Origin of the sequence: Marivivens aquimaris (assembly GCF_015220045.1) — a bacterium.
Taxonomy (GTDB): Bacteria; Pseudomonadota; Alphaproteobacteria; order Rhodobacterales; family Rhodobacteraceae; genus Marivivens; species Marivivens aquimaris.
In genome coordinates, this window is the sequence record NZ_JADBGB010000001.1 from 1,179,568 (window position 1) to 1,291,966 (window position 112,399).

Consider the following 112,399-nt stretch of genomic DNA (forward strand, 5'->3'; position numbering starts at 1 on the left):
GTTCCAGCACGTCGGGATAGGACGCATGGCCCGCAACGCCGTTCACATCGAGCGTTTCCATCGCGCGCCGGATCAATTCGGGGTTGTTATCGACCACGGTGACATCATTGCGCTCTGACGACAGGTGACGTGCGATTTGCCACCCCACCTGACCGGCGCCGCAAATAATAACCTTCATCCCAACCTTCCCGGCTAATTCCCTCATGGTGTCGCACCTAAAGGAAGTATGGTCAATCGGAAGGCTGGCCACCTTGGGCTTGCAAACCTGTTGCAAAACCAATTAGTAGGTTGCTTAACAGGCGAACTGATAATTAAAATACAACCAAAAACTGGGACAGAATACGAAATGTCATCGGCTATTAGGGCGAACGCGCTGGAAAAAGGTCGCGTCAGTCAGAAGATCCGTACGCGCAATGCTCTTTTAGATGCTGCCTACGAAATGCTTCGTCGGAACGAACCCATTACGGTGGCGGGCGTTGCAAACGCCGCCAACATTTCGACAGCAACCGCATATCGCTATTTCCCAGACGCCGAGACTATCCAGATCGAAGCGATCATCCGTCACGATTCAGGCCGTGATGACGAGTATATGGTCGAATTCAAAGAAAAAGTCGGTGCGCACCAGGATCCTATCGAGCGGGTCGTCGCAGTGCACAACATGATGATGGAATGGGTGCGCCGCAATGAGGCGGGCTACCGTCTGTTCATCGCCAAGCGCCACGAACGCATCGCGACCCGTCAGACCCCGTTCGAGAAGACCGACGCCCGCAACGACCGCCGTCTGCGGATGATTACGCTCGCGCTCGACCCGATTGCGAAGTCGCTGGGCGACCGCATCGAAGAAATTAGCCTGCGTATTGCCGCCGTGATCGGGCCGGAGCCCTATTTCACGCTCAAGGACGTTTGCGGTGTCGATGATACGACGCTGGATCGTCTGGCAGAGGCGAACCTCCGCCAGATCGTTCGTTCGCTCGTCTGATTACTCTTCTTCGCCGTCAGCGTTGACGTGGGCCACGCGTGCTCCGCTCTTGGAGGACGTGACCACGCCGAGCGACTTGAGCTTGCGGTGCAAAGCCGAGCGCTCCATTCCCACAAACGACGCCGTGCGGCTGATGTTGCCGCCGAAACGGTTGATCTGCGTGAGTAGATATTCACGCTCGAACAGCTCGCGCGCTTCGCGCAGCGGCAGCGTGGCCAGCGCACCCGACAGGACAACGCGGCCGTCTTCTTCGACATGGTTTTCCTGCGCAGGCAGTTCGCGGGCAGAGATCGGCTCGCTGCTGTCTCCGAGGATCAGTACACGTTCCACCACGTTTTTCAGCTGACGCACATTCCCCGGCCACGGCATGGTCTGGAGCATCGCGCGGGTTTCATCGGCGAGAGCCCGCAACGGCAGACCTTGGGTGCGGTTGAACGTCTCGATGAAATATTCGGCCAGCATCGGGATATCGTCACGGCGCTCGGCAAGGCTCGGCACGGCAATCGGCACCACGTTCAGACGGTGGAACAGTTCCTGACGGAAGTTTCCGGCGGCAATCTCGGCGTCCAGATCGCGGTTGGTGGAGGAGATCACGCGCAGATCGACCTGCACCTTTTCGGTACCGCCAACGCGGTTGAAGGTCTGGTCCACAAGGACGCGCAGGATCTTGGACTGCGTACCGAGCGGCATCTCTGCCACCTCGTCAAAATAGATGACACCGCCGTTGGCCTGTTCGAGGAGGCCCTGCTCGATCCCGTTTTCCTTGGTTTCGCGTCCGAACAACACGTCTTCCATGCGTTCGGGATCGATAGAGGCTGACGACACCACGACGAACGGCGCATCGGCGCGGTTCGAATTGGCGTGGATATACCGCGCAGCAATTTCCTTACCGCTACCCGGCGCACCTGACAGCATCACGCGGCCGTTCGATTTGGTGACCTTGTCGAGCTGCGACTTCATCGTGCGGAAAATGGTGCTCTCGCCCAGCATCTCTGCGGGGGGGGCATCGGCGCGGCGGAGTTCCTGATTTTCACGACGCAGACGCGACGTTTCCATGGCGCGGCGGATAACAACCATCAACTGGTCGATATTGAACGGCTTTTCGATGAAGTCGTAGGCACCCTGCTTGATCGCGGCCACCGCGATTTCGATGTTGCCGTGGCCCGAGATGATCACGATCGGGATCTCGGGATGTTCGCGCTTTACCTTCTTGAGGATGTCGATCCCGTCCATGTGGCTGTCCTTCAGCCAGATATCGAGGATCATCAGAGCGGGCTTCTCGCTCTCGATTTCGGACATGCACTGTTCGGCGTTCGCCGCGACGCGGGTGCTGAACCCTTCGTCCTTCAGGATGTCCGAGATCAGCTCGCGGATGTCGCGTTCGTCGTCGGTAATGAGAATGTCGCCCATATTCTTGCCCCTCACGGTTCAATCATTTGCGCTCCGTCACCGTTAATATCGGTGCGGATCGGCAGTTCGATGACAGCTTTCGCGCCTATATGGCCCGTTCCGTCATATTCTTCGGCGTCCTGCAATTGCAGGATTCCACCATGTTCTTCGATAATCTTCTTCACGATCGGCAGCCCGAGGCCCGTGCCCTTGTCACGCGTCGTGACATAGGGCTCGAACAAGCGGCCGCGATCTTCGGGCAGCCCAATCCCGTTATCCGAGATGCAGATGCGCGCGATCTTGCCGTCGAGCTCCATCGTCACGCGGATTTCGGGCTGGACGTCATGACCTAGCTTTTCTTTCCGCGTTTCAATGGCTTCGCCCGCGTTCTTGATGAGGTTCGTCAGCGCCTGACCTATCATCGTCGCGTCCACGTCGGCAGGGACCGGATTGTCGACCAGCGTTTCGACCAGCTTTACCTCCGGCTGACCGCTGGTTTGCAGCATCACCGCATCATGCACGAGCTTGCTCAGGTCATGCGTGACCTTGATCGGCTCCGGCATACGGGCGAAGCGCGAGAACTCGTCAACGATGCGGCGTAAGTCATTGGTTTGACGCACAATCACATCGGTCATCTGTTCGAGCGTATCGCTCTCCTCGCCAACCTTCGGGGCGAACTTGCGCTTGATCCGTTCGGCGGAAAGTTGGATCGGCGTGAGCGGGTTCTTGATCTCGTGCGCAATGCGGCGGGCCACATCGCCCCACGCTGCGGTCCGCTGTGCGGTCACGAGGTCGGTCACATCGTCGAACGCCACCACGTAACCTTCGAGCGTACCGTCAGTAGTGCGCCGCGTGCTCATGCGCACCAGCAGCGCCTCCTGATGGCCCGCACGGATCAGGTTCACCTGCGCCTGCACGACCTCGCGGCCCTCGCTGTGGAGGCTGTCGAACAGCGGTCCGAACTCCGGCACAGCGACCACGAGCGAACCGGCCTCCATGCCGGCCTCCATGTCCAGAAGGCGCTCGCCCGAGCGGTTCACGAAGGTAATTGCGCCGTCCGAGTCCAGACCGACAACGCCCGAAGTAATCGACGTCAGCACGGAGTCGAACAGACGGCGGCGCTCTTCGATCTGGTTGGTATTCTGGATCAACGTCTTGCGCTGCTCGTTAAGCTGCTGCGTCATCTTGTTGAAATCACGGCTCAATTGCGCGATCTCGTCATCGCCCGGCTCTTCGTAAACGCGCACGTTGAGGTCACCTGCACCGACGCGCTGGGACGCCGAAACGAGGCGGCCCACAGGACGCGACAGACGCTCGGCGAACCAGATCGCGAGCCAGATAGCCGCAAGGATCAGGATCACCGCGAAGCCGATGTAGATCAGGCCGAATTCGAACAGCAGCCGCCCACGGTCGCTCTCGATCTGGTTATACAGGCTCACCGTCTCCTGCGTTTCGTCCAGCAGGTTGAGGATCGCGCCATCGACCGGACGGCTCACATACAAATAGCGGTCAAGGAAGCTGTCGAGCGGCAGGACGATGCGGAATTCGTTGTTGTCCCAGTCCTCGAAGATCAGCGAGCCATCGCGGTCGGCCTTAGCGATGTCCTCGGCAGTCAGCGGCTCCATGTCGAACTGGTAGGACCCGACGGCGCGGGCGCGGTATTCACCCGTCGCATCAATGACAAAAGCTTCGGACAGGGAGCGGTCGATGGTGCTTTGAACGGCGGCGAGCGCCTCGCGGACCTCACCATCCGACATGAACGGCGTGGCTTGGCGCTGGATGTTAAGATAGGACGCTAAGGCATTGGCATCACGCGTCAATTCCTGACGATGTTCGTCCTTGTACGCCTCTGCCGCGCGGAACGAATTGTTCAGAACGTTGCCGACGCGTTCGGAGAACCAGCCCTCTAGACCAACATTGATCGACAGCACCGCAAACACCGCGACCAGCACAGTCGGCAGCAGTGCAAGCAGGACAAAGACGCCGGTCAGCCGTGCATAAAGCCGCGATCCAGCAGACCGCGCACGGCGGGCCGCAATCAGCCGCATGATCCGCTCTGCCACGAGGCCCGCGACCACCAGAATATAAACGAGGTCAGCCAGCAGCACGACGCGCAACGAGTTGTCCGCGCTGCCCTGATCGAGCGGTCCCATGACAAAAAAGGTAACGCCCGCCAAGGCCGGTCCGAGGATGACCAGCCCGAGCGTGAACGCGTTCTGTACGGAACGCTGGAGTCGCCACCGGTTGAACCGGCCGATCAGCATGGCTGACACGGAACGCTTCACATCTTGCCCTGTTGTTTGGCGGGTTTTGACCCGCCTCCGCCTATGTGCCTTGGATGCCGCAGTTGCGACTCTTTGGTCACTGTTATGTGGCGAATTTACATCAGCTTACGGCGTCGTGTCACGCGAATATCCAGCTCAGTGATCTTTTTACGCAAAGTATTGCGGTTGATGCCGAGCAGGTCGGCACATTTCGCCTGATTTCCGCCCGTCGCGTCCAGCGCGATTTCGATGAGCGGCGTTTCAACTTCACGCAAAATCCGGTTGTAGAGGCCTGCGGGCGGCAGAACGCCTCCGTGCAGATCGAAGTAGCGGCGCAAATGCTTGGCGACCGAGGCCGACAACTTGTCCCCACCGTCGCCAGAGCGCAGCGGCTCCATCGCGGGCTGGTTCTGAAGGATGTTTTCCATCTCGCTGCGAGTAATTTCCTCTTCGGCGGCAGTCACCACCAAACGGCGCATCGCGTTTTCCAGCTGACGCACGTTTCCCGGCCAGCTGTAAGCGCGGGCGAGATCGAGCGCGCCGCTGCTCAGGCGGCGATGCGGCAGGCCATCACGTTCGGAACGTGCGAGGAAGTGTTCGGACAGCAGCGAGATATCGTCGACGCGCTCACGCAGCGATGGCACCGAAATCGTCACGCCGGACAGGCGGTAGAACAGATCCGAGCGGAATTCGCCGTTCTCCATGCGGTTCATCAGGTCCGACTGGCTGGTCGCCATGATGCGCGGCGCGTTCTCGCCGAGGCTGTCGAGCATACGCACGATTTTCGCCTGAACATCGTCGGTCATGTCACTGACTTCATCGAACAAAATCGAACCGCCCTTAGCACGGGCAATGACCGACGACGGGCCGTCCATGCCTTGCAGATCGCTGGGCGAAACCACAACAAACGGCAGACTGCGGCGGTCGGACAGGTCGTGAATCGCGCGGGCGATCAGCGATTTGCCGGTTCCGCTTTCGCCCGTAATCAGTACGGGCAGCGGCGTGTTCATCATCCGCGCGACGAGGCGGTAGAGCGACTGCATCGCGGGGGTCCGGCCCACGAGCGGCAGTTCGTTCGAACGGTCGGCGGTTTCAGCTTTCGGCGCAGGTGCGCGGCGTTTGACTTCGAGCGCACGCGCGGCGCGCTTCATCAGGTCCGGCAGGTCAAACGGCTTGGGCAGGTAGTCGTAGGCATCCGCCTCGGCCGCTTGGATCGCGGTCATGATCGTGTTCTGCGCAGAGATCACGATGACCGGCAGACCAGGACGCGCTGCGCTGATTTTCGGCAGTTGTTCCAGACCGTTACCGTCCGGCATGACAACATCCGAGATCACCAGATCGCCCTTGCCTTCTTCGACCCAGCGCATCAGCGTCACCAGAGACGACGTCGCGTGGACCTTGCAGCCCGCCCGCGTCAGCGCCTGTGTCAGAACAGTGCGGATTGTGCGGTCGTCATCGGCGACAAGTACAGTTCCGTCCATCAGTTATCTCCGTCGGTCATAGGTAATTCTTTGGGTGCGCGCGGCAGCGAAATGCGGAACACGGTCTTGCCGGGGGTGCTATCCACCGAAATCCAGCCGCCCATGTCCCCGATCAGTTTGGCGACAAGCGCCAGCCCGAGGCCAGTCCCGTTTTCACGACCTGACACGAAGGGTTCGAACACGTCATTGGCGATGTCCTGCGGCAATCCGGGGCCATCGTCGATAATTTCCACCTGAAGCGGCAAACGTGCGTGGGTGCCATCGGCGCGGCGCACGCGCAGCGAGGTGTCATAGAAGGTCCGCAGTCGGATCGACCCGCCCGCAGAGCCCGCCTCGCAGGCGTTCTTGATCAGGTTCATAAAGACCTGAAGCAGTTGGTCGCCATCGGCCAAGGTCTGCGGCAGCGAGGGATCGTAATCCTCGACAAACATCATATGCGCGCCGTAGCTGACCGAGGCCGACTGACGTGCGCGGTCCAGAACGTCGTGGATATTCATGGGTTTGAGCAGCGGCGGACGCAGGTTGCCGAACTGTTCGACCTGCTCCAGCAGCTTCACGATGCGGCGACATTCGTCAACGATGAGGTCAGTCATCTCCTGATCTTCGGAGGACAGGTTCATAGACAAAAGCTGCGCCGCGCCCGTGATACCGGCGAGCGGGTTCTTGATTTCGTGCGCCAGCATCTCCGCCATGCCGATCGCGGATTTAGCGGCCTTGCCCGAGGACTGGTTAACGGTGACGCGGTTGGCGATCTCGCGCGGGGAGATCATCATCAGCATCGTATTGTCCTGCCCCGACAGCGGCGAGAACTGGATGTTGCACAGGATCGGCGGGCGCTCGCCCGAGCCGACGTCCACGTCGTTGACGAACAGCGACGAGCGGTAAGTCACCGCACGGCTGTAGGCTTCCTCCAGCGGCGCGTCGATCATCACCTTGTCCCAGAGGCTGGAACCGATGAGCGACTTGCTCGACAGATTGAGGAAGCTTTCGGCAGCGGGATTGCTGTCGAGGATCACGTCCCCTTCGCCGACTAGCAGCGCGGGCACAGGAAGCGAATTCCAGAGGTTTGCGTCAGCGATCATGCGGCGATCCCTTCGGCGTCCGAGAGGGCTTCTCTGATTAGTTTTAATGCCTTGGACGGCTCGCTTGCAGTAAGGATGTCACGGCGGAGCGGCGTTTTGGGCGCGCCTTCGTCGAGATACCAGCCAAGGTGTTTGCGGGCGACGCGGCCGCCCAGTTCGATGCCGTAAAAGTCGAGCATCGCCTCGTAATGGTTTGATACCATGTCTATAAATTCTTCTTTTTCCGGCGCGTTCACTGCCGGTGTCCCTGTCAATTCTGCTGTAATCTGTGCCAGTATCCACGGGCGGCCTTGCGCGCCGCGTCCGATCATCACGCCGTTCGCGCCCGACTGGTCCAATGCCTCTTTGGCCGTTTCCAAGCTGACGATATCGCCGTTGGCGATTACGGGGATGGAAACGCTGTCTTTCACCTCGCGGATCGCGGCCCAATCGGCGCTGCCTTTGTAAAACTGACAGCGGGTGCGTCCGTGGATGGTGAGAAGCTGGATGCCCGCAGCCTCGGCGCGACGCGCCAGTTCAGGAGCGTTGAGAAGGTTATCGTCCCAGCCAAGGCGGGTTTTCAGCGTCACCGGGATCGATACGGCGCCCACCACGGCCTCGATCAGCGTCAGCGCGTGGTCGAGGTCTTTGAGCAGCGCGGAGCCCGAATAGCCGTTTGTGACCTTCTTCGCTGGGCAGCCCATGTTGATGTCGATCATCTTCGCGCCGTTCGCTTCGACAGCGCGGGCGGCCTCGGCCATCCAGTAGGCCTCGCGGCCCGCGATCTGCACGGCGGTATTGGCTTGATCGAAACCCAGTTCGGCCTTTTCGCGCACGCCGGGTTTGCCTTGGATCATCTCCTGGCTCGCGACCATCTCGGACACGACCCAACCCGCGCCAAAGCTGGATACCAGCTGACGGAACGGCAGGTCGGTAATGCCGGCGAGCGGAGCCAAAGCCACTGCGGGCGCGAGGTCGACGGTGCCGATAGAAAGGGATTCGCTCAGAGACAAAATAGGCTGCTCATTTGTTGGGCGTTCGATTTAGAAGTAGCCAAACACGCGGCCACGCTCAATGACTAGGCAACTGATATTTGACCATATCATATGCGTTGCACAAATAATGGGCATAATGCACCGAATTGTGACAGCGCAAGATTGCCCCGCTCCGGCGCGCACCTTAAACCGCGTGGCGAACATGAGGTGCATATGAACAAAGCGGTCATCATCGTTGCTGCCGGACGCGGCGTACGTGCAGGAGGCGACGTGCCGAAGCAATGGCGCATCATCCATGGCCGCACTGTGCTTTCCCACACGCTGGAGCGATTTGCCAGTGCGGGCCGCATTGTTGTCGTGCTGCACCCCGACGACATGCACCGCGCGGCGGAGCTTGAAGGATGCACCTGCGTCGCGGGCGGCGCGAGCCGTGATGCCTCGGTCCGTAACGGGCTGGAGGCGCTGGCGAATGACGCCCCTGATGTCGTTCTGATCCACGATGCCGCGCGCCCGCTGGTGTCGCAGGCTGTCATCACCCGTGTGGTGGATGCCCTCGCTACGCACGACGGCGCTGCGCCTGCGGTGGCTGTGACGGATGCGCTTTGGGTCGGCAAGGACGGCTATGTCGACGGCACGCAGGACCGCACCAACCTGTTTCGCGCGCAAACGCCGCAGGGATTCCGTTTTGCCAAGATCCTCGATGCGCACCGTAATTATAGCGGCGCGGCAGCGGATGACGTGCAGGTGGCGCGGGCCGCAGGGCTTGACGTTCTGATCGTCGAGGGCGACGAAGCCAATATCAAGATCACCGGACCGGACGATTTCGCCCGCGCCGAAAGACACTTAGGAGCAGGAATGGATATCCGTACAGGCAACGGCTACGACGTTCACGCCTTCACCGAAGGCGATCACGTCTGGCTTTGCGGCGTGAAGGTGCCGCACACGAAGTCGCTCAAGGGCCATTCCGATGCCGACGTTGGAATGCACGCAGTCACAGACGCGATCTACGGCGCACTCGGGATGGGCGACATCGGCCAGCACTTCCCGCCGAGCGATCCGCAGTGGAAAGGCGCCGCGAGCCATATCTTCCTCGAACATGCCTGCAAACTGGCGCGAGACAACGGCTTCACCATCACCCACGTGGATTGCACACTGATCTGCGAGGCGCCCAAGGTCGGCCCGCACCACGCCGCGATGAAATCTGCGATGGCCACGATCATGGGCCTGACCGAAGACCGCGTGAGCGTCAAAGCCACAACATCTGAAAAGCTCGGCTTTACGGGCCGCGAAGAAGGCATTGCCTCCATCGCCACAGCAACACTGGTGAAACTATGAGCCGTCTTGTCGCGACATTCTTCTACGTTGGCCTGCTGCGCCCTGCCCCCGGCACGTGGGGTTCGGCGGTTGCGGTGGCTCTGGGCCTCGTGCTGCACGGCCTCGGAAGCTTCCCGCTGCTGGCGCTTGCCACCGTTCTGGCGACTATCGCGGGTTTCTGGGCCTGTCATGCGGAGCTGAAGAACCGCCCCGGTGAGGACCCCTCGGAAATTGTCATCGACGAAGTGGCCGCGCAGTGGCTGGCGCTGTGCTTCCCCAGCCTCGGGTTCTGGCTCATGGGCCTTGATAACTGGAACTTCCCCTATCCGGGTTGGGTCGCGGCGTTCTTGTTCTTCCGCCTGTTCGATATCTGGAAGCCGTGGATCATCGGCCGCGCTGACCGCCGCCACGACTGGCTGGGCGTGATGTATGACGACCTGCTGGCAGGCGTCTTCGCAGGCGTCGCCACGATGGTCGCCGCAGGCGCAGCGCATGGGCTGTTGATGTGATCCCGCTCGCGAAACAGGTCATCCTTGCCGCCAAGGAGCGCGGCATCACCATCGCCACCGCAGAGAGTTGCACGGGCGGGATGGTGGCTGCCGCACTGACCGACATCGCGGGCAGCTCCGCCGCGTTCGAGCGCGGCTATGTCACCTACTCCAACACCGCCAAGGTCGAGATGCTGGGCGTCAGCCAAGCGACGCTCGACGCCCATGGTGCGGTCAGCGAAGAAACCGCCAAGGAGATGTGCGAGGGCGCGCGCCTCCATGCCCGCACTGCCGTGGCTGTTGCGACCACGGGTATCGCCGGACCGGGCGGATCGGACTTCAAACCCGAGGGCCGCGTCTGTTTTGGCGTGACCGACGGGGTCGAGACTTTTTGCCAAACGGTCGAATTTGGTGCACTTGGACGCGAAAATGTGCGCAGCGCTGCAACCGAACACGCCTTGCAGATGCTCCTAGACCGTATCATTTCCATTTCGCACACTTCCTGACCACCCACGGCATTTTCCGCACACCATTTAAGCAGTTCGCAAACTGCGCACAAAAACATCACCCCATACCGCAATCGCTTCTTTCCTGCGCATTGTGAATCCGCTTTGAGCGCCTCCGAATAGGGACAACCCAGATTTTTGGAGGGGACAAATGAACGGAGCGGATACCGCTTGGATCATCGTGGCCACTGCCTTGGTGCTGTTTATGACACTGCCGGGCCTGGCTCTGTTTTACGGCGGCCTTGTGCGTGGTCGGAACGTACTCAGCGTGTTCATGCACTGCTTTGCCATCGCGTGTCTGATGAGCGTGCTGTGGCTCGTCGCGGGCTACACCATCGCGTTCGGCGGTGAGGGTGCCTACTGGGGCGGCATGGGCAAAGCGTTCCTGACAGGTGTCGACGCCGACACGCTGGCAGGCACCATCCCCGAAGTGCTGTTCTTCGCCTTCCAGATGACCTTCGCCATCATCACCCCTGCCCTGATCGTCGGCGCCTACGTCGAGCGTATCACCTTTGCCTTCGTGCTGGTGTTCTCGGGCGCATGGATGCTGCTGGTCTACGCGCCGGTCGTACACTGGATCTGGGGCGGCGGTTTCCTTGCCAACATGGGCGTTGTCGACTTCGCTGGCGGCATTGTCGTTCACGAAACTGCTGGTCTGGCTGCACTGCTGCTGGCGCTGGTTCTCGGCCCGCGCAAGACCAAGCACACCCCGCCGCACCAGCCGGGTATGGTCTTCATCGGCGCCGGTATGCTGTGGGTCGGCTGGTTCGGCTTCAACGGCGGCTCGGCTCTGGCGGCTGACGGCTCGGCTGCAATGGCGATCACCGTCACCCACCTGTCGGCTGCAACCGCTTCGCTGACTTGGGCGCTCTGGGAAAAGATCAAGTTCGGCCGCGCATCGCTCGTGTCGATGGTCACCGGCTCCATCGCGGGTCTGGCGTCGATCACCCCCGCTGCGGGCTCGGTCGGCCCTGTCGAAGCGCTCATCATCGGCGGCGTGGCTGGTATCCTGTGTCAGGAAGCCGTTGTGCTGATCCGTGACCGCCTGAAGCTCGACGACTCGCTGGACGTCTTCGCAGTCCACGGTGTCGGCGGCATCTTCGGCACGATCATGATCGCTGTCTTCGGCGGCGCGACTTGGGCTGCACAGCTTTCGGGCCTCGCGATCGTCGGCATCTTCACCGTCGTTGCGACGCTGGTCCTGATCTACGTGATCAAGATCTTCATCCCGATCCGCGTCGATCTGGAGACCGAGACCAACGGCCTCGACCTCGCGGTCCACGGCGAACGCGCTTACGAATTGAACTCGTAAAAACAAAGGGGGCCGATTGGCCCCCTTTTTTAATTCACGGCAGGCACCGCTTTGAGGTACGCCGCGATCGCATCGCGGTCACTCGCGGGTAGCTGCGACATGTTTTCGACCACATGGGCCATATCGCCGCCCGCACTGTCGAACTCGGGCGTGAACCCGCTCTCCAGATAGGCCGAGATATCCGCCGCGCTCCAATCGAGCGCCCCTGGCGTGATGTTCGGGATGTTGCCTTGACCCGACGGGTTGGGCGCACCAGCCAGCCATTGCGAGGTATCTAGCGCACCCAGCGCATTGCGCGGTGTGTGGCATTCGGCGCAGTGGCCGAGCCCCTCCACCAGATAGCGCCCGCGCTGCTGCTCCTCGGTCAAATCACCGTCCACAACCCAGTCATCGCCGAAGAACAGGAGCTTCCAGCCACCCACGCTGCGGCGGATGCTGAACGGAAACGCCAGCTCATGCGGCTGGTTCGGTTCGGCCGAGGCTGGCAGCGTGCGGATGTAGGCTTCGATGTCCAGAATGTCCTGAACGCCCGCGCGGGTGTAGGAACTATAGGGAAACGCCGGATAGAGGTGCTTTCCGTCCGGCCCGATACCTTCCTTCACCGCATTGACGAACTGGAGGTCCGTCCACCCGCCGATGCCATGCTCTTCGTCGGGCGAAATGTTCGGCGCGACGAAAATCCCGAACTCCGAGGCAAACTCCTGACCGCCCGACAGCACGGGCTGGTCCGACGCCTCCGCATCCGGCGCGATGTGGCAGGACGCACAGCCACCGGCGGCGAACGCCAGACGACCCGCTTCGGGATCGCCTGTCATGCCGGAAACGGCACTCTCGTCCAGAGGCTTCGGCGCGGTCAGAAACCAACCGGCAGCGGCCGCAACTGCGACGATCGCCACACCGGCTGTAAGGATACGCTTCATCGATCAGTTATCGGACTGGCGATACAGCTGGTGGCAACCACCGCAGCCCTGACCGAGGCCACCCATCGCGCCCTGAAGCGAAGCGAGGTCTACGCCTGCGGCCTCTTCCATCGCCATAGCCGCGTCATGCAGAGCCGCGGTCTTGGCTTCGAAATCGTCCATGTTTTCCCAGATCGCGGGCAGCGCGTGGGATTCCATCAGCGTGTCGGCGTCGGTGCCCTCGACCCAATAAGCGCTCTGGTCGATCGAGGTCAGCGCGACGAGGTTGGCAGCAGCAGCGCTGGCGGCCTCGGCATCATACTCGATACGCTCGCGGGCCATGTTGCCCAGCGTGCCGAGGTTGAAGGCCAGCAGGTCCATATGTGCCTGACGGGCCGAGACGGCGGGGTTAGCGTCCTGCGCAATTGCAGGCGCCGCAATGGCGGCAACAAGAACGGCGGTCAAAGAGGCAGTGCGAAACATGAGTGTCTCCTGATCATAAAAAGAATATTGATAAGCATGGTGCAGGCAGTTGCGCTTTCAAGCTATCCTGCACCAGCGCTGACACACTATGTTTCGGCGCACATCACGTGCAGTTGAAGTTATCCTTCATCGTCCTCGAACTTGACCGACCCGATATACGGCAGGTTGCGGTTCCGTTGGGCAAAGTCGATGCCGTAGCCCACAACGAATTCGTCGGGGATCTCGAACCCGATCCAGTCGGCCTTGAAATCGACCTCGCGGCGGGCGGGTTTATCCAGCAAAGCAATCGTCTTCATCCGCGCCGGATGGCGGGCGGTCAGGTACTCCGACACCGCAGACAGCGTGTGGCCCGTGTCGACGATATCCTCGACAATCAGCACATCACGCCCCGCGATCTGCCCGCGCAGGTCCTTGAGGATACGCACCTCGCGCGAGCTTTCCGTGCTATCGCCATAGGACGAGGCTTCAATGAAATCGACTTCCACCGGCAGATCGAGCTCACGCACCAGATCGGCGATAAACACGAACGATCCACGTAGCAGCCCCACGACCACCAGCTTGGGCGTGTCGTCGAACTCGGCTTTGATCTCGTCCGCCAGCGCCTCGATCCGCGCGGCAATCGCTTTGGCCGAGATCATCTGATCGATGTGATACTTGCGCGTGGTCATGCCAAATCCTCCGGTCTTCCGCTGCGCCGCCACCATGCGCCAAACTCGGGCAAATCGCCACGGGTATCCTTGGGCGCAAGCTCGCCCCTTGCGCTCTGCACTCAGCGCCGTAAGTAAAGGGCGGAAGACGACGAGGACGACCCATGCCGCACCACGAAGAATCCAAGGTCCTGCCCTATAGCGCCCAGCAGATGTACGATCTGGTGGCCGATGTGGCGAGTTACCCCAAATTCCTCCCGTGGACCGCAGGCGCCCGCATCCGGTCTGTCACCGACCACGGCGATCACAAAGTGATGCTGGCCGATCTCGTCGTGTCGTTCAAAGTCTTCCGCGAAAGCTTCGGCTCGCGCGTAACGCTCTGGCCCGAGACAAAACAGATCGACACCGAATACATCGACGGCCCGTTCAAATATCTCAACAGTGTCTGGAACTTCCGCGATGTCAAGGGCGGCTGCGAGGTCGCGTTCAAGGTCGACTTCGAATTCAAAAGCCGCATCCTGCAAGGCGCCGCAGGCATGTTCTTCAATGAAGCCATGTCCCGCGTCGTCCGCGCCTTCGAAGACCGCGCCCGCCAGCTTTACGGCTGAGCGTTCAATTTCGAAAGCTCAGAACCCAGAAGTTCGACCACCTCGAACGGCAACTGACGGTATTCGCCGGCGAGGATGAAATTAAAGTCGATGCGGTGGTGCTTGTAGAGAAATATCATGACTTCTCTACTCGGGTACTGTCGAGCTTTCTCGATATTCGCGATTGTCGAAGGGAGAGTCCCGGTCGCCGTAGAGAAATCCCTTGCAACATCATATCCTGAGGCAAGCCGAGCCGCTTTGACCCGCCTCCCGCAAGCCGCCATGCTGAAATCACCAGTCATGGCCAATTCACCAAGCTCCAAACCATTCACCATTGAGCTTAATAACGTAGGCAAGGAGCCGCGCCCCTTGCCTTTGTGCTGTAAATATCCCGGGGGAAGCGGCAACGCCGCTGGGGGCAGCGCCCCCGAAACCCGTTCAGATCACGCCAGACCCAGTTTCTTGTTCCGCGCCGCACGCAGCTGCGCGAAATCGTCGCCCGCGTGGTAAGACGAACGAGTCAGCGGCGTGGCCGAGACCATCAGGAAGTTCTTGCCGTAAGCCGCCTGCTCGTAGGACTTGAACTCGTCGGGCGTGACGAAACGGTCTACGGCGTGGTGCTTCGGGGTCGGCTGGAGGTACTGGCCGATGGTCAGGAAATCGATGTCGGCAGACCGCATGTCGTCCATGACTTGCAGAACCTGCGCACGCTCTTCGCCAAGACCGACCATGATACCCGACTTGGTGAACATCGACGGGTCGATCTCCTTCACGCGCTGCAACAGACGCAGCGAGTGGAAGTAACGCGCACCCGGACGGACTTCGTGGTAGAGGCCCGGCACAGTTTCGAGGTTGTGGTTGAACACGTCGGGCTTCGCCGCAACGACAGTTTCCAGCGCGTCAGGGCCGCACTTGAGGAAGTCGGGGGTCAGCACTTCGATGGTGGTGTCGGGCGAGCGGTGACGCACAGCGCGGATGGTCTGGGCGAAATGCTCCGCACCACCATCGTCAAGGTCATCGCGGTCGACCGAGGTAATCACGACGTGCTTCAGGCCGAGTTTCTGGACTGCATCGGCCACACGGCCCGGCTCGAACGCGTCGAGATTTTGCGGTTTGCCGGTGGCGACGTTGCAGAACGTACAGCCGCGGGTACAGATCTCGCCCATGATCATCATGGTGGCGTGGCCCTGGCTCCAGCATTCGCCCGCGTTCGGGCAGCCTGCTTCTTCGCAAACCGTGACCAGTTTGTGCTCGCGCATGATCTTGTGGGTGTCGCGGTAGCCCTGCGATGTCGGGGCCTTCACGCGGATCCACGACGGCTTTTTCGGTTGGGCGTTATCCTTGCGATGCGCCTTTTCTGGGTGGCGCTGATCGGGGATCTTAAGGTCGCGCATGTGCTCCTCCTGCGAGCGATCTGCCAAAGACTTAGGCCTTTTCCGTAATGAACGCAACGAATGCCCGATATGCATTCGTATTGCCGCAAAGCAGCATTGAGACCCGACTGGAATCATTCTAAGTACGGCTCAAATGCGGCGCGAGCCGCCAAAGCCAAAATGGAGATGACTATGCAAGTCGGTTACAAGCTTCCCCAGGTGACTTTCAAAACCCGCGTTCGTGACGAGTCGATTGAAGGCCCGAACCCGTTCCGCTGGGAAGACAAGACCACCAACGATTACTTCGCAGGTAAGCGCGTTGTTCTGTTCTCGCTGCCGGGCGCATTCACCCCGACCTGCTCGACCTACCAGCTTCCGGGCTTTGAAAACGGCTACGCCGATTTCGCTGCCGAAGGCATCGACGAAATCTACTGCATGTCGGTCAACGACTCGTTCGTCATGAACCAGTGGGCCAAGGCGCAGGACCTCAAGAACGTCAAAGTCATTCCGGACGGTTCGGGCGAATTCACCCGCCGCGTCGGTATGCTGGTGCGCAAGGATAACCTCGGCTTCGGTCTGCGCTCGTGGCGCTACGCTGCCGTGATCAACGACGGTGTTGTCGAAGCATGGTTCGAAGAGCCGGGCCTGTGCGACAACCACGGCGAAGACCCCTACGGTGAATCGTCGCCGGAAAACGTCCTGTCGTGGATCAAGAAAGCAAACGCAGAAGCCGCAGCGTAATCGCCCGCGTCTGATAGGTTTGAAGGCCCGCCCATCTGTGGCGGGCCTTTTTCGTTATGCTGCGATGCGGCTACACGCGGTTTTCAAGAGCTCTCGGCCCGCTTCGCCGATGAGGTCGGCGAGATCGCTAAACCAGCCATCGTTGTCGGTCGATTTGCGGCGCACGAGCGCGATGGTCCGTTCTGGCTGCGGATCGGGGAAGCGCATCACGCCCATATCGGGCATCGCGGCTGATTCCGCGTTTACGGCCATTTCAGGCAGGAGCGTCAGCCCGAACCCCTGCCCGACCAATCCGCACAGCGTTGATAGCGACGAAGCCGAGAGGTCCACCGCTTGCCTGCGCCCTTTTAGACCGCACACCGCGAGCGTCTGGTCCGATAGGCAATGCCCGTCTTCGAGCAGCAGCAGCGACCCCGACGGCAAATCGGTCGGGTTCGGCGGCGCGGTTTCGGTGTAGCTGGCGATCCGCGATTTGCTTCCCGCGAGGAGGAAACGGTCGGAGAATAGCTCCGTCACCTCCAGCCCGTGCAGGTCGATGGGCAGCGCAATGACGGCAGCGTCAATCTCGCCTTTTTGCAGCGCGTCGACGAGCCGGTGAGTCTGCGCCTCGCGCACTTTCAGTTCGAGCGAGATATCCGCCGACCGCAGGCGCGTGAGCACATGCGGCAGCAGATACGGTGCGATGGTCGGGATCGCGCCGAGGGTCAGCGAACCGCTCAACCCGCCACGCAAACGCGCCGACGCTTCCAGATCGCGCACCTCGGTCAGGATCACCCGTGCACGGGCCAGAACGTCCTGACCTGCCCGCGTCAGTCGGATTTCACGCGGCATCCGTTCGACCAGTTTGACGCCGAGGTTCGCCTCCAGTTCCTTGATCTGGAGCGAGAGCGCAGGCTGGGTCACGTTCGCCAGTTCAGCGGCGAGCGTGAAGTTTCCCGCATCGGCGAGAGCGACGAAATAGCGGAGCTGGCGAAAGGTCGTGTTCATAAGCTGATCTTATGGCAGGAGGCGATCCGGCAAAAGTCCTTTAACCGATCAGGTCGGAATGCTGCATCCGGTCGTAGTGGCGGCGCAGTCTTTCGAGTGCGATCCGCAGGACGATCTTGCCCGACCGCGCGGCCCAGAGAAGCTCTTTCTCGATCGTCTCCAGCCCTTCGAGGTAACAGCAGCAGCGCACCACCACATCGCCTAGCCCCGGCCCCAGTTCCACCAAAGCGGCCAGAGCGCGTTCCTTCGCCGCCGATGCCGCGCCCGTGTCCACGTCCTGTCCCATCAGGAAACTGTGCCAGTGCGCCACGGTGAACGCCGACATGCCGCCAAGTTCGAAATCCTCGCGCAGGCGTTCGCCCGCAACCACGTATTCGCGCGGCAAAAACATGGAGCCGTCCTTGTCGCGGCGGCGGGCTAACATGGTTAAGGGGCTTTCGGCAGTGACAGCGCGGCGAGTCGGCTCGTCGTCCCAGACGGCGTTTTCCCGTACGAATCCCGCTTCGGTCTGCGGCGCGCCCAGCATTTCCTTAACAGCCTGACGGCCCGCAGAGGTGATCCGGTAGCGGGCGATGCGGGCCGAGGGGTCCTCGCAAGCGACCCAGTCGCGCAGCGCCATCGCCTGCGCAATCTCGCGCGGGGTAACGGCGGTGCGGGTGGTTTCGCCGCCCGTGTCGCGGACGACCACGGCCATCTCCATCTCGCGGGCGACGGCGAGCACGGCGCCAGCTTCGCACAGGCGGCGCAGGATGCGGCCGCCCTCTTCTCGGATGCGGGTTTCATCAATCAGTGCGGGCTGCACGGTGGTCATGGTGTTGGGTTCGAGTTGCATGGAGAAGTCCTTTGAGGTCAGACAATTACGGGGCGCACCGCAGTTTGAGAGCGCGTGAAGCGCGTCATCGACAAGAGGATCGTCGCGCAGGTTCTCGTACCTGCGGACCTGCCGCAAAATCGTGGAGGCGTGGCAATCCTTGGCGCGGGCAAGCGCGCGGATCGACACGCCTCTAGCGGTGTGCATCAGATAATTTCGTGCAGCTTCGGGGAGCCATTTCGGCAACGTCTCCGCAAAGGCAAGGCTTTCGGCAGTTTCCATCCCGCATTCCTCTTGTCGTCCTGCGCTCGGCACGGACCCATTTACAGAATGGCAACCTAAAGTGGTTAACCTTACCGATTTCTTAAGAGGACCGCGTTACTCCATCTTTGTTTCTAAAGAATAAATTCGGGTAACCATGGCGAACGCCCGCCGAGCGGTTCGCGCAACACCCCACAAACCGAGTGCAGGATGGTCCCACTGAAACGCCAATCAGGGGGCACCGATGTTTGATATTCTGGGTATGGTTTCGACGCTGAAGCGTCCGTCGCTTCTGGTCCGCAGCGCACGTCACGGCGTCGCCGATTACTGCCGCGACCGGCATCTGCCGCGTCTGCTGAAACGCAATACGGCCCCGCGACACGGCGAGGCGTTGATGCGTCTGATGGAGATGGAAGCGGATCTGAACGAGCAGCGTCTGGGCGACCGTGCTGCCTATTCCTTTGCCAGCCATATCGAGGTGCTGATCGCGATCATGGCCGAGGCGCGCCTTCTGACGGCCGCGCGGGAAGCCCGCGGAGTATGACCCCCGCGGGCAATGGCCTTAGCTCGCGAAGCTGTCCGGCATCGAGTCCTTCTTGGCCTTGACGTAGGCGCGAAGCTTTTGCTCGATTTCGGGGTCCAGCATCGGCTGCTGGTAGTCCGACAGCATTTTCTCGACGCGGATGGAGGCCAGCTGACGGGTGTCGCGGCCGCCTTCTTCGTCCCAGGTCTCGAACGGCTTGTAGTCGAGCAGTTCGGTGCGCCAGAACGCGGTCTTGAAGTTCGCTTGGGTGTGCGCACAACCGAGGTAGTGACCGCCCGGACCGACTTCGCGGATGGCGTCCATCGCCTGACCGTTTTCGGTCATGTCGACACCCTTGGCCAGACCGTGCAGAGCGCCGAGCTGATCGGCGTCCATGACGAACTTTTCAAAGTCGGCAACGAGGCCGCCTTCGAGCCAGCCACAGGAGTGCAGCATGAAGTTCACGCCAGCCATCAGACCCATGTTCAGAGAGTTCGCGGTTTCATAGGCCGCCTGCGCGTCGGGCAGTTTCGAGCCGCAGAAGCTACCGGCCGAACGGTACGGCAGGTTCATACGGCGGGCCAGCTGGCCGGTGCCGTAGGTGATGAGCGCGGCTTCCGGCGTACCGAAGGTCGGCGCGCCCGAGTTCATGTCGATCGAGGTTACGAACGCGCCCATGATGACCGGCGCGCCCTTGCGGACGAGCTGGCTGTAGGCCACGCCTGCGAGCGTTTCGGCAGCAACCTGCGTCAGGGTGCCGGCAACGGTGACAGGCGCCATAGCGCCGCCGACGATGAACGGCGAGATGATGCAGGCCTGATTGTTCTTCGCGTAGACTTCCAGAGCACCCATCATGATGCTGTCGAAGGTCAGCGGCGAGTTGATGTTGATGAGCGAGGTCATCACGGTGTTGTTCTGGACGAACTCCTTACCGAAGAGGATTTCGCACATCTCGACCGAATCCTGCGCACGGCTCGGCTCGGTCACGGAGCCCATGAACGGCTTGTCCGACAGGGTCATGTGAGCGAGCAGCATGTCGAGGTGACGCTTGTTCACCGGCACGTCGGTCGGCTCGCAAACGGTACCGCCCGAGTGGTGGAGCCACTTCGACATGTAGCCGAGTTTTACGAACTTGTTGAAGTCTTCCATGGTTGCATAGCGGCGGCCACCGGCATCACGCACGAATGGCGGGCCGTAGACCGGAGCGAGAACGAGGTTCTTGCCGCCGATTTCGACGCTACGCTCGGGGTTGCGGGCGTGCTGGATGAACTTCGACGGAGCGGTCTTGCACAGCTCGCGGGCCAGACCGCGGGGAATGCGGACGCGGTCTCCCTGAATGTCGGCACCGGCTTCTTTCCACAGCGCAAGCGCACCGGGGTTTTCCGGGAAGTTTACGCCGATTTCCTCGAGGATCGTCTCGGCGTTGTACTCGATGATCGAGAGCGCTTCGTCGTCGAGGACTTCGAGGTTCGGAATATTGCGCTCGATGTACTTGGCGGTTTCGAAGCTGACAGCACTACGCTCTGCACGGCGGGCGGCACCTCCGCCTCCACGCGAACGACGGCTACGACCTTCTGCAACATCCGACATAATTATCCCTCCGGAGTGATCTTTGTGAGTGTCATAGACAGTTTGTCGAAGCGCCAATGCTGAGTTTGCGTCCTCTTAGTCGTGAAAGCGACATTCCACGTCACATATGACACTTGCGCAAACGGGGCGGTGGCCCTATTCGGCTGCCATGACCCAGCATCAATGTCTCCTCATCATCGACTTCGGCTCGCAGGTCACGCAGCTTATTGCGCGACGCCTGCGCGAACTGAATGTCTACTGCGAAATCCGCCCCTATCAGAACGTCACCGAAGAGGTCATCCGCGAGATCGACCCCAAGGCCGCCATTCTGTCCGGCGGTCCTGACAGCGTGACCCGCGAAGGCAGCCCACGCGCACCGCAAGCCCTGTTCGACATGGGGCTTCCGATCTTCGGTATCTGCTATGGCCAGCAGGTCATGATGGAACAACTCGGCGGCAAGGTCGAAGGTGGACACCACGCCGAATACGGCCGTGCGTTCGTCTCCCCCGCCGAGGGCCACAAGCTCGATGGTATCTTTGCCGGTCTCTTCACCGAGGGCAAAGAGCAGGTCTGGATGTCGCACGGCGACCGCGTGACCGCTCTGGCACCGGGGTTCGAGATCGTCGCGACCTCGCCCAACGCTCCCTTTGCCATGATCGCCGACGAAGAGCGCAAGTTCTACGCCGTGCAGTTCCACCCCGAGGTGCACCACACCCCGAACGGCAAGATCATGCTGGAAAACTTCGTCCGCAAAGCCGGTTTCACCGGTGACTGGACGATGGCCTCCTACCGTCAGGAAATGATCGAGAAGATCCGCGAACAGGTCGGCGACAAGAAAGTCATCTGTGCGCTCTCCGGCGGCGTCGATTCCTCGGTCACCGGCATCCTTCTGCACGAAGCGATCGGCGACCAGCTGACCTGCGTATTCGTGGACCACGGTCTTCTCCGTCTTGATGAGGCAGAGCAGGTCGTTGCGATGTTCCGCGACAACTACAACCTGAACCTCATCCACGCGGACGAGAGCGACCTGTTCCTTGGCGAGCTTGAAGGCGTTTCCGACCCCGAGGTGAAGCGCAAGACCATCGGCAAGCTGTTCATCGACGTGTTCCAGAAATACGCGGATGAAATCGAAGGCGCCGAGTTCCTTGCTCAGGGTACTCTCTATCCGGACGTGATCGAATCCGTGTCGTTCTCGGGCGGCCCGTCGGTCACGATCAAATCGCACCACAACGTTGGCGGCCTGCCGGAGAAGATGGGCCTCAAGCTCGTCGAACCGCTCCGCGAACTGTTCAAAGACGAAGTCCGCGCCCTTGGCCGCGAACTGGGTCTGCCCGACAGCTTCATCGGTCGCCACCCGTTCCCCGGACCGGGCCTCGCGATCCGCTGCCCTGGCGAGATCACCCGCGAAAAGCTGGATATCCTGCGCAAAGCCGACGCCGTTTACATCGACCAGATCCGCAAGCACGGTCTCTACGATGAAATCTGGCAGGCCTTCGCTGCGATCCTGCCGATGCGCACCGTGGGCGTGATGGGCGACGGTCGTACCTACGACTACGCCGTTGCGATCCGCGCTGTGACTTCGGTCGACGGTATGACCGCTGACACCTACCCGTTCACGCAAGAATTCCTTGGCGAGACGATGACCCGCATCATCAACGAAGTGAAAGGCGTGAACCGCGTGTTCTACGACCTGACCTCGAAGCCGCCGGGAACGATCGAACTGGAGTAATCCGGTTCTCATGTCGGAATAACAGAAGCGGCGCGGAATTTTCGCGCCGCTTTTTCTTTGCGCGGCGCACTGTGTAATCCGAGAGGCCGCGCCCGCACAAAATCGCGCTCCAGTGTGCTTGCTTCAAAAACGATCACGTCGCAGGATGCCGCCAATTAATTGATCAAATTTCGGAAGACTGACATGTCATCGACCCTGCGCGCCGCCCTCTGGATGATCGGCGCGATTACCGCCTTTTCCTCGATGGCAGTGGCTGGCCGCCAGATGAGCGGACACCTCGACACCTTCGAGATCATGTTCTACCGCAGCCTCGTCGGCATCCTCATCATGGTGACGGTCGTGCTGGTGACGGGCAAGCGCGGCGAGATCAAGACCGACCGCCTACCCCTTCATTTCATTCGCAATATCAGCCACTTCACCGGTCAGAACCTGTGGTTCTTTGCAGTCGGTCTGATCCCTCTGGCGCAGGTTTTCGCGATGGAGTTCACCGCCCCGATCTGGGTCATCATTCTGTCCCCGCTGATCCTGAAGGAAAAGCTGCGGCCTATCGGCGTCGTCTCTGGCGTCCTCGGGTTTATCGGTATCCTTGTCGTCACGCGCCCCAGCCCCGAGACGTTGGAGTGGCCGCTGATCGCCGCTGGCCTGGCTGCCATCGGATTCGCGTTCTCCGCGATTTTCACCCGCAAACTGACCCGCGATCAGAGCACGGTTTGCATCCTCTTCTGGCTGTCGATCATGCAGGCGGTCTTTGGTCTGATTTGCGCAGGCTATGACTTTGACATCCACGTTCCCGACATGGCGACCGTTCCCTACGTGGTGCTCGTTGGCTGCGCTGGCCTCTTTGCGCACTTCTGCCTGACGACGGCATTATCACTTGCCCCTGCCAGTATCGTGATGCCAATCGACTTTGCCCGCCTGCCCCTCATAGCGGTGGTCGGCATGGTGCTCTTCGGAGAGGCGATCGACCTGTATGTCCTTATTGGCGCAGCAATAATTTTCTTCGCGAACTGGTTAAATATCCGTTCTTCGGGGAATTAATCTTCTGTTAACCTCAGATCAGATACAGGGATTACGCTGCGTTAAAATTGACCACTCAATCAATTGATCGTTAGCGTTCCCGTATGGGACGAGGAACCCCATTGGGGAAAGAGGAAAACAATATGAAATATGCACTTAGCGCTGGCGCGTTCCTGCTGCTTGGCACGGCCATGGCAAATGCCGCCGGTATCGACCGTTCGGGTCAGCCTGTTGGACTTCTGTGGGAGGAAGGCGATGCGTTCGAACTGTCGTTCGGCGCTGTAGATCCGAGCATTTCGGGCACCGTTGCCATCCCGGGCGTTGGCGTTCTGGGTTCGGGCGACATGGCCGAAAGCTACAACCAGATCGGTCTGGGCTTCAAAAAGCAGCTGAACGACCAGTGGTCCGTCACTGTCATGTATGACCAGCCGTTCGGCGCTGACGTCGCTTACCCGACCGGCACCAACTATCCGCTGGCAGGCACCACCGCTGACCTGAACAGCGACGGCATCACCGGTATCGCGAAGTACCAGATCAACGACAACTTCAGCGTCTACGGCGGCGCGCGCATGGTATCGGTCGGCGGCGACGTCGAAATCTACCAGAACGGCGCACTGACCTACACCGGCGAATTCGCCAACACCAGCGGCACGGGCTACGTTGCCGGTGCTGCCTACGAGCGCAAGGACATCGCGCTGCGCGTTGCTCTGACCTATTCGTCGGAAATCGACCTGTCGATCCCGACCATGGAAAACGGCAACCCGAGCCTGAACACCGATGTCACCCTGCCGGATTCGTGGAACCTTGATTTCCAGAGCGGCATCATGGCCGACACCCTCCTGTTCGGTAGCGTCCGCTACGTGGACTGGAGCGAGTTCGACATCACCCCGTTCGGCTACAACCTCGCCACCGGCGACTCGCTGGTCGACTATGCCAACGACGGCATGACCTACTCGCTGGGTGTTGGTCGCCGCTTCACCGACGACTGGTCGGCAGCGATCACCCTGTCCTACGAAGAATCGAACGGCGGTTTGGTATCGAACCTCGGCCCGACCGACGGCAACTTCGGCGTAGGCCTTGGTGCGACCTATCAGGTTCAGGACAACGCCAAGATCACCTTCGGCATGAAGTGGGTCGATATCGGCGACGCCAACACCGACCTGACCCCCGCGGGTCTGCCGGCTGGCGCTATTCAGGGTCAGTTCACCGACAACTCGGCAACTGCCTTCGGCGTAAAGCTCGTCACCACCTTCTGATCCTTCCCGTGGATCGCGCGAAAGGCCCTGCACATTGCGGGGCCTTTTTCGTTGGGCAAGCAGGGTAAAAATAAGCTAGATCAAACGCATCACCGCCGTTACTGACAAAGCATCATGATCTACCAGACCGCACAAGACTGGCGCGACGCGCCGCAGAAGCATGTCCTCCTGTTCGGGATGTCCGGACTGGGCAAGACCTATATTTCCAACCTGATGCGCGACCACGGCGACTGGTTCCACTACTCGGTCGATTACCGCATCGGCACCCGCTACATGGGCGAATACATCGCCGATAACGCGAAGGCCGAGGCGATGAAGGTCCCGTTCCTGCGCGAGTTGTTGATGACGGATTCGATCTACATCGGCTCCAACATCACGTTCGAGAACCTCAGCCCCGTATCGACCTACCTCGGCAAACCCGGTGATCCGGCGAAGGGCGGCATCCTGATCGACGAATACAAGCGCCGTCAGGAGCAGTTCCAGCGGGCAGAGATCGACGCGCTAATGGACACGTCCTATTTCATCCGCCGCGCGCAGGCGCTCTACGGTTATCCGCATTTCATCTGCGATACCGGCGGGTCGATCTGCGAATGGGTGGACGTCGACAATCCGAACGATCCGATCATGGCGGAGCTGTCCAAACACGCGCTCTGCATCTGGATCGAAGGTTCGGACGCTCACATTGACGAGCTGTGCCGCCGCTTCGACAAAGCACCCAAGCCGATGTCCTATCAGGCAGAGTTCCTCGACCAATCGTGGAACGCCTACCTCGCGGAAAAGAACGTCGCCCCCGACAAGGTGGACCCCGACGATTTCATCCGTTGGACCTACCGCAAGGCGCTCGACCACCGTCAGCCGCGCTATGCCGCGATGGCCGACAAGTGGGGCATCACGGTCAAGGCCGAGGACATCTACGCAGTCAAAACGCCTGCCGACTTTGAAAACCTCGTCGCAAAAACCCTTGAGGACCGTCGTTAAGGAGAATACATCTCCGTTCTCACCAATCAGGAAACGCGAAAATGCCCATTAAACTGCCCGAAAACCTTCCCGCCTACGACGTGCTCTCGCACGAGGGCGTGATGGTCATGTCGGACGAGCGGGCCGCACGACAGGACATCCGCGCGTTGCGGTTCGGCCTGCTCAACCTGATGCCGAAAAAGATCCAGACCGAAAACCAGTTCGCCCGCCTCATGGGCGCGACCCCGCTGCAAATAGAACTGTCGCTGATCCGTATGTCGGAACACGAGACGAAGAACACTGCTGCCGAGCACATGGCAGAGTTCTACCGTCCGTTCAAAGACGTGGCCGACAGCGGCGAGAAGTTCGACGGTCTCATCATCACCGGCGCGCCGATCGAACATCTTCCGTTCGACGAAGTGACCTACTGGAGCGAGCTTCAGGAAGTGTTCAACTGGACCCAGACCAACGTGCACTCCACCTTCGGTGTGTGCTGGGGCGGTATGGCGATGATCTACCACTTCCACGGCGTGCAGAAGCATATCCTCGACCACAAGGCGTTCGGCTGCGTGCGTCACCGCAACTGCGAGCCGGCCTCGCCGTACCTCCGCGGGTTCTCGGACGATATGGTTGTGCCTGTGAGCCGCTGGACCGAAATGCGCCGCGACGAGATCGAGTCCAAGGACGGTCTGAACATCCTGCTGGACAGCAACGACACCGGCCCGTGCCTCGTCAGCGACGAAGCACACCGTGCGCTCTATGTCTTCAACCACTTCGAATACGACAGTGGCACCCTGAAGGAAGAGTACGACCGCGATGTCGCTGCAGGTAAGCCGATCAACGTGCCTGCGAACTACTATCCGAACGACGATCCGTCGCAGAAACCCCAGAATAGGTGGAGAAGCCACGCTCACCTTCTATATGGCAACTGGATAAACGAAATTTACCAGACGACGCCATATGACCTTTCTGCCATCGGCTCTTAAGATTCTACTCGCACTCATAGCACTGCTGGCGGCCTCGGCTGTCCTGACAAGCTGCACGGCCAGCAGTCGCACAAAGGCGTGGGAAGAACGCTGGCCGCCCGAGGGCGAGTTCATCGACGTTGCGGGCCACCCGGTCCACTATGTGCGTATGGGTGATACCGGTCCGCAGATCGTGCTGATCCACGGCGCAAGCGGCAATACCCGCGATATGGAGATCGGTTTGGGTAAGGCTCTGGCCGACCGCTACCAAGTGCTGATCTTCGACCGTCCGGGCCTTGGCTATACGCCGACGCTGGCGGAAGGCACCGACTCCGGCACGCCTGCCGAACAAGCGGACGTACTGCGTCAGGCGGCTGTGGCACTCGGCTTCGAAAAGCCCATCGTGCTGGGCCATTCCTACGGCGGCGCGGTGGCGCTGGCTTGGGTGACGTACCACCCTGAAAATGCTGCGGCGCTTGTAGACCTCGCAGGCGCGATCTACCCGTGGGGCGGCGATGTCAGCACGCTCTATGACGCGATCAACACCTCCGTTGGCAGCGCGGTCATCCCGCCGATGATCAACGCCTTCGCGCCGACCTCCGTCATGGAAAGCGCGGTTGAAGGCGTGTTCGAACCCGAGGCCGCGCCCGAAGGTTATTTTGACGACATCGGCGTGCCGTTGATTGCGCGCAAGGACTCCATGCGGGCCAACGCTCTGCAAGTCGCCCACCTTGACGCCGCGCTGGAGGTCCAGTCGCAGCGTTATGATGAAATCACCATGCCGGTCGAAATCATGCACGGCACCGAGGACACGACCGTTTACCTCAATATCCATTCCCAAGCGCTGGCCGACCTGCTGCCTCAGGCGAATTTAACGCCGATCGAGGGCGCGGGCCACATGATCCACCACACCCATATCCCCGAGGTCGTCGCCGTCATCGACCGCGCGGCAAAGGATGCCGGATTGAATTGATCGCAGCGCGGCACCATATTGAAAAAGAACGGAGAACCAAATGGATAGCCTGCCTTTTGATGGTGCCATCAGCGCCTACTACAACGACGAAGCGCCTGAAGCGGTGCGCGAGGCTATCAAGGATCACGGCGACAATCTGATCTTCAGCGAGGGGTATCCCTACGACGATCAGATGAAAAAGAAGCATTACAACGAAGAGATGGACGCCCTCCAGCGCGAGCTGGTGCGAATGCAGGCATGGGTCAAGGAAACCGGCCAGCGCATCGTCATCGTCTTCGAAGGCCGCGATGCCTCGGGCAAAGGTGGCACCATCAAGCGGTTCACCGAAAACCTCAATCCGCGCGGCGCCCGCGTCGTGGCGCTCGCCAAACCGACCGAGACCGAGGCCGGCCAGTGGTATTTCCAGCGCTACGTCGAAGAACTGCCCACCGCAGGCGAAATCGTGTTCTTTGACCGCAGTTGGTACAACCGCGGTGTGGTCGAGAAAGTGTTCGGTTTCGTGTCCGACGAGGAGCGCGCCAAGTTCTTTGAACAGGTCGGCCCGTTCGAGAAGATGCTCGTCGACGAAGGCATTCACCTGTGCAAACTCTGGCTCAATGTGGGCCGCGCAGCGCAGCTGAGCCGTTTCCTCGCCCGTGAACAGGACCCGCTGAAGCAGTGGAAACTGTCGTGGGTGGATGTCGAGGGTCTGAAGCGCTGGGACGAGTATTCGGATGCGATCCGCGAGACGCTCGGCTGGACCCACAACATGGACACACCGTGGACGGTCATTCTTTCCGATGATAAACGTCGTGCGCGCGTGAACGCGATCAAGTCCGTGCTCGCCAGTCTCGATTACACCGGAAAGAACGAAGACCTCGTGAACGATATCGACACCAAAATCTGTGGCGGGCCGGATATCTGGAATGGCTAAACGGGGCTACCATCACGGCAATCTGCGCGAAGCTCTCGTCGCCGCCTGTCTCAAACTGATCGAGGAAAAAGGCCCGACAGGTTTCACCCTGTCCGAAGCCGCGCGCGAAGCAGGCGTGACCCCTGCCGCCGTCTACCGCCACTTCGAAGGCCGCGAAGAGCTGATCGCCGAGGCCGCCAAGCAGGGCTACGAGATTTTCGCCGACCTGATGGAGCACGCCTACGAGAAAGGTGGGCCGAGCGCCCTCGCCTCGTTCGAAGCCGTCGGCCGCGCCTACCTCGCCTTTGCCCGCCGGTTTCCGGGGCACTACGTGGCGATGTTCGAAAGCGGCATCTCGATCCAGCGGAACCCTGCCCTGAACGCTGTGGCGACCCGTGCGCTCGGCGTGCTGGAGCGCGCCGCTGCCGACCTTGCCGCTAACATCCCCGCCGACCGCCGTCCGCCGCCGCAGATGTTCGCGGCCCACATCTGGGCGATGAGCCACGGTGTTGTCGAACTGTTCGCACGCGGCTCACCCGGCACCCGCTCGCCGTTCCCGCCCGAGGATCTTCTTGAGACGGGGATCGGCGTTTACCTGCGCGGTCTGGGCCTTCTGCCGCCCGATCAGTGATCAGAGAATGAAATCATCCGCCGTGAGGTCGATCAGACCTTTGAGGCGGATGACCATCTCCGCATCGCCGTCACCGTCCTGATCAAGGCTGACCACCGTCCAGTCCTTGTTTCGCGGCCCGTCGATCTGGGTGTAGGTGACCTCCGGCCCGACATCCGCGCCGACATTGCCGGGCGCGATAAAGTCGAAATCGTCGATTGCCGACAGGTCGATCTTGTCCTTGCCCTGCTTGAAATCGACAATCTTGTCTGCCTTTTTCGCGCGCGCACTGCTGTCCCTGATCGAGCTGAATTCAAAGACATCACGTCCGCCGCCGCCGCCCAGCACGTCCTTACCTATCCCACCGTTCAGCAGGTCGTTACCCGCGCCGCCGCCCAGCAGATCGCCTCCGCTTCCGCCGGAGAGCGTGTCGTCTCCGTCGCCCGAAAACAGATAATCACGACCTCCGTTGCCGCTCAGAATGTCGTCGCCCGTGTCGGTCATGAACACGTTACTCTTTTTATCGCCGGTAGCGATGACGTGGAAATTTCCGGTGAAGAAGTAGTTTTCGATGCTGATCAGCGTGTCCTGACCGATTGTGCTATCGGCGCGGCCGTGGATACCCGTAAGGAGGTTGAATTCAACCGCAAAGCTGAACGGTTCGAACTGCGGAAAAAGGTCATTATCCAGAGGCGTGTAGAGCGTATCATTACCCGCGCCGCCGTTGAACGTATCGCTCCCGCCCATGTTGATGATGACGTCATCGCCCCCAAGCGCGCGCACGTCCTCGTTCGGGCCCTCGCCGCCTTGCGTAATAATCTCGTCGTCGCCGGCCGTGCCGCGTACAATCAGTGCCATGTCAGTTCCCCTGTTCTGCTCGGGTTATCTGACCCCAGAACAGCGGAATGACCCACCACGGGTAGCCGTTTGCACCCCGCCCATAACCGACCGCACCTTCAAACGAAAAAAGCACCCCGAAGGGTGCTTTTCCGTATTCGCATTCTGGAAACGAATTAACGCTTCGAGAACTGGAACGAACGGCGGGCTTTGGCCTTACCGTATTTCTTACGTTCAACGACGCGGCTGTCACGGGTGAGGAAGCCAGCGGCCTTGAGCGCGCCGCGGAGCGACGGATCGTACAGCTGCAGAGCCTTCGAGATGCCGTGCTTGACAGCGCCAGCCTGACCCGAGAGGCCACCACCGGTAACGGTGGCGAATACGTCGAACTGGCCTTCAACGCCAGCAACGCCGAACGGCTGACGTACGATCAGCTGGAGAACCGGACGAGCGAAGTAAACCGGCATCTCTTTGCCGTTTACAACGATCTTGCCCGAACCCGGCTTGATCCAAACGCGAGCGACAGCGTCTTTACGCTTGCCGGTTGCGTAGGAACGGCCCAGCTCGTCACGAACCGGCTCACGGGGAGCTGCGGTCTCGACGACGGCTTCGCCAGCTGCACCAGCGAGATCCTGGAGCGAATTCAGTTGTTCAGCCATGATTAGACCCTCGTGTTTTTCTTGTTCATCGACTTGACGTCGAGAACTTCGGGCTTCTGGGCTTCCATGCCGTGCTCGGCACCAGCGAAGACGCGCAGGTGGGTCATCTGCTTGCGGCTCAGGCGGTTGCCCTGCAGCATGCGCTTGACGGCCTGGGTCACGACGCGCTCGGGGTGTGCACCCTCGAGGATCTGGCCAGTGGTGCGCGACTTGATACCGCCCGGGTGGCCGGTGTGCCAGTAGTTCGGCTTTTCGCGCTTCTTGCCGGTCAGCTGGATCTTGTCGGCGTTGATTACGATGACGTTATCACCCATGTCCATGTGGGGGGTGAAAGTCGGCTTGTGCTTACCGCGCAGGCGGTTGGCAACGATCGAAGCGAGACGGCCGAGAACAACGCCTTCAGCGTCGATCACGATCCATTTCTTCTCGATGTCTGCCGGAGTAGCAGAGAAGGTTTTCATAGGTCACCAGTTGTTGGTCGGTGTCGGGGCAAGCCCCACAAATTCGATGGGCGGGTTATATAGGCATCCAACACACAGTCAAGCGCCATGATGCGGATAAAAACGTTCAAAAACAACGCATTGCAATTATGGTATAATAATACCCCATACTTTTTACACAGAAATGCGTTCCGGCGGTCGGGCAAGCAGCCCGTTAAGGGTCATCATCGCGGATTCGAGCCGCTGGGTGGACATCTCTCCGTTCAGGGCGATGCGCACACCTTGGACCTGACGGCCGTCGCGGAGGCTGAAATCCTCGGCGGTGCGGACAAACACGCCCTCGCGCTCGGCGATGCGGCAGAACTCGCCCATGCGCCAACCTTCGGGCAACTCAAGCCAGATCAGCGGCACATCCTTGCGCCAACTGATGCGGTGCGCACCAAGGCAATTCACGGCAGTCTCTACCATATACGCGAGGTGCTGGCGCGCGGCTTCGAGGATCTGCGGGGTCTTAGGATGACGCGCGACGTAGGCGTAAGCGGCGGTGACGGCGTCAGGCACACCGTATGACGCGGCAGAGGCCGCGCGGATCAGGCGGTTCGCCCAACCGGTCGGTGCGGCGACGAACCCGACGCGCAGCGCCGCAGAGAAGGATTTGCAGGGCGATGTGGTATACCACGCCAGTTCGGGGATGATCTGGCGGTAGCTCGGTCCGATGAAGGGTCCGTTGCGGTAACAGTCGTCATCTAGGATATGGACGCCGTGGCGCTCGGCTATCTCCGCGATCTCGTGGCGGCGGCGAATACTGGTCGTGCGGTTCATCGGATTGTTCACCTCCGACGAGGTGAGGAAAATCTGCACGCCCTCGTCACGACACAGTCGCTCGAATTCCTCGGGGATCGGGCCTTCGTCATCCCAATCGACGCCAAGCACCCTCGCCCGCAGCACCTCTGCCGCACGGCGGAAGCCGCCATAGCTGAGGGCGTCGACAAGCACAGTTGGAGACGGCCCGCGCAGAACAGTCATGAGGACCAGAGAGATCGCATTCTGGCCGCCATGGGTGATGACGACGTCGTCCTCGTGCAGTTCACCGATCGGATCGTCGCGGTGCAGATCAACGAAAGCGCGGATCGCTTCGGTCTGAGTCGGGCGCACGGGATAGCATAGCAGTCGGTCGCGCTCTACGTTCTTGGCGTAGTCGGCGTAGGCTTCGCGCAGCAGGTCGGATTGACCGACATCCGGCAGACGCGGACTGATCAGCGTCGCGGCAGGATCGTGATCAAGCGGCGAGACACGCGGTTTTCGCTGTACTGGTACAAAGGTGCCGCGGCCCACGGTGGACTCCAGAACACCCGCATCGACCAGATTTTTATAGGCCCGCGCCACGGTTCCAGGCGTAATACCCGCCTGCCAGCCAAGCTCGCGCACCGGAGGGAGGCGCTCCCCCTCGCCCAATTCACCGGAACGGATGGCCTGTCTGATGCTGTTTTCGAGTGTGCGATACTTGGGACCGTTCGATTGTGCGAAGTCTGGTAGCCAAATTGTATCGGTCACAATGTATTCCTCGACAGTTTCAGAGCGAAATGTATCTATACGGATAGGCTGCATTAGCCGATTGTATCAATACATGTCAAGTGAGTCCCATGACCTACGAAAATGCCTCTGTGCACCCGCTCCGTGAAATCTCGATCCCAGCACCGTCGTCGGTTCTCGTGATGGCGATGGTTCGTGCGGTCGCTGCCGTGGCAACATGGGATCAGCGCCGAACTACACGAAAACACCTGCGTGACCTACCCGATCATCTCTATGGTGATATCGGCCTGACACGCGATCTCGTCGATCACGAGGCTCAGAAATACTTTTGGAGGAGCTGATATCCCCGGCTTCTTCCTGACAACTGGGCGGGTCTATCCCGCCCTTTTTTTTATTTGTCATAGGTGTTTTATGATGATCGAAGACATTGACCACATTCATATCGAAGTCCGTGACCGCGATGCCGCCGCCGATTGGTACAATCGCGTTCTCGGGCTGGTACAACATGCCGAACTGGCGGTTTGGGCGGATGATCCGATGGGTCCGATGATCCTCGGCACACCTTCAGGTAAGCCTTTATTGTCCCTATTTGCACGCGATGCGAAAACCTGCACCCGTGATGCGACCGTGGCATTCCGCACCAGCGGGATACAATTCTGCAAATTTGTCAGATCGCTTGGTACAAAGGCGCTGACCAACCGGAATGGCGAAACGCTGACCGCAGAGCACGTCCGCGACCATGATCTCAGCTGGTCGTTGTACTTCGTCGATCCGGACGGAAACCGGATCGAGCTGACGACCTACGACTACGGTTTTGTCCGCGATCAGTTTCGTGGGATCGAATAGGTCATATTGGCCCGTGCGACAGGCTCGGGCTTGCCTTCGGAAAAGATCAGGCAGTCGCCCACAGCCAGCTGCTTGCCCAGCTTCAGCAGACGCACCTCGCACAGCAGATCGACACCCGCTACGGGTTTGCGCATGAAGTCCATTGAACATGACGTCGTCACCGAAAGCGCCTTGGGTCCGATCATCGCGAGGATCGCCAGATAAACCGACACATCCGCCAGCGCGAACATCGCGGGGCCGGAGACCGTGCCGCCGGGGCGCAAGTGCTGCTCTCCCGCGATCAGGCGGATGGTCACGCCCATCTCGCGGACCTCTTCGACGGTGAACATATCCTTCACCTGCGCGAAATCCGTCACCAGAAACTGCGACAGCGCGTCCTTGTCCATCACGATTGGCATTCTTCCCTCCTGCGTTTCCCCGTTCTAAGCTTTGCCTCGGAGTGAGGAGGATACAATATGGCTCTCTTAGAACGTCACGTCAGCGACGGCATTGCGCGGATCGTGATGAATGCGCCCGAGCGGCTGAACGCCCTGTCGAATGACATGCTGGCCGAACTGACCGACGCCCTGAATGACATTGCGCAGAGCGATGCGCGGGTGGTGATCCTGTCGGGCGTGGGCAAGGCGTTTTGCGCAGGCCATGACCTCAAGGAAATGCAGGCGGGCCGTCAGGCGGAGGACAAAGGCGCGGACTATTTCGCGTCGCTCTTTGATAGCTGCGCCACGATGATGCAGCTGATCCAGTCGATCCCGCAGCCTGTTATCGCGCAGGTACACGGCGTTGCCGTGGCCGCCGGATGCCAGCTCGTCGCGACCTGCGATATGGCGGTGGCGGCAGAAGGCACGCGCTTCGGCGTCAACGGCGTGAACATCGGTCTGTTCTGTTCGACCCCGATGGTGGCGCTGACCCGCAACGTCCCGCGCAAGGCGGCGTTCGAGATGCTGACCACGGGGCGCTTGATCGAAACGGATGAAGCAACGCGCCTTGGCCTCATCAACCGCGCGGTTCCGGCGGAAGACCTTGAGGCGGCGACAACCGCCCTCGCCCGCACTATTGCGGACAAACTGCCGTCGGCGGTGCGTCACGGAAAGCGTGCGTTCTACGAGCAGGCCCAGATGACCACCGAGGACGCCTATACTTTTTCGGGCGGCGTGATGGTGGCCAATATGCTGGACCGTGACACCGATGAAGGCATCACGGCATTCCTTGAAAAGCGGAAACCCGACTGGGCTTAGAGCCCGTAGATGCCGCCAAATTTGGTTTCCAGATAGCCAAGCAGCGGCTCTGCGGTCGGTTCAAAACCGCAAGCTTTGGCAACGGTTTCGCGGGGCGTGTAGAGCGCCCCGTTCTGTTGCAGGTTCTCGCCCAGCCACGCCGAGGCGTTCGACAGATCACCCTTCGACAGGTCGTCATCCAGCGACGGCACCGCATCACGCAGCGCGCTGTAGATGTTGCCCGCGTAGACGTTGCCGAGCGCGTAGGTCGGGAAGTAGCCGAACAGGCCAGCCGACCAGTGGACGTCCTGAAGCACGCCGTTGTTGACGGTGTCGACGGGATAGCCGAAGTCTTTCTCGAAACGCTCGTTCCATGCGGCCTCAAGGTCGTCGACTTCCAGCTCGCCACGGATCAGCGCCATTTCGAGGTCGAAGCGCATCATGATGTGCAGGTTGTATTGCAGCTCGTCGGCCTCGGTACGGATGTAGCCTTTCTCGACGCGGTTCACGGCGGCGTAGAAGTCGTCCTCGTTCGCGATGCCGAAATCACCGAAGGCGTCGCGCATCTTAGCAAAGAGGTAGCCTGTGAACGCGCGGCTGCGGCCAAGCTGGTTTTCGTAGATGCGGCTCTGGCTTTCGTGGACGCCCATCGACACGCCACGCCCGATCGGGGTGCCTGCGTAGGCGTCGCGTACATTCTGTTCGTAACAAGCGTGGCCGACCTCGTGGATGGTCGAGTAAAAGCAGTTGAACGGATCGGCGGGGTTGGTGCGGGTGGTGATGCGCACGTCGAAACCGTGGCCCGCGCAGAACGGGTGGACGGCCTTGTCGATGCGGCCGCGCTCCATGTCGTAGCCGAAGGTTTTGGCCAGTTCCTCGGACAGTTGCAGCTGAATTGCGGGGTCGAAGGTGCCGCTCACGCCAGCCGGTTCGGGCTGGGCGAGGACCTTTTCGCGCAGGGCCACCAGACGCGGGCGCATGGCATCGAAAATCTCTGCAATCTGGGCCGACGACGTACCCGGCTCGTAGCCTTCCAGAAGCGCGTCATAGGCGTCGCCGCTATCGGCCAGCGCAGCGCCCTCTTCGCGGCGTAAGCGGACGACCTCTTTCAGAACTGGCGCGAAGGCTTTGAAATCGCCCTCACCGCGTGCCTCAACCCATTTGCCTTGGGCGACGGAGGTGACACGCGCAATCTCGGTGGCGAGGGCCGCAGGCACTTTGACCGAGCGGTCGTAGTTGAACTGCACCTCGCGCAGGATCGCTTCGCCAGCGGCATCGGGGGCTTCGGCCTTCGCCAGCCATTCGCCCACGCGCGGGTCGATGTTGCGCGAATGGATGACGGACTCCAGAGCGGCGAACTGGTCGCCGCGCTGCTCCGCCGCCTTGCGGGGCATCATCGTTTCCTGATCCCAGCCCAGCGTTTCGACGACGCCGCTGAGGGCTGCGGTTTCTTTGGAGAACGCCAGAAGCTCTTCGTATGCGGTCATCTTATGCCTCGCGGATGGATTGGGATTTCGGATAGGCCGAAAGGTAGCGGGCACGCAGGATCAGCACCCACAGCACGATCGCACCGATCTGGTGGGTGATCGCGATGTGCAGATGTGCGGACTGGAGCGCGGTCACAATACCCAGCACCACTTGCGCCAGCATCATCAGGATCATCGCGGTGAAGGCGCGGCGGATGTACTTGTTCGACGATCTGCGGGCGCGCAAGTAGACGACAATCCCGAAGATGAACAGCAGGTAACCCGCCATGCGGTGCATGAACTGCACGAGGCCCGCGTCTTCGAAGAAGTTGCGCCAGACGGGGCTGAGTTGGAACGGATCCGGCGGGAAGAAGCCGTCACCCATCATCGGCCAAGTCGGGAACGCGCGGCCCGCGTCGATGCCTGCGACCAGCGCGCCGATCAGGATTTGCAGGAACGCGAAGTGCAGGACGCCGGTGCTCATGCTGAACAGTTTCTTGTTCGCGTTGCGGCGCGACTGCATCAGGTCGCTTTCGGTGCGGCCCAGAAGGAAGATGCACCACGCGGTGAAACCGAAGATCACGAAGGCAAGGCCGAGGTGCGTCGCCAGACGGTAGGACGCCACATCGGTGCGGCCAATCTCCTGCGCAGTGCTGTCGAGACCCGAGTGGACCATCCACCAGCCGATTGCGCCCTGAAGGCCGCCCAGAACGCCGAGCAGCAGCAGACGCTTGGTCCAGCCGGTCGGGATATTGCGGGTGACGAGGAAGCCGAGGAAACCGATGGCCCAGACGGCGCCGATCACGCGGCCCAGCAGGCGGTGACCCCATTCCCACCAGAAGATGAACTGGAAGTCGATCATCGACATGCCCGAGTTCTGAAGCTGGTATTCCGGCGTCGCTTTGTATTTGTCGAAGAGCGTGACCCAGTCCGCCTCGTTCATCGGCGGCAGAGCGCCCGAGATCGGCTGCCATTCGGTGATCGACAGGCCGCTGTCGGTCAGGCGGGTCAGACCGCCAATCACGATCATTGCAGCAACCAGCGCGAAGATCAGCATCAGCCAGATGCGGATCGCACCGCGGGCACCGCGACGCTTGGCGTCGATGGCACCGGCGCGCGGCGTGTCCGCTTTGCGCTTTTCGTCGCCGACTTCTTCAAACAGCTTGCGGGGGGTCTGCGCCATGTATCGCTCTCCGTATTCTTCGGCGGTGAAACTATGCCGCCCTTGGTCGAGCGACAAGGTTGTGCGTTAACCGCGCTCTTTCCAGCGGACCATCTGCCGCATGATGCCGTGCAGGATCTGCACATCGTGGCGGGTCAGCGGCATCCGGCTCCAGAGGTTCCGCAGGTTCATCTTCATCGAAGGCGCTTTGTCCTCGGGATAGAAGAAGCCTGCTTCAGTCAATTGGCCCTCATAATGTTCGGCCAGCTTCTCGACCTCGATCTGTGTCGCCCATTCGCCAGCGGCATCGGTGCGTTCGTGAACAACCTCTGTGCTGGCGCGGCGCCACTCGTAAGCGGTCAGCAGCACGCACTGCGCGAGGTTCAGCGACGAAAACTCGGGGTTCACGGGAACGCTAATGATGGCATTCGCCTGCGCGATGTCTTCGTTGTCCATGCCCGCACGCTCGGGGCCGAACATCACGGCGACGTTCTGGCCCTCTGCGATCCGGCGCGCAGCGTCCTGCATCGCCGCCTCCGGCGAAAAGACAGGCTTGGTCAGGCCGCGCGGACGGGCCGTCGTGGCGTAGACATAGGTGCAATCGCCAACGGCATCTGCCGTTGTGTCGAACATCTGCGCCTCGTCCAGCAAGCGGCCAGCGCCGGAGGCCATCGCAACGGCCTTCTGGTTCGGCCAGCCGTCACGCGGGCTGGTAATGCGCATCCGGTCCAGCCCGAAGTTCCACATCCCGCGCGCGGCTGCGCCGATGTTCTCGCCCATCTGGGGGCGGAGCAGGATGAAAGCTGGTTGCGGCAGTCCGGTGGGCATTGAAAACTCCTGTTTGGAATAGTCCGCGTGATACGCGCCGCGCACATAAGAGGCAAGCCGCGCATACCCCCTTTCACATAGGGCGATTGGCCGTTATATCGGCGCGAAACTAGAAATGGGGACGACCATGACCGAAGCAGCCGAACTACCGCAGCTTTATCTGATCACGCCGCCGGAGTTCGAACTTTCGACGTTCCCCGACCGTCTGGCCAAATGTCTCGACGCGACAGAGATCGCTTGCGTCCGTCTTTCGCTCGCCACCCGCGACGAAGATCGCCTGTCCCGCGCTGCCGATGCGCTGCGCGAAGTGACCCACGAGCGCGACATTGCGCTGGTTATCGACAGCCACATGATGATGGTCGAGCGCCTCGGCCTCGACGGTGTTCACCTGATGGACGGCTCGCGCAACGTCAAAAAGGTCCGCAAGGAACTCGGCGATGACGCCATCGTCGGCGCATACTGCCGCGCGTCGCGTCACGACGGCATGACCGCTGGCGAACTGGGCGCTGACTACGTCAGCTTCGGCCCCGTCAATCTGACCGCGCTGGGCACGGGCGAAAAGGCCGATCTTGAGCTGTTCGAGTGGTGGTCAATGATGATCGAGATCCCGATGGTCGCCGAAGGCGCGCTGGACGAAGACACCATCCGCCAGATCACGCCCTACGCCGACTTCTTCGGCATCGGCGATGAAATCTGGAAAGAAGACGACGCGGCAGCCGCGCTGCTCCGCCTCAAGGGCGCGATGTCCTAATCCAGAACGCCCGCTTGGATGAGGGAGCCGCGCACAGCGGCTTCCGCCTCGTGGGCCAGCGCTTTGCGATTGTCGTAATCCGCCACGCGCATCGGTTCGTGATACACGACCGTGACCGACCCCTGCTTGGCCGCCGAGAGCGTCTGGACAAGGTGCGTGCCGAAATCCATCTCGCCCCACCAGCCGTACTGACGCACGTCGGCGCCCTCCGCATGGCGATAGACCACTGACACGGGCTGGATTTTCAGGTTTTCCTTGAGTTCGGGCGTCAGGAACGCCGCGAAGAGCGTCGGCTTGAACGGCAGCACACGCCGCCCGTCGGTAGAGGTGCCTTCGGGGAAGAACAGCAGACGATGGCCGAGCGAAAGGCGCTCGCGGAACATCTTCACCTGCGCCTCCGCCTCACGCGGATCGCGCTTGATAAACACGGTGCCGGTGGCGCGGGCGAGCCAGCCGATACCCGGCCAATTGGCGACTTCCGCCTTGGACACGAAGTAGATGCGCTTGCTGGCGTTCAGCACGAAAATATCAAGCCATGACGAATGGTTAGCGACCACAGCTCCAGCACCGTTGAGCGGCTTGCCCTCGACGCTGAACTTCAGCCCGATGATCCGCAGCGCGTTGCGGCAGACGAACTGTGTGATGTACGGCGTGGCCGGACGGCGCTGACCGTAGATCGGGCGCTCGATCAGACGCACCAGAAGCAGCAGCGCCAGACATCCGAAGACCAGAACGGCGAGCGGCAGAGCTTTGAGAATAAAGCGCACCCAACCGGCCAAGCCGACCTTGTGATGCGGTCCCTCCATTTCGGGGTTCCAACTCAAGCGTTACGGTCCTTCCGGTAAAGCGCGGCCTGCGACGGGTTGAGCCGCTCGGTATCGAGGATCAGGCACACGTCCGTCGTATTGAATTGATGGTCGATATAAGCACCATCGCCAACAAATCCACCGATCTTGAGGTAGGCTTTGATGAGCGCAGGCACCTGTTTCATCGCCGCCACGCGGTCGATCTCGGCCACGTTGAGCAGATTCATCGGCTGGTAGGGTTTCGCCGTGGCGCTTATGTCGGCGGGGGCCAGATGGCGGGCGTGGAGCAGCGACAACGACGGCGCAAGCTGATCGATATTGGTGCCGTGGAACGAAGCCACGCCGAACAGAATGTCGATCTCGTTCTCGGCCACGAACTCCGCCAGCGCGGTCCAAAGGCGGAACATCCCCGTACCGCCGCGATACTCGGGCGCAAGGCAGGAACGACCTAATTCCAATAGCTTACGGCCCGAAGCTTTCAGCGCAGACAGGTCGAATTCGCTCTCGGAATAGAACCCGCCAGCGGCATCGGCGGCATCGCAGGTCAATAGACGGTAGACCCCGACGACCTCGTCCTTGGCCGTATCAATCAGCAGGAGATGCTGGAAAAATGGATCGAAGGCATCGGCCTCGATCTTCGCCTCATGGTCGACCAACGGACCGTCGCCACCCAGTTCCTCGACAAACACCCGATAGCGCAGACGCTGGGCCGCGCGGACCTCATCGGGGGTAGTTGCGAGCCTGACGATCAGACTATCTGGGGTTGCAGACATAGGCCCTATTGCGGTTAGGTCGTGGTGCGGGGGGTTCTAGGCCCTTTCGCCCCCGCATGGCAAGCAATCACGCTGCGTTGACGGATAATTAACCTTTTTCCGTCAATGATTTTCGTACGGAACAATGGAGAGGATGACACGGGTGCCATCGATCACGACTTTGCCCTGCTCGCGGAAATTCACGGTGATGCGGCCACCGATGTTGGACTGCACCTGCCCGATTCCCCATTCGGGCTCCTCGGGGTGGCGAACGAGCATTCCGGGTTCCAGTATCGAATTGATATCCATAGTCTTTTCCTTGGGAGAGCACACGTGAAGCATACTCCCGATATTGCGGCCCTCATCGGGTCGCGGATTTGTCACGATCTTATCGGACCACTTAGCGCGATCGGCAATGGCGTCGAACTGCTAAGTTTGGCCGGCCTGCCCGAAACGCCTGAAATGGCGCTGATCGCGGACAGTGTGACGAGCGCGAACGCAAAGATCAAATTCCTGCGGATTGCCTTTGGTGCGGCGTCGGCGGAGCAGTTGGTGAAGCACTCCGAAGTTGTGGCGATCCTTGATGTGATGAGCAAGAATAGCCGGATCAGTTATGACTGGCAGGTGGACGGTACGCTGACCCGCGTTCAATTGCGGGCGCTGTTTCTGGCGATCATGTGCGTGGAAACGGCGCTGCCCTTCGGCGGGGAAATCACAATCCGCGCGACGGGCATCCATGCGGAGGGACGCAAGCTGAACATCGTTCAGGACCATTGGGACACCGCGCAAAACAAAACGGCGGCCGATCTGGCCGCCGCTCATGTTCAATTCGCCGTTCTGCCATGGGCCGCGAGTGAGGCGGGTATGACCCCTGCCCTCAACATCGCCGACGGATCGCTCGCCCTCACGCTTTAAGCGCGAAGCGAGCCGTTCGACGTCACGAGGTATTTGAAGCTCGTCAGCTGCTCTGCGCCAACCGGACCGCGCGCGTGCATTTTGCCGGTCGCGATGCCGATCTCCGCACCCATGCCGAATTCACCGCCATCCGCAAACTGGGTCGAGGTGTTGTGCATGAGGATCGCGCTGTCGAGGCGCTGGAAGAAGCGGGCAACGACGTCGGCATCTTCGGCGATCACGCAATCGGTGTGGTTCGAGCCGAACTTGCGGATATGCGCAATGGCGCCGTCCACGTCATCCACGATCTTCGCCGCGATATCCATGTCGAGGTATTCGTGACCCCAGTCGTCCGATGTCGCAGCGACGGTTCCGCTGATGCCTTCGCCAGCGTGGACGGTGACCCCCGCCTCCATCAGCATGTCCACCAGTTCCGCGCCAAGGCTATCGGCCACGTCGCGGTGGATCAGCAGACATTCAGCGGAACCGCAGATGCCGGTGCGGCGGGTCTTGGCGTTTTTCACAACAGCCAGCGCCTTCTCGCGGTCGGCGGATTTGTCAATGTAGACGTGCACGATGCCTTCGAGGTGCGCGAACACAGGCACGCGGGCTTCGCGCTGGACCAGACCAACGAGGCCCTTGCCACCACGCGGCACGATCACGTCGATGTAGTCGGTCGCGGTCAGCATTTCCGACACAGCCGCACGGTCGCGGGTCGGCACGAGCTGGATCGCATCCTCGGGCAGGTTCGCGGCCTTCAGACCCTCGACCAGCGCGGCGTGGATCGCCTTGCTCGAATGGAAGCTCTCGGACCCGCCACGCAGGATGACGGCATTACCGGCCTTGAGGCACAGCGCACCGGCATCCGCAGTCACGTTCGGGCGGCTTTCATAGATCACACCGATCACGCCAAGCGGCGTGCGGACGCGCTGGATGTGAAGGCCTGTCGGACGGTCCCACTCGGCCAGCACGGCACCCACGGGATCGGCCTGTTCGGCAATCGCGCGGAGGCCGTCGACGATGCCCTGAATGCGGCCTTCGTCCAGCATCAGGCGGTCCATCATCGCAGGGGTGAGGCCCTTATTGCGTCCAAACTCCATGTCCTGACCGTTGGCTTCAATGATCGCGGCGCGGCTATTCCAGACGGCATCGGCAGCAGCGACAAGCGCGGCGTGCTTCCGCTCGGCCGAGGCAAAGGCCAGTTCAGCCGATGCCGCGCGCGCACGAACGCCGATGTCTTTCATCAGCTCGGAAATGTTTTCAAACTCGGTCATGTGGCCTCCCAAAACTCAAACAACCATGTCGTCGCGGTGGATCAACACGGCGCGCCCCTCATACCCGAGCGCCTCTTCAATATCTGCGGTGCGGCGGCCCTGAATAAGCCGCGCCTCTTTCGATGTGTAACGCGCGAGGCCCGCCGCGAGGCGTTTGCCCGCGCTGTCGACCACGAGAACCGGATCGCCGCGCCCAAAATCGCCGGACACGCCAGTCACGCCTGCAGGCAGCAGGCTCTTGCCCTTCGCCAGAGCAGACGCCGCGCCATCGTCGATCGCGATCTGGCCCTTGGGCTTCATCGCCGCGATCCAGCGTTTGCGGGCCGCTTGGGGGTCTTCCTGCGCCACGAACCACGTGGCGGGCGCACCTTCTTCAAGCTGTTTCAACGGGTTGATGCGCGATCCTAAAGTGATCGCCATCGCGCAACCGGCTTCGGTCGCAAGACGCGCGGCCATCAGTTTGGTGATCATGCCGCCCTTGGACAGGCCGGAGACACCGTCACCTGCCATCGCCTCGATCTCGGGCGTGATGCGGTCGATGACGTCGTAGCGGGTCGCGCTAGCGTCGAGGTTCGGGTTCCCGTTGTAGAACCCGTCCACGTCAGACAGCAGGATCAACTGGTCGGCACCGACGGTCACGGCGACCTGCGCGGCCAGACGGTCGTTGTCGCCGTAGCGGATTTCGTCGGTCGCGATGGTATCGTTTTCGTTGACAATTGGCGTCACGCCAAGGCCGATCATCGTTTCCATCGTCGCGCGGCTATTCAGATAGCGGCGGCGGTCGGTGGTGTCGTCGAGCGTCACCAGCACCTGCCCCGTGACAATGCCATGGGGCGCGAGGACTTCTTCGTATGCGCGGGCCAGACGGATCTGACCCACGGCAGCAGCGGCCTGCGATTGTTCGAGGGGCAGCGCCACACGGGGCAGCCCCAGCACCTCGCGGCCCAAAGCAATCGAGCCGGAGGAAACAAGGATGACGTCCGTGCCGCGCTTGCGCAGGGCGGCAACATCTTCGGCCAAGGAGGCCAGCCATTCGGACTTCAGAGTGCCGGTGTCACGATCTACCAGCAGTGCCGAGCCGATCTTGACGACCAGCCGCTTGGCAGCACTCAGGGTTGCCAAGGCTGTTCCTCCTCTTGGGACTTCTTATAGCGCAGGCGGTTGTCGTCGATCTCGGCACGCAGGGCACGGAGCACATCCTGAACGCCTTCGCCGGACACGCCCGACATCAGCATGACGGGACCGCCGGAGGCTTCTTCCAGCTCTTCCTTGAAGAATGCGCGCTCTTCATCATCCAGCGCGTCGATCTTGTTGAGAACGGTGACGCGCGGCTTGTCGGCCAGTTCGCCGCCGTAGGCTTCCAGCTCGCCAACGATGGTTTCATAGTCCGCAATCGGATCCTCGCCCGAGCCGTCAACGAGGTGCAGCAGAACCGCGCAACGCTCGACGTGGCCGAGGAACATATCGCCAAGGCCGCGACCTTCGGAGGCGCCTTCGATCAGACCGGGAATGTCGGCCACGACGAATTCGACACCGTCGACGCCGACGACGCCGAGGTTCGGGACCAACGTGGTGAACGGGTAATCGGCGATCTTCGGACGCGCGTTGGAGGTCGCCGCGAGGAAGGTCGACTTACCTGCGTTCGGCATACCCAGAAGGCCGGCGTCCGCGATCAGCTTCAGACGCAGCCAGATGGTGCGTTCGATGCCTTCCTGACCGGAGTTTGCACGGCGCGGCGCCTGGTTGGTGGCAGATTTGAAGTGAAGGTTACCGAAACCGCCGTTGCCGCCCTTGGCGAGCACGAACGTCTGACCAACCTCGGTCATGTCGGCGATCAGGGTCTCTTCGTCTTCGTCGATGATTTCGGTGCCAACGGGCACGCGCAGGACGATGTCATCACCGCTTTCACCCGTACGGGCGCGGCCCTCACCGGGGCGGCCGTTCTTGGCAAAGAAGTGCTGCTGGTAGCGGAAGTCGATGAGGGTGTTCAGCCCCTCGACCGCTTCAATGATCACATCACCGCCGCGACCACCGTCGCCGCCGTCCGGACCACCAAATTCGACAAACTTTTCGCGGCGGAACGAGACACACCCGTTACCACCACTGCCGGAGCGGGTGTAGACTTTTGCGAGGTCGAGAAATTTCATCGGAACGGCTTTCAGGTTTACAAGCGCGTGACCTAAGGTATCGCGCCAATCTTCTCAAGAGGATTGCCCGAAAGCCGACCCTCTTATCGTTTTAATTTCAGCGTATACGTCCACGTGGGGACGGTGCTTTTGCGGGCAACCGAATATGCCTCGGCGTCGCCCAGATAGACAAAGCCGCAGTTGGTGAGGACGCGGGCCGAACCCGGGCTGTCCTGAAACACCTCGGCAAAGAGGGTGTCCGCGTTATGCGGGTTGGCGTCGATCAGGGCCTGAACGGCCTCGGAGGCGACACCGGTGCCCCAGAAGTGCGGCGCAACCCAGAAGAAAACTTCGCTCTGGTTGCGGTCCATACGCTCGAGGCTCGCGATACCAACCACTTCGGAGAGGTTGGCATTGGTGCCGTCGATCGCCCAGACGTCTTCGGTGCGGTCGGGGTCTTGGGCACGCGCGATGAACGCGTCGGTCGTGCCTGGTGGCAGTGGATGCGGGATAGAACGGGTGCCACGCGCGATACGTTCGTCGGCCGCATACATGCCGATCGGACCCGTGTCCGATTTGCGGAGCGGACGAAGGACGAAGCGATCTGCGGTGATCGTTGGCTGCCCAGTCATTTTATCCAACATTTAATGGTCCTCCTCGAACCAGAACATGAAAACCGGGTTCCCCCTTCCCGTCTTTCACCAGATATTCGTTACAAAATTTTGCCTCTGCCGGAAAACAAGAAGGGGACCGGCCTGCGCCGATCCCCTTTTGTGACTTTTCGGTCAGGTCTCGGCTTACTCGGCGGCCTCCGCTACCGGAAGCACGGAGACGAAAGTACGGCCTTTGAGGCCGGTGTAGAACTTGACGTTGCCCTCGGCGACGGCGAACAGGGTGTGATCCTTGCCCATGCCTACGCCTGCACCCGGATACATCTTGGTACCGCGCTGACGCACGATGATGTTGCCCGGAATAACGACTTCGCCACCGAACTTCTTAACGCCAAGGCGACGACCTGCGGAGTCGCGACCGTTACGGGAGCTACCGCCTGCTTTTTTGTGTGCCATTGATAGTTCTCCTTAAGCCTTGGTGTTGGAACCGACAGCGGCCTTAACGCCCGACTTGTCAGCACCCTTTTCGAGGATCTCGGTGATGCGAACCAGAGTCAGTTGCTGACGGTGGCCGCGGGTACGCTTCGAGCCGTGTTTACGACGACGCTTGTGGAAGGTGATGACCTTCTCGCCCTTGATCTGGTCGATGACTTCGGCTTTGACGCCAGCGCCTTCAACCAACGGAGCGCCGATGGTCGAACCAACCATCAGAACATCGTTGAACTGGATTTCTTCGCCAGCTTCAGCAGCCAGCTTTTCGACGCGCAGAACATCGCCCTTGGCGACTTTGTACTGCTTGCCGCCGGTTTTCAGAACCGCAAACATAGTCTTATCCTTCATGAACCGCGTCGTAGGGTCCCCGTAGGCGTTACTGGCAGAGCCACCCGTTAACAGCGCGCCCTTATATGGGCTGTAATGAATCATTCTCCGGGACAGACTCGCCCCTAGAGAGTGCCGCTTATTCTAGAGGAACGACTCGGAGTCAAGTTATAGTTGGGTCGCCATTGTCATTTCCATCAACGTCTTACCCAGCCTCCGCGCCGCGTCCTCGCTATAAATCGCGTAGGCGTCGAACAGGGCGTCATTATAGGCCTGCCCCGCATCCGTGACACTGAATTCGAAAATCTCGCGGAACTGGTCTTCGGGCACATCGCCGTAAGAGTACGCCAGATAGCTCTCCAGCCAGTCGGTGATGTCGGTGCGCATCCACTCCGCCTCGCTCTGAAGCTGCGCGGCGAGCAGCGACGGATCGGTCTGCATCTCGGGCGGCAACACCTCGCTTGCGCCCGCGTTCAGCGCCATTTCGAAGTTCATCCCGATGACGAGGTTCTGTTCGATCAGGTCGTTCGCCGCGATATAGTCCGACAGCATCTCGTATTTCTCGGGCTCGGTGAACACCATCGCGGTGAGCATCGCCCTGCCCTCCTCGAGCGCCGAGTCGTCGTAGAACTCTTTGCGGCCCCGCAATTCGTGCGCCGTCATTGCCTGCCCTGCTTCGGAGCGGAGGAAGGCGAGAATCTCCTCCGCGTATTTTTCGTCCAGAACGTCGATGAAGGCCGCGTGAATCGCGTTGCGCACTGTCGGCGCGATGTAGAGCGCTTCCACATTGGTGAAATCCGACTCGTAAGGAAGCCATGCTGCAGCGATGTTTTGCGCGCTCGCGATCTCTTCCATGCGCGTGACGGCGGCGAATTCGTCCATCCGGCCCGCTTCCCAGACCTGTTCGGCAAGGTCCTGAGCGGCGACGGGGGCCGCGCAAAGCAGAGCTACAAAAGAAATCGTTAAGCGTTCGAACACGGGCCTGCCCTCTTGAGTTGCCATGAAAACTAGGGCTCCCGCGAGGCAGAGCCAACCCTTTGCGAACAAAGAGGTTAATGACTTTCGCAATTTTTTCGATTTTTCCTCTTGTGCCTCTCTGAAACTGTTTTTATACGGCCCCCACACAACGACCACCGACGCGGAGAGGTGCCGGAGCGGTCGAACGGGGCGGTCTCGAAAACCGTTGTAGGTGCAAGCCTACCCAGGGTTCGAATCCCTGTCTCTCCGCCACTTTCCTCAAAGTTCTGAACGACTTAGCCTGAATAAGGCCACGGGAAGTGTGCGTTGTGCCGCCCTACATCAACCAGTCGAATGCGCGCTTGAGCAAAGCCGCGCCGCCCGTCTGAACCGGCGTGCCGTGGGCGCAGATGACGCGCTCGGTGGGCCAGTCCAGAATCTTCGCGACCGCGTGGCGGGCTTTGGCCTTATCGCGGGTCATGAGGCGGAATTTGCGGGGAACGTGGGGTTCGTTTCCGATCATCAGATCGAACCGCGCGACCCACTTGCGCCAGCCCGAAAAATGCTCCGCATCGAACTGCTGGAGGAAATCGGTGAAGATCGCCGAGGCGCTCGGGCGGTGGAAGAACACAGCCTCCTGCGTGATCGCATTCCCTTCGATGACCACCTGCTCGATGTCGTCGCCCCAGACCTGAACGGGCGAATTGCCCAAGGTCACATCAATCCGTAGATCAGGCTGCTTCTTGGCCACACCCTCGGCAGCATAGACGGTTGCGGCAGGATATGCCTCAACCCAGTCGGCCATAAACATATGATGCAGGTTATTCGGCGCAACGAGGTGGGCCACCTGCCCCAGCGCGTCGACCGCAGCGCTCAAGTCCTCCGTCATCAGGATAGGCGACCAGAGCCACAGCTTCCCGTCGGCCAAGCGTACCACCACCATCCGCGTCGGATAAACGAACCCAGCGGTGGAGACATCCGTGCCATCGGCAATCCAGATGTGTTCGGCGAACGTATGCAGCATGGGACCTCGCAACCGTGAAACGCAACTGTCGCCACCCTAACACGTTTTCCCCTGCGCTATGGCACAGACCGCTCGCGCAGATGTTTGCTGGCGGATAGTCGCTTTTTTGCACGAAGTGCCCATATTTGTCCCAAACAGAAATGGGTGGACCAATGGCTCAATATTTCAAAGACCCCGATGCGATCGCCGCTCTCGACCCCGAGCAGTACTATGTGACGCAGGAAGCGGGTACCGAACGCCCTGGCACGGGCAAGTACCTCGATAACAAGCGCGCGGGCATCTACGTGGACATCGTCTCGGGCGAGCCGCTGTTCGCGAGCGCCGCGAAATACGAATCCGGCTGCGGCTGGCCGTCCTTCGTTAAACCGATCGAGCCCGAGAACGTCGTTGAACTCAGCGACAGCTCGCACGGGATGATCCGCACCGAAGTGCGCTCCAAGCACGGCGACAGCCACCTTGGCCACGTTTTCAACGACGGCCCGCCGGAAATGGGCGGCCTGCGCTATTGCATCAACTCCGCCTCGTTGCGCTTCGTCGCCAAAGAGGACATGGAGGGCGAAGGCTACGGCAAATACATCGACCAAGTGGAGGACATCTGATGGCTGAAGAACGCGCAGTTCTCGCGGGTGGTTGTTTCTGGGGGATGCAGGACCTCATCCGCCGGATGCCCGGCGTGATTTCGACCCGCGTGGGCTACACGGGCGGCGATGTGCCGAACGCGACCTACCGCAACCACGGCACCCACGCCGAGGGCATCGAGATCATCTTTGACGACAGCCAGATCAGCTATCGCAAGCTGCTGGAGTTCTTCTTCCAGATCCACGATCCGACCACGAAGAACCGTCAGGGCAACGACATCGGCCTCTCCTACCGCTCCGCGATCTACTACGAGTCGGACGCGCAGAAAGAGATGGCGCTGAAGACGATCGAGGACGTGAACAACTCCGGTATCTGGCCGGGTAAGGTCGTGACCGAGGTCGAACCGGTGGGCGATTTCTGGGAAGCGGAGCCCGAGCATCAGGACTATCTGGAGCGGTTCCCGAACGGCTATACCTGCCACTTCCCGCGCCCGAACTGGACGCTTCCGGGCTAAAGAAAAAACCGGCACTTCCAAGGGAGTGCCGGTTTTCTTTTATTCTTCTTGGTCGTCTTCGTCCGTGAGGTCCGATGGCCTGCCGCGATAACCGCGGGCGATGACGAACTTCTCCGAACTATCGGACCGCGATGATGGCGGTTTGATGTTGGCGACGGATTGGAACTGGTTCTTGAGAACCTTCATCAATTCGCCCTCAGCGCCGCCTGCCAGAACCTTGGCGATGAATGTTCCGCCCGGCGTCAGAACGTCGAATGCGAAATAGGCGGCGGCTTCGCACAGCGAGATGATCCGCAGGTGGTCGGTCTGTTTGTGACCCGAGGCAGAGGCGGCCATGTCGGACATGACCACGTCGGCGTCACCGCCCAGCCATTCCTTCACCTTGTCGTCCGCACCTTCACTGAGGAAGTCGAGCTGGTGGATCTCGGCGCCCGCGAGCGGTTCGACCTCTTGCAGGTCGACGCCCAGAACGGTGCCGATGCGTTTGTTCTTCTTGTCGCCGAGCGCATTGACGCGCTGCACAGCGACCTGACACCACCCACCCGGCGCACAACCGAGGTCGACCACCCGCGCACCCGGCACGAGGAAACGGTATTTGTCATCCAGCTCGAGGATCTTGAACGCGGCGCGTCCGCGGTAGCCCTCGGCCTTGGCCCGCTTCACATACGGGTCGTTGAGCTGGCGCTGCAGCCACTTCGTCGACGACGTGGTCCGGCCCCGCGCGGTTTTCACCTTCACGTGGAGATCACGCTGGCCGCGGCCACTGGTATTTTTGGTTCCGGGTTTCTTTGCCATCACGAACGGTTCCTCTTCAGGCCGCCTCTCTAACCTTAGAAAGGTGTGTCCTCAAGTACGCCATCGACGCTCATTTGCGCATAAAGCAAGCCTTCTCGCAAACCGCGGTCCGCAACCGACATCCGGTCGGTCGGCCAGATACGCATGAGCGCCTGAAGGATCGCCGCGCCCGACATGATCAGCGCCTGACGATCGCGGCCAATACGGGGGTCCGCTTTGCGTCCGCTGGGGCCGAGCGACAGATAGGCGCGAATGACGGAGTCGATCTCGTCACTGGTCATGCGCAGGCCGTCAACCTTGGTCCGGTCGTAGCGTTTCAGGCCAAGGTGGCTGGCTGCGACTGTGGTGACGGTGCCCGAGGTGCCAATGATCTGGAAATTCTCGCGGTTCTGTTCGGCGCTATAAGGGCTGAACTGGGCAAGCTGTTCTTCGAAGAACCAGCTCATCAGCGCGAAACGGGCCGCATCATCGTCCACGTCCTCGAACTGATCGCGCAGGGTCGCGACGCCAAGCGGCACCGAAATCCAGTCGACCACACGGGCCGCCGCAAACGGACCGGGGTCCTGCGAAAATCCGCGATGCAGGCGCATGATCGAGCTGGGACGCTCGCGGCGCGGCACGTTGCTGAGGTCCATCCACACAAGTTCCGTCGAGCCGCCGCCGATATCCACGACGAGCAACTGTTCAGTCTTGGTCGACACCAGCGGCGCGCAGGAGATCACGGCGAGGCGTGCTTCTTCTTCTGGGCGGATAATTTCCAGCTTCAGACCGGTTTCGCGGCGCACCTGATTGATAAACTGGTTGCCATTGACCGCACGACGGCAGGCTTCGGTTGCAACGAGCCGCATCCGCTTGACCTTGTGGCGCTGGAGCTTCTGTTTGCAAATACGCAGCGCGTTGATCGTCCGCGTCATCGACGCACGACTAAGCCGGCCTGTGGATTCCAGACCTTGACCCAACTGCACTGATTTCGAAAAGCTGTCGATCACATGGAACTGGCTACCCTTGGGCTGGGCAATCAGCATTCGGCAACTGTTCGTTCCCAAGTCGAGCGCGGCATACAGCGCGTCATCGACGGGATTCTGGGGCGCGGGGCTTTCGACCGCTTTCGGGAACGCGCCCGCACCTCGGGGACGCTTGGGCGTCATAGTCTACGCCCTCCATATCAAGTTACCCCCAATGTACGGCGCACACCTTGGCCGCGCAAGGGCGTTCGCGGAAACGTCAGGTCAAGGCTGTCGCACCTACTCTGTGCAATGTCGAAATCCGACCACGTGTCGGAATTTGGCTGACGTACAAGGGGCATAACTTGGAGTGAGGAATCAAATGCCCGACGTCACCATTGTTTACTGGCGTGATATTCCGGCGCAGGTCATCGTCGGCAAAGGCCGCCGCGGCCATAAGGTGCAGCTGCCCGAACGTTTCGAGCAGGGCATCGACCGCGCCGCGATGAAAGCCGATATGGCTGGCACCGACGAATACCTGTCGGAATGGCGCAAGGGCGAACCCTACTCTGTCGAGGGCGATGACGCCGAAGTTGCCGAGGCCGAAGCAAAGCGCCTCGATACCGAATACGACCAAGAGCGCCTCAAGGCGCTGATCGAAAACCTGGGCCGCGCGTAAACCGGCGCCCGCGATGATAAAGGACAAACTCATGGCCCTGCTTTCGTTCAAGAAAAAAGCCGCTCCGGCTGACAACATCAACAACGCCGCTCTCGAGGACTTCCTGAAGGGTTACTCGATCGAGGTCATGCCGCGCACCGCAGAGAAGGTTGAAAACTTCCGCGATCTGCTGCCCGCCGGCACCCGCGTTTACATCGCCCACATCGAAGGCACCCCGATCGAGGACATGGTGGCCACTGCTGCCCGTCTGCGCGACGAGGGCTTCGATCCGATGCCGCACTTCCCTGCCCGCATCATCAAGGACGCCAACACCCTCGAAGAGTGGGTCAACCGCTATGCTGGCGACGCTGGCGTTAATCAGGGCCTGATCCTTGCTGGCGGCGTCAGCCAACCGCACGGCGAATTCCATTCCTCGATGCAGCTTCTGGAAACCGGCATCTTCGACAAGGCAGGCTTCAAGCGCCTCCACGTCGCCGGTCACCCCGAAGGCAACAAGGACATCGACCCCGACGGTTCGGACAAGAACGTCTCGGACGCGCTGCGTTGGAAGCAGAAGTTCTCGGAAACCACCGACGCCGAAATGGCGCTGGCGACCCAGTTCTGTTTCGAGGCCGGTCCGGTCATCGAATGGGCCAATGCGCTCAAGGCAAACGGCGTCGACCTGCCGATCCACATCGGCGTTGCAGGTCCGGCCAAGCTCCAGACCCTGATCAAGTTCTCGATGGCCTGCGGCGTCGGCGCTTCGCTCAAGGTCCTGCAAAAGCGTGCCCTCGACGTCACCAAACTGTTGCTGCCCTATGAGCCGAACGAGTTCCTGAACGAACTGGCTGCCCACAAGGCCGCGAACCCCGACTTCAACATCACCCAGGTGCACTTCTTCCCGCTCGGCGGGATCAAGGCCAACGCCAACTGGGCCATCGAAAACGGCGGCGCTTCGACTGTTCCCGCTGCCACCGCCCAACTCTGAGGACTACCTATGACGCGCACTATCGTCGAATCCGCGACCAAAACTGCCATTCTCGGCTTTGACCAGCCGTTCTGCGTCATTGGCGAACGCATCAACCCGACCGGCCGCAAGAAGCTGGCTGCCGAGCTCGAAGCCGGTGACTTCTCCACCGTCGAAAGCGACGCGCTGGCTCAGGTCGCCGCCGGCGCCAACATCCTCGATATCAACGCGGGTGTTGTCTACAACTCGAACCCGAACCCGAACGAGACCGAGCCGCCGCTCATGGTCAAGATGATCGAACTGGTTCAGGGCCTCACCGATACCCCGATCTGCATCGACAGCTCGGTGCCTGCCGCTCTCGAAGCCGGACTTCAGGTCGCCAAGGGCCGCCCGCTGCTGAACTCGGTCACCGGTGAGGAAGAGCGCCTCGAATTCGTTCTGCCGCTGGTCAAGAAGTACAACGTTCCGGTCGTCGCGATCTCGAACGACGACACCGGCATCTCCGAAGATCCGGACGTCCGCTTCGCCGTCGCCAAGAAGATCGTGGAACGCGCTGCCGACTTCGGCATTCCGGCCCATGACATCGTCGTCGACCCGCTCGTCATGCCGATCGGCGCGATGGCGACGGCTGGCCAGCAGGTGTTCACCCTCGTCCGCCGCCTGCGCGAAGAGCTTGGCGTGAACACCACCTGCGGCGCCTCGAACGTCTCCTTCGGTCTTCCGAACCGCCACGGCATCAACAACGCCTTCCTCCCGATGGCGATGGGTGCGGGCATGACCTCCGCGATCATGAACCCCTGCGCCCTGCCCGTCAGCCTCAAGAAGATCGAGGAAAAGAAGGCCGAACTCGCCGCTGCCGGTATCATCGTTCCGGACGACATCGACCTCGAAACCTTCTGCAACATCACCGGCCTCGGCTCGACCAAATCGCGTCCGGGTAAAGAAATGGAAGCGATCCGCGCTGCCAACCTGCTGACCAACAACGACCCGCACGGTTCGGACTGGATCAACTTCAACAAGCCGCCGAGCGAGCAGACCGAAGGTGGCGCAGGCCGTCGCCGCGGTGGCCGTCGCCGCTGATACGAGACCACGCTCCCCCGCCTTTGTGCTGCAAATATCCCGGGGGAGCGGCAAAGCCGCGGGGGCAGCGCCCCCTAACAAAAACGGGCCCGTGAGGGCCCGTTTCTCTTTGTCCATCCCGTACCGAAATCAGCGGTAGTAGAGCGATTTGCCTTCGTGGAAAATCTGTACCTTCGCCGGATCGCAAGCCAGCGACACGGTCTTGCCGCGCATGTCGCGGTGGATACCAGGCAGCTTGGCGATAACCGGATCGACGCCCGCTTCCGCTTCGAAATACAGCAGCGTGACTTCGCCCAGTGCCTCGGTGATCGCGACCTTGCCATTGTAGCATGCGTTGGTCTCGGCCAGTACCATGTCCTCCGGACGCACGCCGATGTTCACATTCATGCCCATATCCGCATCCGTGGTCGGAACGGCGGACATCGCGGTTTCTCCGGTAGCCAGTCGCACGGTGGTCTGGGCTCCGGTGCCGACGATCTCGCCCGGCAGCAGGTTCATTGACGGAGAGCCGATGAACTGCGCGACGAACTCGTTTTCGGGACGCTCGTACAGTTCCAGCGGCGTGCCGACCTGCGCGATGCCCTTGTTCGCCAGAACGACGATACGGGACGCAAGGGTCATGGCTTCGACCTGATCGTGCGTGACGTAGATCATTGTCGATTCAGGCATCGCTTCCTTCAGCTGCGCGATCTCGATACGGGTCGCCACACGCAGCGCCGCGTCGAGGTTCGAGAGCGGTTCGTCGAACAGATAGACCTTCGGGTCGCGCACGATCGAACGACCAATCGCGACACGCTGGCGCTGACCACCCGAAAGCGCCTTGGGCAAACGGTCCAGATAAGGCTCCAGCTGGAGGATCTTCGCGGCCTTGTCGATGGCGGCGTCGATTTCCGACTGCGACTTCTTTGCGATCTTCAGCGCAAACGCCATGTTCTCGCGCACGGTCATGTGCGGATAAAGCGCGTAGGACTGGAACACCATCGCGATGCCGCGCTGCGCGGGCGGCACGTCATTCACGACTTCGCCGTCGATCTCCAGCGTGCCAGAGCTGATCTTTTCCAGACCGGCGATCATACGCAGCAGGGTCGACTTACCGCAGCCCGACGGACCCACAAAGACGATGAGTTCGCCCTGCTGGATATCCAGATCGATATTCTTCAGAACCTCGACGCTGCCGCCATATGTTTTGGCGACGTCCGTCAGTTTCAAATCGGCCATAACGCCCCTCCCCGTTAATCCCGTTTAATCGCAAAATAAGGCTGCCAAGGCCCGAGGTGCAGCTTGCCGTCCGCCGAGGCATGTGCCCCGCCCAGTTCCTGACCGACCAGCTCCCAGTCCCCTGCGGGCAGGTTCAGATCGGACGGCGTGTCACTCAGGTTGATCGCCACGAACATATGCTCGCCGTTCAGCGAACGCATGAAATGGATGACATCGCCGGCAGTGCCGAGCGACGAATGTGTGCCGCGCTTGAGCATCGGATGATCCTGACGGAAACGCAGCGCACGGCGGTAATGGTGCAGCAGCGCCGCCGGATCGGTCTCCTCGGCCTCGACGGCGAGGTGATAATGCTCTGACGGAACGGGCAGCCACGGTTTCGAATCCGAGAATGCGCCGTTCTGGTGGGTCGAGTCCCAGACCATCGGCGTGCGGCAACCGTCGCGGCCCTTGAACTCGGGCCAGAATTCGATGCCGTAAGGGTCTTGCAGGTCTTCGAACGCGATCTCCGCTTCGGGCAGGCCGAGTTCTTCACCCTGATAGATGCAGATCGAGCCGCGCAGGGTCGCCAGCAGCGTGGTGTAGGCGCGGATGCCCGAGGGCGACAGGTCCCAGCGGGTGATGTGGCGGACGACGTCGTGGTTCGAGAACGCCCAGCACGCCCAGCCTTCGGGGGCAGCGGCGTCGAGGTTGTTCAGCACTTCGACGATGCGGCCCGCGTGCGGGCGTTCCGGCGCCAGGAATTCGAACGCGTAGCACATCTGCATCCGGTTATCGCCGGAAGTGTACTCGCCGAGGATTTCCAGACCGCGCTGGCTGTCACCGACCTCGCCCACAGCGGCAGCGCCGAAGGGCTCCATCACCGCGCGGAGGCGTTCGAGGAACTTGACGTTGTCGGGGTGGTTCTTGTCGTAGATGTGGCGCTGGTGGTTGTACGGGTTGACCGCAGGCGCGGTATCCGCGTTGCGCTCTTCCTTCGGCAGCGGCGGGTTATCGCGAAGCTGTTCGTCGTGCATGTAGAAGTTGATGGTATCGAGGCGGAAGCCATCGACCCCGCGGTTCAGCCAGAACTTTGCCACGTCCAGCAGCGCATTCTGAACGTCCGGATTGTGGAAGTTCAGGTCGGGCTGCGAGGTGAGGAAGTTGTGCATGAAATACTGCTCGCGGCGCGCATCCCACTGCCAGCCCGAACCGCCGAAGATCGACAGCCAGTTGTTCGGCGGGGTGCCGTCCGGCGCGGGCTCCGACCAGACGTACCAGTCGGATTTGTCGTTATCGCGGCTCGAACGGCTTTCCTTGAACCACGGATGCTGGTCCGAGGTGTGCGACAGCACAAGGTCGATCATCACGCGGATGCCGTGGCTGTGCGCGGTTTCGACCACAGCGTCGAAATCGGCCAGCGAGCCGAACATCGGATCGACGTCACAGTAGTCCGAGACGTCGTAACCGAAGTCCTTCATCGGCGAGGTAAAGAACGGGCTGATCCAAATCGCGTCGACACCCATCGACGCGATATGGGGCATACGCTCGACGATACCGCAAAGGTCGCCGACGCCATCGCCGTTACTATCCTGATAGCTGCGCGGGTAGATCTGATAGATCACGGCACCGCGCCACCAGTCCTTGTCTTCTACGTTTGACAGGATCGGAGCTTCGCTCATCTGGAGGTTTCCTTATTTCACAGACCCGGCGAGTAGGCCCCGCACGAGATATTTTTGCATAGAGAAGAAGACGACGAGCGGTACGGCAATCGACACGAAGGCCGCCGTCGCAAGAATTTCCCACTGACCGCCGCGCGAGCCCATGAGCTGAACGATCTGGTCGGTCATCACCGTGGTGCCCTGCGTCGGGTCGATCAGGAACACTTTGGCCACAAGAAGGTCGTTCCACGTCCACAGGAACTGGAAGATCGCGAACGAAGCCAGCGCGGGGAACGACAGCGGCAGGATGATCTTGGTGAAGATCTGGAAGTCCGTCGCGCCGTCGACCTTTGCGTTTTCGATGATGTCACGCGGCAGGCCGGCCATGTAGTTGCGCAGCAGATAGATCGCCAGCGGCATACCAAAGCCCGTGTGTGCGAGCCAGACGCCGAGGTAGCCTTTGCCGATACCGACATTCAGGTGGAAACGCAGCAGCGGAATGAGCGCGAGTTGTAGCGGCACGACCAAGAGGCCGACGATGGCCGCGATCAACAGCGCACGGCCAGGGAAGTCCATCCACGCCAGCGCATAAGCCGCGAAGGCCGCCACGACGATCGGGATGATGGTCGCGGGAACGGTGACGGTGAGCGTGGCAAAGAACGCCTTGCCCATGTCATCGCTGCCCGATCCGGTGCGGATGCCCGTACCGATGCCGTAAATCCACGTCAGCAGCGCGAAGGCGATGATGCCGACGATGAAGCCGACGCCTTTGGGACCGGCAAAACCGATCTGGCGCGCGATCCAGAACGCTGCGAAGCCAACGACAATGGAACCGGCGGCGAAGGTAATCAGTGATTGCAGAACGCCCTGCCCCAGAACGGTGTCGTAGTTGGCGAGCGTGAATTCGGGCGGGATTTCGGCGGTGACGAACACACGCTGACCACGGCCCGACATTTCCTCGGTCGAGGTCCAGCGGTAGTCGCCGTTCGGCTGAACGGTCATGGTCTCACCGTCGCCCATGTCAAAGGTCTGACCGGGTTCGGCAGCTTCGGGGTCACGCGAGGAGGTGCCGAAAGCACCGATGTCGAGCGGCTCTTGCTCGGTGAACAGGTTGCCTTCGACGACATAGACGCCATCGACCTGCTGCATCGCCTCATCAGGGCTTGCGGTACGCAGCGTGATGACCTGCTCGCTCGGCAGCATGGCTTTCCACCAGCCTGAGGTCGCGATCTGGTCGCCCGTGCGGAACGAGGACACAAACAGACCCACGGTCGGGAACACCCAGAGGATTACCAGCAGAAGGGTCGAGATATGGACTGCCCACGTCAGCGAGGACTTGGAACCGGCGATGTTATCCATCAGCGCATCTCCTTACGGGCGTTGTAGACGTTCCAGACGAGGATCGGGGTCACGAGCAGCATGATGACCATCGCCGCTGCGGAACCGACGCCCCAGTCGAAGGCACGGAACAGTTTGTCGTACATGTAGTTAGCAAGAACCTGCGTTTCCCACTGACCGTTGGTCATGGCGAACACGATGTCGAAGACCTTGAGCACGGTGATCGTGATGGTCGTCCAGACCACGACGATGGTGCCCATGATCTGAGGAACCTTGATCTTGAAGAAGATCTGGAACGGACCCGCGCCATCGACGATGGCCGCCTCGACGGTTTCCTCGGGGATACCGCGTAGCGCTGCCGAGAGGATCACCATCGCGAAACCGGTCTGGATCCAGATCAGCACGACCATCAGGAAGAAGTTGTTGTAGAACGGAACCGTGAGCCACGTCTGCGGCTGACCGTAGGCCATCGTTGCCGACAGCAGGCTGATCAGGCCGGTGACTGACGAGACCGCCAGCAGCAGCGCCAGCACGGCGAGGATCACGCGGACGACCTTGATGAACGGACCTTCGGGGCGGCTGCCCTTCTGGATCATCGGACGCACCAGCAGCCACGCGATCCACACGCAGACGATGCCGAAGGCGACGATGATGATCGCGGGCACGACCTTGAGCGTGATGGTCGACCAGATGCCGCCGTCAAACTGGAGCCAGATGGCGTTGAGGATGCCGATCTGCTCGAGCCCCGAAGGACGGGTGTCGTAGATCAGTTTGAAGATCACCGACGCACCAACGAACGAGATCGCCATCGGCATGAAGATCAGCGACTTGGCCGCCGAGCCCCACGAAATGCGGTCGGTCAGCTGCGCGACAAGAAGGCCGATTGCGGTCGATGCGGCAGGCACAACGGCGAGCCACAGGAAGTTGTTGCGCAGCGCTTCCCAGAATTTGCTTTCGTTCAGAAGCTGGCGGTAGTTGTCCAGCCCGACGAATTCGTAGCCACCACCCGGCAGGCGCGCACTGAGCGACAGGCGCAGCGTCTCGAACACCGGATAGGCCAGATAAAGTCCCAGCACGAGCAGCGCCGGAAACAGGAACAGCCACGGACGAACCATATTGGCGCGGTTGATATTGCGCCCTGCGTTCTTTCCCTTGGCCGGAAAAATGAATGTATCAAGAACAACGTTCGACAGGAAAAAGTAGGCCAGACACCCACCTACACCGAACACGATGGTCATCAGACCCTGAATGGCGGGATTCATCGCCTCTCCCCTTCGACAATACCCCTTAAGGCGACAATCCGGACCAAAGGGCCCGGATTGCCAAGTCTCTCAATCGACAGCGACGATTAGTTTGCAGGCCAGGACGAGTCGATCTCGGCTGCGACTTCTTCAGCCGACTTGCCGCCGGTGTAGTCGACCATGCCGGTCCAGAACGAACCTGCACCAACTGCGCCCGGCATCAGGTCCGAACCGTCGAAACGGAAGGTCGATGCGTCGAGCAGGATGTCGTTCATCTTGCCGAGGGTCGGGTCCGAGAACAGGTCGGTGTTCACGCCGTTATGCGGGGTGAGGAAGCCCTTCTGAGCCATCCACAGTTCGTGAGCGATCGGCTGTTCCAGCCACTCGATGAAGGCAGTCGCTGCGTCGCTTTCCTTGGTGATGAACGCAAGGGTACCAGCGCCGAGAACCGGAGTGCCGAGGTCTTTGCCTTCGTAAGCCGGGAAGTAGAAGAAGTCTGCGTCTTCACCTACGACGGTACCTTCCGGGAAAAAGGCCGGGATGAACGAAGCCTGACGGTGCATGTAGCACTGCGGCGGGCTCGAGAAGAGGCCCTTCGGCGAGTCGCGGAAGTCGGTGGTGGCTACAGCGCCAGCGCCGCCAGCAACGTAAGCGTCGTTGCGTGCGAACCAGCCGAATTCTTCGATGGCGGCAACAACGGCCGGATCGTCAAAGCCGATCTCGTGGTTGACCCACTGGTCGTACTGCTCCGGAGTTGCAGTGCGCAGCATCATGTCTTCAACCCAGTCGGTTGCCGGCCAGCCGGTCGCACCGCCCGAACCCAGACCGATACACCACGGGGTTTCGCCGTTGGCTGCGATTTCTTCGGTCAGCGCCTTCAGTTCTTCCATGGTTTCCGGAACTTCGTAACCTGCGTCTTCGAAGTTCTCCGGCGAGTACCAGACGAGCGACTTTACGTCGGCTTTGTACGGGAATGCGTAGAAGCCTTCTTCACCGTCCGGACCAGCATAGGAGCCGAGGCTCACCCAGCTGTCGCCAGCGGCGTAGTTTTCGCTCATCCACTCTGCGGTGCCTTCCGGCAGCGGCGAGACGAAGCCTTGCGACACGAGGTTCGCGATCAGGCCCGGCTGCGGCAGGATGGAGATGTTGGCGGGGCTGCCGCCTTCGAGGTCGATGACGATCTGCTGCTCATAGCTTTCCGAGGAGCTGTACACGACATCGACGCCGGTCGCTTCTTCGAAGTAGGCGAGCATGTTCTCGACCTGGGTCTGGTCCTCACCGCGCCACGGACCAAAGATAGTCAGCGTTTCGCCCGACAGATCGTGCGATTCAGCGAACGCGTTGTAGCTGTCCCAGTGGAAGTCGCCTTCGCCCATCGGGAATGCCAGGTCCTGCGCCTGAGCCATACCGGTGGTCAGAGCGAGCAGACCTACGCCAGCGTAGAAATGTTTTTTCATGGTTTCCCTCCCATACGCGCCAAGAGGCGCACTCTTGAACGAAGCGCCTCGGAATCATTTCCAAAGCGCTTTGATGTTCCGCACTTTGATTTGAAACACTGGGGGCTGTCAATCACAGAAATTTGGGCCCACGACCTATGCGGATGCAGCATTTATTGATGCTTTACATATGTTTGACGGCACCCAGCCGCAGAGCTATGTTCCAAAGCGGCGCTAAAAGCGCTTTGGAGGAGACCCTATGAACCTCAAGGAGTTGGCAGGCATTCTGGGCCTGAGCCAGACCACTGTGAGTCGGGCGCTAAACGGCTATCCGGAGGTCTCCGAGGAAACCCGCGAGCGCGTGCGGCTCGCTGCAGAGCGGCATAACTACCGGCCCAATCACCGCGCCAAGAGCCTTGCGACCGGCCGCGCGATGGCCATCGGACACGTCATTCCGATCTCCACCAAACACGAGATGGTCAACCCGATCTTCGGTGACTTCATAGCTGGTGCAGGAGAGACCTACGTCAAGCAGGGCTACGAAATGGTCCTGACCGTGGTTGAAGATAACAAAGAGGACGAGGCCTACCGCCAGATCAAATCACGCGGCAACGTCGACGGCGTTGTGGTCCACGGCCCTACCCTCAATGATCCCCGTATCGCGCTGCTGAACGAAATCGGCCTGCCGTTCGTGGTCCACGGGCGGTCCTCGGGATCGAACCAGCGCTATTCTTGGGTCGACGTGAACAACAAGCGCGCCTTTGAGCGGGCGACGGACTTCCTGCTCGACCTTGGCCACACAAGGATCGCACTTATCAACGGTCTGGAGAATATGGACTTCGCGAGCCGCCGCCGCACAGGCTACGAGACCGCGATGACCAAGCGCGGGATGAAGATAGACACCTCCATCATGCGCTCCGCCGAGATGACCGAAAACTACGGCTACCGCGCCGCCCGCGAGATCCTCGCCGCGGAAAATGCACCCACCGCGTTCATCGTGTCTTCGATGATTTGTGCCATCGGTGTGCGCCGCGCTCTGGGCGATCTTGGCCTGCAAATGGGCAAGGACGTGTCGATCGTCACCCACGACGACATGCTGTCATACCTGCCCAACGGCGACGACGTCCCGATTTTCACCGCCACCCGCTCTTCGGTGCGCGAGGCAGGAAAACGGGTGTCCGATATGCTGATCCGCTGTATTAACGGCGAAATCGAATCCAGTCCCACGTTGCTGCTGGAGGCGGAGTTGATGGTGGGCCAATCCACCGGCCCTGCCCCTCGCTAAAGCTTGCATCACACGATCTAAAACGTTTTAACTACGCCAAACGGTATTGTCGGAGCCATTATGAAATATCCTGCCAACACTTTGTCGCTCGTGGCCGATATCGGCGGAACCAATACCCGCGTGGCCCTCGCCGACGGTCGGACGATCCTGCAGGACTCGATCAAGCGCTACAGCAATGCCGACCATCCCGGTCTTGAGACCATCCTGCGCAAGTACATCGACGAAGAATGCGGCGTTGATCCTGCCGCGACCTGTGTTGCCGTCGCCGGCCCCGTACGTGATGGCCGCGCAACGATGACGAACCTCGACTGGACTATCGACAAGAACACCCTGACCCGTTCGACCAACGCCGAGCGCGTTGCGATCCTGAACGACCTTCAGGCGCAGGGTCACGCGATCGGTCATATCGCCTCCGAAAACCTGCGCGAAGTTCTGGACGGCCCCGAGGCCCACGATCATGCCGCCAAGATGGTGATCGGCGTAGGCACCGGCTTTAACTGCGCGCCTGTGTTCGAAACCGAGGTCGGCCGTCTGGTCCCGCCGTCGGAGTCGGGCCACGGCAACCTGCCAATCCGCACCGAAAAAGAACTCCGCCTTTGCGAGTACGTGTCGACCGCGCACGGCTTCCCGTCGGTCGAAGACGTACTCTCGGGCCGCGGCCTGACCCACGTTTACGCCTTCCTCGGCGAAGAAGAAAACGATCCCCGCCAGAAGAGCGCAGCCGATATCATGGCCGCGGTCGCTGACGGCTCCGACGAGCGCGCGGTCGAGGCCGTAAAGGTCTTCGTCCGTATGCTCGGCACCGTTGCGGGCAACCTGTCGCTGATCCAGCTACCGTTCGGCGGCGTCTACCTTGTCGGCGGCGTGGCCCGCGCGATGGCGCCCTACCTCAATGAATACGGCTTCGGCGACGCGTTCCGCGACAAGGGCCGCTTTGCAGGCTTCATGAAGAACTTCTCGGTTACAGTGGTCGAGGACGACTACGCCGCATTGACCGGTTGCGCCGCGCACCTTTGCGCCTCTGCCACGCAGCCCATCACCGACAAGGCCGACTGAACCGCCTCCGTCAGCTCCGCCAGCGAGAACGGTTTGGGCAGAAACGCCGTGTTGTCGAGCTCCGCACGGTGCTCGGCAAAGGTTTCCTCCGCATAGCCCGACATGAAAATCACGCGCATCGCGGGGTGTGTTTTGCGCGCCTCTCGCACCCATGTTGGACCATCGAGGCCAGGCATCATGACGTCCGTCACGATCAGCTCAATGTCGTTGTGTTGTTGCAGTTGTTCGAGAGCCGCGGCGCCGCTGTCCGCCTCGACTACCTCATAGCCCTTTAGGCTCAGCGCCCGCGTCGCGAACGCCCGCACCGGCGCCTCATCCTCCACCAGTAGCACCTTGGCGGCGCTGGCAATTTGCGGAGCCGCCTGCTCGGCCACGACCTGTGGGGTGCCGTCATCATAGCGCGGGAAATAGAGCGAGAACGTTGTGCCTCGCCCCAGTTCGCTATCCACAAATATAAACCCGCCGGATTGTTTCACGATGCCATAAGCGGTCGAAAGGCCGAGGCCGGTGCCCTCTCCAACTTTCTTCGTCGTGTAAAACGGTTCGAAAATTTTACGCAGTTTTTCGGGCGAAATACCAGTGCCTTGGTCGGACACTTTGATTTGGAGGTAGTCACCAGCCTGCAAAGTCGCACGATCCCTGACCTGCGTCCGGTTCAGGGTGACGTTCGTGGTTTCGATCGCGATCCGCCCGCCATCGGGCATCGCGTCGCGGGCGTTTACGACGAGGTTCACAATGACCTGCTCGAGCTGCCGTTTGTCCGCACGGAACGCAAACGGCGCCTCGACCGAGCGGCAATGGACCTGCACCTTTTCACCCACGAGACGGTCGAGCAATTGCGTCAGATCAGCCATCGCGGCATTTGCGTCGATCACCTCAAGTTCGAGGTTCTGCTTGCGAGAGAACGCCAACAGCTGCCGGACCAAGGCGGCGGCGCGGTCCACGTTTTGCTCGATCTGCGAAAGGTCCTCCTGACCATCAATATGTTCAGCCAGCCGCAGCAATTCGCAATGTCCTTTAATAGCGGTCAGCAAGTTATTGAAATCATGCGCCACGCCGCCAGCCAACTGACCGATAGCTTGCATCTTCTGGCTCTGCACGAACTGCGCTTCGAGGGCTTTGAATTCGGTCATATCGTGCAGAACTGCGACGAGGTGCGTCTCAGCGCCGGTGCCCATGCGGTGCAATGCGACCTGCACGAAAAAGTCCTGACGGTCGCCGGTGCCGCGTAGGAATTCACGGCTGCTCCCACTCCGCCCGGAGGCGATGTCTTCGATCCAATCGGTCACAGGGCGGCCAAGTCCCTCAAGCAGATCCGACAGTTTCACCGGATTCGCAAATGTCTGGCCGAGAAGTTGCCGCGCCTCGCGGTTGCCGTTGGTTACATGACCCGATTTGGCGATGCGCAGCAGCGGGACGGGCAGATCCTCTATGGAGCTCCATTTCGATTCCGGCTCGGCGACGGGCTCCAACGGCGTGGATTTGGGCGCAAGTTCGGATACTTGCCAAATGAAAAGGTCGAAACCGGCTGGGTTGACGTCGAACCGGAGACGCTCGGTTTCATGGGTCATGCCGTTCGCATTAAGCTGACTTTGCAGACGGCGGACAAAATTGGCGGGATCTGCGAAAGTGGCATCGAGAACACCCTGTAACCCGTTGTCTGCGCTGATAATTCGCCCGTTGCTGTCGAGCAATGAGTGCGTCCCGCTTGCCTCGACAAATGTCCGCAGCCCGTCGATTTTCCAGCGCCGTCGCTGCCGCTGCGCCAGCAGAACCAGCGCGTAGAACGAACCAGAAAGGCTCATGATGCACGCGACGAGCGCGCTGCCGACGCGGTAATCGAGCGACGGCGACAGGAGGAACACGGTCAGTCCGGCAGCGGCAAAGATTAGGATACCGATCAGCGTCAGTAAATCCGCGCGCGTGTTCTGCTGCTCCATCTCGGGCTCCGTCGTTTTCTCCCCTTAAACCGCGCAATCGTTAACGACGGGTTAAGAGTGGCGGGAGAAAACGGCCAAAGCAACTACTTAGGGTAGTTTACGTAGCACCGAGAGGTAGAAACCGTCCCAGTCGGCGGAGGGGACCAGCGACATTTCGTCGGTCATTTCCCAGCCTTCGGCCTCGCAGAAAGCGTCCACAACGGCGCGGTTTTCGCAGGTCAGGACGGAGCACGTCGCGTAGGCCAGCGTGCCGCCCGCTTTGACGAACGGCGCGGCTTTGCGCAGGACGGACGCTTGAATGCGGGTCAGATCGGCGAGCCGTTCGTCAGTCAAACGCCATTTGGCATCCGGCGTGCGTCGCCACGTGCCACTGCCCGAGCATGGGGCGTCGCAGAACACCAGATCGAAGGTCTGATTGCCGAGCATCGGCGCAACGTCGATCTTCACGCCCGCGCGGTCGGCCCGCACTGGAATGTCCTTCATGCGGCGTTCGTCGATGTCGTGGGCGGTGACTTTCGCACCGCGCGCGGCGAGCGCGAGGGACTTGCCGCCGCCTCCAGCGCAATAGTCCAGAACGGTGTCGCCTGCGTTGATCGGAAGCTGCAGAACAGCGGCCTGAGAGGCCGCGTCTTGCGGTTCGAACAGACCGTCAGCGAAGGCTTCGGAATTGTTCAGTTTACGCGGGTTTTCAGTAACTTCCAGCGTGGTGCTAACGGAGGAATGCAGCTCTGCGCCGATGCCTTGGCTCGCCAAGATGTTCTTCAGCGCCTGAGGGGTCACCATGTCGGTGTTGGTGCGGATAAACACAGGTGCGCGGTCACGCTGAACGCCCGCCACCTCGGTAGCCTTATCGCCCCAATCGTCCTCCAGCATGGGCCAGAGCCATGCGGGCCAGTCGACGGCATCAGGACCATCAGCAACTCCAGCCGTCTGCTCGCTTTCGGCCAGCGGAACAGGGGCGTGGCCGATGCCGGTGAACACCTCGTTCGGGTCCGCTCCGTCCTGACGCAGCAGGCCCAGGACGATGCCGCGACCGGACAGCGAGCCACCAACCGCAGCGGCGCTCATCTTGCGGCGCAGGCCGTCGAAGACGATGTCGCGCACGGCGGCGCGGTCCTTCGATCCGGCAAAGCGCGAATTGCGCGACCAGCGCAGCAGCGCGGGCTCGGCAGCGTCGCCGCCAAGGATTTCGTCGAGGATCGTGATGGCGGCGGCGTAACGAGCGGCTGGTGTCATATCAATAAAAAGGCCCGCCGGAGCGGGCCCTGTTCCTTTTAACCGATGCGGTAGTTGGGGCTCTCGCGGGTGATCTGCACGTCGTGGACGTGGCTCTCCTTGAGGCCCGCGCCAGTGATGCGGACAAAGTTGCAGTTCTTCCGCATGTCAGCGACGGTGCCGTTGCCGGTGTAGCCCATCGACGCGCGAAGGCCGCCAACCATCTGGTGCAGGACGGTCGAAACCGGACCCTTATAGGCCACCTGACCTTCGATGCCTTCGGGCACAAGCTTGTCGTTGGCCGCGTCCTTCTGGAAGTAACGGTCAGCCGAACCGCGGGCCATTGCGCCGAGCGAACCCATGCCGCGATAGGCTTTGAACGAACGGCCCTGATAAAGGATCACCTCGCCCGGGGACTCGTCGGTGCCTGCGATCATCGAACCGACCATCGCGCAGGACGCACCAGCGGCAATCGCCTTGGAGAAGTCGCCCGAGAACTTGATGCCGCCGTCGGCGATGACAGGCACGTCGCCTGCTGCCGATGCGCAGTCCATGATCGCGGTCAGCTGCGGAACGCCAACGCCTGCGACCATGCGGGTGGTGCAGATCGAGCCCGGGCCGATGCCGACTTTGACGCCATCGGCGCCGGCGTCGATCAGGGCAGCGGTTGCAGCGGCGGTGGCCACGTTGCCGGCGACGACCTGAACGTTGGACTCGGCCTTGATGCGCTTGACCGCGTCGATCACGCCCTGGCTGTGGCCGTGAGCGGTGTCGACAACAACGATATCAACGCCAGCGTCGATCAGTTCCATCGAACGCTCGTAGCCCGCATCGCCAACGGACGAGGCAGCAGCCACGCGCAGGCGGCCGAGTTCGTCCTTACAAGCGGTCGGGTTCAGGACGGCCTTTTCGGTATCCTTGAGCGTCAGCAGACCGGTCAGAACGCCGTCGGCGTCGGTGACCAGCAGCTTTTCGATGCGGCGGGCCTTCATCAGGCTGATCGCTTCGTCGCGGTCGACAGGCTCGCGCAGGATGGCGAGGTCTTGGGTCGTCATCATCGTCGAAACCGGCGCGTCGTCACGCTCGGCAAAGCGCATGTCGCGGTTGGTGACGATGCCGACCACGCGGTCTTTTTCGTCAACAACGGGGAAACCGGTGAAGTTGTAGCGTTCGACCAGCGCCTTGGCATCTGCCAGCGTCTGATCGGCGCGGAGCGTAACGGGGTTGTAGACAACGCCCGATTCAAAACGCTTCACGCGGCGCACTTCGCGCGCCTGCTCTTCGACCGAAAGGTTTTTATGGATGACACCCATGCCGCCGGCTTGCGCCATGGCGATTGCCATGCGGGCCTCGGTGACGGTGTCCATGGCCGAGGACAAGAGCGGAATGTTCAGAGCGATCTGTCTGGTTACATACGTGCGGGTGTCCGCGGTCGCAGGAAGGACCGACGACGCCGCCGGCACAAGAAGAACGTCATCAAAGGTGAGGGCCTCGCGAATCTCCATCTGCGTCTCCGTGGATTGCTTCGTTTGGCGCGTCCCTATCGCATGGAACTGCCCGAGGGGAAAGGCCAAATCCGACCTATACTTTGTGCAATGCCGCATACCGTTCAAAAGATGACGGTAAGACGCTACTTGTGCTACCGCGCTTCGCGTTATCCAAGGTCAAACGAACAGGTATACCCCGATGACGACCGATCCCCTTGTGATCTTCACGCCCTCCGGCAAACGGGGGCGTTTTCCCGTTGGCACTCCCGTCCTGACTGCTGCGCGCCAGCTTGGCGTGGACCTTGATAGCGTCTGCGGCGGACGCGGCATTTGTTCCAAATGCCAGATCACGCCCTCCTACGGCGAATTCCCCAAACACGGCGTTCATGTCGCCGATGACGCGCTCTCCGAATGGAACGCGGTCGAGGAGCGTTACGACCGCGTGCGCGGCCTGACCAAGGGCCGCCGTCTGGGGTGTCAGGCGACCGTCCAGTCGGACATCGTCATCGACGTTCCGGCCGAGAGCCAGGTCCACCGTCAGGTCGTCCGCAAGGCCGCGACCCAGCGCGATATCGTCATGGACCCCGCAACGAAGCTCTACTACGTCGAGGTGCAGGAACCCGACATGCACGAGCCTTCGGGCGATCTGGAGCGCCTCTGCGCCGCGCTGAAGGACCAGTGGCAGATCGAGGGCGTCGTGGCCCCGCTGTCCGTGATGCGCAAGCTCCAGCCCGTTCTGCGCAAGGGCGGCTGGAAAGCCACCGTCGCGCTGCACAAGGACCACCACAGCAAAGATCACACGCTCGTCGACATCTACCCCGGTTTCGACGAGACGCCCGTCTACGGCCTTGCCATCGACCTTGGCTCGACCACAGTTGCCGCGCACCTGTGCGACCTGCGCACGGGTCTCGTTGCGGCATCTGCCGGTATCATGAACCCGCAGATCCGCTTTGGCGAAGACCTCATGTCCCGCGTATCCTATGCGATGATGAACAAGGGCGGCGATCAGGAGATGACCCGCGCGGTGCGCGAAGCCATCGACCAGCTGACCAAGGACATCGCACTGGAAGCGGACATCGACCCTGCCCGCATCCTCGAAGCCGTGTTCGTCTGTAACCCTGTGATGCACCACCTGCTGATCGGCCTCGATCCGGTGGAACTGGGTCAGGCCCCGTTCGCGCTGGCGACGTCGGATGCGATGTCGCTGACCTCGACCGAGCTTGGGCTCGGCGCGATGAACGCTGCCGCGCAGATATACATCCTGCCGTGTATCGCGGGTCACGTCGGTGCCGACTGTGCTGCCGTTGCCCTCTCCGAAGAGCCTGGCAAGTCCGACGACCTCGTGCTGATCGTGGATGTGGGCACCAACGCCGAATTGCTGCTGGGCAACAAGACCCGCGTGCTGGCGTGTTCCTCGCCTACCGGTCCTGCGTTCGAAGGTGCGCAGATTTCCAGCGGCCAACGTGCCGCTCCGGGTGCGATCGAACGTATCGAGATCGACCCTGTCACCAAGGAACCCCGCTTCCGCGTCATCGGTTCGGACCTCTGGTCGGACGACGAAGGCTTTGCCGAGGCGACCAAAGGCACTGGCATCTCGGGCATCTGCGGCTCGGGCATTATCGAAGCTGTCGCCGAAATGCGTATGGCAGGTATCCTTGATCCGTCGGGCCTGATCGGCTCGGCCGAGATGACAGGCACGCCGCGCTGCGAACCCACGGGCCGCACCCACGAGTACGTCATCTATTACGGCACCGAAAACGGCGGGCCCCGCATCACCGTGACCCAAGGCGACATCCGCGCCATCCAGCTTGCGAAATCGGCCCTCTACGCGGGCGCGCGCCTCCTGATGGACGAGATGAACGTCGACACCGTGGACCGCGTGGTTCTGGCTGGCGCGTTCGGTGCGCACATCAGCGCCAAGCACGCGATGGTGCTGGGCATGATCCCCGACGTTCCGCTTGAGAAGGTCCAGTCCGCAGGGAACGCCGCAGGCACTGGTGCGCGTATCGCGCTGTCGAACATCGCCGCCCGTTCGGACATCGAAAAGATCGTTCATCAGATCACCAAGGTCGAAACCGCGATCGAACCGAAGTTCCAAGAGCACTTCGTCAACGCGAACGCGATCCCGCACGCAACGGATACCTTCCCGAACCTGTCGGGCATCGTGACGCTGCCTGTGGTGGACTACAATCAAAAGAACCAAGGCGATGGTGGCGGCGGTCGGCGTCGTCGCCGCGGCTAAAATCCCAAAATTCGGATGGAAGGGGCGCTCTCGGGCGCCCCTTTTTGCATTCCGAGACCCAGATTTTCCGCCGGATCATTCCGGATTTCAAAAAAATCGCTCCGGATCATCTTTTATCTGAAAAAAGTTTCGGGCCGTTTTGATCCGTTTTTCGACCCCATCACCCCCGAAAATCCCACGCACGTACGCACCTCTTCAGAAATAGTTGCAGCCCAATTGCTCACGTTAACGTTTGGATTTCGTGACCTTTTTCGGAGATCCAACTGCGAGCCAGCCCCGTAAACCTTAGCACTACCAACGCAAACCCATGAGGTTACAAAATGAATAAATTTGCTACTATTGCCGCCCTTTCGATCGCTACTCTTACCGCACCGGTTGCTGCCCTTGCTGACAACCCGATGGTTGGCGGCGCTGCCATGTATGAAGACAAGAACATTGTCGAAAACGCTCTTAACTCCGAAGATCACACCACGCTCGTTGCTGCGGTTCAGGCCGCCGGCCTTGCCGAAACGCTGATGGGCGAAGGCCCGTTCACCGTATTCGCTCCGACCAACGCTGCATTCGACCGCCTGCCGGAAGGCACCGTTGAATCGCTGCTGATGCCGGAAAACAAAGACATGCTGGTCCACGTTCTGACCTGCCACGTTGTCGACAAAGCAGTCATGTCGGACGCCCTGCGCGGCATGATCGCCGATGATGGCGGCATGCACGAAGTTCCGACCCTCGGCGGCTGTGTCCTCGACGCTGCTTATGACGACGGCGTTGTGACCCTGACTGACGAAAACGGCACTATGGCCACCATCACCATCGCTGACGTCAAGCAGTCGAACGGCGTCATCCACGTCATCGACAACGTCATGACCCCCGTAATGTAATCTCCCAGAGATACAAACAGAAAGGGCCGCCCCATCGGGCGGCCCTTTTTGCGTTCTATGGTGTGAAATCAGAGGCCGTTGCCACGCAGGAAGCTGACCAGCGCGGCGGTCGAACCGTCCTTGCCTGCAGCGTCTTCCTTGCCCTCGACAACCGGCTGCAGCGCAGTAGCCAGCTCTTTGCCCAGCTCAACGCCCCACTGGTCGTAGGAGTTGATGCCCAGCACCACGCCTTCGACGAACACGCGGTGCTCGTACAGCGCGATGATCTGGCCGAGCATGAACGGCGTCAGCTGCGGATAAGCCAGCGTGACCGACGGACGGTTGCCGACGAAGACACGGTGCTTGGCCTGACGTTCCAGCTCAGCGCCTTCGAACTTGTCGGCGACCTTACCGCGGGCTTCGTCCAGCGAACGGCCTTTCATCAGCGCTTCGGACTGCGCAAGGCAGTTCGCGACGAGCAGCTGGTGCTGATAGTGCAGTTCCGGCTCGTGGCCCTTGGCGGCGACGAGGAATTCGCACGGGATCACGCGGGTGCCTTGGTGGATGAGCTGGTAGAACGCGTGCTGACCGTTGGTGCCGGGTTCACCCCAGACGACCGGACCACTGTTGAACGCGAGGTCTTCGCCGTCCATGCTGACGCCCTTGCCGTTCGACTCCATCTCCAGCTGCTGGAGGTAAGCCGGAAGGCGCGCAAGGTTGTTGTCGTACGGCAGCACGGCGCGGGTCGCGTGACCGCAGACCTGGTTGTGCCACAGACCGACCAGAGCCAGCATCGCGGGGACGTTCTGCGACCATTCGGTGGTGCAGAAATGCTTGTCCATCTCCTGACCGCCGCGAAGGAACTCGCGGAAGTTCTGCGGGCCGACAGCGATCATCAGGGACAGACCGATCGGGCCCCACATGGAGTAGCGGCCACCGACCCAGTCTTCGAAACCGAAAACGCGGTTGGCGGGGATGCCGAAGGCGGCGGTCTTGTCCATCGCGGTCGACAGCGCAGCAAACTGGGCCGAGGCGTCGGTGACCTGCTCGCTCATCCACTCTTTAGCGGTACGGGCGTTGGTCATGGTTTCGATGGTGGTAAAGGTTTTCGACGCAACGATCACGAGGGTCGTTGCCGGATCGCACTTTTCCATCGTCTGGAAAATGTCGGCGGGATCGACGTTCGAGACGAAGTGGCAGCGCGGGCCGTCAGCGTACGGCGCCAGCGCGAGGTAGCCCATTGCCGGACCGAGGTCGGAACCGCCGATGCCGATGTTGATGACGTCGGTGATCTTGCCGCCTTGGCCTTCGAAGATACCGTCGCGGACTTCGGTCGCGAACTTTTCCATGCGGGCCAGCGTTTCCAGAACGCCCGGCATCACGTCTTCGCCGTCTACCACGACGGGCTTGCCGTCGATGTTGCGCAGCGCAGTATGCAGAACGGCGCGGCCTTCGGTTTCGTTGATCTTCTCGCCCGAGAACATCGCGTCACGCTTGGCGGCAACGCCGGTCTGGTCCAGCAGGTCGATCAGCAGCGCGCGGCCTTCGCCGTCGATGTTGGTCTTGGAGTAGTCAAATAGCAACTCGCCTGCCGAAGCCGAAAAATCCTTGGCACGGCCTGCGTCCAGCATGGTTTCGATCCGGCGATCCGCAACGGTCGCCTGATGCGCTTTCAGTGCGTCAAAAATGGTCATTTATCTGCCCAATGAACGGTTGTCCCCTGGAGGATCGAGGCCACGGGTGCCTCTTGCGGGGAAAGGTGACGGGCTTTCTCCAGCGCCTCGCGCTTTTCCTGCCCGATGATGAGGATGTGACGGCGCATCGCGTTGTTCAGCACGTGAGCCGACAGCGTAATACGGGGTTCCGGCGCGCCAGGTGCACGCATCGGATAAAGGGTGTCGGTGCCGGTCAGCGCGTCATTCAGACGGTCGGCACCGGGGAAGATCGAAGCGGTGTGCATGTCGGCGCCCATGCCCAGAAGGCAGACGGACAGCGGCAGGTTCTCTTCGATCGGGCCAGCGACTTCGGGCAGCTTTTCTTCGGCGGTGCCACCTTCGGCAAACAGCGGAAGGTAGGTCGCCGCAGCAGCGCGGTCGGTCAGCAGGCGCTCTTTGATGAGGCGGGTGTTCGAACGGTCCGAGGTTTCGGGAACCCAGCGTTCGTCGGTCAGCATGACCTTCACACGCGACCAGTCCAGTTCGGCGGCGCAGAGCGAGTCGAACATCGGGCCGGGGGTGGTGCCACCCGGCACGGCGAGCGTCGCGAAGTCTTCGGATTGCAGGCTTTCACGAAGCTGGCCCGCGATCTTGTTCGCGAGCTGGATCATCAGCATGTCGACGTCTGCGTATTCGATTAGTTCCATAGTCTTTTCCTGCGTTTAGGAGCAGAGAGGCGGGGAAGTCCCCGCCTGCTTTGTTTTCTTAGCCTTTGATGTCACGCCAACGACGACCGTCGCGATGCATAAGCATCAGCGCATCGTCCGGCCCAGCCGAACCTTGGTCGTAGAGTTTCGGCACATCGTTACGGGCTTCCCAGCCGTTGATGATCGGATCGGTCCAAGCCCAAGCGGCCTCGACTTCGTCACCGCGCATGAACAGCGTCTGGTTGCCACGGATCACGTCCATAATCAGGCGCTCGTAAGCGTCCGGCGCGTCGTCGGCCTCAAGCTGGAGAGCTTCCGAGAAGGTCATGTCGAGCGGAACGTCGATCAGGCGCATACCGCCCGGACCCGGTTCCTTGATCGTGACCTGAAGGTCGATGCCTTCGTTCGGCTGCAGACGGATCGCGAGGATGTTGCGGTGGCGGGCTTCGTCGCCTTCGAAGATCGAGTGGCCGAGGTCTTTGAACACGACGGCGATTTCCGAGGCGCGCGCCTTCAGCTTCTTACCGGTGCGCATGTAGAACGGCACGCCGGCCCAACGCCAGTTGTCGATGCCGACCTTCATCGCGACAAAGCTTTCGGTGAAGGAACGCGGGTTTTCCGCGTCTTCGCGGTAGGACGCTTCGTCGCCGTCCTTGTCGTACTGGCCGCGCACGATGTGATGGTGATCGACCGGCTGGAGGGCACGGATGACCTTCAGCTTTTCGGTGCGGACCTCGTCGGCCTCGAACTTGTTCGGCGGCTCCATCGCGATGAGGCAGAGGAGCTGCATCAGGTGGTTCTGGACCATGTCGCGCATTGCGCCCGACTTGTCATAGTACGACCCGCGACCGCCAACGCCGACGGTTTCGGCAACGGTGATCTGGATGTGGTCGACGTAGTGGTTGTTCCACAGCGGCTCGAACAGAACGTTGCCGAAGCGGATCGCCATCAGGTTCTGGACGGTCTCTTTGCCCAGATAGTGGTCGATGCGGTAAATCTGCGATTCCTGGAAGTGCTCTGCCAGCGACTGGTTCAGTGCACGGGCGCTTTCGAGGTCACGGCCGAACGGCTTTTCAACCACGATGCGCGACTCGGCGTCGGCGATGTGGTGGAGGTGAAGACGCTCTGCCAGATCACCGAAGAGGCTCGGCGCGACCGAGAAATAGAAGGCTTTGACGACGCCGTCCCGGACCTTGCCGGCCAGATCGGCCCAGCCGCCCTCGCCTTTCGCGTCGATCGACACATAGTCGAGGCGCGCTGCGAATTTGTCGATCGCTTCGGCTTCTTTCGATTCCGCGCCGCCGAATTCGGCAATCGCGTCACGTACCAACTGGCGGAAGCCATCGGCATCCATGTCCGAACGTGCGGCACCGATAATGCGCGAATCTTCGGTCATCTGACCGGAGAGGAAACGGCGGAACAAGCCGGGGAGGATCTTGCGGCGGGCAAGATCGCCTGTGCCGCCAAAAATTACGAGGTCGAAAGCATCGACCGGAATGACTCGCGAAACCATAGAAGTTCTCCGCTGTTGGTCATATGCGCTCGTTAGCGCTAACGACTGTTTCCTATTATGACAGCAGGAGAAAGTCTAGCGCAGCAGCCGGATTATTAAAGCGAATTTGATAATCAGGCTTCCAGCTCTGCGTCCCAATAGAGGTAGTCCATCCACGTATGGTGCACGTGGCTTGGCTGAAATTTCCGTCCCACCTGCCGAAGTTGCTCTGCGGTAGGCTGACGGGGTGGTTTTCGCAAAGTCAGAGCCGACTGGCGCAGGCTTTTCGACCCTTTACGCAGATTGCACGGAGAACAGGCAGCCACCACGTTTTCCCAGCTTGTAATGCCGCCGCGGGCACGGGGTACAACGTGATCGAAGGTCAGATCACCCCGCGATCCGCAATACTGGCAGCAGAAACCGTCCCTCAGAAAAAGATTAAAGCGCGTGAAGGCCACGCGCTTTTGAGGAGCTACATAATCTTTGAGGACGACAACCGAGGGTATGAGGAACTCGGTCGAGGGACTGTGGACCATCTCGTCGTAGGTGGCGACGACATCCACGCGGTCCAGCCAGACGGCTTTGACGGCTTCCTGCCAAGGCCAAATTGACAGCGGATAATATGAAAGCGGCCTGAAATCCGCGTTCAGAACCAGCGCAGGGTGCGTTCGCCCCGAGCCTTCTCTGACAAAGTTTGTCCTGAAATCACCGTCCATGGGACCAAATCTCCCCTGCCCTGACTGCTAGATAGCACCAGAGCGGGAGCACCCGCTCCGGCCATAGGTCGACTATATATCTCGTGGACACCCTGACAAGGGCTACAAGATGCAGAGCCGCGCTGACCGAACGGATAAAACGGCAACGTGACGCCTATATGACGTCACACCGCGATGACTGCTGAAATTGGCGGCAGCTAGTAGCCGAGGCGCTCGCGCATGAAGGCCAGCGCCACCTGAAGACCGTCCGGCGCGATGCCGTGGGCGGTGCCCTTCATGATGTGGGCGTAGACCTCTTTCCAACCGGCCTTTTGCAGCGCTTCGGCGGCTTCGGGCAGCGATTGCGGCGGAACAACGTCATCCATATCGCCGTGAACCAGCAGAACCGGCGGCTTGCACTGGACTTCATCCTCCAGCAGTTCAGGCTCCAGCAGACGGCCAGAAAACGCGACGATACCGGCAACGGCGTCTTCGCGGCGCGGAGCCACGTGCAGCGACATCATCGTGCCTTGGCTGAAACCGAAAAGCATGACCTGCTCGGGCAGCAGATCGTAGTCGACCATGATGCCATCAAGGAAAGCGTTGAGATCGCCAGCGGCGCGGTAGAGACCTTCGCGCGATTCCTCTTCGCTGGAGCCGTCGATCCACGGGATCGGGAACCACTGGAAACCGAAGGGCGCGCCGTTGCAGTTTTCAGGCGCATCGGGCGCGATGAACATGGTGTCGGGCATGTGCTCGGCCAGCGGATCGGCCAGACCCAGAAGGTCGGCGCCATTGGCGCCATAGCCGTGCAGGAACACCACTGCGGAGCGGAGTTCGCCCGAAAGCGGGTCGCGTTTGTCTGCCTGAAGTGCGCGTGTCATCGGATACCTTCCCTGTCTTTTGCTACAGCGTAGTAAGCCCACAGAAGCCGCGCCGCAACGGATCTCCACGGTGCCCAAGCGTCGCCCATGGTACGGAACGCTTTTTCCTTGGGCCGTTCGTCGTGTTCGAACAAAATACGGGCAGCTTCCTGAAGCGCCAGATCGCCCGCGGGCAGCACGTCCGAATGACCGAGCGCGAACATGGCGTAAATCTCTGCCGTCCAGATGCCGATGCCAGGCACAGCAACGAGTGTTTTCACCACATCGTCCGTCGGCATATCGCGCAGGGCGATGTAGTCGATGTCGGCCTCGGCCAGCGCGCGAGCGTAACGGGCTTTCTGCCGCGACAGACCCAGCGCGCGCAGATCGTCGTCGCTGGTCCGGATGATCAACTCGGGCGAGGTCATCCCCGCCGCTTCGAGCTTGTTCCAGATCGCGGTGGCCGACGCGACGCTGACCTGCTGGCTGACGATGGCCGAAAGCAGACGGTCGAACCCGTCGGGACGGCGGCGGAGCGGTAGTGGGCCGGTTTGTTCGTATGCATAGGCAAAGCGCGGCTCGGCCTTTGCCAACCATTCGACGCCTTCGAGGACGCAGTTATCGGTCTCGATCAGCCTCACAAGTCGAGCAGCCAATCGAGCACGTCCTGCACCCTCTCGCGGCACTGGGTCACGGGGGCCTTGGGACGGCTCTGCATCAGGACAGGCAGGTGCAATTCGCGCGCGGCGAGCAGTTTGCCATCGGTCGCCCCGCCGGAGTTCTTGGCGATGATCCAGTCAATGCCGAGCGACTTGAACAGCTCGACTTCCTCGGCCTGCGAGAATGGCGGACGGCCTGTGATGAACTTGATGTTCTCGGTGTCTTCCTGCGGATCGACGGTGCGCACGTAAAGCTCGCGGTTCGGCAGGTCGAGCTCCTCGGCAGCCTTGCGGCCCACGGCGGCAAAAACCTTCGCGCCTTCGGGAATGTGCTTTCCCGCCTCGGCCAGATCGTCAACGAACCACCATTCGTCGTCGGGCTCCGGCTCCCACATGGGACGTTCGAGCTGCATATAGGGAACGCCCTTTTCCTCGCAAATGCGGGCGGTGCGGCGCGTGATGCTGACGGCAAACGGATGCGTGGCGTCGACCACGGCGCTCACATTATTGTCGTCGAGGAAGGCGCGAAACGCCATCGCGCCGCCAAAGCCCCCCACCCGCGTCGGAATGCCGAGTTTCTCAGGCTCCGCCGTTTCGCCAGCGAGCGAGGCCAGCGCCTCCAGCCCGTAGTCATTCAGCAGCCACGACAGTTTTCTGGCCTCGGTCGTTCCGGCCAACAGCAGGATCATGGATTGCTCCGCGCTAGGATATTTCCCGCGCGGTCTATCACGACGATATCGACGACGGTAGGCGCATCGCCGAGCATTTGCGCAGCCTGCTCCCGCGCTTTGTCCGCGATGGTCTGCGCAAGCGGCGCGCCCGCGAGCTGGTAGGCTTCGAGCGTGGTGTTCGCAGTACGGAGACGGTCGTCGCCCATCCACTCCGCCAGCGTGTCGAAATTCACTTGAGAGCGGCCAGAATGCAGATCGACCGCCCCCTGCGCCAGTTTAGCCAGCTTACCGATGCCGCCGCCGATGGTGAGGCGCGGCACGTCGTATTTCTTGAGGTATTTCAGCATCCCGCCCGCAAAATCGCCCATATCGAGCATCGCGAATTCTGGCAGATCATGGAGCCCCTGAACCACCTTTTCCGAAGTAGCACCCGTGCAGCCCGCCACATGCGGAATGCCGTTCGCCACCGCCACATCGACCCCGCGATGGATCGACGAGATCCACGCGGCGCAGGAGAACGGACGCACCACACCGGTCGTCCCGAGGATCGAAATCCCGCCGACAATCCCAAGACGCGGGTTCCAGGTCTTCTTCGCCAGTTCTTCGCCCTTCGGCACGGACACGGTGATCGTGATATCGGGCGCTTGGCCATACTCGCTGGCCATCTCTGCGACGATCTCGTCCATCATGGCGCGGGGAACTGGGTTGATCGCGGGCTCGCCAACGCCGATGGGCAGACCGGCCTTGGTCACGGTGCCGACGCCCTGCCCGCCTTTGAACCGAACACCGCCCGAGGACGCCTCGACCCGCGCGATGATCAGCGCGCCGTGGGTCACGTCGGGATCGTCGCCAGCGTCCTTGATGATGCCCGCTTCGGACCAGCCGTCACCAACCGCCGTATGCGCCAGTTCGAACACCGGCGTCTCTCCACGCGGCAGCGTAATCCCGACGCTGGAGGGCCATTCGCCACCCCACAAACGCATCAACGCCGCCTTGGTGGCGGCGGTTGCACAGGCGCCAGTGGTCCAGCCACGGCGTAACGGTCCATCGGGTTTACGCGTCATGAGGCGGACTATATGCATTGTGCGAGCCGCCGCCAATCCGGCGAATTGCGTCGTTTGTCGACTTTTCCAAACCGATCAGTCGGGGCATAAGCACGGCATGGATGAATCGCTCAAACTTCCCGGCCACGACTGGCCCGAAATGAAACCCGGTTGGGTATGGCTTTGCGGCGCTGGTCCGGGTGATCCGGGTCTGTTGACGCTCCATGCCGTCAACGCGCTGCGTCAGGCAGACGTGGTGATCTACGACGCGCTGGTGGACGAAGCGATCCTGAGCTGGGCACCGCAGGCCGAGCATGTCTACGCAGGCAAGCGCGGCGGCAAGCCGTCGGCTAAGCAGCGCGACATTTCCCTACGCCTCGTCGACCTCGCCAAAGAGGGCAAGCGCGTTCTGCGCCTCAAGGGCGGCGATCCGTTCGTTTTCGGTCGCGGCGGTGAGGAAGCGCAGACGCTCGTGCAGCACGGCGTACCCGTGCGCATCATCCCCGGAATTTCCGCTGGCATCGGCGGTCTGGCCTACGCGGGCGTGCCCGTCACCCACCGCGACGTGAACCAGTCGGTGACGTTCGTCACGGGCCACGACCAGTCCGGCAACACGCCGCAATCGCTCGATTGGGAAGCGATCAGCAAAGGCTCGCAGGTGCTCGTGATCTACATGGGCATGAAGCACATCGCGCAGATCACCGAGTCGCTGCGCAATGCGGGCCGCCCCGCGAGCGAACCCGTCGCCGTGGTGACGAATGCCACGACCAAGAACCAGCAGGTGCTTGAGACAACGCTCGGCACGATCGAAGCCGATATCGCCGCCGCCGGTCTAGAGCCGCCCGCAATCATCTGCGTCGGCCGTTCGGTTCTGATGCGTCAGGTACTCGACTGGCAGGGCATGGCCAACGGTGAAGCGCCGCGCAACCTCGACCCGCTGGGCCGCGGCAAGCCTGCCGAAAGCGCATGACCGCAGGTCTGATCCTCGCGGCTCCGGCCTCCGGTTCGGGCAAAACCACGATCACACTCGGCATCCTGCGGGCCTTGGCGCGCAAGGGCATTGCCGTGCGCAGCGGCAAATCCGGCCCCGACTATATCGACCCCCGCTTTCACGAGGCCGCCACGGGCCAGCCGTGCCTGAACCTCGACGCTTGGGCCATGACGCCGGAGCGGATCAAGGGCCTCGCGTGGGGCGATGATCTGATGTTGATCGAAGGCGCGATGGGCCTGTTCGACGGCGCTCCGCCCGATGGTTGCGGCGCAACGGCGGATCTGGCGCGGCACCTCGGCCTGCCTGTCGTCCTGATCGTCGATGCGGCAAGCATGGCGGGCTCGATTGCGCCGCTCGTCGCTGGTTTCGCGGGCTTCGCGCCCGACGTCCGTATCGGCGGCGTCATCCTGAACAAGGTCGGCAGCCCGCGCCACGAAACCATGCTCCGCCGCGCGCTGGAGCCGATGGGCATTTCCGTCCTCGGCGCCGTTATGCGGCAGACGGGGATCGTGACCCCTTCGCGCCATCTGGGACTGGTGCAAGCCGAAGAGCGCACCGATCTCGAAGCGTTCCTCGACCTTGCTGCCGATCATATCGCGGGGTCGGTTGATCTTGATGCGCTGACCGCACTTGCCGAGCCGCTACCCACGGCGACCCGCACCCCCGCCCAGCCGCCTGCCCAGACCATCGCCGTCGCCCGCGACCGCGCTTTCGCGTTCAGCTATCCGCACCTCTTGCAGGACTGGCAAAGCGCGGGCGCCGAGGTGCGTTTGTTCTCGCCGCTGGCCGATGAGCCGATCCCGGAGGCGGATCTGATCTACCTTCCGGGAGGTTATCCGGAGCTCTATGCCGGACAGCTGACGGGCTTCGTCCAACGCCTCAAGAGTGCCGCCGAAACCACTGATCTATATGGTGAATGTGGTGGCTATATGGTGCTGGGCGATGGCCTTACCGATGCCAACGGAACACGTCACGAGATGGCGGGCCTTCTGCGCCTTGAGACGTCGTTCGCCAAGCGCAAACTCCACCTCGGTTACCGTGACGTGCACGCAGACCACGGCCCGTTCACCGGCCAATGGGCCGCGCACGAATTCCACTACGCCACCACGCTAAGGGCCGATGGCGAGCCGCTCTTTACCGCCAAGGACGCCGAGGGCAACGTGCTGCCGCCGATGGGGCTGCGGCAAGGGCGCACATACGGGTCTTTTGCGCACCTCATTGATCCACGTTCATAAAGGCTTAAGAAGGTCGGGCTATATTTCGAGGTAACGATGACCGACTCTGTTTTAACGAATGACGCGCGCGCCAAGCGCAATGTGACCGTGCTGGTCATTGCCCAAGCGCTGCTGGGCGCCCAGATGCCGATGATTTTCGCGATCGGCGGTCTTGCGGGCAAGCAGCTTGCCTCTAACGCGTGCTTTGCAACGCTTCCGATTTCGATGATCGTGTTCGGGTCCATGACCACCGCGCCGTGGCTGTCGCCGTTCATGCAGAAATACGGGCGTCAGTCGGGCTTTATGCTCGGCGCTTCGGCAGGCATGATCGGCGCGATGATTTCGGCGGCGGGGCTCTACCTCGGCAATTTCGTCATCTTTCTGATCGGGTCGTACCTCACGGGTATCTACCAGTCCTCGCAGGGTTTCTTCCGCTTCGCCGCGACGGACACCGCCTCGGACGACTTCAAACCCAAGGCGATTTCGTACGTGATGGCTGGCGGCCTCGTGTCCGCGATTGTCGGGCCGCAGCTCAATAACTTCGCCAGCGGCACGATGAGCTACATTCCGTTCCTCGCCAGCTATCTGATTATCATCGGGATTAACCTGTTCGGCCTGTTCCTCTTCATGGGCCTCGACCTGCCCAAAGGCAACCGCCGCGCGCCCGAAAGCGTCGCTGCCCTGCCCGCGCCCCGCTCCCGCAAGGAAATGCTGCGCGATCAGGCCATCATCGTCGCGATCATCGTCGGTATGGTGAGCTACGCGCTGATGAACCTCGTGATGACCTCCACGCCGCTCGCGGTCGTTGGCTGCGGCTATGGCACCGAGCAGGCAAATAACATCGTGACGGCCCACGTGCTTGCGATGTTCGGCCCGTCGTTCTTTACCGGCCACCTGATCGCCCGTTTTGGCGTGATCCGCATCATGAGCATCGGCTTGGCCATCCTCGCGGCCGCGGGCTTTGCCGCGTTGGCGGGCGTTCAGCTGGCGGACCAAGCTGCTGCGCCGTCGCTCTTCAGCTTCTACGCGGGTCTGGTCCTCTTGGGCATCGGTTGGAACTTTGGCTTTATCGGCGCGACCACGCTGCTCGCCAGTTCGCACGCCCCGCAGGAACGCGGCATCATTCAGGGCCTCAACGACCTGCTGGTGTTTGGCGGCGTGACGGTCGCGTCTGTCGCATCGGGCGGTCTGATGAACTGTTCGGGCGGCGCGGCGATTGACGGCTGGACTGCCGTCAACCTCGCCATGGTGCCGTTCCTGACGCTCGCAGGCGGCGCACTGATCTGGCTGACGTTCAAGCCGAAAAGCTAATTACCAGCGGCCAGCGGCAGCCTTGAGCATGAGGCTGCCCTTGCGCCGGAACTCCGACGTATCAAGCCGACCTTCGGGAACAGCCTGCGGATCGGCGATTGCCTTTTTGAGCAGCGCCCGCGCGCGCCATCCCGCACGCAGCGCGGGGGTCGCCGAGCCGAAATCGGTCGACTGCTGCTTGTCCAGCATCCGCAACCCGTAGTCCGCAATGTTCTTGACCTCGGCCAGCGTGCCATGGGCAAAAGGCTTGCGGCCAGCTGCTTCGAGCGCAGGCACGGCCATGAACCAGTTCGCGATCCCGCTAGCGATGGCGGCCTCGCGGATATCGGCCTCTTGGTCCTCGGACGCGCCGAGCGCCAGCGCTGTCAGCACCATCAGGCTGCCTGCGCTGCGATCGATGTGGCCGATCACGTCTTCTTCGGAAGTGAACAGATCACCGTTCAAATCCCAGTATCGCGCCGTGATCATGGTCGAGAAAACCGACACCGGCAGCTTGGCCGACTGGATGACCGACGCGAGCGGGCCTGCGACTTCGTGCGCGCGGGGCTCTGCCCCCTCGGCCGCTTCGCCAACAATGTCCTGCCACCACTGAAGGCGCATCTGCGCGATCATCGGCTCCTTGGTGATCCACGGTGCCTTCGCGATCTCGAGGTTGAAGGCGTAGAGCGGAAACAGCCGCTCGCGCGCCTCGGGCGGCGCGGACATCGCCGCGAGAAAGCGGTCCGGATCGCCCTTTTCAACCAGTTCAGCGCAAGCGGTCAGCGTCATACGGCTTCGGCTCCGTCACGGAAAAGCTTCCAGTTCACAGCGTCGAGCAGCGCCTCGAAGGACGCGTCGATGATGTTTTGTTTGACGCCGACGGTGGACCAACGGCGGCCCGTCGAGTCCTCGAAGTCGATGATGACGCGGGTCACAGCCTCGACGCCGCCGTTGGTGATGCGCACCTTGAAGTCGACGAGTTCCATGTCCTCGATCAGCGCCTGATAAGGGCCGAGGTCCTTGGCGAGCGCATTCGACAGCGCGTTTACGGGACCGGCGTCTTCTTCGCGGTCGGCCTGATCGTTCTCGTAGAAGCTGGTGACCTTCTGCGTGCCGATCCAGACGGACACCACGGCCTCGGACACGGTCACGACCTCGCCCTTCGCATTGCGGCGACGTTCCGAAATCACACGGTAGCGGTCCACGTCGAAGAACGGGCGCGGCTCGAACAGCATCTCGCGGGCGAGCAGTTCGAAGGACGCCTGCGCGGTGTCGTAGGAATAGCCGAGCGCCTCGCGTTCCTTGATCTCGTCCAGCAGACGCGGCAGCGCGGGATCTTTGGGATCGACGTCAAAGCCCGCGTCGGCGAGACGGCGGCGCAGGTTCGACTGGCCCGCCTGATTGGACATCGGGATGATGCGGCTGTTGCCGACGAGGTTCGGCTCGATATGCTCGTAGGTGCTCGGGTCCTTCAGGATCGCCGAGGCGTGCAGACCCGCCTTATGCGCGAAGGCCGATGCGCCGACGTAAGGCGCCTGTTTCGCCGGAACGCGGTTCAGCACGTCGTCCAGCAGACGCGAAACCTTGCGGATACCGGCCAGCGCCTCTTCGGTGATGCCCGTCTCAAGGGCCGATTTGTACGGCTCCTTCAGCAGTAGCGTCGGGATGATCGTGGTGAGGTTGGCATTCCCGCATCGCTCGCCCAATCCGTTCAGCGTGCCTTGGATCTGGCGCGCACCTGCATCGACGGCGGCCAGCGAGTTGGCGACCGCGTGGCCGGTGTCGTCGTGGGTGTGGATGCCGAGGTGATCACCGGGAATGCCCGCTTCGATCACTTTGCCAACGATCTCGCGCACCTCGTGGGGCAGTGTGCCGCCGTTGGTGTCGCACAGCACAATCCAGCGCGCACCGGAGTCGTAGGCCGCCTTGATCGCCTCGATGGCGTAAGGCGCGTTGGCCTTGTAGCCGTCAAAGAAGTGCTCCGCATCAAACAGCGCCTCGCGGCCCGATTTGACGATATGCGCGACAGATGCGCGGATATTCTCGGTGTTTTCTTCGAGCGTGATGCCGAGCGCGGTGCTGACGTGGAAGTCGTGTGTTTTGCCGACCAGACAAACGGCAGGCGTGTTCGCGTTCATTACGGCAGCCAGAACGTCGTCGTTTTCAGCCGAGCGCCCTGCCCGTTTGGTCATGCCAAAGGCGGCGAGGGTCGCCGTGTTCAGGTCCGGCACCGCGTTGAAGAAATCGCTATCCGTCGGGTTCGCACCAGGCCAGCCGCCTTCGATGTAATCGACGCCAAGCTTGTCCAGCGCGGTCGCGATCTTCTGCTTTTCAGCGGTCGAGAACTGCACGCCTTGGGTCTGTTGACCATCACGCAGCGTGGTGTCGTAGAGATACAGCTTTTCCTTGGACATCAGAGGCCCTCCAACTTGGCGGCGTCAAATCCGGCACCGGGTAACAGTTCAACGCCTGCCTTGGACATACGCACTTCGACGCCCGCGTCCATCAGCGCTTTCTTCATCGCGTCGACCGCGCTGAAGTCCTTGGTCTCCATCGCCTCTGCGCGGATCGCGGCAAGTTTGTCGGCATAGGCGGTCAGATCGACGCCCGCTGCCCACTCGCCCAGTTCGTCCGTGAGGAAGCCCATGAACAGAGCGGAGGCTTTGAACGTGGCCGCATCGCCTTTGGCCAGAACATGCAGACGCGCGATGGCACCGGCGGTGTTCAGATCATCGGCAAGCGTGTCGACCAGTTCGGGGTCGACCTCGCCAGCGACCACATCGGCAGTCAGATTGCGCCAGTTGCGCAGGGTCTGCTCCGCCTCTGCACGCTTCTTCTCGGTCCAGTCCATCGGCTTGCCGTAGTGGGTACCGAGCATCACGAGACGCACGACCTCACCGGGGATGCCCTGTTCGAGCAGATCGCGGACGGTGAAGAAGTTGCCCAGCGACTTGGACATCTTCTTGCCCTCGACCTGAAGCATCTCGTTGTGAAGCCAGTAGTTCGCAAAGCCGCCCTCGGGGTGTGCGCAGCAGCTCTGGGCTATCTCGTTTTCGTGGTGCGGAAACTGGAGGTCGTTGCCGCCGCCGTGGATGTCAAAAGACGCACCGAGCAGCTCGTAGGACATGGCGGAGCACTCGATGTGCCAGCCCGGACGGCCATAGCCCCACGGGCTCCCCCAGCCCGGCGTTTTGACATCGGACGGCTTCCACAGAACGAAGTCCATCGGGTCTTCTTTGAACGGCGCAACCTCGACCCGCGCACCGGCGATCATGTCATCGACCGAGCGGCCCGACAGCGCGCCGTAGTTCTCGTAGGACCGCACGCGGAACAGGACATGACCCTCTTTTTCGTAGGCGTGGCCCTTGGCAATCAGCTCCTCGATCATGGTGATCATCGCGCCGATCCACTCGGTCGCGCGCGGCTCCTGATCGGGACGCATCGCGCCGAGGCTGTCCATATCGTCGTGATACCAGCCGATTGTTTCATCAGTGATGTCGCGGATCGGACGGCCCGTAGCGGCAGCGCGGGCGTTGATCTTGTCATCGACGTCCGTGAAGTTCCGCACGTAAGTCACGGAGTTCTCGCCATAAACGTGGCGCAGCAGGCGGTAGAGAATATCGAACACCAGCACGGGACGCGCGTTGCCGAGGTGGGCGCGGTCGTAAACCGTCGGGCCACAGACGTACATGCGCACATTCTGCGGGTCGATCGGTACGAAGTCCTCTTTCTTGCGGGACTTGGTGTTATGGAGTCGGATCGTCGTCATACGGCCTCTCTCGCGCACGGTTTTCGCCTGCGGGCTTTAGCAACTATCCTGTTCGGTGGAAACGTGAAAGAGCGGCCCGCGTGACTTTGTCAGCAGGTAATAATGCAGCAAATGATGATTGCGTTGCTCTTCATGTGCAAAGGGTTAGCACCCGTCTGCTGTCTGGTCCAGCATTTCTTGCAGCTTGCGAATGGTGTTGAGGTTACGGGCCGTGGTGTCGGTGCCCGTGATGACCCTGTGCATCTTTTCGGCCAGTTTGGAGCGACCGATACCGTCGGGGGCATGGAGCCAGACGACGTCCCCTTCGGCGGTGAGCGTTTCGCTTTCTGATTTGAACTGGGCGAGCGCGTCATGGTCGATGGTCGGCTTGGAAAAGCAGAAGAACCCGTGGACGTGTTTGCACTCTTCGGGTTCGAACGGACAGCTATTCGCCAGAGCGTCGAAGGTCGGGTGGTCGTAGACGAGTGTCGGGATGTCGAGGCCAAACTCTTCGTTCATCGCCGCTTGCAGGGTCGTGGCAAAGTCGCCCGCCTCCGCCGCAAAGGTCATGTTGCCGGACGCGATGTATGTCTTGGCGTTTTCCCAGCCCAAAGTCCCCGCAAGCGCCTTCAGATCTGCCATCGGCACCTTGTTTTTGCCGCCGACGTTGATGCCGCGCAGTAGCGCCACGTATGCCTGCATAATCGCCCCCCCTCTGGTTGCGCGCAGCGTGGCAAACGGCCTCTCAAAACGCAACAGGCCGCGCAAAAGCGCGGCCTGCCATCCAGTCAGAGGACCGGATTAGAAGTTGAAGCTGGCGCGAACAGCAACCGACGTCATGTCGATGTCGTCGCCCGAACCTGCAAAGTCTTCATACTCGTGCTTGAGGACTTCTGCACCAACGGTCCAGCTGTCGTTCCAAGCGTAGTCGGTACCGATACCGTAGACGTAGCCGTCATCTTCAAACTCGGTGCCGTTGTCGGTGACGGTCAGCTGCGAGACACCTGCGGTTGCGTAGGGCAGCCACTGGCCTGCATCGTAGCCAACGCGGACTTTGGCAGCCATTTCGCTGTCGACCGAGGTGCCGGCTTCTTCGATGTCGTAACCGTCATAGGAGACTTCACCACCGACGACCCACGAACCCATGTCGTACTGGTAACCGGCGAATGCACCGTAGGATGCGCCGTCAGCTTCGTCGGCGTCTTCTACGTCAGCGTAGCCGAGCGACAGACCAGCGTAACCACCAGTCCAGTCCATACCCATGACCGGTGCGGGCTCGACCACTACCACGTCTTCGACCGGAGCAGGAGCAGCCATGCCGCCAGCCAGAGCCGGACCAGCGAGGGTAGCGACAGCAGTGGAAGCGAGCAGAATATTTTTGATGAACATTGTATTTCCTTTCTGGGTGTGAACCCGTGTTCGGAAAGGGAAATGCGGCAGCGCGGCGATCAGTTCCGGCTGTTCCATCGATAATGCGTGGTGTGGCAAAATTGCATCAACCCTTGGGTGGGTAGCTCACTGTTCCACCACCTACGGCTGCCTTCACGCCGGTGGTCGACGGGCAGGATGTCGGCAGCCCCCGCGCCACGCGAACAGCCAAGTATGCAAAGGCCTGCGCCTCCAGCATGTCCCCATCGAGGCCCACGTCCTCGACCGGCAGAACCTCGCAATCCATGGCCGCTTGGAGCATCTTCATCAGCGTGGCATTTTTCCGCCCGCCGCCGCAGACGAGCATCTTTGTCGGCTCGGTCGGGCAATATTGCAGGCCCTGCACTACCGCCATCACCGCGCAAGCCGTGAGGGTTGCAGCAGCGTCAGCATCGCTGAGGTCCGCCACGGCATCGCTAAGCCCTTTGAACTGGTCGCGGTCTAGCGATTTGGGCGGCATTCGGTAGAAGTAGCGGTGCTCAAGGAAGTTCGCGACAATATCGTCGTCGACATTGCCTTGCGCCGCTAGCGCGCCGTCCTCGTCATGGGACAGCCCAAGCCGCGCGGTCATAAGGTCGTTGACCGGCGCATTCGCGGGACCGGTGTCGAAGGACAGCAAGGCGCCCTCCTCCTCCGGCTTGTCATAGTCCGGATCGACCCACGTAATGTTGCCAACGCCGCCGAGGTTCAGGAACGCGACCGGCTCGGTCGCGCGGATGAACTTGGCCAGTGCGAAATGATAGAATGGCGCAAGAGGCGCACCCTCGCCGCCGAGTTTCACGTCCGCACTACGGAAGTCCCAGACAACCGGCTTTTCCAGCGCCGCAGCTAACAGCCCGCCATCACCGATTTGCAACGTCCCGCGTCCGCGCGGGTCGTGCGCGACGGTCTGCCCGTGAAAGCCGATCAGATCGACGTCCGCAAACCCTTCGAGGATCTCGCCATGCGCCGTCTCGACCACTTCGGCAGCGGCGACAAGCGCATCACCCTGCCACTTGCCCAAAGCGGCGCGCAGGATGTCTGTTTCTTCTTTGGTGTAGGGCCGGAATGCGGCCTCTCCGAACGATATAATCTCCAGTCCGTCCGTCTCGATCACCGCGGCATCGACGCCGTCGAGTGACGTTCCGGACATAGCGCCAAGCGCTTTGACTGCCCCTGCCTTCAACATTGGCTTTCCCTTGTCCATTACCACGCTTATAGAGTGCCCCGTACTCAAACCAAGGACGAAATGATGACGTACCATCCCAAATCCGACTTCATGAATGTCATGATGCAACGCGGCTTCCTCGCGGACTGCACGGATTATCAGGGCCTCGACGAGGAACTGAGCAAAGGGGTGGTTCCGGGCTATATCGGCTTCGACGCGACAGCGAGTTCGCTGCACGTCGGCTCGCTCATCCAGATCATGACTCTGCGTTGGCTTCAAAAGACCGGTCACAAGCCGATCACCCTCATGGGCGGCGGCACCACCAAGGTGGGCGACCCGTCGTTCCGTGCGGACGAACGCCCGCTGCTGACCGACGAGAAGATCAACGAGAACATCGCCGGCATCAAAAAGGTCTTCTCGGCCTACATCGACTACGACGACACGACGCCGAACGGCGCGCTGATGCTCAACAACGCGGAATGGCTCGACGGTCTGAACTACCTCGAGTTCCTGCGCGACATCGGTCGCCACTTCTCGGTCAACCGGATGCTGTCGTTCGAGTCGGTGAAATCGCGCCTCGACCGCGAACAGTCGCTGTCGTTCCTCGAATTCAACTACATGATCCTTCAGGCCTACGACTTCCTCGAACTGAACCGCCGCTACGGCTGTCTGGTGCAGTTCGGCGGCTCGGACCAGTGGGGCAATATTGTAAACGGTATCGACCTGACCCGCCGCGTTCTGGATCACCAGATCTTCGGCCTGACCACCCCACTGCTGACCACCTCGGACGGCAAGAAGATGGGCAAGTCGCAGAACGGCGCGATCTGGCTGAACGAAGACCTGCTGTCCGCCTACGAGTTCTGGCAGTTCTGGCGCAACACTACCGATGCGGACACCGGCCGCTTCCTCAAGCTCTACACGGAACTTCCCGTAGAAGAGTGCGAGCGTCTGGGCGCGCTGGGCGGATCGGAGATCAACGAGGCGAAGATCATCCTCGCCAACGAAGTGACCGCCCTGCTCCACGGTGCGGACGCTGCGAAAGCTGCCGAAGCCACCGCGCGCGAAGTGTTCGAAAAGGGCGGCGTCGGTGACGACCTGCCGACCCTGACCATTCCGGCAGCCGAAGTCGCGGAGGGCATCTCGCTCGCGCAGCTCGTGGTCCGTTCGGGCCTCGCCAAGACCGGCAAGGAGGGCAAGCGCCTGATCGGTGACGGCGGTCTGAAGGTCAACGATGAGACCTGCACCGATGCGGGCCGCATGTTCTCGGCCGCTGATCTGGGCGAGCCGCTGAAACTGTCGGCAGGCAAGAAGCGCCACGCGCTCGTCACTCTGGGCTAACCCACGTGACAACCAATTGAAACGCCGCTCCTTCGGGGGCGGCGTTTTGCGTTCTGCGGGCGGTTTGTGCGCCTATGCAGTCAGCAAAACCATGGCAGACCTTTTGCCGCACGCGCGAACCCGCTAAGGCTGGGCCAGATATTTTCCAAAAGGTCGATTTATGGACAACGTTCGCGGTTCCATTCTCATGGTCTTGGCGATGCTTGGCTTCGCTATCGAAGACATGTTTATCAAGCTGCTCTCCGCGCACCTCCCCGCTGGCGAGGTCATGATGATCCTCGGCGTTGGCGGCGTGCTGCTTTACTGGATCGCGCTGCGCCGCCAGAACGTCCCGCTATTCAGCACCGTGTTTTTCGAGCGCGGTGTGGTGCTGCGAAACATCGCCGAGTTCGTCGGCACCGGCGCTTTCGTAACTGCCTTCACGCTGGGCGAGATTTCGACGACTTCTGCCATCATGCAGGCCCTGCCGCTGGTCGTGACCATGGGCGGTGCGCTGTTCCTTGGCCAGCAGGTCGGCTGGCGCCGCTGGACCGCTATTTTTGTGGGCTTCATTGGTGTGATCATCGTCATTAACCCGCAGCCCTCGGGCGTTGATCCACTGGCGCTTTTGGCGCTGGTCGCTGTACTCGGCCTCGGGTCGCGCGATGTCATCACCCGCCCGCTCCGCGGTCAGATCCATTCCCTGCAACTGGCGGCCTACGGCTTTGTGACGATCATTCCGCTCGGCGCGACGATGATGGTTCTACAGGGCGAAACGCCCGTTGTGCCAACCGGAATCGACTACCTGTACCTCCTGCTCTGCATCTCGATCGGGGTCGTTGCGTACTATCTTCTGATCCTCGCAAGCCGGATCGGAGAGCTCGCTGTGGTGGCTCCTTTCCGATACACGCGGATTCTGTTTGCGCTAACAGTGGGTGCTGTAGTATTTGCCGAGACGCTGGAACTCCACATGCTGGTGGGCTGTGCGATTATTGTCATGTCCGGGATCTACACGTTCTATCGCGAGTCCCGGGCGCGCCGCGCTTCCCTATCGTCAAGTGTACGGGTATAGCACTCGCGAAACTTTATTTTATTGACCGACAAGGATACGTCTCATGAGCATCATCATCGACATCCACGCACGAGAAATCCTCGACAGCCGCGGTAACCCCACCGTCGAAGTCGACGTCACGCTCGAAGACGGCACCATGGGCCGCGCCGCCGTTCCGTCGGGCGCTTCGACCGGCGCACACGAAGCCGTCGAAAAGCGTGACGGCGACAAGTCGCGCTACCTCGGCAAAGGCGTTCTGGAAGCTGTTGCTGCCGTGAACGGCGAAATCGCAGAAGCTCTCGTCGGTTACGACGCGCTGGAGCAGGTCGAAATCGACAACGCGATGATCGAACTCGATGGCACCGCGAACAAGGGCCGCCTGGGCGCCAACGCGATCCTCGGCGTCTCGCTCGCCGTTGCCAAAGCCGCTGCCGAGTTTACCGGCCAGCCGCTCTACCGCTACATCGGCGGCACCTCGGCCCGCGTTCTGCCGGTTCCGATGATGAACATCATCAACGGCGGCGAACACGCCGACAACCCGATCGACATTCAGGAATTCATGATCATGCCGGTTTCGGCAACGAACGTGAAAGAAGCGATCCGCATGGGTTCGGAAGTCTTCCACACCCTGAAGAAAGAGCTGTCGGCTGCTGGCTACAACACCGGCATCGGTGACGAAGGCGGCTTCGCTCCGGCACTGGAATCGACCCGCAAGGCGCTCGACTTCATCCTGACCGCGATCGACAAAGCAGGCTACAAAGCCGGCGAAGATATCTTCCTCGCTCTCGACTGCGCATCGACCGAATACTACGTCGACGGCAAGTACGAAATGAAGGGCGAAGGCAAGTCGCTGACCTCGGAAGAGAACGCCGACTACCTCGCAGAGCTGTGCAACGACTACCCGATCATCTCGATCGAAGACGGCATGGCAGAAGACGACTGGGACGGCTGGAAGCTGCTCACCGACAAGATCGGCGAGAAGGTCCAGCTCGTTGGTGACGACCTCTTCGTAACCAACCCTGCCCGTCTGGCTGACGGTATCGAAAAGGGCGTTGCCAACTCGATGCTCGTCAAAGTGAACCAGATCGGCTCGCTGACCGAGACCCTGAAGGCCGTCGATATGGCTCACCGTGCGCGCTACACCAACGTGATGTCGCACCGCTCGGGCGAAACCGAAGACGCGACCATCGCTGACCTCGCAGTTGCCACCAACTGCGGTCAGATCAAGACCGGCTCGCTGTCGCGTTCGGACCGTCTGGCCAAGTACAACCAGCTGATCCGCATCGAAGAACTGCTCGGCACCACTGCCGAATACGCAGGTACCTCGATCCTGAAGAAGTAATTTCGGGTCTCCCCGGAAAACGAAAAGCCCCGCGATTGCGGGGCTTTTTTGTTTTGCGGCCGTTTAGGCCAGAAGCCAGTCCGATGACCCTGCGCCGAAGTCGTCGACGTCCAGATCGGTCTTCAACACGATGAGCTGCATGTCGGATACGGCATCACCGTCCACATCGACATAGACAGTGGCGTGCTTGCCCTGATTGCTCCACCAGACCGAGTTCGCCGCCGCGCCGGTTTCCGAGATCAACAGCGTTTCGAAATCGTCGGTGGTGCTGTCACCGTCCATCCAGGTGAAGTCGAGCTTGTCCGTGCCGCTGTCGAACTGCTTGATCTTGTCAGCCTTCTTATTGTTGGCGCTGTCGCTGGTTTCCCAGAACACGAAGACGTCTTCATCCTGATCCCTGCCAGCGACCATCAGGTCCTTGCCGCCGCCGGAATAGAATACGTCAGCGCCCTTCCCGCCGTCCAGCTTGTCCTTGCCGCCGTCGCCCCAAAGCACGTCGTCGCCATTGCCGGACTTGATCTTGTCGTTGCCCTTGCCGCCGATCAGGAAGTCATCGCCGTTGCCGCTGGTAATCTTGTCGTTGCCGCCTGCGCCATAGAACAGGTTATCGCCGTACATCAGGCGGACGTTGTCGTTGCCTGCAAACACGCTTTCAAGGATCGCTTCGTCGTCATCAGTGGAGGGCGAGAGCATCGCGCCGATCAGCTCGGCAATGTCGATATCGAGGCCGTAGATGTAGCCCATGATAGCCGGTTCATCACCCGAGATGTCCGCTTCGATCAACGCAGTAATCGTGCCCGACTGCGGGATGTTCGAACTGTCGATGACGAAATTTTCGCCGCCGAACGCGACTGCCCAGTCGTAATCGTAGAAGGCCGCGGCGAAAGCATCGCTGACGTTATCGCCGCCCAGATCGAAGTTGTAATCGAGGAATGTCAGGAATTCGTCGGCATCGCCAAACGCTTCGAGCGAGAAGTCGGCGGGAAATTCAACGCCGGTGTAGACCACTTTGACCATCGGGTAGCTCCGTATTTTTCCGTTAGGTCAACTTTGCCAGACGGGCGCCGGAGATGCGCAGGGTCAAAGGGGCAGCGGAGGCTATCAAACGTATGCCAAAACGGCCTCTTCGTAGGGCGTGCGGCACAACTGAAACGGCGCGCTGCAGTCTTGTGCACTCTTCAGTTGTAGTCGAACAGGAAGTCGCCCTCGACAATGTCCTGCTTGAAAACCTTGATCTTCAGATCGGCCGAGGCGTCCCCGTCGACATCCGCATAGACCCACGCGTGCTTGCCTGAATTGTCGACCCAGAGCGCATTGGCTGCCGCCACGTCCGAGAACACCAGCGCATCGAAGTCATTAGTGTCGGTGTCTCCATCCATGCCGCGAAAATCAAAGACGTCCTCGCCGTTGTCGAATTGTTTGACGCGGTCGAATTTGTTGCCAGTGCTTTCATTGGCGTTGCCATAGTGGACGGTGTCCCGATCCTGGTCATTGCCGAGCTTAATGGTGTCCTTGCCCTTGCTGCCGAAGAGGTGGTCAGCCCCCTTCCCGCCGTCGAGCTTGTCGTTGCCAAAGCCGCCGTCGAGCACATCGTCGCCGGCACTGGCAAATATCTTGTCATTGCCAACCCCGCCCATGAGGCTGTCGTCATAGCGGCCCGTCCTGATGGTATCGTTGCCCTTGTAGCCGTTCATATACACGCCGTCGAATTTCAGCGTGATCTGATCATCGCTCTCGAACAGCCCCATGAGGATGTCATATTCGTCGGTGTATTCGGGACTGTTCAAAGCCTGCACCAGAAGCGCGGTATCAATCGTAAAGTCCGAGAAACTGCCGACAGCGTTCAACGTATTTCCGTCCATCGGGCCCTCGACCAGCGCGGTGATGGTGCCCATTTGCATGACGCCGTTGCTGTCGGTGACGAAGTTGTAGCCGCCAAAGGCGATGCCCCAGTCGCTATCATCATAGGTCACGACCACCCAGTCCTGCGCCGAGATACCCCCGATCGTCAGGTCCGACAGCAGATATGGCGTGAACAGATCACCATCGATCACGTCCGAAATGCTGGCGAACTGGTTGGCGTCGGTGTCCACATAATTGATGACTGTCATTGCAAGCTCCGGTGTCTTTTGGGCTCCAGTCTGGGCGAACGGGGCTTGGAAATGTACCGTGGCACAGGGCTGGCGCGGGTCTCATCGGTATGGTGAACCGCCTCGAAAGACTTGCCGAAGCGGCCCCGCCCCATCAGGATGCGGGCATGACCTCAGCATCCGACATCATCCGCAAACTCGACCTCAAGCCCCATCCCGAAGGCGGGCACTATCGTCAGACATGGATCGCTGACGGGGACGGACGCCCCGCTGGCACCTGCATCTTTTTCCTACTGGCCGCGGGCGAGCGCAGCCATTGGCACAAGGTCGATGCGGCAGAGATCTGGCACTACTACGCTGGCGCGCCGCTGCTGCTGCGAACCTCTACGACGGACGAAGGCCCCGCGATCACGCGCCGCCTTGGCCCCGACGTCATGGCCGGTGAAGCGCCGCAGCTCATCGTCGCGCCGCATGAATGGCAAGCCGCCGAAAGCACCGGCGACTGGACGCTGGTCGGCTGCACCGTCTCGCCCGCGTTCCAATTCGAGGGCTTCGTCCTCGCCCCCGACGGGTTCGACATCCCCGAATAGCGTTACTGCGCCGCGATGTTCGCCGCCGTCTCGTCGGCAATCTGACCCGCCGCGCTTTCGACGTCGTGGATCGCAGTGAAGAGCTGGTTCATGTTCCGCATCTCGACGGCGCAAAGGTCGTTCAACTCGCTGATCCGCTGCGCGATCTTTTGTGCATCGTCGGACGACGACCGCAGTGCGTGGGCGCTATCCTCGACCACCTTCACGCTGTTTTCCACCTGTCCGAGCGCCAGCTGGATCAGCTCGTCAATCTCGCCCGCAGCTTTGGTGGCGCGCGCCGCAAGCTGCTGGACCTCGCCCGCAACAACCGTAAAGCCCTTGCCCGCGCTCCCTGCCCGCGCCGCTTCGATCCGCGCGTTAATGGCAACGAGGTGCGTTTGAAACGCGATCTCTTCGATGTCCTTCACAAACCGGCCCATATCAAGCGTCGAGGCCGCAATTTCCTTCATCCGCACGTTTGCCGCATCAACGACATTGCCGCCTTTGCTGGTCGTATCGCGGATATGCGCGGAGTCCTCGGCTGCGGCATGAAGCGAGTTCTGTACCTTTTTGACGGTCTCGAGGATCGTGTTGGTCTGTTCTGTCAACTTCACCATCTGGTCGGAGATGTGGACCGAGCGCGTCTGCGTCCGCTCATAAAGCTCGTTCGTATCGGACAGCTCACGGCTGCGCTGCTCCAGAATGCGCTGCGTTTTCGCCTTTTGCGCAGCAACCTCGGCCTGCGCTTCCTCCAGCGCGTCGATCATGATGGAAATCTCGTTCTTGCCGCGCGCGGGGTAGCGGAATGTTCCGTCGTGCACGCCCTCTTTCGCAGCCCGTGCGGTTATGGCGAAAACCGACAGGAACCCATTGACGATCAATCCGACCAGCACAGCGAACACGGCGAAGCCGACAAACACCATGCCGAACTGAACATAAATCGTTCGCAGCCGCGCGCTGGACAGTGCCTCCGCACTGCTCGCCAACTCTCCAAGAGCGATATCCTGAATGCTGATGAGCCGTCCCAGCTGTTCGAGCCCAAGCGACAGCACCTGCACCACGCTGCCCGTATCGACCTCTCCACCATCAACAGTGCCGCGTCGAAACGCCTCGCTGAATGCGGTGTCGACCTCAAGGAATTCAGCGACGATATCGGCATAGAGAACATCGTCCTCCAGCGGCGCGATTATGCTCTTGATATAGGTGCCATAGCGGATCAAGGCGCTCGCGTTCACCTCGGTTCGGTCCACACTGGCGAGGATGTTGATCTCCTGAATAATCAGGTTCTTGTACTCGCGGATGGCCTGCGAGACCTCGCGCACACGCTCGAATTCAGCGTGGAGGTCACCGCTCGGACCGACAAACAAGCGCGATTGCAGCTTGCGGTATTCATCGAAGAAAGCAGAAAAGTCCGCTTCGACTTCAAGCGCTTGGAAGTCCTCACGCCGCGCCTGCTCGCGAATGGCGGGGATCGTGCGGGCAAACTCGACTATATTGCCGAACTCGTCCAGCACACCAAGCTCCTCGTACTCCGGTCCGAATTCCAGCAACTCGGCCTCGGCCACGGCGGTATCCGTGCCGGACTGCTGCGCAGCCAGAATAGCGCCCGCTTCAGGCAACCGTGTCACCACGTAGGCGAAACCCGCGATGTATTCGATTTCCGCCTTGTTCACGACCTCCCGCGCCGCCTCCAGCACCACAAGCCGCCGCGCCGCATCCTGCGCGTTCACATAATCGCGGTAATGGTTCGACAGATCATGAAAACTGACCCACGCGATCCACGCAAACAAAGGTCCGATGACCAGCGCCGCAAGCCGACGGATGGGCAGTTTGGTAACAAGAGCTTGAGACAATTTCATGAGCACGTTCCATGGTTCCGCCCAGGCAGAAACGGCACGGATACCGCCCTCTTTATCGCGCAAGGGTATAGGACAAGGCGATCAAATTAGACCCGAGGTGTCCGACACGCACCGTAGCGTGTGCGTGTATCGCAAAACGTGTCAGCGACTGGTGAGATTTGAGGGGAAATGGCGCACCCAACAGGATTCGAACCTGTGGCCTTCGCCTTCGGAGGGCGACGCTCTATCCAGCTGAGCTATGGGTGCTTTTTTCCAAGTGGCCTACGGGAACCTATAGCTTCGCAGCTATAGGCCCGCAATGGCAAAATCAGGCGAAGAGTTCGTGGCAGAGCTCAAGCGCGTCGACGAGTTTGTCGACCTCTTCGCGGGTGTTGTACATGCCGAAGGATGCGCGGCAGGACGCGTTGATGCCGAGGTGATCCATCAGCGGCATGGCGCAGTGGCTACCGGCACGGACGGCGACGCCTTTTTTGTCCAGCACGGTCGAGATGTCATGCGGATGGCCCGCGCCGTCGATGGTGAACGAGAAGATCGCGGCCTTGTCGTCCGGATTACCTTGGAGGTTCAACCAGTTGAGACCACGAAGTTTTTCGTCCGCGTAGGTGCGCAGATCGTGCTCGTGACGGGCAACGTTCTCCATCCCTATGTTCATCAGGTAATCGAGCGCCACGCCCATGCCGATGGTCTGTACGATCCCGGGGGTGCCGGCCTCGAACTTCATCGGGGCGTCGTTGTAGGACACCTCGTCACGGCCGACTTCGCGGATCATATCGCCGCCGCCCATGAAGGGGCGCATCTCGGCCATCCGCTCTTTGGCGATGAACATCGCGCCGGAGCCCGACGGGCCGTAGAGTTTATGGCCCGTGATCGCGAAGAAATCGCAACCGATGTCCTGCACGTCGACGGGCATGTGGACCGAGCTTTGCGAGCCATCGACGAGGACCGGAACGCCCTTTGCGCGAGCACCGGCGCAGATGGTTTTCACATCCACGATCGTGCCCAGCACGTTCGAACAGTGCGTGACCGCGATCAGCTTGGTCTTCGGGCCGATCGCGTCCAGAACGGCCTGCGGATCGAGGTTGCCATTCGCATCCGGCTCGACCCATTTCAGCACCACGCCCTGACGTTCGCGGAGGAAGTGCCACGGCACGATGTTGGCGTGGTGTTCGAGGACCGACAGCAGGATCTCGTCGCCGGCTTCAAAGCGCGGCGCGGCCCACGCGTAGGAAATCAGGTTGATCCCCTCGGTGGTGCCGGAGGTGAAGACGATCTCGTCCTCGCTCGGCGCGTTGATGAACTTGCGGACGATGTCGCGGGTGCTCTCGTATTTCTCGGTCGCGAGGTTCGACAGGAAATGCAGGCCGCGGTGGACGTTGGAATATTCCTCGGCGTAGCCACGGGTGATCGCGTCGATCACTACCTGCGGCTTTTGCGCAGACGCGCCGTTGTCGAGGTAGACAAGCGGCTTGCCGTTCACCTCTCGCTTGAGGATCGGGAAATCGGCGCGGATTGCATTTACGTCAAACATCTCAGGCCCCCTTTTCGGCCTCCGTCAAAGTCAGCAGCAGGATTACGGCAAATGCCGCGAGCCAGAGGCCACCGATAAAGTGGGTTCCCGGAACGGCGCCGTTCAGACCGAGCAGCAGCCCGTAGAACAGTCCGGCGGGCGACGTGGCGAGCAATGTCCAGAACATCGCGAGCCGCGCCGTAAAAAACGTGCCCTTACCGCCAAGAACCTTGGCAATGAGATGGGCAACAGCCGCAAGGCCGTAGAACAGCAGCGGCCAGATAAAGATCCAGCCGAGCAGGCTATAGGCCACAAGCTGGCTCATTTCTTCGCCGGTGATGTGGGCCTGACGGGCAAGCGCGGGCCATTGGGAAATGAAGACGATGAAACAGCCGCCCATCAGGAAGGCCAGTGCACGATCTTCGCGTTTTCCCATTGCGAGCAGTTTGCGCATCACCGCACGCGGCGCGCGCCACGTGCGGATCATGTCACGGCTCACGCTCATGCGCGGCGACGCTCCAGCCAAGCAGCCAGACGCTCGGTCAGTTCGGCAGCGAGGTCTTCGTTCTCGATCTCGGCGACCGCTTCGGCGAGGAACGACAGCGTCAGCAGGTCGGTCGCTTCCGTTTTGCTCACACCGCGCGAGCGCAGGTAGTAAAGAGCGGTCTCGTCAATCGCGCCAACGGTCGAGCCGTGCGAACATGCCACGTCGTCGGCGTAGATTTCCAGCTCGGGCTTGGCGAGGAAGTTGCTGTCATCATCGAGCAGCAGACCCTGCGAGATCTGATAACCGTCGGTCTTCTGGGCGCCTTCCTTCACGAGGATCTTGCCTTGGAACACGCCGGTCGCACCGTTGCGCAGCACCTTCTTGAACACCTGACGGCTTTCGCAGCGCTCGGCGTCGTGGGTGATGAAGACGGTGTCGTCGTGGTGGAAATCACGCCCATCACCGAGGCAGGCACCAGCCACATGCGCAATCGCATCGTCGCCGGTCAGCTCAATAACGGTCTCGTTGCGGGTGAGCACGCCGTTGACGGTCATGGTGAACGACTTGAACGCGGATTCAGAGCCGAGGCGGGCGAACAGACCCGTCACAGCACGGCGCTCGTGGTCACGGCCCTGCGCACGGATGTGGTGGAACGCGCCGGTGTCGGCCACGTCGACCTCGGTGACCTTGTTGAAACGGGCCGCAGCGGGGCCGTTTTCCAGCAGGGTGACCGAAGCGCCCTCTTCGACCTTCACAACGTGGTGGAGGATCGCGTCAGAGGTTTCGTTTTCGTGCAGGTACTGGATGTGGACCGGACGGCTGACGTTGCCGGTCGCGCGGATGACGATGCCATCGGTCGCGAACGCGGTGTTCAGCACGGCGAACGGACGCTCGACCGGAGTCTGGCCCGCAGTTTCGAGCTTGCCGTAGAGGTCTTTGACCCAGTGGATGTCGGCGGACATCGCGTCGGCGAGGCGCGCGATTTCCAGACCGTCCTGCGACAGATCAGAGGACTGCGCGGCATCGAACACACCGTCGACAAACACGATCTTCAGCGCGTCCGCACCCGCAAACAGCGGCGCTTCGTCGCCGTTGTCGAACACGGCAGCGGTGGGCGCCTCGGGAGCGACCAGCGACGCGGGGTTGGTGTAGCGCCAGTATTCGTCGCGCTTGATCGGCAGCCCCATCGCGGTCAGCCGGTTCAGCGCATCCTGACGCAGTTCGGTCGCCCAAGCAGCACCTTCCGGCAGCGTGAGAGCGGCCAGACGGGCCTCGGTCGCGTCAGCTTTGAGCTTCGGCAGCGCCATTACTGCACCTCCGCCAGAAGGTCTGCATAGCCGTTGTTTTCAACTTCGAGAGCCAGCTCCGGACCGCCCGACTTGATGATGCGGCCGTTTGCCATGATGTGCACGACGTCCGGTTTGATGTGGTCCAGAAGACGCTGGTAGTGCGTGATGACGAGGAACGAGCGACCTTCGTCGCGCAGTGCGTTCACGCCGTCGGACACCAGTTTCATCGCGTCAACGTCGAGGCCGGAGTCGGTCTCGTCAAGGATGCACATCTTCGGCTCCAGCATTGCCATCTGGAGGATCTCGTTCCGCTTCTTCTCACCGCCCGAGAAGCCGACGTTCACGGGACGCTTGAGCATGTCGGCGTCGATCTTGAGGGTCTTGGCCTTTTCGCGGACGATCTTGAGGAAATCGCCAGCGCTGTATTCCTCTTCGCCGCGTGCCTTGCGCTGTGCGTTCACAGCGGTGCGCAGGAAGGTCATGTTCCCAACGCCCGGAATTTCGACGGGGTACTGGAACGCGAGGAACAGGCCCGCCGCAGCGCGCTCTTCGGGCTCCATTTCCAGCAGATCAACGCCGTCGAGGGTCGCTGCGCCGTCGGTGACTTCGTAGCCGTCGCGGCCCGACAGAACGTAGGACATGGTCGACTTGCCCGAACCGTTCGGGCCCATGATGGCGTGAACTTCGCCAGCGCCGATCTTGAGGTCGACGCCCTTGAGGATCTGCTTGTCCTCTTCTTCAAGTTTGACGTGCAGGTTCTTGATTTCCAGCATTTAATTCTCCTAGCCGCCGGTGCGGCACATCGGCCCGAGGCCGTTCATTCCAAGCGCGAGACGCGCGATTAATCCAGCGAGACAGCGGTGCCCGAGGCCGAAACCATGAGCATCTGTCCGATAACTTCGTAGTCGAGATCGACACCAATCACCGCGTCAGCACCGCTCTCGGCCGCGCGGACTTCCATCTCGCGCAGGGCCGTTTCACGCGCATCTGCGAGCTTCGCCTCGTAAGCGCCCGAGCGCCCGCCGATCACGTCGGTGATCGAGGCGAAGATGTCCCGCACGACGTTTGCGCCCATGATGGCCTCGCCGGTGACGATACCGTGGTATCCCGTCACGCGGCGACCTTCGATGCTGTTGGTGGTGGTGACGATCATCCGACCGATCCTTCGAGCGAGATGGCAACCAGCTGCTGTGCTTCCATCGCGAATTCCATCGGCAGCGCCTGAAGCACTTCCTTACAGAACCCGTTCACCACGAGAGCCACGGCCTCTTCTTCGTCCATGCCGCGCTGGCGGCAGTAGAAGAGCTGGTCGTCGTCCACCTTCGAGGTGGTCGCTTCGTGTTCAACGCGCGAGGAGTTGTTCTTCACCTCGATATACGGAACCGTGTGGGCACCGCATTCCGAGCCGATGAGCAAGCTGTCGCACTGGGTGTAGTTGCGGCTATTCTTTGCCTTCGGGTGCATCGACACCAGACCACGGTAGGTGTTCTGCGCCTTACCGGCAGAGATACCCTTGGAGACAATGCGCGACTTGGTGTTCTTGCCAAGGTGCACCATCTTCGTGCCGGTGTCGGCCTGCTGCATGTTGTTGGCAATCGCGATCGAGTAGAACTCGCCCTGGCTGTCATCACCGCGCAGAATGCACGACGGGTATTTCCAGGTAACAGCCGAGCCGGTTTCAACCTGAGTCCACATCACTTTCGCACGGTCGCCGCGGCAGTCCGCGCGCTTGGTGACGAAGTTGTAGATGCCGCCCTTGCCGTTCTCGTCGCCCGGATACCAGTTCTGGACGGTCGAGTATTTTACTTCAGCGTCTTCCTCGACGATGATCTCGACCACAGCCGCGTGAAGCTGCGCGGTATCGCGCTGCGGCGCGGTACAGCCTTCGAGGTAGGACACATACGAGCCCTTATCCGCAATGATCAGCGTACGTTCGAACTGGCCGGTGTTTTCCGCGTTGATACGGAAATAAGTCGACAGTTCCATCGGGCAGCGAACGCCCGGCGGCACGTAGACGAACGAGCCGTCCGAGAACACAGCCGAGTTCAGCGTGGCATAGTAGTTGTCGGTCGCCGGAACGACGGAGCCGAGGTACTTCTTGACCAGTTCGGGATGCTCGCGGATCGCTTCGGAGATCGAGCAGAAGATTACGCCCGCCTTCTGAAGTTCCTTCTGGAAGGTCGTACCGACGGAAACGGAGTCGAACACCGCGTCCACAGCAACCTTGCGGTCGCCTTCCTTGTAGTCCTCGGCACCTTCGACGCCTGCGAGGATCATCTGCTCCTTGAGCGGAATACCGAGCTTTTCATAGGTCGCGAGCAGCTTGGGGTCGACCTCTTCGAGCGACTTGGGCTTTTCGACCATGCTCTTGGGACGCGCATAGTAGTACTGGTCTTGAAAATCGATCTTGGGATAATCGACCATCGCCCAAGTAGGCTCCTCCATGGTTTCCCAACGCTCGAAGGCCGACAGACGCCATTCGGTCATCCACTCCGGCTCTTCGTTCTTGTCCGAGATGAGACGCACGATATCGGGGTTCACACCCTTAGGCGCGTACTCCATCTCGATATCGGTTTCCCAACCGTATTTATATTTGCCCGAAAGCTTTGCAACGGCATCGACAGTTTCCTGATCGACCCCTTCCTTCACTTCGGTTCGGTCCAGTGCAGCCATGACCTTTCCCTTTCTTACGCGGCTTTTGCGCGCATCTTTTTATATCGATCAACCCAAGCGTCGGCGAAGGCCAACACATCGGCTTCAGTCGTTTCAATTCCCAGCGAAACTCGCGTCGCGCACGCGGCATCCGCTTCGTCAAATCCCATAGCGCGGAGCACTTTGCTCGCCTTCACCTTGCCGCTCGAACAGGCCGAGCCGGCAGAGATGGCGAACCCCGACAGGTCCATATTCATGACCTGCGTCTCGCCCTTCCAGCCGGGTGTCACATAGCAGGACGTGTTCGGCAACCGCTTGGCGGTCTTCCCCACAAAGATAGGTACGCCCGCGCCATCAGCAATGCGCTCTTCCATCAAATCGCGCAGCCTTGCGATCTCGTCCCAGCGGCCATCCGCCAGATCTTTCTGGGCAGCTTCGGCAGCGGCGGCAAAGCCTGCGATCCCGATGATATTCTCGGTACCCGCACGGCGTCCCATCTCCTGCCCACCGCCTTTCAGCTGCGCAGACAGATCATAGCCCTGCGGAATGACCAGCGCGCCAACACCCTTCGGCCCGCCCAGCTTGTGAGCCGATACGAACACCATGCCGACACCGGCCCATGCATAGGAAAACGGGATCTTCCCGAAGGCTTGCGTGATGTCCGACACCGCCAGCCCTTCCGGCAGGTCCTGAATGATACCCGTCTCCGAATTGGCAAGCTGCAACGTCGACCCGGCCGGATCGGTCACAGCCACAGCGCCATCTCCGTGCACATCGAGCGACGGCTCGACCCACGACAGCACAGCTTCGTGCTCGATTTCCGAGCCCAGCAAACCGCGCCCCGCGCAAGCCAGCGCAGCAGCTTCGGTGGAGCCGGAGACGAACACGATATCCGCGTTCCCAGCCCCCAAAGCCTCCGACACCTGACGGCGCGCTTTTTCCATCAGCGACTTTGCAGCGCGGCCCTCGGAATGCACCGAACTTGGATTGCCCGCGACATCCATCGCGGCAACCATTGCCTCGCGCGCCTCGGCCCGCAGCGGCGTCGTCGCATTATGATCAAGATAGACCCGCTTCACGCCGCCGCCCTTTTCACTTTGAAAAAAATACCTCGGGGGAGGCCGCCAACGGCGGACGGGGGCAGAGCCCCCACATATGCGGCGTCAAAAGTCACTCGTCGACCACTTCGAACAGCGACGGCACAGCCGGACACGGCGCAAGGCCGTTGCTTACTACATCGGACAGACGCGCCTGATGGAGGAACACATAGACATGCGCCGACAGACCTTCCCAAAGGCGGTTCGTCAGCGATTGCGCGCGGGTGCCGGAGTTCGCGCCGGATGCGCCAACGCCTTTGTGCATTGCACTTACGGTCTCGTCTACCGCAGCGAGAATATCGGCCACGCGGATGTCCGACGGCACCTTTGCCAGCTTGTAACCACCGCCCGGACCACGAACGGAATCCACCAGGCCCTCGCGGCGAAGCTTCACAAAAAGCTGCTCAAGGTACGGCAGAGAGATGTTCTGACGCTTGGAAATCTCCGCCAGCGTCACCAGCGAACCGGCGGGCTGCAAAGCGAGATCGGCAAGCGCGACAACGGCATAACGGCCTTTGGTGCTCAGTTTCATAGCTTTCAGACGGCTCCGATAAAGCGTTACAATATTGACGGATGCGGCTGACGTCATTACTTCGAGACCCAGCCCCGGCCCATCATGTAGGCCGGATTTAGAATCCTTCTAAGATGCCCGATGAATTTCGTCAAGAAATCCGGACACCAACTGCACAGGGACCCGAATGCCCGAAGTAATTTTCCCCGGCCCCGAAGGCCGGCTCGAAGGCCGTTACCACCCGCAGAAAGATCGTGACGCTCCGATCGCCATCGTTCTGCACCCGCACCCCCAGTTCGGCGGCTCGATGAACCAGCGCGTGGTCCACAAGCTGCACTACACGTTCTACAACATGGGCTTCACGGTTCTGCGGTTCAATTTCCGCGGCGTCGGTCGCAGTCAGGGTGAATACGATCAGGGCATCGGCGAGCTTTCGGATGCGGCATCGGCGCTGGACTATCTCCAGTCGATGAACACCGGCTCGAAGCACTGCTGGGTCGCCGGTTTCTCGTTCGGCGCATGGATCGGCATGCAGCTTCTGATGCGCCGTCCGGAAATCACCGGCTTCATCTCGGTCGCTCCGCCCGCGAACATGTATGACTTCTCGTTCCTCGCGCCCTGCCCGTCTTCGGGTCTGATCATCAACGGCAGCGCCGACCGCGTCGCGCCGCCGGCAGATACCGTCAGCCTCGTGAACAAGCTGCACGACCAGAAGGGCATCACCATCACCCACGAGGTTGTCGAGGGTGCGGGCCACTTCTTTGACGACGAACACCTCGAAACCATGAGCGATTCCGTCAAAGGTTACGTCCGTCGCCGCCTGACGGAGAATACGAGGTAATCCATGTCGCTCACCAACGAGCTCGCCGAAAAGCTTGCGCTTGATACCATCAACGCAGCCGACGCAATGGAAGACCCGAACCTCGTTCAGGACGTGTCCAATGTGCTGGGCGCGTCCTCGCAGACCACGCAGGAAGCGTTCATGACGGCTGTGCGCGTGATCAACTCAGAGCGCCGCGCACGCCGCTACCTCGAACAACGCATCGCAAAAGCGCGCGGCGACCAGTAATGGCCGCCGCATCCCGCATTGCCCGCCAGTTTGCCTTTCTCAACGAGGCAGACCGACTGAAAGGCGTGGACCGCGCCAACCTGATCCTCGATTGCAGCCGCGAAGAAAACAGTGCCGAACATAGCTGGCACCTGATGCTCTACGCGATGGTGTTCGGCGCGAACCAACCGCCCGAGGTCGACGTCGACCGCGCGATCCTGATGCTCATGCTGCATGATCTGGTCGAGATCGACGCAGGCGACCATCCGATCCATCTGGGCCACGATCCCGCCGTCGTCGCTGCCGCTGAACAAAAGGCCGCCGACCGTCTGTTCGGCATTCTGCCCGAAGACCAAGGCACGCACCTCCGCGCCGTCTGGGACGAATTTGAAGCCGGTGAGACGCCGACCGCTGCCTTCGCCCGCCGCTGCGACATTGCGCAACCGATGTTCCAGACGATCTGCGGCACAAGCCCTCGCCCCGACCACATCGAGATCGTGCGCAATAACATGTCCGGTGGCCGCGCCCGTCCCTTGGCCGAGCACTGGGCCGAGGCTTACGAACATGCCGCTGCTCTGCTTGACGGCGCGGAAAGCACCGCGACCGATGACTTCCTGAGCCAACTCGCCTTCGTCAACGAGGCCTGCCAGCTCAAGGGCGTCTACCGCGCCACTCGCCTGCACGACGGCAGCCGTCATGAGAACAGCGCGGAGCATAGCTGGCACAGTGCACTGCACATCTACATCCTCGCCGAGCATGCGACCCGCGAGATCAACGTTGAAAAAGCCGTGCGGATGCTGGTGCTCCATGATCTCGTTGAGATCGACGCGGGCGACAATCCGATCCACGGCAATGTCGACCACGCCGCGCAAGAGGCCGCCGAACTGGCCGCCGCTGACCGTTTATTCAACATCCTCCCCGACCCGCAGAACGCCGTATTCCGCGCCCTATGGGACGAATTCGAAGAAGCGACGAGCCCCGAAGCCCATTATGGCAAGGCTATCGACCGCACCTCGACCCCGCTGGCAAACCTCGCCAATGGCGGCGGAAGCTGGGTGGACTATAATGTGGGCTATGACCAACTGGTCGAACGTGTCGGAAAGCCGATCTCTCGCGGGGCGCCCGCGGTGTGGGAAGAGCTGGACCGGATGCTCAAGAGTTATCCGCTTTTCGCGGGCAGCTAAACTCGGTATACATTGGCATACAAAGTCTGGTCAAAGCCTTCGGGCCACGCTAGATACTCCTCATACTCACACATACACGGAGTCGCCTCATGACCAAGATCAAGGTGGAAAATCCGGTCGTCGAACTCGACGGCGATGAAATGACCCGCATCATCTGGGATTTCATCAAACAAAAGCTCATCCTCCCGTACCTCGACCTCGATCTGAAGTACTACGACCTCGGCATCGAAGTGCGTGACGAGACCGAAGACCAGATCACCATCGATGCGGCCAACGCGATCAAGGAATACGGTGTCGGCGTCAAATGCGCGACGATCACCCCTGATGAAGCGCGTGTCGAGGAATTCGGCCTCAAGAAGATGTGGCGCTCGCCCAACGGCACGATCCGCAACATCCTTGGCGGTGTTGTTTTCCGTCAGCCGATCATCTGCCGCAACGTCCCGCGCCTCGTTCCGGGTTGGACGCAGCCGATCGTTGTGGGCCGTCACGCATTCGGCGACCAGTACCGCGCGACCGACTTCCACTTCCCGTCGGCAGGTAAGCTGACCATGAAGTTTGTCGGCGAAGACGGCACCGAGATCGAGCGCGAAGTCTACAACGCGCCCTCCGCCGGCGTGTACATGGGCATGTATAACCTCGACGACTCCATCATCGACTTTGCCCGCGCATCGCTGAACTACGGGCTCGCGCTGAAATGGCCGGTGTACCTGTCGACCAAGAACACGATCCTCAAAGCCTACGACGGCCGCTTCAAGGACCTGTTCCAGAAGGTCTACGAGGAAGAGTTCGAAGAGAAATTCAAGGCCGCAGGCATCTGGTATGAACACCGCCTGATCGACGACATGGTCGCTTGCGCACTGAAATGGTCGGGCGGTTTCGTCTGGGCGTGTAAGAACTACGACGGCGACGTGCAGTCGGACACCGTGGCGCAGGGCTACGGCTCGCTGGGCTTGATGGCGTCGCAGCTGATGACCCCCGATGGCAAGATCGTGGAGGCCGAGGCCGCCCACGGCACCGTTACCCGCCACTACCGCAACCACCAGGCCGGCAAGGCAACCTCAACCAACTCGGTCGCGTCGATCTACGCATGGACCGGCGGTCTGAAGCACCGCGCAAAGCTCGACGGCAACGCGCAGTTGATGCGCTTTGCAGAAACGCTGGAGAAAGTCACCGTGCAGTGCGTCGAAGACGGCTGGATGACCAAAGACCTCGCCCTGCTGGTCGGTCCCGACCAGAAGTGGCTCACCACGATGGGCTTTCTCGAAAAGGTTGACGAGTACCTCAACAAAGCGCTCGTCGGGTAAAAAATATCAAGGGCGGCCTCGCGGTCGCCCTTTTCCTTTCCCATGCTTTTGGGTACGAAGTGCTGACCTAAAGAGGTGCATCATGACCGACCCCAAGAAGCATTCACTGATCGAAGACGCCCAAGGCATCGCCTTCGGAGTCATCCTTGCGTCCTTCGGCCTCCAGATCCTGACCTTCATGGGGTTCGTGACGGGCCAGACGGCAGGTCTTGCCCTGCTGATCTCCTACGTGACAGGATGGAGCTTCGGTGCGGTCTTCTTCGTCGTGAACATCCCGTTCTACTGGCTGGGCTACAAGCGCCTCGGCCCGACCTTCGTGATGAAGACGTTCCTGTCGGTCGCGCTGCTGTCGGTCCTCGTCAGCTTCATGCCGTCGATGATCGCGTTCGAGTTCATGGCCCCAATCCCTGCCGCCATCCTCTTCGGCCTCGTCACCGGCTCCGCGCTCATCGCCCTCTTCCGCCACGGCGGCAGCCTCGGCGGTATCGGCATCCTCGCGCTTTACCTGCAAGAGAAAACGGGCTTCCGCGCGGGCTGGACCCAGCTTCTGTTCGACGCCGCGCTCTTTGCCATCGCACTGACGATCCGCGACGTGCCGACCGTGTTCTACAGCTTCATCGGTGCGCTCGTCGTGAACCTCGTCATTGCAATCAACCACCGCAAAGACCGCTATATCGCCACCTGAGAGCGGTCTGTGCAGGCGTATCCGCTTGCCCGCTGCAGTGCGGAAATCTAGGCTGGCCGCAAATCAGAGTGACAGGTCCGGCCATGCCCACCCACATCATTGCCCTGCTCTTCGCCATCGTCGCGGAAACCATCGCGACGTCCGCGCTCAAGGCGTCGGACCAGTTCACCAAGATCGGCCCGACCGCCATCGTCGTGATCGGCTACGCTATCTCGTTCTACCTGCTGGCGTACGCCGTGCGTTTTATGCCAACCGGCATCGTCTATGCGATCTGGTCGGGGCTGGGTATCGTGCTGGTCGCGGTCATCAGTTGGCTCTGGTTCGGGCAGAAACTTGACCTTGGGGCAATCATCGGGCTGGGCCTGATCCTCGCCGGAATTGTCGTGATTAACCTGTTTTCGGACACAGCCAGCCACGGTTAGGCCCTTTAGGACTAGCCTTTGCTGCATTTGCACGGTATGGGCCAGCCAACTTCCGAAAAAGGCTGACCTATGGATATCCGTAATATCGCGATTATCGCGCACGTTGACCACGGCAAAACGACGCTGGTTGATGAACTCCTCAAGCAATCGGGTGCCTTCCGCGAAAACCAGGCCGTTGCAGAACGTGCCATGGATAGCAACGATATCGAACGTGAACGCGGGATCACCATTCTGGCAAAGGCGACTTCGGTCGAGTGGGGCACCACTCGCATCAACATCGTCGACACCCCCGGCCACGCCGACTTCGGCGGTGAAGTCGAACGCATCCTGAGCATGGTAGACGGCGTTGTCCTCCTCGTCGACGCTGCCGAAGGCCCGATGCCGCAGACCAAGTTCGTGACCTCGAAAGCGCTGGCCCTCGGCCTCAAGCCGATCGTCGTTCTGAACAAAGTCGACAAGCCGGACGCAGAGCCGGATCGCGCGCTCGACGAATGTTTCGACCTCTTCGCCAATCTCGGCGCTGACGACGAACAGCTGGACTTCCCGCACCTCTACGCTTCGGGCCGTTCGGGCTGGTGTGACGAGACCCTCGACGGTCCGCGCGAAAACCTCGACGCCCTGTTCAAGCTGGTCGTCAAGCACGTCCAGCCGCCGAAGCAGCAGGCGAACAAGGACGAGCCTTTCTCGATGATCGCCACCACGCTCGGCGCCGACCCGTTCATCGGTCGTCTGCTGACCGGCCGCGTCGAGACCGGCACCCTGAAAACCGGCGACACGCTCAAGGCGCTGTCGCGTGACGGCACCAAGATCGAACAGTTCCGCGCCACCAAGATCATGGCGTTCCGCGGTCTGTCGCAGCAGCCGATCGACGAAGCCGTTGCAGGCGACATCGTTTCGGTCGCAGGTATGTCGGTCGCTACCGTTGCAGACACCCTCTGCGATCCGTCGATCAACACCGCCCTGCCCGCACAGCCGATCGATCCGCCGACCATCTCGGTCCTCTTCGGCATCAACGACTCCCCGCTCGCAGGCCGTGACGGCAAGAAAGTCCAGTCGCGCGTCATCCGTGACCGCCTGATGAAAGAAGCCGAAACCAACGTCGCGATCAAAGTCGAAGACACTCCGGGCGGTGAAGCGTTCATCGTTTCGGGCCGCGGCGAACTCCAGATGGGCGTTCTGATCGAGAACATGCGCCGTGAGGGCTTCGAGCTGTCGATCTCGCGTCCGCAGGTGATCTTCCAGATGGAAGACGGCCAGCGTATGGAGCCGGTCGAAGAAGTCACCATCGACGTCGACGAAGAATACACCGGCTCGGTTGTCGAAAAGCTCACCGGCCCGCGCAAGGGTGATCTGGTCGAGATGAACCCCGGCGGCAACGGTAAGACCCGTATCGTCGCTCACGTTCCGTCGCGCGGCCTGATCGGCTACCACGGCGAATTCCTGACAGACACACGCGGTTCGGGCATCATGAACCGCATCTTCCACGGCTGGACCCCGCACAAGGGCCCGATCGCTGGCCGTCGTCAGGGCGTTCTGATCTCGATGGAAGACGGTACCGCCGTCGCCTACGCGCTGTGGAACCTCGAAGATCGCGGCAAGATGTTCATCAACCCGCAGGAACCGGTCTATCAGGGCATGATCATCGGCGAGCACAGCCGTGACAATGACCTCGAAGTAAACCCGCTGAAGGGTAAGAAGCTGACCAACGTCCGCGCCTCGGGCACCGACGAAGCCGTCCGCCTCACCCCGCCGACCGTCATGTCGCTGGAACAGGCCATCGCCTACATCGACGATGACGAACTGGTTGAAGTGACCCCGAACGCGGTCCGTCTGCGCAAGCGCCACCTCGACCCGCACGAGCGCAAGCGCCAAGCACGTTCGGCATAAAGAAAAACGGAAACGGGCCTTCGGGCCCGTTTTTGTTTGATATGAGTATGGGGGCGCTGCCCCCGCCTGCGGTGCAGGCTCCCCCGGGATATTGGGGGCACAAAGGCAAAAGGGCGCGACGGTGTTTCCGTCGCGCCCTTTGCTATTGGTACGAAGCGTTAGTTAATCGGCTTCTTCGACGATCACGAGGTCACGTTCGCTAGCGCCTTTGGCGAAGCTGAGCGCTTCCTGATAGGCGTCCGAGTAGTAGCAATCGTGAGCGGCCTGAAGGCTCGGGAAGCGGGCGACGACATTGCGTTTACGGTCGTTGCCTTCGAGCTGTTCGTATTTACCGCCGCGCGCGAGGAAAACGCCGCCGTGGTCTGCAATCGCGCCAGTCGCGCGTTTTGCATATTCCATGTAGGCGTCTTCGTTCGTGACGTGGACGTGTGCGATCCAGAGTGCGGTCGGCATAAATCAGGCTCCTGCGATGACGGCTTCGGCTGCCTTGATAGCAGCTTCGGCGTTTTCGGTCGATGCGCCGCCGCCCTGCGCCATGTCGGGCCGGCCACCGCCGCCTTTGCCGCCGAGTTCCGGCGTGACAGCGCGCACGATATCCGCAGCGGAGACCTTGCCCTTGACATCATCGGTGACGCCACAAGCGACGGCAGCTTTGTCGCCGGTGTCAGCGATCAGGAGGATGACGCCCGAGAAGCCGGACTTCATCTCGTCGATGATGCCCGGAAGATCCTTGCCGGTGACACCGCTGAGCACTTGCGCTTTGAACGCTACGCCGTTGATTTCCTTGGCAGGTTCTTCGGCCTTTGCACCGCCCGACATCGCCAGTTCGCGGCGTAGTTGGGCGACCTCGTTGGCAAGCTGCTTGCGTTCGTCCATCAGCGCCTTGACGCGGTCGGCAGCCTCGTTCGCCGGAGCTTTGAGGACGGCGGCGACTGCGTTGAGGCGGCCTTCCTGCTCTTTGAGGTAGTCAATCGCGACCTGACCGGTGAGCGCTTCGACGCGGCGAACGCCGGCCGAGGATGCGCCGTCGGACAGCAGCACGAACGCGCCGATGTCGCCGGTGCTGATGACGTGCGTGCCGCCGCAGAGTTCCAGCGAGTAGACGTCGCCCGAGGTGCCCTTGCCCGATTTCGCCTTGCGGCCCATCGACACAACGCGAACCTCGTCGCCGTACTTCTCACCAAAGAGCGCCTGCGCGCCGAGGCCGCGGGCCTCGTCCGGCGTCATAATGCGGGTTTCCACCTTGGTGTTCTGGCGGATCATCGCGTTGACTTCGCTTTCGACCTTGGCGATCTCGTCGCCCGACATCGCCTTGTTATGGCTGAAGTCGAAACGCAGACGGTCGGGCGCGTTGAGCGAGCCTCGCTGAGCGATATGATCGCCGAGAACCTCGCGCAATGCCTCGTTCAGCAGGTGCGTGGCCGAGTGGTTCGCGCGGATGAAACCGCGGCGCGTGCTGTCGACGTTCAGGCGTGCCGCCTGCCCTTTGCCCACGGTGCCTTCGGTCACCTCGGCGAAGTGGATGAAGACGCCTGCGGCCTTCTTGGTGTCCGTGATCTTTGCCGAGCCGGAGTCGGTGGTGATCGTGCCGGAGTCGCCGACCTGACCACCCGATTCCGCATAGAACGGGGTCTGGTTCACGACGATCTGGACGGTGTCGCCAGCTTTGGCTTCGGTTGCGACCTCGCCATCCTTAAGGACGGTCAGGATCTGGCCTTCAGCGGCCTCGGAATCGTAGCCGAGGAATTCGGTCGTGCCGTGCTCTTCGGCGATTTCGAACCAGACCTGCGAATTCGCGGTCTCGCCCGAACCGGCCCAAGCCGCGCGGGCCTTGGCCTTCTGTTCAGCCATTGCGGCGTCAAAGCCGCTCACATCCACAGCGCGGCCCTTTTCGCGCAGCGCGTCCTGCGTCAGATCGAGCGGGAAGCCGTAGGTGTCGTA

113 protein-coding genes, 2 tRNA genes and 1 pseudogene (2 of these 116 running past the window's edge) are annotated in these 112,399 nt (G+C 61.1%); 45 read left to right on the plus strand and 71 right to left on the minus strand.

Features of this window, described 5'->3' with window-relative positions; genetic code table 11:
- Nucleotides 1-178: the beginning of a Trk system potassium transporter TrkA gene (gene trkA, locus IF204_RS05855; RefSeq protein WP_194095398.1), read on the minus strand. 1,199 nt of this gene lie to the left of the window's left edge; the window shows 178 of its 1,377 coding nt (coding positions 1-178); it begins with the start codon at nt 176-178; the stop codon falls past the left edge of the window.
- A 168-nt stretch (nt 179-346) separates the two neighbouring features.
- Between trkA and IF204_RS05860 the strand changes: the two genes are divergently transcribed.
- A complete protein-coding gene (locus IF204_RS05860) occupies nt 347-979 on the plus strand; it encodes a TetR/AcrR family transcriptional regulator (RefSeq protein WP_194095400.1) in 633 nt (210 codons plus the stop codon).
- On the opposite strand, the gene ntrX is transcribed toward IF204_RS05860, so the two are convergent.
- The 5 genes from ntrX to dusB form a co-directional block, all read right to left on the minus strand.
- Nucleotides 980-2,389 (minus strand): nitrogen assimilation response regulator NtrX, encoded by a 1,410-nt coding sequence (gene ntrX, locus IF204_RS05865; protein WP_194095402.1) that lies wholly within the window; start codon nt 2,387-2,389, stop codon nt 980-982.
- A gap of 11 nt (nt 2,390-2,400) precedes the next feature.
- Complete coding sequence (locus IF204_RS05870; RefSeq protein ID WP_194098158.1) at nt 2,401-4,632, minus strand: sensor histidine kinase NtrY-like; 2,232 nt, start codon at nt 4,630-4,632, stop codon at nt 2,401-2,403.
- Nucleotides 4,633-4,748: 116 nt separating this feature from the next.
- On the minus strand, nt 4,749-6,113 hold the full coding sequence (locus tag IF204_RS05875) for a response regulator (protein WP_194095404.1): 1,365 nt from the start codon (nt 6,111-6,113) through the stop codon (nt 4,749-4,751).
- Nucleotides 6,113-7,195, minus strand: a complete 1,083-nt coding sequence (locus IF204_RS05880; protein ID WP_194095405.1) for a two-component system sensor histidine kinase NtrB — start codon at nt 7,193-7,195, stop codon at nt 6,113-6,115. The genes IF204_RS05875 and IF204_RS05880 overlap by 1 nt, the downstream gene beginning before the upstream one ends.
- Complete coding sequence (gene dusB, locus IF204_RS05885; protein WP_228069084.1) at nt 7,192-8,187, minus strand: tRNA dihydrouridine synthase DusB; 996 nt, start codon at nt 8,185-8,187, stop codon at nt 7,192-7,194. Before dusB ends, IF204_RS05880 begins: the two co-directional genes overlap by 4 nt.
- Nucleotides 8,188-8,382: 195 nt before the next feature.
- Between dusB and IF204_RS05890 the strand changes: the two genes are divergently transcribed.
- The 4 genes from IF204_RS05890 (at nt 8,383) to IF204_RS05905 (ending at nt 11,789) form a co-directional block, all read left to right on the plus strand.
- Entirely contained in the window at nt 8,383-9,504 is a 1,122-nt protein-coding gene (locus IF204_RS05890) for a bifunctional 2-C-methyl-D-erythritol 4-phosphate cytidylyltransferase/2-C-methyl-D-erythritol 2,4-cyclodiphosphate synthase (RefSeq protein WP_194095406.1), read from the plus strand.
- On the plus strand, nt 9,501-9,992 hold the full coding sequence (locus tag IF204_RS05895) for a phosphatidylglycerophosphatase A family protein (protein ID WP_194095407.1): 492 nt from the start codon (nt 9,501-9,503) through the stop codon (nt 9,990-9,992). Before IF204_RS05890 ends, IF204_RS05895 begins: the two co-directional genes overlap by 4 nt.
- The gene (locus IF204_RS05900; protein ID WP_322743265.1) at nt 9,989-10,477 is read left to right on the plus strand and encodes a CinA family protein; all 489 of its coding nucleotides are present in this window, start codon (nt 9,989-9,991) and stop codon (nt 10,475-10,477) included. The genes IF204_RS05895 and IF204_RS05900 overlap by 4 nt, the downstream gene beginning before the upstream one ends.
- Before the next feature lie 151 nt (nt 10,478-10,628).
- Nucleotides 10,629-11,789: an ammonium transporter gene (locus IF204_RS05905; RefSeq protein ID WP_194095408.1), complete on the plus strand. Its 1,161-nt coding sequence runs from the start codon at nt 10,629-10,631 to the stop codon at nt 11,787-11,789.
- A 29-nt stretch (nt 11,790-11,818) separates the two neighbouring features.
- On the opposite strand, the gene IF204_RS05910 is transcribed toward IF204_RS05905, so the two are convergent.
- The 3 genes from IF204_RS05910 to hpt all read right to left on the minus strand — a co-directional run bounded on the left by IF204_RS05910 (nt 11,819) and on the right by hpt (nt 13,839).
- Complete coding sequence (locus IF204_RS05910) at nt 11,819-12,709, minus strand: c-type cytochrome (RefSeq protein WP_194095409.1); 891 nt, start codon at nt 12,707-12,709, stop codon at nt 11,819-11,821.
- A gap of 3 nt (nt 12,710-12,712) precedes the next feature.
- Nucleotides 12,713-13,171 carry a cytochrome c gene (locus tag IF204_RS05915; protein ID WP_194095410.1) on the minus strand — a complete coding sequence of 153 codons (459 nt, stop codon included), beginning with the start codon at nt 13,169-13,171 and terminating at the stop codon, nt 12,713-12,715.
- Nucleotides 13,172-13,290: 119 nt separating this feature from the next.
- On the minus strand, nt 13,291-13,839 hold the full coding sequence (gene hpt, locus IF204_RS05920) for a hypoxanthine phosphoribosyltransferase (protein ID WP_194095411.1): 549 nt from the start codon (nt 13,837-13,839) through the stop codon (nt 13,291-13,293).
- Between the two features lie 143 nt (nt 13,840-13,982).
- On the opposite strand from hpt, the gene IF204_RS05925 reads away from it, so the two are divergent.
- On the plus strand, nt 13,983-14,426 hold the full coding sequence (locus tag IF204_RS05925; RefSeq protein WP_194095413.1) for a type II toxin-antitoxin system RatA family toxin: 444 nt from the start codon (nt 13,983-13,985) through the stop codon (nt 14,424-14,426).
- On the opposite strand, the gene IF204_RS05930 is transcribed toward IF204_RS05925, so the two are convergent.
- Together IF204_RS05930 and lipA are read right to left on the minus strand one after the other, a co-directional pair.
- A complete protein-coding gene (locus IF204_RS05930) occupies nt 14,417-14,707 on the minus strand; it encodes a helix-turn-helix domain-containing protein (RefSeq protein ID WP_194095415.1) in 291 nt (96 codons plus the stop codon). The genes IF204_RS05925 and IF204_RS05930 overlap by 10 nt on opposite strands.
- A gap of 141 nt (nt 14,708-14,848) precedes the next feature.
- Nucleotides 14,849-15,799 (minus strand): lipoyl synthase, encoded by a 951-nt coding sequence (lipA, locus tag IF204_RS05935; protein WP_194095417.1) that lies wholly within the window; start codon nt 15,797-15,799, stop codon nt 14,849-14,851.
- 171 nt (nt 15,800-15,970) lie between these two features.
- Here lipA and IF204_RS05940 point away from each other — a divergent pair, with 171 nt between their 5' ends.
- Nucleotides 15,971-16,519, plus strand: a complete 549-nt coding sequence (locus IF204_RS05940; RefSeq protein WP_194095419.1) for a peroxiredoxin — start codon at nt 15,971-15,973, stop codon at nt 16,517-16,519.
- Between the two features lie 54 nt (nt 16,520-16,573).
- On the opposite strand, the gene IF204_RS05945 is transcribed toward IF204_RS05940, so the two are convergent.
- On the minus strand, nt 16,574-17,506 hold the full coding sequence (locus IF204_RS05945) for a hydrogen peroxide-inducible genes activator (RefSeq protein ID WP_194095421.1): 933 nt from the start codon (nt 17,504-17,506) through the stop codon (nt 16,574-16,576).
- A gap of 40 nt (nt 17,507-17,546) precedes the next feature.
- On the minus strand, nt 17,547-18,599 hold the full coding sequence (locus IF204_RS05950) for a DUF6456 domain-containing protein (RefSeq protein ID WP_194095423.1): 1,053 nt from the start codon (nt 18,597-18,599) through the stop codon (nt 17,547-17,549).
- 223 nt (nt 18,600-18,822) lie between these two features.
- On the opposite strand from IF204_RS05950, the gene IF204_RS05955 reads away from it, so the two are divergent.
- Complete coding sequence (locus tag IF204_RS05955) at nt 18,823-19,122, plus strand: DUF6477 family protein (RefSeq protein WP_167638301.1); 300 nt, start codon at nt 18,823-18,825, stop codon at nt 19,120-19,122.
- A gap of 18 nt (nt 19,123-19,140) precedes the next feature.
- Here the strand turns inward: IF204_RS05955 and IF204_RS05960 are convergent, their stop codons facing one another.
- Nucleotides 19,141-20,691 carry a trimethylamine methyltransferase family protein gene (locus IF204_RS05960; RefSeq protein ID WP_194095426.1) on the minus strand — a complete coding sequence of 517 codons (1,551 nt, stop codon included), beginning with the start codon at nt 20,689-20,691 and terminating at the stop codon, nt 19,141-19,143.
- 148 nt (nt 20,692-20,839) lie between these two features.
- On the opposite strand from IF204_RS05960, the gene guaA reads away from it, so the two are divergent.
- The 8 genes from guaA to IF204_RS06000 all read left to right on the plus strand — a co-directional run bounded on the left by guaA (nt 20,840) and on the right by IF204_RS06000 (nt 29,090).
- Entirely contained in the window at nt 20,840-22,399 is a 1,560-nt protein-coding gene (gene guaA, locus IF204_RS05965) for a glutamine-hydrolyzing GMP synthase (protein ID WP_194095428.1), read from the plus strand.
- Between the two features lie 183 nt (nt 22,400-22,582).
- A complete protein-coding gene (locus IF204_RS05970; protein WP_194095430.1) occupies nt 22,583-23,437 on the plus strand; it encodes a DMT family transporter in 855 nt (284 codons plus the stop codon).
- 122 nt (nt 23,438-23,559) lie between these two features.
- Nucleotides 23,560-24,672, plus strand: coding sequence for an OmpP1/FadL family transporter (locus IF204_RS05975; RefSeq protein WP_194095432.1), 1,113 nt, complete (start codon nt 23,560-23,562; stop codon nt 24,670-24,672).
- Between the two features lie 114 nt (nt 24,673-24,786).
- Nucleotides 24,787-25,650 carry an ATPase gene (locus tag IF204_RS05980; RefSeq protein WP_194095434.1) on the plus strand — a complete coding sequence of 288 codons (864 nt, stop codon included), beginning with the start codon at nt 24,787-24,789 and terminating at the stop codon, nt 25,648-25,650.
- Nucleotides 25,651-25,691: 41 nt separating this feature from the next.
- Nucleotides 25,692-26,615 (plus strand): homoserine O-acetyltransferase MetA, encoded by a 924-nt coding sequence (gene metA, locus IF204_RS05985; RefSeq protein ID WP_194095437.1) that lies wholly within the window; start codon nt 25,692-25,694, stop codon nt 26,613-26,615.
- Complete coding sequence (locus IF204_RS05990; protein ID WP_194095439.1) at nt 26,590-27,567, plus strand: alpha/beta fold hydrolase; 978 nt, start codon at nt 26,590-26,592, stop codon at nt 27,565-27,567. Before metA ends, IF204_RS05990 begins: the two co-directional genes overlap by 26 nt.
- A gap of 40 nt (nt 27,568-27,607) precedes the next feature.
- Nucleotides 27,608-28,480 (plus strand): polyphosphate kinase 2, encoded by an 873-nt coding sequence (ppk2, locus tag IF204_RS05995; protein WP_194095441.1) that lies wholly within the window; start codon nt 27,608-27,610, stop codon nt 28,478-28,480.
- Nucleotides 28,473-29,090 carry a TetR/AcrR family transcriptional regulator gene (locus tag IF204_RS06000; RefSeq protein WP_194095443.1) on the plus strand — a complete coding sequence of 206 codons (618 nt, stop codon included), beginning with the start codon at nt 28,473-28,475 and terminating at the stop codon, nt 29,088-29,090. Before ppk2 ends, IF204_RS06000 begins: the two co-directional genes overlap by 8 nt.
- Here IF204_RS06000 and IF204_RS06005 read toward each other — a convergent pair whose 3' ends face one another.
- The 4 genes from IF204_RS06005 to IF204_RS06020 form a co-directional block, all read right to left on the minus strand.
- Nucleotides 29,091-29,927: a calcium-binding protein gene (locus IF204_RS06005; RefSeq protein WP_194095445.1), complete on the minus strand. Its 837-nt coding sequence runs from the start codon at nt 29,925-29,927 to the stop codon at nt 29,091-29,093. It lies immediately after the preceding gene.
- Between the two features lie 155 nt (nt 29,928-30,082).
- Complete coding sequence (gene rpsI, locus IF204_RS06010; protein ID WP_167638290.1) at nt 30,083-30,565, minus strand: 30S ribosomal protein S9; 483 nt, start codon at nt 30,563-30,565, stop codon at nt 30,083-30,085.
- A gap of 2 nt (nt 30,566-30,567) precedes the next feature.
- Nucleotides 30,568-31,026, minus strand: coding sequence for a 50S ribosomal protein L13 (gene rplM, locus IF204_RS06015; protein WP_167638289.1), 459 nt, complete (start codon nt 31,024-31,026; stop codon nt 30,568-30,570).
- Nucleotides 31,027-31,179: 153 nt separating this feature from the next.
- Nucleotides 31,180-32,559 carry an aminotransferase-like domain-containing protein gene (locus IF204_RS06020; protein ID WP_194095447.1) on the minus strand — a complete coding sequence of 460 codons (1,380 nt, stop codon included), beginning with the start codon at nt 32,557-32,559 and terminating at the stop codon, nt 31,180-31,182.
- An 89-nt stretch (nt 32,560-32,648) separates the two neighbouring features.
- Here IF204_RS06020 and IF204_RS06025 point away from each other — a divergent pair, with 89 nt between their 5' ends.
- Both IF204_RS06025 and IF204_RS06030 read left to right on the plus strand, forming a co-directional pair.
- Nucleotides 32,649-32,879 (plus strand): DUF1127 domain-containing protein, encoded by a 231-nt coding sequence (locus IF204_RS06025; protein WP_228069086.1) that lies wholly within the window; start codon nt 32,649-32,651, stop codon nt 32,877-32,879.
- 73 nt (nt 32,880-32,952) lie between these two features.
- Nucleotides 32,953-33,384 (plus strand): VOC family protein, encoded by a 432-nt coding sequence (locus IF204_RS06030; RefSeq protein ID WP_194095449.1) that lies wholly within the window; start codon nt 32,953-32,955, stop codon nt 33,382-33,384.
- On the opposite strand, the gene IF204_RS06035 is transcribed toward IF204_RS06030, so the two are convergent.
- Complete coding sequence (locus IF204_RS06035) at nt 33,363-33,782, minus strand: PaaI family thioesterase (protein WP_194095451.1); 420 nt, start codon at nt 33,780-33,782, stop codon at nt 33,363-33,365. The genes IF204_RS06030 and IF204_RS06035 overlap by 22 nt on opposite strands.
- A 57-nt stretch (nt 33,783-33,839) precedes the next feature.
- Here IF204_RS06035 and IF204_RS06040 point away from each other — a divergent pair, with 57 nt between their 5' ends.
- Nucleotides 33,840-34,619 (plus strand): enoyl-CoA hydratase, encoded by a 780-nt coding sequence (locus IF204_RS06040; RefSeq protein ID WP_194095452.1) that lies wholly within the window; start codon nt 33,840-33,842, stop codon nt 34,617-34,619.
- Here the strand turns inward: IF204_RS06040 and IF204_RS06045 are convergent.
- The 3 genes from IF204_RS06045 to IF204_RS06055 form a co-directional block, all read right to left on the minus strand.
- A complete protein-coding gene (locus IF204_RS06045; RefSeq protein WP_194095453.1) occupies nt 34,616-36,085 on the minus strand; it encodes a carboxypeptidase M32 in 1,470 nt (489 codons plus the stop codon). The genes IF204_RS06040 and IF204_RS06045 overlap by 4 nt on opposite strands.
- Before the next feature lies 1 nt (nt 36,086).
- Nucleotides 36,087-37,247: a heme A synthase gene (gene ctaA, locus IF204_RS06050; RefSeq protein WP_194095454.1), complete on the minus strand. Its 1,161-nt coding sequence runs from the start codon at nt 37,245-37,247 to the stop codon at nt 36,087-36,089.
- Between the two features lie 66 nt (nt 37,248-37,313).
- Complete coding sequence (locus IF204_RS06055) at nt 37,314-38,054, minus strand: RNA methyltransferase (RefSeq protein WP_194095455.1); 741 nt, start codon at nt 38,052-38,054, stop codon at nt 37,314-37,316.
- A gap of 127 nt (nt 38,055-38,181) precedes the next feature.
- Here IF204_RS06055 and IF204_RS06060 point away from each other — a divergent pair, with 127 nt between their 5' ends.
- Nucleotides 38,182-38,805 carry a thiamine phosphate synthase gene (locus IF204_RS06060; RefSeq protein WP_167638280.1) on the plus strand — a complete coding sequence of 208 codons (624 nt, stop codon included), beginning with the start codon at nt 38,182-38,184 and terminating at the stop codon, nt 38,803-38,805.
- Here the strand turns inward: IF204_RS06060 and IF204_RS06065 are convergent.
- The 3 genes from IF204_RS06065 to IF204_RS06075 form a co-directional block, all read right to left on the minus strand.
- Nucleotides 38,802-39,611, minus strand: coding sequence for a lysophospholipid acyltransferase family protein (locus tag IF204_RS06065; RefSeq protein ID WP_194095456.1), 810 nt, complete (start codon nt 39,609-39,611; stop codon nt 38,802-38,804). The genes IF204_RS06060 and IF204_RS06065 overlap by 4 nt on opposite strands.
- A gap of 14 nt (nt 39,612-39,625) precedes the next feature.
- The gene (locus IF204_RS06070; RefSeq protein WP_194095457.1) at nt 39,626-40,384 is read right to left on the minus strand and encodes a GNAT family N-acetyltransferase; all 759 of its coding nucleotides are present in this window, start codon (nt 40,382-40,384) and stop codon (nt 39,626-39,628) included.
- Between the two features lie 102 nt (nt 40,385-40,486).
- Nucleotides 40,487-40,672 carry a DUF3553 domain-containing protein gene (locus IF204_RS06075; protein WP_167638278.1) on the minus strand — a complete coding sequence of 62 codons (186 nt, stop codon included), beginning with the start codon at nt 40,670-40,672 and terminating at the stop codon, nt 40,487-40,489.
- A 24-nt stretch (nt 40,673-40,696) separates the two neighbouring features.
- Between IF204_RS06075 and IF204_RS06080 the strand changes: the two genes are divergently transcribed.
- Nucleotides 40,697-41,278 (plus strand): histidine phosphotransferase family protein, encoded by a 582-nt coding sequence (locus IF204_RS06080; protein ID WP_194095458.1) that lies wholly within the window; start codon nt 40,697-40,699, stop codon nt 41,276-41,278.
- Here IF204_RS06080 and IF204_RS06085 read toward each other — a convergent pair.
- The 7 genes and pseudogenes from IF204_RS06085 to IF204_RS06115 form a co-directional block, all read right to left on the minus strand.
- Nucleotides 41,275-42,531 (minus strand): glutamate-5-semialdehyde dehydrogenase, encoded by a 1,257-nt coding sequence (locus IF204_RS06085; RefSeq protein WP_194095459.1) that lies wholly within the window; start codon nt 42,529-42,531, stop codon nt 41,275-41,277. The two genes, IF204_RS06080 and IF204_RS06085, sit on opposite strands and share 4 nt — an antisense overlap.
- A gap of 15 nt (nt 42,532-42,546) precedes the next feature.
- The gene (gene proB, locus IF204_RS06090; RefSeq protein WP_194095460.1) at nt 42,547-43,653 is read right to left on the minus strand and encodes a glutamate 5-kinase; all 1,107 of its coding nucleotides are present in this window, start codon (nt 43,651-43,653) and stop codon (nt 42,547-42,549) included.
- A complete protein-coding gene (gene obgE / locus IF204_RS06095) occupies nt 43,641-44,678 on the minus strand; it encodes a GTPase ObgE (protein ID WP_194095462.1) in 1,038 nt (345 codons plus the stop codon). Before obgE ends, proB begins: the two co-directional genes overlap by 13 nt.
- Nucleotides 44,679-44,761: 83 nt before the next feature.
- Nucleotides 44,762-45,301: a GNAT family N-acetyltransferase gene (locus IF204_RS06100; protein WP_167638273.1), complete on the minus strand. Its 540-nt coding sequence runs from the start codon at nt 45,299-45,301 to the stop codon at nt 44,762-44,764.
- Between the two features lie 153 nt (nt 45,302-45,454).
- A complete protein-coding gene (gene rpmA, locus IF204_RS06105) occupies nt 45,455-45,724 on the minus strand; it encodes a 50S ribosomal protein L27 (RefSeq protein ID WP_194095463.1) in 270 nt (89 codons plus the stop codon).
- A gap of 30 nt (nt 45,725-45,754) precedes the next feature.
- Nucleotides 45,755-46,093 (minus strand): annotated as a pseudogene (gene rplU / locus IF204_RS06110) (50S ribosomal protein L21); the annotation flags it as partial.
- A gap of 162 nt (nt 46,094-46,255) precedes the next feature.
- A complete protein-coding gene (locus tag IF204_RS06115) occupies nt 46,256-47,065 on the minus strand; it encodes a hypothetical protein (RefSeq protein ID WP_194095465.1) in 810 nt (269 codons plus the stop codon).
- A 162-nt stretch (nt 47,066-47,227) separates the two neighbouring features.
- On the opposite strand from IF204_RS06115, the gene IF204_RS06120 reads away from it, so the two are divergent.
- Nucleotides 47,228-47,317, plus strand: a tRNA-Ser gene (locus IF204_RS06120).
- 64 nt (nt 47,318-47,381) lie between these two features.
- Here the strand turns inward: IF204_RS06120 and IF204_RS06125 are convergent.
- Nucleotides 47,382-48,068: a DUF4336 domain-containing protein gene (locus tag IF204_RS06125; protein ID WP_194095467.1), complete on the minus strand. Its 687-nt coding sequence runs from the start codon at nt 48,066-48,068 to the stop codon at nt 47,382-47,384.
- Between the two features lie 152 nt (nt 48,069-48,220).
- On the opposite strand from IF204_RS06125, the gene msrB reads away from it, so the two are divergent.
- Entirely contained in the window at nt 48,221-48,667 is a 447-nt protein-coding gene (gene msrB / locus IF204_RS06130) for a peptide-methionine (R)-S-oxide reductase MsrB (RefSeq protein ID WP_194095469.1), read from the plus strand.
- Nucleotides 48,667-49,161 (plus strand): peptide-methionine (S)-S-oxide reductase MsrA, encoded by a 495-nt coding sequence (gene msrA, locus IF204_RS06135; RefSeq protein ID WP_194095471.1) that lies wholly within the window; start codon nt 48,667-48,669, stop codon nt 49,159-49,161. The genes msrB and msrA overlap by 1 nt, the downstream gene beginning before the upstream one ends.
- Before the next feature lie 39 nt (nt 49,162-49,200).
- Here msrA and IF204_RS06140 read toward each other — a convergent pair whose 3' ends face one another.
- Nucleotides 49,201-49,956 (minus strand): RlmE family RNA methyltransferase, encoded by a 756-nt coding sequence (locus IF204_RS06140; RefSeq protein ID WP_194095473.1) that lies wholly within the window; start codon nt 49,954-49,956, stop codon nt 49,201-49,203.
- Between the two features lie 35 nt (nt 49,957-49,991).
- A complete protein-coding gene (locus IF204_RS06145) occupies nt 49,992-51,104 on the minus strand; it encodes a Ppx/GppA phosphatase family protein (RefSeq protein WP_194095475.1) in 1,113 nt (370 codons plus the stop codon).
- A gap of 178 nt (nt 51,105-51,282) precedes the next feature.
- On the opposite strand from IF204_RS06145, the gene IF204_RS06150 reads away from it, so the two are divergent.
- Genes IF204_RS06150 through IF204_RS06160 form a run of 3 tightly spaced genes read left to right on the plus strand, consistent with a single transcriptional unit; the run spans nt 51,283 to nt 53,605 of the window.
- Nucleotides 51,283-51,579, plus strand: coding sequence for a virulence factor (locus IF204_RS06150; RefSeq protein WP_167638265.1), 297 nt, complete (start codon nt 51,283-51,285; stop codon nt 51,577-51,579).
- A 31-nt stretch (nt 51,580-51,610) separates the two neighbouring features.
- A complete protein-coding gene (locus IF204_RS06155; RefSeq protein ID WP_167638264.1) occupies nt 51,611-52,546 on the plus strand; it encodes a methylenetetrahydrofolate reductase in 936 nt (311 codons plus the stop codon).
- Nucleotides 52,547-52,555: 9 nt separating this feature from the next.
- Nucleotides 52,556-53,605, plus strand: coding sequence for a methyltetrahydrofolate cobalamin methyltransferase (locus IF204_RS06160; protein WP_194095477.1), 1,050 nt, complete (start codon nt 52,556-52,558; stop codon nt 53,603-53,605).
- A 129-nt stretch (nt 53,606-53,734) separates the two neighbouring features.
- Here the strand turns inward: IF204_RS06160 and IF204_RS06165 are convergent, their stop codons facing one another.
- The 5 genes from IF204_RS06165 to IF204_RS06185 all read right to left on the minus strand — a co-directional run bounded on the left by IF204_RS06165 (nt 53,735) and on the right by IF204_RS06185 (nt 60,496).
- The gene (locus IF204_RS06165) at nt 53,735-54,823 is read right to left on the minus strand and encodes an ABC transporter ATP-binding protein (protein ID WP_194095479.1); all 1,089 of its coding nucleotides are present in this window, start codon (nt 54,821-54,823) and stop codon (nt 53,735-53,737) included.
- A gap of 14 nt (nt 54,824-54,837) precedes the next feature.
- Nucleotides 54,838-56,481, minus strand: coding sequence for an alpha-glucosidase (locus tag IF204_RS06170; RefSeq protein WP_194095480.1), 1,644 nt, complete (start codon nt 56,479-56,481; stop codon nt 54,838-54,840).
- Nucleotides 56,482-56,493: 12 nt separating this feature from the next.
- On the minus strand, nt 56,494-57,819 hold the full coding sequence (locus tag IF204_RS20075; protein ID WP_228069087.1) for a carbohydrate ABC transporter permease: 1,326 nt from the start codon (nt 57,817-57,819) through the stop codon (nt 56,494-56,496).
- Nucleotides 57,819-59,060, minus strand: a complete 1,242-nt coding sequence (locus IF204_RS06180) for a carbohydrate ABC transporter permease (protein ID WP_194095481.1) — start codon at nt 59,058-59,060, stop codon at nt 57,819-57,821. The genes IF204_RS20075 and IF204_RS06180 overlap by 1 nt, the downstream gene beginning before the upstream one ends.
- Before the next feature lie 86 nt (nt 59,061-59,146).
- Nucleotides 59,147-60,496, minus strand: a complete 1,350-nt coding sequence (locus tag IF204_RS06185; protein ID WP_194095482.1) for an ABC transporter substrate-binding protein — start codon at nt 60,494-60,496, stop codon at nt 59,147-59,149.
- A gap of 238 nt (nt 60,497-60,734) precedes the next feature.
- On the opposite strand from IF204_RS06185, the gene IF204_RS06190 reads away from it, so the two are divergent.
- Entirely contained in the window at nt 60,735-61,760 is a 1,026-nt protein-coding gene (locus IF204_RS06190; RefSeq protein ID WP_194095483.1) for a LacI family DNA-binding transcriptional regulator, read from the plus strand.
- 60 nt (nt 61,761-61,820) lie between these two features.
- Nucleotides 61,821-62,816, plus strand: coding sequence for a glucokinase (locus tag IF204_RS06195; protein ID WP_194095484.1), 996 nt, complete (start codon nt 61,821-61,823; stop codon nt 62,814-62,816).
- On the opposite strand, the gene IF204_RS06200 is transcribed toward IF204_RS06195, so the two are convergent.
- The 3 genes from IF204_RS06200 to guaB all read right to left on the minus strand — a co-directional run bounded on the left by IF204_RS06200 (nt 62,741) and on the right by guaB (nt 67,476).
- Nucleotides 62,741-64,756, minus strand: coding sequence for an ATP-binding protein (locus IF204_RS06200; protein WP_194095485.1), 2,016 nt, complete (start codon nt 64,754-64,756; stop codon nt 62,741-62,743). The genes IF204_RS06195 and IF204_RS06200 overlap by 76 nt on opposite strands.
- An 87-nt stretch (nt 64,757-64,843) precedes the next feature.
- Nucleotides 64,844-65,992 carry an RsmB/NOP family class I SAM-dependent RNA methyltransferase gene (locus IF204_RS06205; RefSeq protein WP_194095486.1) on the minus strand — a complete coding sequence of 383 codons (1,149 nt, stop codon included), beginning with the start codon at nt 65,990-65,992 and terminating at the stop codon, nt 64,844-64,846.
- A gap of 38 nt (nt 65,993-66,030) precedes the next feature.
- A complete protein-coding gene (guaB, locus tag IF204_RS06210) occupies nt 66,031-67,476 on the minus strand; it encodes an IMP dehydrogenase (RefSeq protein ID WP_194095488.1) in 1,446 nt (481 codons plus the stop codon).
- 181 nt (nt 67,477-67,657) lie between these two features.
- Here guaB and IF204_RS06215 point away from each other — a divergent pair, with 181 nt between their 5' ends.
- Both IF204_RS06215 and IF204_RS06220 read left to right on the plus strand, forming a co-directional pair.
- Entirely contained in the window at nt 67,658-69,700 is a 2,043-nt protein-coding gene (locus tag IF204_RS06215) for an ASKHA domain-containing protein (protein WP_194095490.1), read from the plus strand.
- 320 nt (nt 69,701-70,020) lie between these two features.
- Nucleotides 70,021-70,575, plus strand: a complete 555-nt coding sequence (locus IF204_RS06220) for a fasciclin domain-containing protein (protein WP_194095492.1) — start codon at nt 70,021-70,023, stop codon at nt 70,573-70,575.
- A 68-nt stretch (nt 70,576-70,643) separates the two neighbouring features.
- Here IF204_RS06220 and pgi read toward each other — a convergent pair whose 3' ends face one another.
- The 8 genes from pgi to IF204_RS06260 form a co-directional block, all read right to left on the minus strand.
- Entirely contained in the window at nt 70,644-72,248 is a 1,605-nt protein-coding gene (gene pgi, locus IF204_RS06225) for a glucose-6-phosphate isomerase (protein WP_228069088.1), read from the minus strand.
- Nucleotides 72,245-72,916 (minus strand): 6-phosphogluconolactonase, encoded by a 672-nt coding sequence (gene pgl, locus IF204_RS06230; RefSeq protein ID WP_194095494.1) that lies wholly within the window; start codon nt 72,914-72,916, stop codon nt 72,245-72,247. Before pgl ends, pgi begins: the two co-directional genes overlap by 4 nt.
- Nucleotides 72,917-72,974: 58 nt before the next feature.
- A complete protein-coding gene (zwf, locus tag IF204_RS06235; protein ID WP_194095496.1) occupies nt 72,975-74,429 on the minus strand; it encodes a glucose-6-phosphate dehydrogenase in 1,455 nt (484 codons plus the stop codon).
- Nucleotides 74,430-74,542: 113 nt separating this feature from the next.
- Nucleotides 74,543-75,124 (minus strand): HNH endonuclease, encoded by a 582-nt coding sequence (locus IF204_RS06240; protein ID WP_194095498.1) that lies wholly within the window; start codon nt 75,122-75,124, stop codon nt 74,543-74,545.
- A gap of 197 nt (nt 75,125-75,321) precedes the next feature.
- Nucleotides 75,322-75,987 (minus strand): alpha/beta hydrolase, encoded by a 666-nt coding sequence (locus tag IF204_RS06245; RefSeq protein ID WP_167638248.1) that lies wholly within the window; start codon nt 75,985-75,987, stop codon nt 75,322-75,324.
- Nucleotides 75,984-76,622, minus strand: a complete 639-nt coding sequence (locus IF204_RS06250; protein ID WP_194095499.1) for a DNA-3-methyladenine glycosylase family protein — start codon at nt 76,620-76,622, stop codon at nt 75,984-75,986. Before IF204_RS06250 ends, IF204_RS06245 begins: the two co-directional genes overlap by 4 nt.
- Complete coding sequence (cobK, locus tag IF204_RS06255) at nt 76,604-77,314, minus strand: precorrin-6A reductase (RefSeq protein WP_194095501.1); 711 nt, start codon at nt 77,312-77,314, stop codon at nt 76,604-76,606. The genes IF204_RS06250 and cobK overlap by 19 nt, the downstream gene beginning before the upstream one ends.
- A complete protein-coding gene (locus IF204_RS06260) occupies nt 77,311-78,360 on the minus strand; it encodes a cobalt-precorrin-5B (C(1))-methyltransferase (protein ID WP_194095503.1) in 1,050 nt (349 codons plus the stop codon). The genes cobK and IF204_RS06260 overlap by 4 nt, the downstream gene beginning before the upstream one ends.
- 97 nt (nt 78,361-78,457) lie before the next feature.
- On the opposite strand from IF204_RS06260, the gene cobA reads away from it, so the two are divergent.
- From cobA to IF204_RS06275, 3 genes are read left to right on the plus strand one after another with little or no spacing between them, the layout of a single operon-like run.
- Nucleotides 78,458-79,309: a uroporphyrinogen-III C-methyltransferase gene (gene cobA, locus IF204_RS06265; protein WP_167638244.1), complete on the plus strand. Its 852-nt coding sequence runs from the start codon at nt 78,458-78,460 to the stop codon at nt 79,307-79,309.
- Nucleotides 79,306-80,565: a cobyrinate a,c-diamide synthase gene (locus IF204_RS06270; protein ID WP_194095505.1), complete on the plus strand. Its 1,260-nt coding sequence runs from the start codon at nt 79,306-79,308 to the stop codon at nt 80,563-80,565. The genes cobA and IF204_RS06270 overlap by 4 nt, the downstream gene beginning before the upstream one ends.
- A 36-nt stretch (nt 80,566-80,601) precedes the next feature.
- Entirely contained in the window at nt 80,602-81,855 is a 1,254-nt protein-coding gene (locus IF204_RS06275) for an MFS transporter (protein ID WP_194095507.1), read from the plus strand.
- Here the strand turns inward: IF204_RS06275 and IF204_RS06280 are convergent, their stop codons facing one another.
- The 6 genes from IF204_RS06280 to IF204_RS06305 form a co-directional block, all read right to left on the minus strand.
- Complete coding sequence (locus tag IF204_RS06280; RefSeq protein WP_194095509.1) at nt 81,856-82,623, minus strand: squalene/phytoene synthase family protein; 768 nt, start codon at nt 82,621-82,623, stop codon at nt 81,856-81,858. It lies immediately after the preceding gene.
- Complete coding sequence (cimA, locus tag IF204_RS06285; protein WP_194095511.1) at nt 82,620-84,248, minus strand: citramalate synthase; 1,629 nt, start codon at nt 84,246-84,248, stop codon at nt 82,620-82,622. Before cimA ends, IF204_RS06280 begins: the two co-directional genes overlap by 4 nt.
- Nucleotides 84,248-85,603: a cysteine--tRNA ligase gene (gene cysS, locus IF204_RS06290; RefSeq protein WP_194095513.1), complete on the minus strand. Its 1,356-nt coding sequence runs from the start codon at nt 85,601-85,603 to the stop codon at nt 84,248-84,250. Before cysS ends, cimA begins: the two co-directional genes overlap by 1 nt.
- Nucleotides 85,604-85,747: 144 nt before the next feature.
- Complete coding sequence (locus IF204_RS06295) at nt 85,748-86,284, minus strand: DUF1697 domain-containing protein (RefSeq protein ID WP_194095515.1); 537 nt, start codon at nt 86,282-86,284, stop codon at nt 85,748-85,750.
- A gap of 99 nt (nt 86,285-86,383) precedes the next feature.
- A complete protein-coding gene (locus IF204_RS06300; RefSeq protein ID WP_194095516.1) occupies nt 86,384-86,971 on the minus strand; it encodes an outer membrane protein in 588 nt (195 codons plus the stop codon).
- Between the two features lie 106 nt (nt 86,972-87,077).
- The gene (locus IF204_RS06305; RefSeq protein WP_194095517.1) at nt 87,078-88,178 is read right to left on the minus strand and encodes an anhydro-N-acetylmuramic acid kinase; all 1,101 of its coding nucleotides are present in this window, start codon (nt 88,176-88,178) and stop codon (nt 87,078-87,080) included.
- A gap of 63 nt (nt 88,179-88,241) precedes the next feature.
- Between IF204_RS06305 and tyrS the strand changes: the two genes are divergently transcribed.
- The 3 genes from tyrS (at nt 88,242) to eno (ending at nt 91,867) form a co-directional block, all read left to right on the plus strand.
- Nucleotides 88,242-89,495 carry a tyrosine--tRNA ligase gene (gene tyrS / locus IF204_RS06310; protein ID WP_194095518.1) on the plus strand — a complete coding sequence of 418 codons (1,254 nt, stop codon included), beginning with the start codon at nt 88,242-88,244 and terminating at the stop codon, nt 89,493-89,495.
- Between the two features lie 160 nt (nt 89,496-89,655).
- Complete coding sequence (locus IF204_RS06315) at nt 89,656-90,546, plus strand: DMT family transporter (RefSeq protein WP_194095519.1); 891 nt, start codon at nt 89,656-89,658, stop codon at nt 90,544-90,546.
- A gap of 43 nt (nt 90,547-90,589) precedes the next feature.
- Nucleotides 90,590-91,867, plus strand: coding sequence for a phosphopyruvate hydratase (gene eno / locus IF204_RS06320; protein WP_194095520.1), 1,278 nt, complete (start codon nt 90,590-90,592; stop codon nt 91,865-91,867).
- Between the two features lie 63 nt (nt 91,868-91,930).
- On the opposite strand, the gene IF204_RS06325 is transcribed toward eno, so the two are convergent.
- Nucleotides 91,931-92,884, minus strand: a complete 954-nt coding sequence (locus tag IF204_RS06325) for a calcium-binding protein (protein ID WP_194095521.1) — start codon at nt 92,882-92,884, stop codon at nt 91,931-91,933.
- Between the two features lie 161 nt (nt 92,885-93,045).
- Complete coding sequence (locus tag IF204_RS06330; RefSeq protein ID WP_194095522.1) at nt 93,046-93,978, minus strand: calcium-binding protein; 933 nt, start codon at nt 93,976-93,978, stop codon at nt 93,046-93,048.
- Nucleotides 93,979-94,124: 146 nt separating this feature from the next.
- On the opposite strand from IF204_RS06330, the gene IF204_RS06335 reads away from it, so the two are divergent.
- Nucleotides 94,125-94,547 carry a cupin domain-containing protein gene (locus tag IF204_RS06335; RefSeq protein ID WP_194095523.1) on the plus strand — a complete coding sequence of 141 codons (423 nt, stop codon included), beginning with the start codon at nt 94,125-94,127 and terminating at the stop codon, nt 94,545-94,547.
- Nucleotides 94,548-94,549: 2 nt separating this feature from the next.
- On the opposite strand, the gene IF204_RS06340 is transcribed toward IF204_RS06335, so the two are convergent.
- The 10 genes from IF204_RS06340 to iscR form a co-directional block, all read right to left on the minus strand.
- On the minus strand, nt 94,550-96,385 hold the full coding sequence (locus tag IF204_RS06340) for a methyl-accepting chemotaxis protein (RefSeq protein WP_194095525.1): 1,836 nt from the start codon (nt 96,383-96,385) through the stop codon (nt 94,550-94,552).
- Nucleotides 96,386-96,554: 169 nt separating this feature from the next.
- Nucleotides 96,555-96,631 (minus strand) — tRNA-Arg (locus IF204_RS06345).
- A 61-nt stretch (nt 96,632-96,692) separates the two neighbouring features.
- Complete coding sequence (locus tag IF204_RS06350) at nt 96,693-97,913, minus strand: cysteine desulfurase (RefSeq protein ID WP_194095527.1); 1,221 nt, start codon at nt 97,911-97,913, stop codon at nt 96,693-96,695.
- A gap of 1 nt (nt 97,914) precedes the next feature.
- Nucleotides 97,915-98,397 (minus strand): YIP1 family protein, encoded by a 483-nt coding sequence (locus IF204_RS06355; protein WP_194095528.1) that lies wholly within the window; start codon nt 98,395-98,397, stop codon nt 97,915-97,917.
- On the minus strand, nt 98,394-99,686 hold the full coding sequence (locus IF204_RS06360; protein ID WP_194095530.1) for a SufB/SufD family protein: 1,293 nt from the start codon (nt 99,684-99,686) through the stop codon (nt 98,394-98,396). Before IF204_RS06360 ends, IF204_RS06355 begins: the two co-directional genes overlap by 4 nt.
- A complete protein-coding gene (gene sufC, locus IF204_RS06365) occupies nt 99,686-100,441 on the minus strand; it encodes a Fe-S cluster assembly ATPase SufC (protein WP_194095532.1) in 756 nt (251 codons plus the stop codon). The genes IF204_RS06360 and sufC overlap by 1 nt, the downstream gene beginning before the upstream one ends.
- 68 nt (nt 100,442-100,509) lie before the next feature.
- Complete coding sequence (locus tag IF204_RS06370; RefSeq protein WP_194095534.1) at nt 100,510-100,821, minus strand: YbjQ family protein; 312 nt, start codon at nt 100,819-100,821, stop codon at nt 100,510-100,512.
- Nucleotides 100,818-102,341 carry a Fe-S cluster assembly protein SufB gene (gene sufB / locus IF204_RS06375; protein WP_194095536.1) on the minus strand — a complete coding sequence of 508 codons (1,524 nt, stop codon included), beginning with the start codon at nt 102,339-102,341 and terminating at the stop codon, nt 100,818-100,820. The genes IF204_RS06370 and sufB overlap by 4 nt, the downstream gene beginning before the upstream one ends.
- 14 nt (nt 102,342-102,355) lie before the next feature.
- Nucleotides 102,356-103,399, minus strand: coding sequence for a cysteine desulfurase family protein (locus tag IF204_RS06380; RefSeq protein WP_194095538.1), 1,044 nt, complete (start codon nt 103,397-103,399; stop codon nt 102,356-102,358).
- A 91-nt stretch (nt 103,400-103,490) separates the two neighbouring features.
- Nucleotides 103,491-103,949, minus strand: coding sequence for a Fe-S cluster assembly transcriptional regulator IscR (gene iscR / locus IF204_RS06385; protein WP_167638220.1), 459 nt, complete (start codon nt 103,947-103,949; stop codon nt 103,491-103,493).
- Between the two features lie 166 nt (nt 103,950-104,115).
- Between iscR and IF204_RS06390 the strand changes: the two genes are divergently transcribed.
- The 7 genes from IF204_RS06390 to typA all read left to right on the plus strand — a co-directional run bounded on the left by IF204_RS06390 (nt 104,116) and on the right by typA (nt 110,458).
- Nucleotides 104,116-104,769, plus strand: a complete 654-nt coding sequence (locus IF204_RS06390) for an alpha/beta hydrolase (RefSeq protein WP_167638219.1) — start codon at nt 104,116-104,118, stop codon at nt 104,767-104,769.
- A gap of 3 nt (nt 104,770-104,772) precedes the next feature.
- The gene (locus IF204_RS06395; protein WP_167638218.1) at nt 104,773-104,997 is read left to right on the plus strand and encodes a hypothetical protein; all 225 of its coding nucleotides are present in this window, start codon (nt 104,773-104,775) and stop codon (nt 104,995-104,997) included.
- The gene (locus IF204_RS06400; RefSeq protein WP_194095540.1) at nt 104,997-106,160 is read left to right on the plus strand and encodes an HD domain-containing protein; all 1,164 of its coding nucleotides are present in this window, start codon (nt 104,997-104,999) and stop codon (nt 106,158-106,160) included. Before IF204_RS06395 ends, IF204_RS06400 begins: the two co-directional genes overlap by 1 nt.
- Before the next feature lie 89 nt (nt 106,161-106,249).
- Nucleotides 106,250-107,464: an NADP-dependent isocitrate dehydrogenase gene (locus IF204_RS06405; protein ID WP_167638216.1), complete on the plus strand. Its 1,215-nt coding sequence runs from the start codon at nt 106,250-106,252 to the stop codon at nt 107,462-107,464.
- Nucleotides 107,465-107,546: 82 nt separating this feature from the next.
- Nucleotides 107,547-108,149 (plus strand): YitT family protein, encoded by a 603-nt coding sequence (locus tag IF204_RS06410; RefSeq protein WP_194095542.1) that lies wholly within the window; start codon nt 107,547-107,549, stop codon nt 108,147-108,149.
- Nucleotides 108,150-108,232: 83 nt separating this feature from the next.
- Nucleotides 108,233-108,571 carry a DMT family transporter gene (locus tag IF204_RS06415; RefSeq protein ID WP_194095544.1) on the plus strand — a complete coding sequence of 113 codons (339 nt, stop codon included), beginning with the start codon at nt 108,233-108,235 and terminating at the stop codon, nt 108,569-108,571.
- A gap of 69 nt (nt 108,572-108,640) precedes the next feature.
- The gene (gene typA / locus IF204_RS06420) at nt 108,641-110,458 is read left to right on the plus strand and encodes a translational GTPase TypA (protein ID WP_194095546.1); all 1,818 of its coding nucleotides are present in this window, start codon (nt 108,641-108,643) and stop codon (nt 110,456-110,458) included.
- 162 nt (nt 110,459-110,620) lie between these two features.
- On the opposite strand, the gene IF204_RS06425 is transcribed toward typA, so the two are convergent.
- Nucleotides 110,621-110,911, minus strand: a complete 291-nt coding sequence (locus IF204_RS06425; RefSeq protein ID WP_194095548.1) for a DUF1330 domain-containing protein — start codon at nt 110,909-110,911, stop codon at nt 110,621-110,623.
- A gap of 3 nt (nt 110,912-110,914) precedes the next feature.
- A protein-coding gene (gene alaS, locus IF204_RS06430; protein ID WP_194095550.1) for an alanine--tRNA ligase crosses the window boundary here: on the minus strand, nt 110,915-112,399 show its 3' portion. It continues 1,173 nt past the right edge of the window; only the last 1,485 of its 2,658 coding nucleotides appear in the window; its start codon lies off the right edge, out of view; its stop codon occupies nt 110,915-110,917.

Excerpts from the sequence above, each read along its gene's own strand:
- IF204_RS05860 (WP_194095400.1), top strand. The coding sequence starts at position 347 with ATGTCATCGGCTATTAGGGCGAACGCGCTGGAAAAAGGTCGCGTCAGT.
- ntrX (WP_194095402.1), bottom strand. The coding sequence starts at position 2,389 with ATGGGCGACATTCTCATTACCGACGACGAACGCGACATCCGCGAGCTG.
- IF204_RS05870 (WP_194098158.1), bottom strand. The coding sequence starts at position 4,632 with ATGCTGATCGGCCGGTTCAACCGGTGGCGACTCCAGCGTTCCGTACAG.
- IF204_RS05875 (WP_194095404.1), bottom strand. The coding sequence starts at position 6,113 with ATGGACGGAACTGTACTTGTCGCCGATGACGACCGCACAATCCGCACT.
- IF204_RS05880 (WP_194095405.1), bottom strand. The coding sequence starts at position 7,195 with ATGATCGCTGACGCAAACCTCTGGAATTCGCTTCCTGTGCCCGCGCTG.
- IF204_RS05890 (WP_194095406.1), top strand. The coding sequence starts at position 8,383 with ATGAACAAAGCGGTCATCATCGTTGCTGCCGGACGCGGCGTACGTGCA.
- IF204_RS05895 (WP_194095407.1), top strand. The coding sequence starts at position 9,501 with ATGAGCCGTCTTGTCGCGACATTCTTCTACGTTGGCCTGCTGCGCCCT.
- IF204_RS05905 (WP_194095408.1), top strand. The coding sequence starts at position 10,629 with ATGAACGGAGCGGATACCGCTTGGATCATCGTGGCCACTGCCTTGGTG.
- IF204_RS05910 (WP_194095409.1), bottom strand. The coding sequence starts at position 12,709 with ATGAAGCGTATCCTTACAGCCGGTGTGGCGATCGTCGCAGTTGCGGCC.
- IF204_RS05915 (WP_194095410.1), bottom strand. The coding sequence starts at position 13,171 with ATGTTTCGCACTGCCTCTTTGACCGCCGTTCTTGTTGCCGCCATTGCG.
- hpt (WP_194095411.1), bottom strand. The coding sequence starts at position 13,839 with ATGACCACGCGCAAGTATCACATCGATCAGATGATCTCGGCCAAAGCG.
- IF204_RS05925 (WP_194095413.1), top strand. The coding sequence starts at position 13,983 with ATGCCGCACCACGAAGAATCCAAGGTCCTGCCCTATAGCGCCCAGCAG.
- IF204_RS05930 (WP_194095415.1), bottom strand. The coding sequence starts at position 14,707 with ATGACTGGTGATTTCAGCATGGCGGCTTGCGGGAGGCGGGTCAAAGCG.
- lipA (WP_194095417.1), bottom strand. The coding sequence starts at position 15,799 with ATGCGCGACCTTAAGATCCCCGATCAGCGCCACCCAGAAAAGGCGCAT.
- IF204_RS05940 (WP_194095419.1), top strand. The coding sequence starts at position 15,971 with ATGCAAGTCGGTTACAAGCTTCCCCAGGTGACTTTCAAAACCCGCGTT.
- IF204_RS05945 (WP_194095421.1), bottom strand. The coding sequence starts at position 17,506 with ATGAACACGACCTTTCGCCAGCTCCGCTATTTCGTCGCTCTCGCCGAT.
- IF204_RS05950 (WP_194095423.1), bottom strand. The coding sequence starts at position 18,599 with ATGGAAACTGCCGAAAGCCTTGCCTTTGCGGAGACGTTGCCGAAATGG.
- IF204_RS05955 (WP_167638301.1), top strand. The coding sequence starts at position 18,823 with ATGTTTGATATTCTGGGTATGGTTTCGACGCTGAAGCGTCCGTCGCTT.
- IF204_RS05960 (WP_194095426.1), bottom strand. The coding sequence starts at position 20,691 with ATGTCGGATGTTGCAGAAGGTCGTAGCCGTCGTTCGCGTGGAGGCGGA.
- guaA (WP_194095428.1), top strand. The coding sequence starts at position 20,840 with ATGACCCAGCATCAATGTCTCCTCATCATCGACTTCGGCTCGCAGGTC.
- IF204_RS05970 (WP_194095430.1), top strand. The coding sequence starts at position 22,583 with ATGTCATCGACCCTGCGCGCCGCCCTCTGGATGATCGGCGCGATTACC.
- IF204_RS05975 (WP_194095432.1), top strand. The coding sequence starts at position 23,560 with ATGAAATATGCACTTAGCGCTGGCGCGTTCCTGCTGCTTGGCACGGCC.
- IF204_RS05980 (WP_194095434.1), top strand. The coding sequence starts at position 24,787 with ATGATCTACCAGACCGCACAAGACTGGCGCGACGCGCCGCAGAAGCAT.
- metA (WP_194095437.1), top strand. The coding sequence starts at position 25,692 with ATGCCCATTAAACTGCCCGAAAACCTTCCCGCCTACGACGTGCTCTCG.
- IF204_RS05990 (WP_194095439.1), top strand. The coding sequence starts at position 26,590 with ATGACCTTTCTGCCATCGGCTCTTAAGATTCTACTCGCACTCATAGCA.
- ppk2 (WP_194095441.1), top strand. The coding sequence starts at position 27,608 with ATGGATAGCCTGCCTTTTGATGGTGCCATCAGCGCCTACTACAACGAC.
- IF204_RS06000 (WP_194095443.1), top strand. The coding sequence starts at position 28,473 with ATGGCTAAACGGGGCTACCATCACGGCAATCTGCGCGAAGCTCTCGTC.
- IF204_RS06005 (WP_194095445.1), bottom strand. The coding sequence starts at position 29,927 with ATGGCACTGATTGTACGCGGCACGGCCGGCGACGACGAGATTATTACG.
- rpsI (WP_167638290.1), bottom strand. The coding sequence starts at position 30,565 with ATGGCTGAACAACTGAATTCGCTCCAGGATCTCGCTGGTGCAGCTGGC.
- rplM (WP_167638289.1), bottom strand. The coding sequence starts at position 31,026 with ATGAAAACCTTCTCTGCTACTCCGGCAGACATCGAGAAGAAATGGATC.
- IF204_RS06025 (WP_228069086.1), top strand. The coding sequence starts at position 32,649 with ATGACCTACGAAAATGCCTCTGTGCACCCGCTCCGTGAAATCTCGATC.
- IF204_RS06030 (WP_194095449.1), top strand. The coding sequence starts at position 32,953 with ATGATCGAAGACATTGACCACATTCATATCGAAGTCCGTGACCGCGAT.
- IF204_RS06035 (WP_194095451.1), bottom strand. The coding sequence starts at position 33,782 with ATGCCAATCGTGATGGACAAGGACGCGCTGTCGCAGTTTCTGGTGACG.
- IF204_RS06040 (WP_194095452.1), top strand. The coding sequence starts at position 33,840 with ATGGCTCTCTTAGAACGTCACGTCAGCGACGGCATTGCGCGGATCGTG.
- IF204_RS06045 (WP_194095453.1), bottom strand. The coding sequence starts at position 36,085 with ATGACCGCATACGAAGAGCTTCTGGCGTTCTCCAAAGAAACCGCAGCC.
- ctaA (WP_194095454.1), bottom strand. The coding sequence starts at position 37,247 with ATGGCGCAGACCCCCCGCAAGCTGTTTGAAGAAGTCGGCGACGAAAAG.
- IF204_RS06055 (WP_194095455.1), bottom strand. The coding sequence starts at position 38,054 with ATGCCCACCGGACTGCCGCAACCAGCTTTCATCCTGCTCCGCCCCCAG.
- IF204_RS06060 (WP_167638280.1), top strand. The coding sequence starts at position 38,182 with ATGACCGAAGCAGCCGAACTACCGCAGCTTTATCTGATCACGCCGCCG.
- IF204_RS06065 (WP_194095456.1), bottom strand. The coding sequence starts at position 39,611 with ATGGAGGGACCGCATCACAAGGTCGGCTTGGCCGGTTGGGTGCGCTTT.
- IF204_RS06070 (WP_194095457.1), bottom strand. The coding sequence starts at position 40,384 with ATGTCTGCAACCCCAGATAGTCTGATCGTCAGGCTCGCAACTACCCCC.
- IF204_RS06075 (WP_167638278.1), bottom strand. The coding sequence starts at position 40,672 with ATGGATATCAATTCGATACTGGAACCCGGAATGCTCGTTCGCCACCCC.
- IF204_RS06085 (WP_194095459.1), bottom strand. The coding sequence starts at position 42,531 with ATGACCGAGTTTGAAAACATTTCCGAGCTGATGAAAGACATCGGCGTT.
- obgE (WP_194095462.1), bottom strand. The coding sequence starts at position 44,678 with ATGAAATTTCTCGACCTCGCAAAAGTCTACACCCGCTCCGGCAGTGGT.
- IF204_RS06100 (WP_167638273.1), bottom strand. The coding sequence starts at position 45,301 with ATGTTGGATAAAATGACTGGGCAGCCAACGATCACCGCAGATCGCTTC.
- rpmA (WP_194095463.1), bottom strand. The coding sequence starts at position 45,724 with ATGGCACACAAAAAAGCAGGCGGTAGCTCCCGTAACGGTCGCGACTCC.
- IF204_RS06125 (WP_194095467.1), bottom strand. The coding sequence starts at position 48,068 with ATGCTGCATACGTTCGCCGAACACATCTGGATTGCCGATGGCACGGAT.
- msrB (WP_194095469.1), top strand. The coding sequence starts at position 48,221 with ATGGCTCAATATTTCAAAGACCCCGATGCGATCGCCGCTCTCGACCCC.
- msrA (WP_194095471.1), top strand. The coding sequence starts at position 48,667 with ATGGCTGAAGAACGCGCAGTTCTCGCGGGTGGTTGTTTCTGGGGGATG.
- IF204_RS06140 (WP_194095473.1), bottom strand. The coding sequence starts at position 49,956 with ATGGCAAAGAAACCCGGAACCAAAAATACCAGTGGCCGCGGCCAGCGT.
- IF204_RS06145 (WP_194095475.1), bottom strand. The coding sequence starts at position 51,104 with ATGACGCCCAAGCGTCCCCGAGGTGCGGGCGCGTTCCCGAAAGCGGTC.
- IF204_RS06150 (WP_167638265.1), top strand. The coding sequence starts at position 51,283 with ATGCCCGACGTCACCATTGTTTACTGGCGTGATATTCCGGCGCAGGTC.
- IF204_RS06155 (WP_167638264.1), top strand. The coding sequence starts at position 51,611 with ATGGCCCTGCTTTCGTTCAAGAAAAAAGCCGCTCCGGCTGACAACATC.
- IF204_RS06160 (WP_194095477.1), top strand. The coding sequence starts at position 52,556 with ATGACGCGCACTATCGTCGAATCCGCGACCAAAACTGCCATTCTCGGC.
- IF204_RS06165 (WP_194095479.1), bottom strand. The coding sequence starts at position 54,823 with ATGGCCGATTTGAAACTGACGGACGTCGCCAAAACATATGGCGGCAGC.
- IF204_RS06170 (WP_194095480.1), bottom strand. The coding sequence starts at position 56,481 with ATGAGCGAAGCTCCGATCCTGTCAAACGTAGAAGACAAGGACTGGTGG.
- IF204_RS20075 (WP_228069087.1), bottom strand. The coding sequence starts at position 57,819 with ATGGATAACATCGCCGGTTCCAAGTCCTCGCTGACGTGGGCAGTCCAT.
- IF204_RS06180 (WP_194095481.1), bottom strand. The coding sequence starts at position 59,060 with ATGAATCCCGCCATTCAGGGTCTGATGACCATCGTGTTCGGTGTAGGT.
- IF204_RS06185 (WP_194095482.1), bottom strand. The coding sequence starts at position 60,496 with ATGAAAAAACATTTCTACGCTGGCGTAGGTCTGCTCGCTCTGACCACC.
- IF204_RS06190 (WP_194095483.1), top strand. The coding sequence starts at position 60,735 with ATGAACCTCAAGGAGTTGGCAGGCATTCTGGGCCTGAGCCAGACCACT.
- IF204_RS06195 (WP_194095484.1), top strand. The coding sequence starts at position 61,821 with ATGAAATATCCTGCCAACACTTTGTCGCTCGTGGCCGATATCGGCGGA.
- IF204_RS06200 (WP_194095485.1), bottom strand. The coding sequence starts at position 64,756 with ATGGAGCAGCAGAACACGCGCGCGGATTTACTGACGCTGATCGGTATC.
- IF204_RS06205 (WP_194095486.1), bottom strand. The coding sequence starts at position 65,992 with ATGACACCAGCCGCTCGTTACGCCGCCGCCATCACGATCCTCGACGAA.
- guaB (WP_194095488.1), bottom strand. The coding sequence starts at position 67,476 with ATGGAGATTCGCGAGGCCCTCACCTTTGATGACGTTCTTCTTGTGCCG.
- IF204_RS06215 (WP_194095490.1), top strand. The coding sequence starts at position 67,658 with ATGACGACCGATCCCCTTGTGATCTTCACGCCCTCCGGCAAACGGGGG.
- IF204_RS06220 (WP_194095492.1), top strand. The coding sequence starts at position 70,021 with ATGAATAAATTTGCTACTATTGCCGCCCTTTCGATCGCTACTCTTACC.
- pgi (WP_228069088.1), bottom strand. The coding sequence starts at position 72,248 with ATGACCATTTTTGACGCACTGAAAGCGCATCAGGCGACCGTTGCGGAT.
- pgl (WP_194095494.1), bottom strand. The coding sequence starts at position 72,916 with ATGGAACTAATCGAATACGCAGACGTCGACATGCTGATGATCCAGCTC.
- zwf (WP_194095496.1), bottom strand. The coding sequence starts at position 74,429 with ATGGTTTCGCGAGTCATTCCGGTCGATGCTTTCGACCTCGTAATTTTT.
- IF204_RS06240 (WP_194095498.1), bottom strand. The coding sequence starts at position 75,124 with ATGGACGGTGATTTCAGGACAAACTTTGTCAGAGAAGGCTCGGGGCGA.
- IF204_RS06245 (WP_167638248.1), bottom strand. The coding sequence starts at position 75,987 with ATGACACGCGCACTTCAGGCAGACAAACGCGACCCGCTTTCGGGCGAA.
- cobK (WP_194095501.1), bottom strand. The coding sequence starts at position 77,314 with ATGATCCTGCTGTTGGCCGGAACGACCGAGGCCAGAAAACTGTCGTGG.
- IF204_RS06260 (WP_194095503.1), bottom strand. The coding sequence starts at position 78,360 with ATGACGCGTAAACCCGATGGACCGTTACGCCGTGGCTGGACCACTGGC.
- cobA (WP_167638244.1), top strand. The coding sequence starts at position 78,458 with ATGGATGAATCGCTCAAACTTCCCGGCCACGACTGGCCCGAAATGAAA.
- IF204_RS06270 (WP_194095505.1), top strand. The coding sequence starts at position 79,306 with ATGACCGCAGGTCTGATCCTCGCGGCTCCGGCCTCCGGTTCGGGCAAA.
- IF204_RS06275 (WP_194095507.1), top strand. The coding sequence starts at position 80,602 with ATGACCGACTCTGTTTTAACGAATGACGCGCGCGCCAAGCGCAATGTG.
- IF204_RS06280 (WP_194095509.1), bottom strand. The coding sequence starts at position 82,623 with ATGACGCTGACCGCTTGCGCTGAACTGGTTGAAAAGGGCGATCCGGAC.
- cimA (WP_194095511.1), bottom strand. The coding sequence starts at position 84,248 with ATGTCCAAGGAAAAGCTGTATCTCTACGACACCACGCTGCGTGATGGT.
- cysS (WP_194095513.1), bottom strand. The coding sequence starts at position 85,603 with ATGACGACGATCCGACTCCATAACACCAAGTCCCGCAAGAAAGAGGAC.
- IF204_RS06295 (WP_194095515.1), bottom strand. The coding sequence starts at position 86,284 with ATGCAGGCATACGTGGCGCTACTGCGCGGCATCAACGTCGGCGGCAAA.
- IF204_RS06300 (WP_194095516.1), bottom strand. The coding sequence starts at position 86,971 with ATGTTCATCAAAAATATTCTGCTCGCTTCCACTGCTGTCGCTACCCTC.
- IF204_RS06305 (WP_194095517.1), bottom strand. The coding sequence starts at position 88,178 with ATGTTGAAGGCAGGGGCAGTCAAAGCGCTTGGCGCTATGTCCGGAACG.
- tyrS (WP_194095518.1), top strand. The coding sequence starts at position 88,242 with ATGACGTACCATCCCAAATCCGACTTCATGAATGTCATGATGCAACGC.
- IF204_RS06315 (WP_194095519.1), top strand. The coding sequence starts at position 89,656 with ATGGACAACGTTCGCGGTTCCATTCTCATGGTCTTGGCGATGCTTGGC.
- eno (WP_194095520.1), top strand. The coding sequence starts at position 90,590 with ATGAGCATCATCATCGACATCCACGCACGAGAAATCCTCGACAGCCGC.
- IF204_RS06325 (WP_194095521.1), bottom strand. The coding sequence starts at position 92,884 with ATGGTCAAAGTGGTCTACACCGGCGTTGAATTTCCCGCCGACTTCTCG.
- IF204_RS06330 (WP_194095522.1), bottom strand. The coding sequence starts at position 93,978 with ATGACAGTCATCAATTATGTGGACACCGACGCCAACCAGTTCGCCAGC.
- IF204_RS06335 (WP_194095523.1), top strand. The coding sequence starts at position 94,125 with ATGACCTCAGCATCCGACATCATCCGCAAACTCGACCTCAAGCCCCAT.
- IF204_RS06340 (WP_194095525.1), bottom strand. The coding sequence starts at position 96,385 with ATGAAATTGTCTCAAGCTCTTGTTACCAAACTGCCCATCCGTCGGCTT.
- IF204_RS06350 (WP_194095527.1), bottom strand. The coding sequence starts at position 97,913 with ATGTTTGACGTAAATGCAATCCGCGCCGATTTCCCGATCCTCAAGCGA.
- IF204_RS06355 (WP_194095528.1), bottom strand. The coding sequence starts at position 98,397 with ATGAGCGTGAGCCGTGACATGATCCGCACGTGGCGCGCGCCGCGTGCG.
- IF204_RS06360 (WP_194095530.1), bottom strand. The coding sequence starts at position 99,686 with ATGGCGCTGCCGAAGCTCAAAGCTGACGCGACCGAGGCCCGTCTGGCC.
- sufC (WP_194095532.1), bottom strand. The coding sequence starts at position 100,441 with ATGCTGGAAATCAAGAACCTGCACGTCAAACTTGAAGAAGAGGACAAG.
- IF204_RS06370 (WP_194095534.1), bottom strand. The coding sequence starts at position 100,821 with ATGATCGTCACCACCACCAACAGCATCGAAGGTCGCCGCGTGACGGGA.
- sufB (WP_194095536.1), bottom strand. The coding sequence starts at position 102,341 with ATGGCTGCACTGGACCGAACCGAAGTGAAGGAAGGGGTCGATCAGGAA.
- iscR (WP_167638220.1), bottom strand. The coding sequence starts at position 103,949 with ATGAAACTGAGCACCAAAGGCCGTTATGCCGTTGTCGCGCTTGCCGAT.
- IF204_RS06390 (WP_167638219.1), top strand. The coding sequence starts at position 104,116 with ATGCCCGAAGTAATTTTCCCCGGCCCCGAAGGCCGGCTCGAAGGCCGT.
- IF204_RS06395 (WP_167638218.1), top strand. The coding sequence starts at position 104,773 with ATGTCGCTCACCAACGAGCTCGCCGAAAAGCTTGCGCTTGATACCATC.
- IF204_RS06400 (WP_194095540.1), top strand. The coding sequence starts at position 104,997 with ATGGCCGCCGCATCCCGCATTGCCCGCCAGTTTGCCTTTCTCAACGAG.
- IF204_RS06405 (WP_167638216.1), top strand. The coding sequence starts at position 106,250 with ATGACCAAGATCAAGGTGGAAAATCCGGTCGTCGAACTCGACGGCGAT.
- IF204_RS06410 (WP_194095542.1), top strand. The coding sequence starts at position 107,547 with ATGACCGACCCCAAGAAGCATTCACTGATCGAAGACGCCCAAGGCATC.
- IF204_RS06415 (WP_194095544.1), top strand. The coding sequence starts at position 108,233 with ATGCCCACCCACATCATTGCCCTGCTCTTCGCCATCGTCGCGGAAACC.
- typA (WP_194095546.1), top strand. The coding sequence starts at position 108,641 with ATGGATATCCGTAATATCGCGATTATCGCGCACGTTGACCACGGCAAA.
- IF204_RS06425 (WP_194095548.1), bottom strand. The coding sequence starts at position 110,911 with ATGCCGACCGCACTCTGGATCGCACACGTCCACGTCACGAACGAAGAC.